The sequence below is a fragment of the Bradyrhizobium sp. B025 genome, assembly GCF_042257955.1.
GTDB lineage: Bacteria > Pseudomonadota > Alphaproteobacteria > Rhizobiales > Xanthobacteraceae > Bradyrhizobium > Bradyrhizobium diazoefficiens.
The window spans coordinates 7,908,350-8,023,692 of sequence record NZ_CP170150.1; the positions used below are offsets into that span (position 1 = coordinate 7,908,350).

General features: G+C 65.0%; 91 protein-coding genes and 1 pseudogene (2 of these 92 running past the window's edge). 35 read left to right on the forward strand and 57 right to left on the reverse strand.

Annotation, left to right across the window (positions count from 1 at the left end):
• The 11 genes from ACE10W_RS37440 to ACE10W_RS37490 all read right to left on the reverse strand — a co-directional run.
• Positions 1–956 carry the 5' portion of an AMP nucleosidase gene (locus tag ACE10W_RS37440; RefSeq protein ID WP_161532379.1) on the reverse strand. The gene continues 514 nt to the left of window position 1, outside the view, so the window shows 956 of its 1,470 coding nt (coding positions 1–956); it begins with the start codon at positions 954–956; its stop codon lies beyond the left edge, outside the window.
• Positions 957–1,061: 105 nt separating this feature from the next.
• Entirely contained in the window at positions 1,062–2,396 is a 1,335-nt protein-coding gene (locus ACE10W_RS37445) for an HlyD family type I secretion periplasmic adaptor subunit (RefSeq protein ID WP_028173732.1), read from the reverse strand.
• A gap of 10 nt (positions 2,397–2,406) precedes the next feature.
• The gene (locus ACE10W_RS37450; RefSeq protein WP_304548958.1) at positions 2,407–4,155 is read right to left on the reverse strand and encodes a type I secretion system permease/ATPase; all 1,749 of its coding nucleotides are present in this window, start codon (positions 4,153–4,155) and stop codon (positions 2,407–2,409) included.
• A gap of 253 nt (positions 4,156–4,408) precedes the next feature.
• Entirely contained in the window at positions 4,409–4,678 is a 270-nt protein-coding gene (locus tag ACE10W_RS37455; protein WP_011090639.1) for a GlsB/YeaQ/YmgE family stress response membrane protein, read from the reverse strand.
• Positions 4,679–5,149: 471 nt separating this feature from the next.
• A complete protein-coding gene (locus tag ACE10W_RS37460) occupies positions 5,150–6,124 on the reverse strand; it encodes an ABC transporter ATP-binding protein (RefSeq protein WP_011090640.1) in 975 nt (324 codons plus the stop codon).
• Complete coding sequence (locus ACE10W_RS37465; protein WP_011090641.1) at positions 6,121–7,536, reverse strand: Asp-tRNA(Asn)/Glu-tRNA(Gln) amidotransferase GatCAB subunit A; 1,416 nt, start codon at positions 7,534–7,536, stop codon at positions 6,121–6,123. The genes ACE10W_RS37460 and ACE10W_RS37465 overlap by 4 nt, the downstream gene beginning before the upstream one ends.
• On the reverse strand, positions 7,533–7,730 hold the full coding sequence (locus ACE10W_RS37470) for a hypothetical protein (protein WP_038966122.1): 198 nt from the start codon (positions 7,728–7,730) through the stop codon (positions 7,533–7,535). Before ACE10W_RS37470 ends, ACE10W_RS37465 begins: the two co-directional genes overlap by 4 nt.
• Positions 7,727–8,788 carry an ABC transporter ATP-binding protein gene (locus tag ACE10W_RS37475; protein ID WP_304548962.1) on the reverse strand — a complete coding sequence of 354 codons (1,062 nt, stop codon included), beginning with the start codon at positions 8,786–8,788 and terminating at the stop codon, positions 7,727–7,729. Before ACE10W_RS37475 ends, ACE10W_RS37470 begins: the two co-directional genes overlap by 4 nt.
• A gap of 3 nt (positions 8,789–8,791) precedes the next feature.
• On the reverse strand, positions 8,792–9,694 hold the full coding sequence (locus ACE10W_RS37480) for an ABC transporter permease (protein ID WP_011090643.1): 903 nt from the start codon (positions 9,692–9,694) through the stop codon (positions 8,792–8,794).
• A 3-nt stretch (positions 9,695–9,697) separates the two neighbouring features.
• On the reverse strand, positions 9,698–10,651 hold the full coding sequence (locus ACE10W_RS37485) for an ABC transporter permease (RefSeq protein WP_011090644.1): 954 nt from the start codon (positions 10,649–10,651) through the stop codon (positions 9,698–9,700).
• A gap of 196 nt (positions 10,652–10,847) precedes the next feature.
• Entirely contained in the window at positions 10,848–12,506 is a 1,659-nt protein-coding gene (locus ACE10W_RS37490) for an ABC transporter substrate-binding protein (RefSeq protein WP_304548965.1), read from the reverse strand.
• Positions 12,507–12,706: 200 nt separating this feature from the next.
• Between ACE10W_RS37490 and ACE10W_RS37495 the strand changes: the two genes are divergently transcribed.
• Positions 12,707–14,302, forward strand: a complete 1,596-nt coding sequence (locus ACE10W_RS37495; RefSeq protein WP_028173725.1) for an ABC transporter substrate-binding protein — start codon at positions 12,707–12,709, stop codon at positions 14,300–14,302.
• Positions 14,303–14,501: 199 nt separating this feature from the next.
• Here ACE10W_RS37495 and ACE10W_RS37500 read toward each other — a convergent pair whose 3' ends face one another.
• Together ACE10W_RS37500 and ACE10W_RS37505 are read right to left on the reverse strand one after the other, a co-directional pair.
• Entirely contained in the window at positions 14,502–16,733 is a 2,232-nt protein-coding gene (locus ACE10W_RS37500) for a CHASE2 domain-containing protein (protein ID WP_304548967.1), read from the reverse strand.
• A 124-nt stretch (positions 16,734–16,857) separates the two neighbouring features.
• Positions 16,858–25,185 carry a FecR domain-containing protein gene (locus ACE10W_RS37505; protein WP_304548969.1) on the reverse strand — a complete coding sequence of 2,776 codons (8,328 nt, stop codon included), beginning with the start codon at positions 25,183–25,185 and terminating at the stop codon, positions 16,858–16,860.
• A 619-nt stretch (positions 25,186–25,804) separates the two neighbouring features.
• Between ACE10W_RS37505 and ACE10W_RS37510 the strand changes: the two genes are divergently transcribed.
• Complete coding sequence (locus ACE10W_RS37510; protein ID WP_304548972.1) at positions 25,805–26,536, forward strand: transglutaminase-like cysteine peptidase; 732 nt, start codon at positions 25,805–25,807, stop codon at positions 26,534–26,536.
• A gap of 115 nt (positions 26,537–26,651) precedes the next feature.
• Positions 26,652–27,776: a lysozyme inhibitor LprI family protein gene (locus ACE10W_RS37515; protein ID WP_304548974.1), complete on the forward strand. Its 1,125-nt coding sequence runs from the start codon at positions 26,652–26,654 to the stop codon at positions 27,774–27,776.
• Positions 27,777–27,962: 186 nt separating this feature from the next.
• Here the strand turns inward: ACE10W_RS37515 and ACE10W_RS37520 are convergent, their stop codons facing one another.
• From ACE10W_RS37520 to ACE10W_RS37545, 6 genes are all read right to left on the reverse strand, one after another.
• Positions 27,963–29,162: an ABC transporter substrate-binding protein gene (locus tag ACE10W_RS37520; protein ID WP_038966119.1), complete on the reverse strand. Its 1,200-nt coding sequence runs from the start codon at positions 29,160–29,162 to the stop codon at positions 27,963–27,965.
• 99 nt (positions 29,163–29,261) lie between these two features.
• Positions 29,262–31,100, reverse strand: a complete 1,839-nt coding sequence (locus ACE10W_RS37525; RefSeq protein ID WP_304548976.1) for a long-chain fatty acid--CoA ligase — start codon at positions 31,098–31,100, stop codon at positions 29,262–29,264.
• 94 nt (positions 31,101–31,194) lie between these two features.
• Positions 31,195–31,983 carry an ABC transporter ATP-binding protein gene (locus ACE10W_RS37530; protein WP_304553925.1) on the reverse strand — a complete coding sequence of 263 codons (789 nt, stop codon included), beginning with the start codon at positions 31,981–31,983 and terminating at the stop codon, positions 31,195–31,197.
• Between the two features lie 4 nt (positions 31,984–31,987).
• Positions 31,988–32,746, reverse strand: coding sequence for an ABC transporter ATP-binding protein (locus ACE10W_RS37535; protein ID WP_011090654.1), 759 nt, complete (start codon positions 32,744–32,746; stop codon positions 31,988–31,990).
• Entirely contained in the window at positions 32,743–33,894 is a 1,152-nt protein-coding gene (locus ACE10W_RS37540; RefSeq protein ID WP_060908933.1) for a branched-chain amino acid ABC transporter permease, read from the reverse strand. The genes ACE10W_RS37535 and ACE10W_RS37540 overlap by 4 nt, the downstream gene beginning before the upstream one ends.
• 5 nt (positions 33,895–33,899) lie before the next feature.
• Complete coding sequence (locus ACE10W_RS37545) at positions 33,900–34,775, reverse strand: branched-chain amino acid ABC transporter permease (RefSeq protein ID WP_304548979.1); 876 nt, start codon at positions 34,773–34,775, stop codon at positions 33,900–33,902.
• A gap of 261 nt (positions 34,776–35,036) precedes the next feature.
• On the opposite strand from ACE10W_RS37545, the gene ACE10W_RS37550 reads away from it, so the two are divergent.
• The 5 genes from ACE10W_RS37550 (at position 35,037) to ACE10W_RS37570 (ending at position 40,142) form a co-directional block, all read left to right on the forward strand.
• Entirely contained in the window at positions 35,037–35,786 is a 750-nt protein-coding gene (locus tag ACE10W_RS37550; protein WP_060912707.1) for an ABC transporter ATP-binding protein, read from the forward strand.
• The gene (locus ACE10W_RS37555) at positions 35,783–37,309 is read left to right on the forward strand and encodes a permease (protein WP_304548983.1); all 1,527 of its coding nucleotides are present in this window, start codon (positions 35,783–35,785) and stop codon (positions 37,307–37,309) included. Before ACE10W_RS37550 ends, ACE10W_RS37555 begins: the two co-directional genes overlap by 4 nt.
• 105 nt (positions 37,310–37,414) lie before the next feature.
• The gene (locus ACE10W_RS37560; protein ID WP_304548985.1) at positions 37,415–38,230 is read left to right on the forward strand and encodes an MBL fold metallo-hydrolase; all 816 of its coding nucleotides are present in this window, start codon (positions 37,415–37,417) and stop codon (positions 38,228–38,230) included.
• A gap of 65 nt (positions 38,231–38,295) precedes the next feature.
• Positions 38,296–38,817 (forward strand): hypothetical protein, encoded by a 522-nt coding sequence (locus ACE10W_RS37565; protein ID WP_304548987.1) that lies wholly within the window; start codon positions 38,296–38,298, stop codon positions 38,815–38,817.
• A gap of 272 nt (positions 38,818–39,089) precedes the next feature.
• Entirely contained in the window at positions 39,090–40,142 is a 1,053-nt protein-coding gene (locus ACE10W_RS37570; protein ID WP_271552712.1) for an amidohydrolase, read from the forward strand.
• An 88-nt stretch (positions 40,143–40,230) separates the two neighbouring features.
• On the opposite strand, the gene ACE10W_RS37575 is transcribed toward ACE10W_RS37570, so the two are convergent.
• Positions 40,231–40,686 (reverse strand): cupin domain-containing protein, encoded by a 456-nt coding sequence (locus ACE10W_RS37575; protein WP_038966115.1) that lies wholly within the window; start codon positions 40,684–40,686, stop codon positions 40,231–40,233.
• Between the two features lie 239 nt (positions 40,687–40,925).
• On the opposite strand from ACE10W_RS37575, the gene ACE10W_RS37580 reads away from it, so the two are divergent.
• On the forward strand, positions 40,926–41,480 hold the full coding sequence (locus ACE10W_RS37580) for a hypothetical protein (protein ID WP_304548992.1): 555 nt from the start codon (positions 40,926–40,928) through the stop codon (positions 41,478–41,480).
• Between the two features lie 60 nt (positions 41,481–41,540).
• On the opposite strand, the gene ACE10W_RS37585 is transcribed toward ACE10W_RS37580, so the two are convergent.
• Both ACE10W_RS37585 and pcaB read right to left on the reverse strand, forming a co-directional pair.
• Complete coding sequence (locus ACE10W_RS37585; protein ID WP_011090664.1) at positions 41,541–42,797, reverse strand: aminopeptidase; 1,257 nt, start codon at positions 42,795–42,797, stop codon at positions 41,541–41,543.
• A gap of 113 nt (positions 42,798–42,910) precedes the next feature.
• On the reverse strand, positions 42,911–44,272 hold the full coding sequence (gene pcaB, locus ACE10W_RS37590; RefSeq protein WP_304548995.1) for a 3-carboxy-cis,cis-muconate cycloisomerase: 1,362 nt from the start codon (positions 44,270–44,272) through the stop codon (positions 42,911–42,913).
• 512 nt (positions 44,273–44,784) lie between these two features.
• Here pcaB and ACE10W_RS37595 point away from each other — a divergent pair.
• Positions 44,785–46,344 carry a winged helix-turn-helix domain-containing tetratricopeptide repeat protein gene (locus tag ACE10W_RS37595; protein ID WP_304548997.1) on the forward strand — a complete coding sequence of 520 codons (1,560 nt, stop codon included), beginning with the start codon at positions 44,785–44,787 and terminating at the stop codon, positions 46,342–46,344.
• Between the two features lie 62 nt (positions 46,345–46,406).
• On the opposite strand, the gene phnE (ACE10W_RS37600) is transcribed toward ACE10W_RS37595, so the two are convergent.
• The 4 genes from phnE (ACE10W_RS37600) to phnC form a co-directional block, all read right to left on the reverse strand.
• The gene (phnE, locus tag ACE10W_RS37600; RefSeq protein WP_011090667.1) at positions 46,407–47,255 is read right to left on the reverse strand and encodes a phosphonate ABC transporter, permease protein PhnE; all 849 of its coding nucleotides are present in this window, start codon (positions 47,253–47,255) and stop codon (positions 46,407–46,409) included.
• Positions 47,252–48,136 (reverse strand): phosphonate ABC transporter, permease protein PhnE, encoded by an 885-nt coding sequence (phnE, locus tag ACE10W_RS37605; RefSeq protein ID WP_028175526.1) that lies wholly within the window; start codon positions 48,134–48,136, stop codon positions 47,252–47,254. The genes phnE (ACE10W_RS37600) and phnE (ACE10W_RS37605) overlap by 4 nt, the downstream gene beginning before the upstream one ends.
• Positions 48,137–48,211: 75 nt before the next feature.
• Positions 48,212–49,147, reverse strand: a complete 936-nt coding sequence (gene phnD / locus ACE10W_RS37610) for a phosphonate ABC transporter substrate-binding protein (RefSeq protein ID WP_161532393.1) — start codon at positions 49,145–49,147, stop codon at positions 48,212–48,214.
• 64 nt (positions 49,148–49,211) lie between these two features.
• Complete coding sequence (gene phnC, locus ACE10W_RS37615) at positions 49,212–50,021, reverse strand: phosphonate ABC transporter ATP-binding protein (RefSeq protein ID WP_304549001.1); 810 nt, start codon at positions 50,019–50,021, stop codon at positions 49,212–49,214.
• Between the two features lie 173 nt (positions 50,022–50,194).
• Between phnC and ACE10W_RS37620 the strand changes: the two genes are divergently transcribed.
• From ACE10W_RS37620 to ACE10W_RS37630, 3 genes are read left to right on the forward strand one after another with little or no spacing between them, the layout of a single operon-like run.
• A complete protein-coding gene (locus ACE10W_RS37620; RefSeq protein ID WP_304549003.1) occupies positions 50,195–50,854 on the forward strand; it encodes a DapH/DapD/GlmU-related protein in 660 nt (219 codons plus the stop codon).
• Positions 50,851–52,044, forward strand: coding sequence for an alpha-D-ribose 1-methylphosphonate 5-triphosphate diphosphatase (locus ACE10W_RS37625; RefSeq protein ID WP_304549005.1), 1,194 nt, complete (start codon positions 50,851–50,853; stop codon positions 52,042–52,044). The genes ACE10W_RS37620 and ACE10W_RS37625 overlap by 4 nt, the downstream gene beginning before the upstream one ends.
• A gap of 18 nt (positions 52,045–52,062) precedes the next feature.
• The gene (locus ACE10W_RS37630; protein ID WP_304549007.1) at positions 52,063–52,761 is read left to right on the forward strand and encodes a DUF1045 domain-containing protein; all 699 of its coding nucleotides are present in this window, start codon (positions 52,063–52,065) and stop codon (positions 52,759–52,761) included.
• Positions 52,762–52,764: 3 nt separating this feature from the next.
• Here ACE10W_RS37630 and ACE10W_RS37635 read toward each other — a convergent pair whose 3' ends face one another.
• From ACE10W_RS37635 to ACE10W_RS37665, 7 genes are all read right to left on the reverse strand, one after another.
• A complete protein-coding gene (locus tag ACE10W_RS37635) occupies positions 52,765–53,358 on the reverse strand; it encodes a hypothetical protein (protein ID WP_246740427.1) in 594 nt (197 codons plus the stop codon).
• Positions 53,359–53,441: 83 nt separating this feature from the next.
• Positions 53,442–54,842: a selenium-binding protein SBP56-related protein gene (locus tag ACE10W_RS37640; RefSeq protein ID WP_304549010.1), complete on the reverse strand. Its 1,401-nt coding sequence runs from the start codon at positions 54,840–54,842 to the stop codon at positions 53,442–53,444.
• Between the two features lie 375 nt (positions 54,843–55,217).
• On the reverse strand, positions 55,218–56,159 hold the full coding sequence (locus ACE10W_RS37645; RefSeq protein ID WP_304549012.1) for a dihydrodipicolinate synthase family protein: 942 nt from the start codon (positions 56,157–56,159) through the stop codon (positions 55,218–55,220).
• A gap of 124 nt (positions 56,160–56,283) precedes the next feature.
• The gene (locus ACE10W_RS37650) at positions 56,284–58,365 is read right to left on the reverse strand and encodes a methyl-accepting chemotaxis protein (RefSeq protein ID WP_161532398.1); all 2,082 of its coding nucleotides are present in this window, start codon (positions 58,363–58,365) and stop codon (positions 56,284–56,286) included.
• Between the two features lie 123 nt (positions 58,366–58,488).
• The gene (locus ACE10W_RS37655) at positions 58,489–59,259 is read right to left on the reverse strand and encodes an enoyl-CoA hydratase (protein WP_304549018.1); all 771 of its coding nucleotides are present in this window, start codon (positions 59,257–59,259) and stop codon (positions 58,489–58,491) included.
• A 12-nt stretch (positions 59,260–59,271) separates the two neighbouring features.
• A complete protein-coding gene (locus ACE10W_RS37660; protein ID WP_304549020.1) occupies positions 59,272–59,745 on the reverse strand; it encodes a MarR family winged helix-turn-helix transcriptional regulator in 474 nt (157 codons plus the stop codon).
• 52 nt (positions 59,746–59,797) lie between these two features.
• Entirely contained in the window at positions 59,798–60,451 is a 654-nt protein-coding gene (locus ACE10W_RS37665; RefSeq protein WP_304549023.1) for a TetR/AcrR family transcriptional regulator, read from the reverse strand.
• Positions 60,452–60,542: 91 nt separating this feature from the next.
• Here ACE10W_RS37665 and ACE10W_RS37670 point away from each other — a divergent pair, with 91 nt between their 5' ends.
• Together ACE10W_RS37670 and ACE10W_RS37675 are read left to right on the forward strand one after the other, a co-directional pair.
• Positions 60,543–61,790: an HlyD family secretion protein gene (locus ACE10W_RS37670; protein WP_304549025.1), complete on the forward strand. Its 1,248-nt coding sequence runs from the start codon at positions 60,543–60,545 to the stop codon at positions 61,788–61,790.
• The gene (locus ACE10W_RS37675; protein ID WP_304549027.1) at positions 61,738–63,351 is read left to right on the forward strand and encodes a DHA2 family efflux MFS transporter permease subunit; all 1,614 of its coding nucleotides are present in this window, start codon (positions 61,738–61,740) and stop codon (positions 63,349–63,351) included. The genes ACE10W_RS37670 and ACE10W_RS37675 overlap by 53 nt, the downstream gene beginning before the upstream one ends.
• A gap of 18 nt (positions 63,352–63,369) precedes the next feature.
• Here the strand turns inward: ACE10W_RS37675 and ACE10W_RS37680 are convergent, their stop codons facing one another.
• On the reverse strand, positions 63,370–63,849 hold the full coding sequence (locus ACE10W_RS37680; protein ID WP_074077605.1) for a host attachment protein: 480 nt from the start codon (positions 63,847–63,849) through the stop codon (positions 63,370–63,372).
• A 212-nt stretch (positions 63,850–64,061) separates the two neighbouring features.
• Here ACE10W_RS37680 and ACE10W_RS37685 point away from each other — a divergent pair, with 212 nt between their 5' ends.
• The gene (locus tag ACE10W_RS37685) at positions 64,062–64,589 is read left to right on the forward strand and encodes an Hsp20/alpha crystallin family protein (RefSeq protein WP_304549030.1); all 528 of its coding nucleotides are present in this window, start codon (positions 64,062–64,064) and stop codon (positions 64,587–64,589) included.
• Between the two features lie 60 nt (positions 64,590–64,649).
• On the opposite strand, the gene ACE10W_RS37690 is transcribed toward ACE10W_RS37685, so the two are convergent.
• The 8 genes from ACE10W_RS37690 to ACE10W_RS37725 all read right to left on the reverse strand — a co-directional run bounded on the left by ACE10W_RS37690 (position 64,650) and on the right by ACE10W_RS37725 (position 76,478).
• The gene (locus ACE10W_RS37690; RefSeq protein ID WP_028175510.1) at positions 64,650–66,311 is read right to left on the reverse strand and encodes a tannase/feruloyl esterase family alpha/beta hydrolase; all 1,662 of its coding nucleotides are present in this window, start codon (positions 66,309–66,311) and stop codon (positions 64,650–64,652) included.
• A 98-nt stretch (positions 66,312–66,409) separates the two neighbouring features.
• Positions 66,410–67,864 carry a GntP family permease gene (locus tag ACE10W_RS37695; protein WP_304549032.1) on the reverse strand — a complete coding sequence of 485 codons (1,455 nt, stop codon included), beginning with the start codon at positions 67,862–67,864 and terminating at the stop codon, positions 66,410–66,412.
• A gap of 3 nt (positions 67,865–67,867) precedes the next feature.
• Positions 67,868–68,887, reverse strand: a complete 1,020-nt coding sequence (locus ACE10W_RS37700) for a patatin-like phospholipase family protein (protein ID WP_028175508.1) — start codon at positions 68,885–68,887, stop codon at positions 67,868–67,870.
• A gap of 111 nt (positions 68,888–68,998) precedes the next feature.
• Positions 68,999–70,243 (reverse strand): phosphoglycerate dehydrogenase, encoded by a 1,245-nt coding sequence (serA, locus tag ACE10W_RS37705; RefSeq protein WP_028175507.1) that lies wholly within the window; start codon positions 70,241–70,243, stop codon positions 68,999–69,001.
• A 318-nt stretch (positions 70,244–70,561) separates the two neighbouring features.
• Positions 70,562–71,794 (reverse strand): rhodanese-like domain-containing protein, encoded by a 1,233-nt coding sequence (locus ACE10W_RS37710; RefSeq protein ID WP_304549035.1) that lies wholly within the window; start codon positions 71,792–71,794, stop codon positions 70,562–70,564.
• 75 nt (positions 71,795–71,869) lie between these two features.
• Positions 71,870–73,066, reverse strand: a complete 1,197-nt coding sequence (locus ACE10W_RS37715; protein WP_304549037.1) for a PepSY domain-containing protein — start codon at positions 73,064–73,066, stop codon at positions 71,870–71,872.
• Positions 73,067–73,068: 2 nt separating this feature from the next.
• Complete coding sequence (locus tag ACE10W_RS37720) at positions 73,069–75,390, reverse strand: TonB-dependent siderophore receptor (RefSeq protein ID WP_304549039.1); 2,322 nt, start codon at positions 75,388–75,390, stop codon at positions 73,069–73,071.
• A gap of 203 nt (positions 75,391–75,593) precedes the next feature.
• Positions 75,594–76,478 carry a dihydrodipicolinate synthase family protein gene (locus ACE10W_RS37725; protein ID WP_304549042.1) on the reverse strand — a complete coding sequence of 295 codons (885 nt, stop codon included), beginning with the start codon at positions 76,476–76,478 and terminating at the stop codon, positions 75,594–75,596.
• Between the two features lie 178 nt (positions 76,479–76,656).
• Between ACE10W_RS37725 and ACE10W_RS37730 the strand changes: the two genes are divergently transcribed.
• Together ACE10W_RS37730 and ACE10W_RS37735 are read left to right on the forward strand one after the other, a co-directional pair.
• Positions 76,657–78,069 carry an FAD-binding oxidoreductase gene (locus tag ACE10W_RS37730; protein WP_304549044.1) on the forward strand — a complete coding sequence of 471 codons (1,413 nt, stop codon included), beginning with the start codon at positions 76,657–76,659 and terminating at the stop codon, positions 78,067–78,069.
• Between the two features lie 26 nt (positions 78,070–78,095).
• On the forward strand, positions 78,096–78,776 hold the full coding sequence (locus tag ACE10W_RS37735) for a GntR family transcriptional regulator (protein WP_304549047.1): 681 nt from the start codon (positions 78,096–78,098) through the stop codon (positions 78,774–78,776).
• A 6-nt stretch (positions 78,777–78,782) separates the two neighbouring features.
• On the opposite strand, the gene ACE10W_RS37740 is transcribed toward ACE10W_RS37735, so the two are convergent.
• On the reverse strand, positions 78,783–78,947 hold the full coding sequence (locus ACE10W_RS37740; protein WP_304549049.1) for a hypothetical protein: 165 nt from the start codon (positions 78,945–78,947) through the stop codon (positions 78,783–78,785).
• A 402-nt stretch (positions 78,948–79,349) separates the two neighbouring features.
• Between ACE10W_RS37740 and ACE10W_RS37745 the strand changes: the two genes are divergently transcribed.
• From ACE10W_RS37745 to ACE10W_RS37755, 3 genes are all read left to right on the forward strand, one after another.
• Positions 79,350–81,371, forward strand: a complete 2,022-nt coding sequence (locus tag ACE10W_RS37745; RefSeq protein WP_304549051.1) for a YgiQ family radical SAM protein — start codon at positions 79,350–79,352, stop codon at positions 81,369–81,371.
• Between the two features lie 399 nt (positions 81,372–81,770).
• The gene (locus ACE10W_RS37750) at positions 81,771–82,229 is read left to right on the forward strand and encodes an Rrf2 family transcriptional regulator (RefSeq protein WP_011090697.1); all 459 of its coding nucleotides are present in this window, start codon (positions 81,771–81,773) and stop codon (positions 82,227–82,229) included.
• Between the two features lie 26 nt (positions 82,230–82,255).
• Complete coding sequence (locus ACE10W_RS37755) at positions 82,256–82,939, forward strand: class I SAM-dependent methyltransferase (protein WP_370205813.1); 684 nt, start codon at positions 82,256–82,258, stop codon at positions 82,937–82,939.
• A gap of 223 nt (positions 82,940–83,162) precedes the next feature.
• Here the strand turns inward: ACE10W_RS37755 and ACE10W_RS37760 are convergent, their stop codons facing one another.
• The gene (locus tag ACE10W_RS37760; RefSeq protein ID WP_369525312.1) at positions 83,163–83,783 is read right to left on the reverse strand and encodes a DUF2865 domain-containing protein; all 621 of its coding nucleotides are present in this window, start codon (positions 83,781–83,783) and stop codon (positions 83,163–83,165) included.
• A 273-nt stretch (positions 83,784–84,056) separates the two neighbouring features.
• Between ACE10W_RS37760 and ACE10W_RS37765 the strand changes: the two genes are divergently transcribed.
• From ACE10W_RS37765 to ACE10W_RS37785, 5 genes are all read left to right on the forward strand, one after another.
• Positions 84,057–84,206, forward strand: coding sequence for a hypothetical protein (locus ACE10W_RS37765; RefSeq protein WP_162494168.1), 150 nt, complete (start codon positions 84,057–84,059; stop codon positions 84,204–84,206).
• A gap of 133 nt (positions 84,207–84,339) precedes the next feature.
• Positions 84,340–84,753: a hypothetical protein gene (locus ACE10W_RS37770; protein ID WP_279082398.1), complete on the forward strand. Its 414-nt coding sequence runs from the start codon at positions 84,340–84,342 to the stop codon at positions 84,751–84,753.
• Positions 84,754–84,936: 183 nt separating this feature from the next.
• Entirely contained in the window at positions 84,937–85,959 is a 1,023-nt protein-coding gene (locus tag ACE10W_RS37775; RefSeq protein WP_304549059.1) for an LLM class flavin-dependent oxidoreductase, read from the forward strand.
• 267 nt (positions 85,960–86,226) lie between these two features.
• On the forward strand, positions 86,227–87,255 hold the full coding sequence (locus ACE10W_RS37780) for an alpha/beta hydrolase (protein WP_011090703.1): 1,029 nt from the start codon (positions 86,227–86,229) through the stop codon (positions 87,253–87,255).
• A gap of 63 nt (positions 87,256–87,318) precedes the next feature.
• A complete protein-coding gene (locus ACE10W_RS37785; RefSeq protein ID WP_304549060.1) occupies positions 87,319–87,483 on the forward strand; it encodes a hypothetical protein in 165 nt (54 codons plus the stop codon).
• A gap of 37 nt (positions 87,484–87,520) precedes the next feature.
• On the opposite strand, the gene ACE10W_RS37790 is transcribed toward ACE10W_RS37785, so the two are convergent.
• From ACE10W_RS37790 to ACE10W_RS37800, 3 genes are all read right to left on the reverse strand, one after another.
• The gene (locus ACE10W_RS37790; protein WP_304549061.1) at positions 87,521–88,564 is read right to left on the reverse strand and encodes a zinc-binding dehydrogenase; all 1,044 of its coding nucleotides are present in this window, start codon (positions 88,562–88,564) and stop codon (positions 87,521–87,523) included.
• A gap of 13 nt (positions 88,565–88,577) precedes the next feature.
• A complete protein-coding gene (locus ACE10W_RS37795) occupies positions 88,578–89,243 on the reverse strand; it encodes a class I SAM-dependent methyltransferase (protein WP_028175493.1) in 666 nt (221 codons plus the stop codon).
• Positions 89,244–89,520: 277 nt separating this feature from the next.
• Entirely contained in the window at positions 89,521–90,177 is a 657-nt protein-coding gene (locus tag ACE10W_RS37800; protein ID WP_304549063.1) for a glutathione S-transferase, read from the reverse strand.
• Between the two features lie 116 nt (positions 90,178–90,293).
• Here ACE10W_RS37800 and ACE10W_RS37805 point away from each other — a divergent pair, with 116 nt between their 5' ends.
• Together ACE10W_RS37805 and ACE10W_RS37810 are read left to right on the forward strand one after the other, a co-directional pair.
• Positions 90,294–90,857, forward strand: coding sequence for a TetR/AcrR family transcriptional regulator (locus ACE10W_RS37805; protein WP_011090707.1), 564 nt, complete (start codon positions 90,294–90,296; stop codon positions 90,855–90,857).
• A 189-nt stretch (positions 90,858–91,046) separates the two neighbouring features.
• Positions 91,047–93,341 (forward strand): MHYT domain-containing protein, encoded by a 2,295-nt coding sequence (locus tag ACE10W_RS37810; RefSeq protein WP_304549065.1) that lies wholly within the window; start codon positions 91,047–91,049, stop codon positions 93,339–93,341.
• A gap of 176 nt (positions 93,342–93,517) precedes the next feature.
• Here ACE10W_RS37810 and ACE10W_RS37815 read toward each other — a convergent pair whose 3' ends face one another.
• The 8 genes from ACE10W_RS37815 to ACE10W_RS37850 form a co-directional block, all read right to left on the reverse strand.
• A complete protein-coding gene (locus ACE10W_RS37815; protein WP_304549067.1) occupies positions 93,518–94,756 on the reverse strand; it encodes an efflux RND transporter periplasmic adaptor subunit in 1,239 nt (412 codons plus the stop codon).
• 2 nt (positions 94,757–94,758) lie between these two features.
• A complete protein-coding gene (locus tag ACE10W_RS37820; protein WP_370204909.1) occupies positions 94,759–97,122 on the reverse strand; it encodes an ABC transporter permease in 2,364 nt (787 codons plus the stop codon).
• Positions 97,123–97,126: 4 nt separating this feature from the next.
• On the reverse strand, positions 97,127–97,834 hold the full coding sequence (locus tag ACE10W_RS37825) for an ABC transporter ATP-binding protein (protein WP_304549071.1): 708 nt from the start codon (positions 97,832–97,834) through the stop codon (positions 97,127–97,129).
• Positions 97,835–97,940: 106 nt separating this feature from the next.
• Positions 97,941–99,134 carry a methionine adenosyltransferase gene (locus ACE10W_RS37830; protein WP_304549073.1) on the reverse strand — a complete coding sequence of 398 codons (1,194 nt, stop codon included), beginning with the start codon at positions 99,132–99,134 and terminating at the stop codon, positions 97,941–97,943.
• A gap of 57 nt (positions 99,135–99,191) precedes the next feature.
• Complete coding sequence (locus tag ACE10W_RS37835) at positions 99,192–99,554, reverse strand: hypothetical protein (protein WP_244660559.1); 363 nt, start codon at positions 99,552–99,554, stop codon at positions 99,192–99,194.
• Between the two features lie 103 nt (positions 99,555–99,657).
• Positions 99,658–100,332, reverse strand: coding sequence for an isoprenylcysteine carboxylmethyltransferase family protein (locus tag ACE10W_RS37840; protein WP_060908968.1), 675 nt, complete (start codon positions 100,330–100,332; stop codon positions 99,658–99,660).
• The gene (locus ACE10W_RS37845) at positions 100,332–100,586 is read right to left on the reverse strand and encodes a DUF2933 domain-containing protein (RefSeq protein WP_060908969.1); all 255 of its coding nucleotides are present in this window, start codon (positions 100,584–100,586) and stop codon (positions 100,332–100,334) included. Before ACE10W_RS37845 ends, ACE10W_RS37840 begins: the two co-directional genes overlap by 1 nt.
• An 86-nt stretch (positions 100,587–100,672) precedes the next feature.
• Positions 100,673–101,329 carry a Spy/CpxP family protein refolding chaperone gene (locus tag ACE10W_RS37850; RefSeq protein WP_304549076.1) on the reverse strand — a complete coding sequence of 219 codons (657 nt, stop codon included), beginning with the start codon at positions 101,327–101,329 and terminating at the stop codon, positions 100,673–100,675.
• A 185-nt stretch (positions 101,330–101,514) separates the two neighbouring features.
• Here ACE10W_RS37850 and ACE10W_RS37855 point away from each other — a divergent pair, with 185 nt between their 5' ends.
• The 3 genes from ACE10W_RS37855 to ACE10W_RS37865 all read left to right on the forward strand — a co-directional run bounded on the left by ACE10W_RS37855 (position 101,515) and on the right by ACE10W_RS37865 (position 107,390).
• Entirely contained in the window at positions 101,515–101,757 is a 243-nt protein-coding gene (locus tag ACE10W_RS37855) for a hypothetical protein (protein ID WP_304549077.1), read from the forward strand.
• Positions 101,758–102,232: 475 nt separating this feature from the next.
• Positions 102,233–107,056: an NAD-glutamate dehydrogenase gene (locus ACE10W_RS37860; protein ID WP_304549079.1), complete on the forward strand. Its 4,824-nt coding sequence runs from the start codon at positions 102,233–102,235 to the stop codon at positions 107,054–107,056.
• A gap of 13 nt (positions 107,057–107,069) precedes the next feature.
• Positions 107,070–107,390 (forward strand): hypothetical protein, encoded by a 321-nt coding sequence (locus tag ACE10W_RS37865; RefSeq protein ID WP_304549081.1) that lies wholly within the window; start codon positions 107,070–107,072, stop codon positions 107,388–107,390.
• Positions 107,391–107,566: 176 nt separating this feature from the next.
• Here the strand turns inward: ACE10W_RS37865 and ACE10W_RS37870 are convergent, their stop codons facing one another.
• On the reverse strand, positions 107,567–108,469 hold the full coding sequence (locus ACE10W_RS37870; RefSeq protein WP_304549083.1) for a hypothetical protein: 903 nt from the start codon (positions 108,467–108,469) through the stop codon (positions 107,567–107,569).
• Between the two features lie 180 nt (positions 108,470–108,649).
• Here ACE10W_RS37870 and ACE10W_RS37875 point away from each other — a divergent pair.
• From ACE10W_RS37875 to ACE10W_RS37885, 3 genes and pseudogenes are all read left to right on the forward strand, one after another.
• Positions 108,650–108,849 (forward strand): annotated as a pseudogene (locus ACE10W_RS37875) (transposase); the annotation flags it as partial.
• 250 nt (positions 108,850–109,099) lie between these two features.
• A complete protein-coding gene (locus ACE10W_RS37880) occupies positions 109,100–110,806 on the forward strand; it encodes an ethylbenzene dehydrogenase-related protein (protein WP_304549084.1) in 1,707 nt (568 codons plus the stop codon).
• Positions 110,807–110,953: 147 nt separating this feature from the next.
• Positions 110,954–111,964, forward strand: a complete 1,011-nt coding sequence (locus tag ACE10W_RS37885) for a 2Fe-2S iron-sulfur cluster-binding protein (protein WP_304549086.1) — start codon at positions 110,954–110,956, stop codon at positions 111,962–111,964.
• Positions 111,965–111,994: 30 nt separating this feature from the next.
• Here the strand turns inward: ACE10W_RS37885 and ACE10W_RS37890 are convergent, their stop codons facing one another.
• Positions 111,995–112,798, reverse strand: a complete 804-nt coding sequence (locus tag ACE10W_RS37890; RefSeq protein ID WP_028175476.1) for a PstS family phosphate ABC transporter substrate-binding protein — start codon at positions 112,796–112,798, stop codon at positions 111,995–111,997.
• A 238-nt stretch (positions 112,799–113,036) separates the two neighbouring features.
• Here ACE10W_RS37890 and ACE10W_RS37895 point away from each other — a divergent pair, with 238 nt between their 5' ends.
• Positions 113,037–115,343, forward strand: partial view of an EAL domain-containing protein gene (locus ACE10W_RS37895; RefSeq protein ID WP_304549088.1) — the 5' portion only. Its footprint extends 315 nt past the window's final position; 2,307 of the gene's 2,622 nt are visible here — the first part of the coding sequence; it begins with the start codon at positions 113,037–113,039; its stop codon lies off the right edge, out of view.

A 115,343-nucleotide genomic window follows, 5' to 3' on the forward strand; every position in this document is an offset into this window, starting at 1 on the left:
AGCCGCTGCGTGTTGCGCAGGCCCGCGCAATGGCCGAGCATCAGCCAGGCGTGCGGGCGCAGCACCGCGACGTGGTCGGTGACGTTGCGCGCATTGGACGGGCCGGTGCCGATGTTGATCAGGCTGATGCCGCGATAGCCGGGCTCGACCAGATGGAAGGCCGGCATCTGCGGCATGCGTGTCGGCGCGTCCCCGCTCGTCGCGCCCCCGCTCCGCGTGATCACGTTGCCGGGCGCGACGAAGGCGTCGAGGCCGGCCTCGCCGGACTGAAGCCGCTGCTGGCAGAGCTGCGCGAAGGCATCGACATAGAACTGGTAGTTGGTGAAGATCACGAAGTTCTGGAAGTGCTCGGGATCGGTGCCGGTGTAGTGATAGAGCCGGCGCAGCGAGTAATCGACCCGGGCGGCCCGAAACAGGGACAGCGGCTCCGGCGCGCCGGGCTGGAGCTCGAAGGTGCCGTCCGCAATCGAATCGTCCATGGTGGCGAGATCGGGCACGTCGAACGCGTCGCGCAGCGATCGCGTCACAAGGGAATTCTCGCCGGTGGTGATGGCGGCTTCGATGTTGATGTCGCGGCGATAGGCGAAGTGGATCGGGATCGGCTCCGCCGACTCGCCGATCTCGACCGGTACGCCGTGGTTCTGGATCAACAGGCCGATCTGCTCAGTGAGATAGCTGCGGAACAGATCCGGTCGCGTCACGCTGGTCTCGTGCACACCGGGGCCGGCGACGAAGCCGTAGGAGAGACGCGAATCCAGCCGCGCATATGTCGCGGTGGTGAGGCGGACGAAGGGGTAGTAGGCCCGCGCCCGCGTCGTGATCGCTTCGCCGCCGACATAGGCCTCGAGCCGGTCGCGCAGGAATTTCGTATTGCGTTCGTATATCTCTTCGAGCCGTGCGACGGCCGCGGACGCGTCGGAGAAGGATTCGGTGGCGATGGAGGGCGGGGATTGCATGGTTCGAACGCCGGGTTCGTGGGGCTTGAGTCGAACTATAGCAAGACGCAGCCAAGCCGTCATTGCGAGCGCAATGACGAGTTGGGGGTGACGCGCCGTCGCGCGTCACTTCTCCCGGAAGGCCCGCATCAACTGGTCGTGCAGCGGCTTCATCAGATAGGACAGCATGGTGCGGTCGCCGGTCTGGACGAAGGCTTCCACGGGCATGCCGGGGATCAGCTTGGAATCGCCGAGCCGGACGACCTCTTCGGCCGGCAGCGAGACGCGGATGGTGTAGTAGCTCTGGCCGGTACGCTGGTCGGTGGTGACGTCGGGCGAGACGCGGCTGACGACGCCGTTGAGCTCGGGCGTGGTGCGCTGGTTGAAGGCGGACAGGCGCAGCAGCGTCTTCTGGCCGATCTGGAGCTTGTCGATATCGACCGGATTGACCTTGGCCTCGACCTGGAGATCGTCGGCCTGCGGCACGATCAGCATCAGCGCATCACCGGCGGTGACGACGCCGCCGACGGTGTGCACGGTCGATTGCAGCACCATGCCGTCCTGCGGCGCGCGGATGTCGACGCGGCGGAGCTGGTCCTCGGCGGCGACCTTGCGCTCGATCAGCTCGCCGATCTTGTCGTTGGTCTCGCGCAAATCCTTGGAGACCTCGCTCACCATGTCCTTGTCGACCTGGATGATCTGAAGCTCGGTCTCGGTGATCTTGCCCTTGGCCTGCGCCCGCGAGGCGATGTACTGCGCCCGCTCGCCGTTGAGGCGAGCGCTGTCGCGCTCGAGCGTGGTCAGGCGCGAGATCTGCACGAGATGCTTCTCGTAGAGATCGCGCACGCCGGTGAGCTCCTGCTGCACCAGCGAGATTTCCTTGTCCTTGGCCCGCTCCTGCGCGGAGAGACCCTCGATCTCCTCGTTGAGCTGCTGGATGCGCTCGCGGAGCTGCGCCTTCTGGCCGGCACGGCCGTTGACGCGGACGTCGAACAGCTTGGTTTCGGCGGAGAGCAGCGTCTTGACGTCGTAATCGTTGCCGCGATCGAGCAGCGATTGCGGGAAGTCGATCCTGTCGATACCGCGCTGCTCGGCCTGGAGCCGTGCCGCGCGCGCCAGCGCGGCGTCGAGATTCTTGGTGACGATGGCGAGGTTCGCCTTGGTGACGGTGTCGTCGAGCCGCACCACGACGTCGCCGGCCTTGACCACGTCGCCGTCGCGGGCGCGTAGCTCGCCGACCACGCCGCCGGTCGGGTGCTGCACCTTCTTGACGTTGGATTCGACCACGACCTGGCCCGGTGCGATCAGCGCGCCCGAGATCTGCACAGTGGCCGCCCAGCCGCCGAGGCCGACGACCAGGACCAGCACGATCCCGAGCCCGAGCATCAGGTGAAACTTGATGGAATCCCGCACGGTCTTCTTGGCGGCGGGCTTGCCGCCACCGATCGCCATCGTGCTCATGACTTTGTACTCATGACTTGGCCACTCCGCCCTCACTGACGACCTTGATCGGTGCCGGCGGCGTCACGCGCGGCTGGAGCACCTGGGCGAGCACCTGCTCCTTCGGGCCGAAGGCCTGCATGCGGCCGTCGCGCAGCACCAGGATCTGGTCGACCGCCTCGACGCCGATCGGCCGATGCGCCACCACGACGACGATGGCGCCGCGCTCGCGGGCGGCGCGGATGGCGCGGGTCAACGCCTCGTCGCCTTCGGTGTCGAGATTGGAATTGGGCTCATCGAGCACGATCAGGAACGGATTGCCGTAGAGCGCGCGCGCCAGCGCGACGCGCTGCGCCTGGCCTGCGGACAGCGCGCCACCCTGCTCGCCGACCTGCGTGTTGTAGCCCTCGCGCATCTTGATGATCATCTCGTGCACGCCGGCCTCCTTGGCCGCGGCGATGATGCCGTCGGAGGTAGCCTCGGGGTCGAAGCGGCTGATGTTCTGCGCGATGGTGCCGCCGAACAGTTCCACGTCCTGCGGCAGATAGCCGATGTGCCGACCGAGCATGTCGGATGACCATTGGTCGAGCGCCGCGCCGTCGAGCCGCACCTTGCCGCGCACCGGCTGCCAGACGCCGACCAACGCGCGGATCAGCGAGGATTTGCCGGAGCCGCTCGGCCCGATCACGCCGAGGCCGTTGCCGGCGGCGAGCGCGAAGGTGATGTCCTGCACGATGAGGCGCTGATCGCCCGGCGGAACCATGGCGACGCCCTCGACCGAGAGCCGGCTGGTGGGCGCCTGCAACTGGGTCGGCATCGTCTGTGCCGGCATCTGCTCCAGCAGGCGTGTCAAGCGCTGCCAGCTCTGGCGGGCCGCGACGAAGGATTTCCAGTGCGCGATGGCGAGATCGACCGGCGCCAGCGCGCGGGCCGACAGGATCGAGCCCGCGATGATGATGCCGGCGGTCGCCTCCTGGTGGATGACGAGATAGGCGCCGACCGCGAGCACGGCGGATTGCAGCATCATGCGCAGCACCTTGGCGACCGCGCCGAGGCCGCCGGCGACGTCGCTCGCACGCTGATTGCCGACGAGATATTTTTCGTTGGCCTCGCTCCAGCGCTGGTTCATCCGGCTGGTCATGCCCATCGACACCATCACTTCGGCATTGCGACGGCTGGAGGCGGCGAGATCGTTGCGCTGGGCCGCAAGCCCCATCGCATCCTTCGCCGGCTGGCGGGACATGAACTCGGTGACCACCGTCAGGCCGACCAGGATGATGGCGCCGACCAGCGCGGTCACGCCGATCATGACGTGGAAGGCGAAGCAGATGGCGAGATAGAGCGGCAGCCAGGGCAGATCGAAGAACGCGCTCGGTCCCATGCCGCCGAGGAAGGAGCGGACATTGTCGAGGTCGCGCAGCGGCTGGAGGCCCTCGTTGCGGCTGCCGATCAGCAGCGGCAGGCGCACGACGGTGTCGAACACGCGCTTGTTCAGGGCCTCGTCGAGCGCGGTGCCGATCCGCCCCAGGATCCGGTTGCGGATCATGTCGAGCACGCCCTGCGCCGCGTAGAGGAAGCTGGCGATGATGATCAGGCCGACCAGCGTCGGAATGCTGCGGCTCGGCAGCACCCGGTCGTAGACTTCCAGCATGAAGATCGACCCGGTCAGATAGAGCAGGTTGATCATGCAGCTCATCAGGCCAACGCCGACGAATGCCGTGCGACAAGCACGCAGCGCATCAGCAAGCTCTGAACGGCGAACGCCAGGCATGGCTGCCATCAGTCTGGTCTCTTTCGGGTAAGGGGCAAAGCCCCTGATTTCAAAGGCAATTTCAGGAGTAATTGACCCGGATTAACATCGCGTTTTCGCCCCTTGTCCAACGCGGCTGAATCAACCCGATCCCCTGTGGGGGCACATCACCCCCTGATGGCCTGGCGCGCAAGTCCGGAATCTCACAGTCTTGCGGCTTTTTCTTGCAGACATCTCACCTCTCCCCGGGCGGGGAGAGGTCGAAAGTTAGGTCAAGGCGCCGCTAGAACCGGCCGCCGCCGCGGACCAGCCGCACCACGAGCAGCAAGATGACCGCGCCGATGGCGGAATAGACGATTTCCGACACGAGCCCAGTGCCGATACGAATGCCGAGCTTCGGGAACAGGAAGCTGGCCACAAACGCGCCGGCGATGCCGATCACGATGTCGCCGATGATGCCGAAACCGGCGCCCCGCACCACCTTGCCGGCCAGCCAGCCGGCGACCAGGCCGACGAACAGGATGACGAGCAGGCCTTCATTGGAAATGTACATAAGTGAGGTCCCTCTCCGTGAACGGGGCCATGGAACCGGAACCGGGATGAATGGGGTCTGAATGCTGGTCGGCTCGCCCTCGGTGGGGCGTCTAAACAAAAAACTCGAAAACAACCCCATGCACAGTAGAACGGACCTTGGCCGAGCGCGCTCGGTGAATTGTGACAAGCCGGTGTTGCCGTAGAGGAATTCTGAAGTAACGCGCGTTTGGAAAGTGAGGGACGCAAACTCTCTCATTCCCTCCCCCTTGCGGGCGAGGGGCAGGGAGAGGGGTAGCCGCGGGCGCGGGCGGCTTTTCACCTCTCCCCGCTTGCGGGGAGAGGTCGGATCGCATCGCAAGATGCGATCCGGGTGAGGGGGTACAGGTCTCTCGACATGGTCATGCGCGGAGAGAGGCCCCTCACCCCAACCCTCTCCCCGCAAGCGCGGGGCGAGGCAGCGCACCGTCCCGGGAGCGACAGCTCCCCAGCGCTACGACGCCGTCACCGGCTCCGCCAGCACGCACCTTGCCGCCCGGCCCGGTCCCACCTCCACATTCGCAGGCAGTTGCTCCAGGCAGCGCGGCTGGGCGGCGGCGCAGCGGGGGGCGAAGGAGCAATTATGGGGCTTTTCGGCCAGCGACGGCGGGGTGCCGGGGATGGTTTCGAGGCGCTGCCCCCGCTTGGCGCCGTGGATTGTGGAGGCGAGCAGGCCCTTGGCATAGGGGTGCACCGGCGTGCGGACGATGTCGCGCAAGGTTCCCTGCTCCACGATCTGGCCGGCATACATCACCGCGACGCGGTCGCAGATCTCGATGGCGACGCCGATGTCGTGGGTGACGAAGATGACGGACATGCCGAACTCGCGCTGCAGCTCGCGCAGCAGCAGCAGGATCTGGATCTGCACGGTGGCATCGAGCGCGGTGGTCGGCTCGTCCGCGAGCAGGATTTTTGGCCGGCAGGCGAGCGCCAGCGCGATCATCGCGCGCTGACGCATGCCGCCGGACATTTCGTGCGGATAGGCATCGAGCCGCCGTTTTGCGGAAGGAATGCGCACGACCTCGAGCATTTCGAGCGCGCGTGCCCTGCCCTCCGCATAAGACTTGCCTTCGTGGCGCACCACGCTTTCGGCGATCTGCGCGCCGATGGTGTAGACCGGATCGAGCGCGAGCGCCGGCTCCTGAAAGATCATCGAGACGGTCTGGCCGCGGAACGACGAGAGCTCCTCGTCGTTCATCGCGAGCACGTCGCGGCCCATCACGTTGACCTTGCCCGTGATCTGCGTGCGCTTCTTCGGCAGCAGCCGCATCAGCGCACGCAGGGTCACGCTCTTGCCGGAACCGGATTCGCCGAGCAGGCCCAGCACCTCGCCGTCTCCCAGCGAGAGGCTGAGATCGTTCACGGCATAGACCGTGCGCTCCCCGGTGAAGCGGATGTTGAGGCCTGAGATCTCGACGAGCTTTGTCATGACGGCAGTTTGGGTACCCGGTCGTGATAGTCGGTGACGCGCTGGAACGCCGCGCCGATGGTGAGCAGGGTCGCTTCATCGAAGGAGCGGCCGATCAACTGCATGCCAACAGGCAGCCCGCTTTTGGTGAAGCCGGACGGTACGGTCAGCGACGGCAGGCCGAGAAAATTCACCGGGCGGGTGAACAGCGTCAGCCGCTGCACCATGGCCGGCGCATTCGGGCCGCCGCCGACATCGCTCTCCTCGATGGTCGGCGCCGGCACCGGCGAGGCCGGCGCGATGATCGCGTCGACACCAGCGGTCGCGGCGTTGTGGGCGGCAAGCGCGGGACCGCGCCAGCGCATCGCTTCGAGATAGGTGATGGCGGGAACGGCGAGACCGTTCTGCAGCCGCATCAAGACCTGCGGTCCATAATCCTGCGGACGCTCGATCATCCAGCGCTTGTGGAAGGCGGCGGCTTCCGCCGCGAGCACGAGCTGGCTCGCCGAAGACAATTGCCGCTGGTCCGGCAGCTCGACCTTGACGATGTCGGCGCCCTCGCGCTTGAGCACCGCGATGGTCTCGTCCAGCACGCGCGCGACCTCGCTGTCGAGATCGTCGACGTAGAACGACGCGGGCACGCCGATCTTGAGGCCTTTCAGCGAACCCTTGGTCGCGCCGACATAGTCGGACAGCGGCTCATGGCTCGCGGTCGAATCCTCGGGATCGGGACCGGCCATTAGCGCCAGCAGCAGCGCGCAGTCCTCGGCGGTGCGGGCGAGCGGCCCGACCGTGTCGAGCGATTGCGACAGCGGCATCGCGCCGGCGCGGCTGACGCGGCTCCAGGTGGTCTTGAGGCCGGTGACGCCGCAGAAATGTGCGGGCATGCGGATTGAACCGCCGGTATCGGAGCCCAGCGCCGCAAAGGTCAGCCGCGCGGCGACCGCCGAGCCGGAGCCCGACGACGAGCCGCCGGTGATATGCGCGACGTTCCAGGGATTGCGCACCGGACCGTAATGGGCGTTGTGGCCGGTCGGTCCATAGGCGAATTCGGCGAGATGCAGCGTGCCGAGCCGGACCTGGCCCGCATCCTTCAGCCGCTGCAAGGCGGTGGAGGTCGTCGTCGCAACGAAATCGCGGCGGATCAGCGAGCCGCAGGTCGAGACCTTGCCGGCATCGTAATACATGTCCTTGTGCGCGAGCGGCACGCCATGCAGCGGACCGCGCACTTCGCCCTTGGCCAGCTCGGCATCGGCGGCCTCGGCTGCTTTCAGCGCCGCCTCCGCCTCGATCGACATGAAGGCGTTGAGATGCGGCTGCCACTGCGCGATGCGGTGCAGCAGCGCGCGCGTCACCTCATGCGAGGACACCTGCTTCATCGCGATCGCACGCGCGACCTCGGTGAGCGTCATCAATGCCGGTTCGGTGCTCATTTCGACACCTTCGCCGTCTGCGCGAGCACGTAAGAAGCCGGCTCGAGGTCGAACGGCAGCGTGCCGGCGATGGCGGCAAAGCCTTCGAAGGCCGGCCCGATGGAGTTGGAGATGCGTGTTGCGATCTCGTCATCCACGGGAACGCCGGCAACTAGCGCGATCGGCTTGATCTCTTTTGGTGTCGGTCTCGTCATGCGATTTCCCCTGCGGGCGCGCGGCTATGGCCTGACCCCGGAATGGCCATGTAGCACGCGGCCTCGTGGCCCATTGTATCGACCGCGGTGAGCTTTGGCGCTGCATTTGCGCAGAGCGGCTCCGCAAATGCGCAGCGCGTGTGGAAGCGGCAGCCCGACGGCGGATCGATCGGATTGGGCGGATCGCCGGTGATCGGCGGCTTTTCGGTGCGCTTGTCAGGATCGGAGGACGGCATCGCCGCCAGCAGCGCGCGCGTATAGGGATGCGCCGGCTGGTCCCAGACCTGGTCGACCGGGCCGAGCTCGACGACCTCGCCGAGATACATCACCAGCACACGATCGCTGATGTAACGCACGACGTTGAGATCGTGGCTGATGAAGAGATAGGTCAGGCCGAACTCGCGCTTGAGATCGGCCAAGAGGTTGAGCACCTGCGCCTCGACGGATTTGTCGAGTGCGGAGACGGCTTCGTCCAAAATCACCAGACGCGGCGACAACGCCAGCGCCCGCGCGATGTTGACGCGCTGGCGCTGGCCGCCGGAGATCTCGTGCGGATAGCGGTTGGCGAAGTTTTCCGGGCGCAGGCCGACCTTGCCGAGCAGCTCGCGCGCCAGCGCCCGCGCCGTGCCATCGGCCATGCCGTGGACTTTCGGGCCGAAGGCGATGGATTCCTCGATCGTGAGGCGCGGATTGAGCGAGGCATAGGAGTCCTGGAACACCATCTGCATGCCGCGGCGCAGCTCGCGCAGCGACAGCGCCTGGCCGACGGTCATGCCGTCATAGATGATGTCGCCGGTATCGCGCGGCATCAGATGCATCAGCAGGCGCGCGGTGGTGGACTTGCCGCAGCCGGATTCGCCGACGATGCCGACGGTCTCGCCCTTGGCGACGGAGAAGGAGACATTGTCCACCGCGCGCACGGTGCGTTTCGCGGCGAACAACCCGCCGCGGACGGGGAAATGCTTGGTCAGGCCGTTGACCTGGAGCAGCGGCTGCGCGACGCCGCCAAGATCTTCAATCGGCTCTAGCATGGCGACGGAAGCGTTGGTTTCGCTCATGGCCTAGTTCCTGATGTCCATGGCGCTGCGCAGGCCGTCCGAGAGAAGGTTGAAGCAGATCGAGACCGCGAAGATCATCGCGCCGGGAAGCGCGGCGACCCAGGGATTGACGTAGATCGCGGTGCGCAGCGTGTTCAGCATCAGCCCCCATTCCGGTTCCGGCGGCTTGGTGCCGAGGCCAAGGAAGGAGAGGCCGGCGGCCAGGATCATCGAGACCGAGATCAGGCTGGTGGCATAGACAAAGATCGCGCCCAGCACGTTGCCGAGGATGTGCACGCGCATGATGGTGAAGGCTCCGGCACCGGAGGCGCGCGCGGCCTCGACGAAATCCATGTTGCGCACGCCGGTGGTGACGCTCTCGGCGACGCGGGTGATCTGCGGCACGAACACGATGGTCAATGCCACGATGGAGTTGAGGATGCCGGCGCCGAGCGCGCCGGAGATCGCGATCGCGAGCAGCACCGACGGGAAAGCGTAGAACACGTCCACGGTGCGCATGATCGCGGTGTTGAGCTTACCGCCGACATAGCCGGCAATGATGCCAAGCGAGGTGCCGATGCAGAAGGCAAGGATCACGGGCAGGATGCCGATGACAAGCGACAGGCGTCCGCCATAGATCAGCCGCGCCAGCATGTCGCGGCCGAGCTCGTCGGTGCCGAGCGGGTAGCCGACCGTGCCGATATGCCGAAGGCGGCGGATCATCGAGCCCTTGTAGGGGTCTTCCAGGCCGAGCCACGGCGCCAGGATCGCGGACAGGAAGATCAGCAGCAGCACCAGCGCGCAGGCCATGCTGACCTTGTCGCGCACGATGCGGCGGCCGACGGTGGCCCAATAGCCGCGCGCCTTGGTGGCGGGCGCGGCCTGCAGCGCGGCGTCGGCAGTGGCAGACAACGGAAGCTCGCTCATCGGCTAGCCCCGCTTGATGCGCGGATCGATCGCGGCTTGCGCGATATCGACCAGCAGATTGAGGAAGACGAAGAACAGCGCGAGGATCAGGATCGTACCCTGAAGCAGCGGCAGGTCGCGCTGGAAGATCGCCGAGTTGAGCAGGAAGCCCGAGCCCGGCCAGGAGAACACGGTCTCGATCAGGATCGAGCCGCCGAGCATGTAGCCGAGCTGAAGCCCCATCACCGCGAGCGCGGTGGGCGCGGCGTTCTTGATGACGTGACGGAACACGCCGGTTTCGTGCAGGCCTTTTGCGCGCAGGGCCTCGACGAAGTCCTGGCTGAGGATGTCGCCGGTCAGCGCGCGCACGGTGCGGGTGACGATGCCCATCGGAATCACCGACGTGGTGATCGCCGGCAGCACGAGATATTTCAGGTGCGCCCAGTCCCACGCCCAGGAGTTGGAGCCGTTCGGTCCGGCGCCGACCGCGGGCAGCCAGTTCAGCTGCACCGAGAAGATGATGACCAGCACCATGCCGAGCCAGTAATGCGGCACCGAGACGCCGGCGATGGCAAAGGAGGTCGCGACCTTGTCGATCCAGGTCTCGCGGAAATAGCCCGCGATCAGGCCGAGCAGGATGCCCATGGTGAAGCCGATGATGGCGGCGGCAATCGCGAGCGTGACGGTGTTGCCGACCGCGCGCATGACCTCGGCGAGCACGGGGCGCCCCGTCGCGATGGAATTGCCGAGATCGCCATGAAGGGCACGGAGCAGCCAAAGCCCGAACTGCACCGGCAGCGGCCGGTCGAAGCCGTAGGCGGCGCGCAGCTGCGCCGCGAGCTCCTGCGAAGCGTCGGCCGGCAGCACGGCGACGAGCGGATCGCCCGGCGTGATGTGCACGAGCAGAAAGCACACCAGCGCGACGCTGATGACGATCGGGACGACATAGACGATGCGTCTGGCGGTATAGGCGAGCACGTCGGATTCTTTCTTCCCTTCTCCCCTTGTGGGAGAAGGTGGCGCGAAGCGCCGGATGAGGGGTTCTATCCGCGGTTACAGCATTATCGAATGAGAGAGAGGGTCACTCGCGGAGAGAGACCCCTCACCCGGCTTCGCTATCGCGAAGCCACCCTCTCCCACAAGGGGAGAGGGTACAGCGTGCGTGTGGCGCGAACTACTGCATCGACACCAGCGAGAAGTCGATGAACCAGCTCTTCGGCTGCACGACGCCTGTGACCTTCGGGCTGATGGCGCGGGGGCCGACGTCGTGGGCGACGTAGAGGAAGGCCGCGTCGTCGACGGAGGCCGCGTGCAGCTCGGCGAGCGCGGCGTCACGCGCGGCGGGATCGAAGGTCTGGCGCGCCTTCTTCACCAGCTCGTCGAACTTGGGATTGTTGATGAAGCCCCAATTGTTCGAGACCGGCGGCGCCATGCCCGATTGCAGGAAGCGCACCAGCGCGAAGAACGGGTCCATCGCCGCATAAGTGACGTTGGTCGCGTTCGAGCCGTTGGCCGAGGGATCCTTGGCGCCGCGGCGCCAGTTGGTGAACAACGTGTTCCACTCGATGACGTCGAGCTTCACGTCGAAATAGCATTCGGCGAGCGCCTGCTGGAGATATTCGTTCATCGGCAGCGGCTGCATCTGGCCCGAGCCGGAGGCCGAGGTCTGGATCTTCACCTCGAGCTTCTTGTTCGGGCCGAAGCCGGCCTCCTGCATCAGCTTCTGCGCGGCCGCCTTGTCGTACTTGATCTCGAAAGCCGGCTTGCCGCGCCAGGGATGGCCGGGCTCGAAGGTGCCGGTCGCAGGCACCATCAGGCCGGCGAGCAGGCCGTCCTTGAGGCCTTCGCGATCGACGCAGAGGTTCGCGGCCTTGCGCACGCGGATGTCGTTCCAGGGCGAGCCTTCGACGCGCGAGAACTGCCAGGGCCAGACATGCGGCTGCTCGTTCGCATAGAGCTTGAAGCCGCGCTGCTTGAGCTCAGGCAGCGCATCCGGCGCCGGGGCCTCGACCCAATCGACCTGTCCGGAGAGCAGCGCCGCGGTGCGGGCGTTCGCCTCCGGCATCGGCAACAGCACCATCTTGTCGACCTTGGGCACGCGCGCCTTGTCCCAATAGCTCGCGTTCTTGACCAGCTCGAGCCGCTCACGCGGGGTGAAGCTCGCCATCTTCCACGGGCCGGTGCCCGCGGCGTCCTTGGCAAAGGCAGTCCAGGCGGCCTGAGACTTGGCCTTGGCGTCGGCGCCTTCCGCCTTGTCATAGAAATGCTGCCACTTCGCCGGGCTCGCCATGAAGAGGTTGGTGAGATTGATCGGCAGGAAGCTGTCGGGCTCCTTGGTGGTGAGCTCGACCGTCATGTCGTCGATCTTCTTCGCGGAAGCCAGCGTCGGCATGCGGGAGGCGGTGACGCCGACCTGGCTGGCGTCGAACTGCGGCGCATCCTGCTTCAGCACCTTCTCGACGTTCCACACCACGGCGTCCGCATTGAACGGCGAGCCATCATGGAAGGTGACGCCGGGGCGCAGCTTGAAGGTCCATTTGGTCTTGTCGGCATCGTCGACCTTCCACTCGGTCGCAAGGCCGGGGATCACCACGCTCGGCTTATCGGCGGAGGACAGGTCCCAGCCGGTCAGCGCGTCATACATGGTGAGGCCGGTGAAGCGGTTGCCTTCAAAGCCCTGATCGGGCTGGCCCAGCGTGCGCGGAATATCGGCAGCGGTCATGCCGATGCGCAGCACCGTTTCCGCGCTGGCCACACGCGGCCATGCGGCGGCACTGCCGAGCGCCAGCAACGCGATCAGCGCCGCGCGGGTCTTGTTGTTCTTGATCAGCATCGTCTCAGTCCTCTTCCGGCTTTCAGTGACTAATTTTGATGCAATCGTATGCAATGGCTGTGCCAATGAGGAAACTTTTTCTGCAAATTGCCCCTGCGACGACAAGTCTTTGTGATCGCACGTCTGCGGAGGCACGTCGCTGCCTATTCTGGCATCAAGATTGCAAGTTTGGCCCCGAAATCTCCTGGGAGCTTTGGGCCATGCGTATCCGACTAACGACCTGTTTCGCCGTGCTTGCGCTGGCGATTTCCGCGATCTCGGCGCGCGCCGAAACGGTGGTGCGCTACGGCATCTCGATGGCGGACATTCCGCTGACGACCGGCCAGCCCGATCGCGGCGCCGGCGCCTATCAGTTCACGGCCTACACGATCTACGATCCGCTCGTCGCCTGGGAGATGGACGTCGCCGATCGTCCCGGCAAGCTGGTGCCGGGCCTCGCGACCGAATGGAAGGTGGACGATGCCGACAAGACCAAATGGCGCTTCACGCTGCGCAAGGGTGTGAAGTTTCACGACGGCAGCGAGTTCAACGCCGATGCCGTGATCTGGAATCTCGACAAGGTGCTCAACGACAAGGCGCCGCAATTCGACAAGCGGCAGAGCGCGCAGGTGAAGACCCGCCTGCCGTCCGTCGCGAGCTACGCCAAGATCGACGATTCCACGGTGGAGATCACCACCAAGACGGTCGATTCCTTCTTTCCGTATCAGATGCTGTGGTTCCTGGTCTCGAGCCCGGCGCAGTACGAGAAGCTCGGCAAGGACTGGGACAAGTTCGCCAGCGAGCCCTCCGGCACCGGCCCGTTCAAATTGACCAAGCTGGTGCCGCGCGAGCTTGCGGAGCTGACCAAGAATCCGGACTACTGGAACAAGAAGCGCATCCCCAAGGTCGACAAGCTGGTGCTGGTGCCGATGCCCGAAGCGCTGACGCGCACCAACGCGCTGCTCGCCGGGCAAGTTGACCTGATCGAGACGCCGGCGCCGGACGCCGTGCCGCAGTTGAAGGCGGCCGGCATGAAGCTCGTCGACAACGTCACACCGCATGTCTGGAATTATCATCTCAGCGTGCTGCCGGGCTCGCCCTGGACCGATATCCGCCTGCGCAAGGCGCTGAACCTTGCGATCGATCGTGAGGCGGTCGTGGGCCTGATGAACGGCCTGGCAAAACCCGCCAAGGGCCAGGTCGATCCGTCGAGCCCGTGGTTCGGCAAGCCGACCTTCGAGCTGAAATACGACCTTGCGGCAGCGAAGAAGCTGGTCGAGGAAGCCGGCTACTCCAAGGCCAAGCCGCTGAAGACCACCTTCATCATCGCGCAGGGCGGCACCGGCCAGATGCTGTCGCTGCCGATGAACGAGTTCTTGCAGCAGAGCTTCAAGGAGATCGGCATCGACATCGACTTCAAGGTCGTCGAGCTCGAGACGCTCTACACGCATTGGCGCAAGGGCGCGGCCGACGAGATGAACGCCGGCATCACCGCCAACAACATCGCCTATGTCACCTCCGACCCGCTCTACGCCATCGTCCGCTTCTTCCATTCCGGCCAGATCGCGCCGGTCGGCGTCAACTGGGGCGGCTACAAGAACCCGAAGGTCGACGCGCTGATCGACGAGGCCAAGCAGACCTTCGACAGCGCCAAGCAGGACGAGCTCTTGGCCCAGGCACATGCACTGATCGTCGACGATGCCGCGCTGGTGTGGGTCGTCCACGACACCAACCCGCATGCGCTGTCGCCGAAGATCAAGCAGTTCGTCCAGGCACAGCACTGGTTCCAGGACCTGACCACGATCGGGGTGGAGTGAGGGCAATCTACCGCGTCAAACACCCCTGTCGTCCCGGGCAAGCGTCAGCGCAGACCCGGGGCCCCATAGCCACAGGGAGATGTTTGGCGAAGACTCGCGGTTGCCGATCTCGCGCCGCAACTCCTCCCTGGGATTATGAGTCCCGGATCGGCGCGCGCTTGAGGCGCGCTTGTCCGGGACGACAGCGAATGTGTGCCCCCTACTTCGTCAGCAGCGCGTATGCCCCGTTCCAGCCTTCCGCCGGCGGATTGAGCTGGAATTCCTTGATGCGGATTTCATAAAGCTTGAACAGCTTTTCCAGCGTGTCGGCGTCCTCGCTGCGACGGCCGCGCTCGATGGCGTCCAGCGCGCCCTGCCAGTCGCGGTTGCGGTAGCAGCCGAGCATCTCGATGGTGACGTTGCGCAGGCGCTGGAAGGAGCCTGAATGCAGCACGTCCTCGCGGCCGGCGACGGCGTAGATCACCTCCGGCTCGGTCTTGCCCTTGACCATGATGAAGTCGAGCTCGAGGATCGCGAACTTGTCCTTGGCGGCGAGCGCGGTCCTGGAGCCGACGATGATCGGGAAACCGTATTCCTTCGACTGTCCCTCCAGGCGCGAGGCCAGGTTCACGCTGTCGCCGAGCACCGAATAGTTCTTCTTCAGGTCGGAGCCCATGTTGCCGACCACGCCGATGCCGGTGTTGAGGCCGATGCCGACATTGAGCGGGATGTAGACGTGGCCGCCGTCGGCGGCTTCCTCCTCGCGCTCCTTGTTGACCGCGTCGATCCGCTCCAGCATCTGGATCGCGGCCTCGCAGGCATTGACCTCGTGCTCGGCATCGTCGAGCGGCGCGTTCCAGAACGCCATGATGGCGTCGCCCATGTACTTGTCGATATAGCCCTTCTGATCGATGATCACGTCGGTCAGCGGCGTCAGGAAGCGGTTCATCAGCGTGATGAGACCTTGCGGATCGTGCTTGTAGCTCTCCGAGATCGTGGTGAAGCCGCGCACGTCGGAGAACATGATCGTCATCTCGCGCTCCTCGCCGCCGAGCACGAGCTTTTCCGGCGACTGCGCCAGCTGTTCGACCAGAACTGGCGACATGTACTGCGCGAACATGCCTCGGATCTGCACGCGCTGGCGCTGCTCGCGCACGAAGCTGGCGAAGATCAGCGTCAGGTAGATCGCGGTGGTCGACAGCAGCGGGTAGGTGAAGTCGATGAGGTAGCGGTACTGCGCGTAGAAGAACCAGGACACGCCGACCAGGATGGCGGCGAACATCGCGCCCGCAAGCACGAGGCGTACCGGGCCGAGGTTCGGCGTGAAGATGATGACGAGCAGGCCGATGACAAGCGCGGCGATCAATTCGACGCCGAGCGCGTAGTTCGGCTGGGAGATCACCGCGCCGCTCAGCACGCTCTCCAGCACCTGGGCATGAATCTCGACGCCCGGCATGGTCGAGGACACCGGCGTGGTCTTGATGTCGTTGAGCCCGACCGCGGAGGTGCCGACCAGCACCAGCTTGCCGGCGATCTTGGCGGGCGGCACGGTGTTGTCGAGCACGTCGGCCGCCGAGACGTAGATCGAGGGATCCTGGCGAGCGTAATGCACCCAGAGCTGGCCGTTTCTGTCGGTCGGTATCTCGACGCCCTTGAGGCGCACGCCCCGCACGCCGGTCTTGTCGGTCCGGACCAGCAGCGTCGGCGTTCCCGTGATGACGCGCAGGATCTCGAGGCTGAGCGAGGGCATGACCATGCCCTGCGCGCGCATGATCATCGGCACGCGGCGGATCAATCCGTCGCGCTCGGTCTTGATCGAAAACAGGCCACGGCCCGCCGCAACCTTCTCGATGACGGGCACGTTGCGCAGCAGGCCCGGGAATTCGAACAGAAAGCGTTCGGCACCGTCCTCGCCGACCGTCGCGACGCCGGTGAAGGGGAGCTCCTTGTCGATCTCCGACGAGATCGCCCGCTGCCCGGTCTCGCCCAGCACCACGCGCGAGCGCTTGATAGCATCGGCAAGGATCTGGTCATTGGTCGGCAGCTCGCGCAGCTTGGCGCGGGTGGCATCGTCCAGATAGCGCATCTGGCTCGCGACCAGATCCGGGTTGAGCCGGTCGGCTTCCGAGAACACCACGTCGAAACCGATCGCGACCGCGCCGTTGCTGGTGAGGTTCTGGATCAAATCGGCGATCCGCGTCCGCGGCCACGGCCACTGCCCGAGCCTGGCGAGGCTCTTGTCGTCGATGTCGACGATGGTGACCGGCCGCGCCGTCTTGTGGCGCGGATCGATCAGCTGAAACATGTCGAAGGTGCGCAGCCGCAATTCCTGGATCGGCGGCGGATCCCAGAGCCGGGCGCCGGCGAAGACGACCAGCAGCGCCAGGCACATCAGCCGCGCAAGGCCAAGCTTCCGCGCAAACCACCGCCGGAGGATCTTGAGACGTTTCATATCGCCTGAATTTCCCGCAGCTCTTCTTCGTCCGATGTTCGGGCGACAATACGCAATCAGCTACATCTTTGATACCGGAATCCGCCGCGAACGAGGCGCCGTAGCCGAACCGGGGGAATGACCGTCAGGCATGGTTCGCGACGATGAAATCACCGGCATGCAGGCTGCTCGCCACGAGATTCTTCAGGCGGATCGACTGGTGATCGTCGAGCGTGACCAGCGTGTCGGCTCCCTGTTGCGTGATGCCGAGATCGCTGAAGGAGTGGATGTTGGCAAACTTCTGCAGGTCGATCTTGTCCTGGCCCAGCTCGAAATCGACGATCGTGCTCTGAACCGGAAGCGTCGAATTCGTAAAGGAGAACTGGTCCTGCCCGTCGGTTCCGACCAGGGTGGGTCCCGTGGGCGGATCGACGACCAGCGTGCCGCCGTTGCCGTCGTTGGCGAAATGGAAGCTGTCGATGCTGTAGCTCCCGGCAAACTTGATGGTCGCGGTGTCGGTCCCGTCGGACAGCGTCAGCACGCCGCCCAGATGGTCGGCGTTTTCGGTGTAGGTCACCCCGGTCAGGCTCGCGAAGCCGATGTCCTTGAGGTCGAGGAGATCCGAATTGGCGGCCGTGCCGTCGCCCGCAAAGCCGTTGATGACGCCGGTGAAATCGGCGGCGTGTTCGATCGCGAAGGTGCCGGTGGTTCCGGTCCCGTTGGCGAAGGTCACGCTCTGTGCGGAAGCCTCGCTGAGGTTCAGCACCGCGCCGGTCTCGATCGTCATGGGCGTGTCGGCGGGCGGATCATAAACGGTGGTGCCGCCATGACCGTCGCTCTGAAGGGTCCAATTCAGGTCCTTGCCGAGGAACGACAGGGTGACGGTGGTCGCGCCGTTGTAGAAGTCGACGGTCGTGATGTTGGTGTCCGAATTGTACTGGGCTTGCGCCGACATCGAGGACGTCCAGGCGAGATCCTTCATGTCGATCAGATTGCCGGACGAGAGCGGAGCTCCGGCCGGAGAGCCCGAGATGAGCCCGTGGAAATCCTTGGCATGGTCCAGGACAAGGGTGCCCAGGCCGTTGTCGTAGTAGACGACGATCCCCGACACGGAGCCCTCGATCTCCACGACGGCCTTGTTGGAAATCTCGATCGCTCCGGTGCCGCTGACATTGCCCTTGATGTCGATCGTCGAAACGTTGTTCCCGAAGAACGGACCGGCCTCGATCAGGCCATTGTCGACGACGTCGCCCTTCACCGCGAACACGGTGCCGGGCTCGGTCAGCAGTGTCACGCCGGAGGCGACGGTGAGGTCGTGGATCGTGACGTTGGCCGCGCTGTCGACGGTGCAGGGTTCGCCTCCGGCGAGCAGCTTCACGTCGTAGCTGGCCGCCGGCACGCCCAGGCTCCAGTTCGACGCCGTGTTCCAGTCGCCGCCGGCAGGATTGGTCCATTCATCGACCGGGGCGATCTCGACGATGGTGCCGCCGTTTCCGTCGCTGCTCGTGATGAAATGCGTGTCGCTGTAGCTGCCGATGAGCTTGAGCGTGATGCTGTGGTTATGCGTATCGCTCACGACGAGATTGCCGGAGAGGGCGTCATAGGTCGCCGTGGTCCCGCCGTCCCAGGTGATGGTCGACAGGTCGATCTTCTCGTTGGCGGCGAAGCCGGCGATCGAACCGCCGAAGGTCGTCGTGTCGATCTCGAGCTCGCCGCCGGCGCCGGCGAAGGTGACGGTCTGCGACACCAGGTTCTTGATCTCGAGCGTCGCATTGGCGTCGATCGTGACCGAGCCTGCGCCGGTCAGCGAGCCGAACAGCGTCAGCGTTCCGGTGTGGACCTCGATGAGATGGCTGTTGACGATGGTGCCCGTGATCGACGCCGCGCCCCAGCTGTCGATGTCGCCGGAATTGCTGATGCCGGTTCCGTTCACCGAAATCGAGGCGCCATTGAGCAGATCGATTTCGCCGGCGTTGACGATCGAGGACACGTTGCCGAAGACGCTGCTGCCGCCGACGGTCCAGATGCCGCCTGCATTGTTGTTAAAGGTCGCGCTCGCGACCGAGATGTTGCCGTTGATGTGGCCGGTGTTGTTGATGATGACGGCGCCGCCGGTCTCGACGATCGCATAAGTTGCGGAGGTCACGGTGGAGGCGACGGCCGGCCCGATCGTGCCGGAATTGTCGATCGTCGCGAGGCCGTTCGCGTTCTCCTGGATGAAGATCGCCGCATGGCCGGTCGCGCCCACGACCGAGCCGGTGTTGGTGATGTGCGTCGAGCCAGTCGCGGCCGGATCGCCCGGAGCGACGGCGTTCTGATTGACACTGATGCCGACGCTGCTGGTGCCGGTGATATGGCCGTTATTGACAATGGTGACAGCGCCTGCGCCCGCGGCAAAAGCGGACAGGCCGACCGCGCCGGTGGCGGAGCCGTTGTTGGTGACGCTGACGTCACCGCCCCCATGATCGAAGACACCGATCGCGGTGCCCGCCGCGGTGATCGACGAGCCCGCGCCGGTCGTGACCGTGACCTTGCCGACGCCCCAGGTGAACGCCTCGATGCCGTAGCCGGCATCCGCGATGATGGTCGCATCGCTGGTGACGGTGACGTCGCCGCTGACGGCGTTCGAGAAGACGCCGCTGCCACCCGGCTTGTAGCCCGCGATGATTGCGCCCGGCGTGGTGGTATCGCCGTTCAACGCCGAGCCGGAATGGATGGTGCCGTGCGCCACGACTGAGATCGTGCTGTGTACGCCGCTTGCGATCGCCGCAGCGTAGTTGACCGCCACGATGCCGGAGCTGCCCGAGATGACGCTATCGCCGCTCGCCAGGGTAACGCTGATGTCGCCCTGGTCGATGCTATAGGCGAGAATGCCGTAGCTGGTCGTGCCCTTCACCGAGGCATTGGCAGCGAGCGTGACGGTCACGTTGCCGCTACCGCCGTTCAGCGCCTGGGCGCGGATGCCTATCTCGGCACCGATGACGGCGGTGCCGGCGCCGTCGTTCACCGTGACGTCGCCATTGCCGTAATTGTAGGCGTGGATGCCGTAGCCGCCCGCGGCGGTGACATTGCCGTAGTTGTTGACGACGACGTTGCCGTAGACGTTGGCGTTGGCGCCAAAGCCAGTCGTCGCGCCGAGATAGCCGGCCTCGAGGCCAGCCGGCGCGTTGCCGCTCAGATTGAGGCTCGCACCAGAGTTGACGGTGCCGTAGTTGGTGACGGTGATCGAGCTGTGATCCGAGGCCAGGAGCGTGCTCGCGCGATTGACTGCGACAACGCCGGAGCTTCCCGACGTGACGACGCTGCCGGCCTCCGTCCTGACGGTCGTGCTGCCCGAGCCATAGCTGCGCGAACGGACGCCGTAGATCGAGCTCCCCGTGATGGTGCCGCCGGCGTCGATGGTAATGTCGCCGCCACCCTCGGTGTGCGCATCGATGCCGTAAGCACCGCCTGCGGCGCCGCCAAGCTGGGTGATCGAAATGTCGCCGCCGTTGGCGGTGTTCAGGTTCTCGACCAGCACACCGACCGAATTCGCGCCGGAGCCGGTCGCCTTGCCGGTGAGATTGTTGACCGTGATGGCACCGGAGCCCGTTTGGCTGTCGCGCAACGTGATGCCGTTACCGGCACTGCCGGTAATGTTGCCGGTCGCCGTCAGCGAGATGTCGCCTGTGCCATTCTGCGTGACGACGACGCCATTGGCCGCACCGGTCAGTGCACCGGTGGGCGTGAGAATGATGTCACCATGGCTACCGGGCGACCCACCCGAGGCGGTGAAGTCAACCGCATCACCACTTAATGCCTCAATGTTGGCATCACCGGTGATGGTGAAGGTGCCTCCCGTTGACGCCTGACCGCTGATGGTACCGCTGAAGGCGTGGCTTGTATCGTCGAGCTTGAGCGTGTTGGAGCCGCCCGCGAAGAGGACCGTCTGCGCGTCCGCACCGCCGAGCTCGAGCATCGCGCCGTTGTCGATGATCACCGCGCCGACGCCGCTGAGGCCACCGGAGAGGTTCAACGTTCCGGCCTGGACCTCGATGGTGCCGGTGTTGGTGACCGCCGCCGAGATCGTGTTGAGACCGGTGACCCAGTAGAGATTGCCAGAATTGCTCAGGCTGCCGCCATTGATCGAAACGTCGGACAGATAGAGTTTTGACGCGGCGTCGATCGAGATCGTTCCGCCGGCGTTGGCCACCGTGGCGGTTATCAGCTTCAGCATGGCGCCGTTCACCACCTCGATCAGATCGTGATTGGTGATCGCGTGAAGGACGCCGGGATCGATCGTCAGCGTGCCGCCGGTGACGGCGATCGTGCCGGTATTGGTGATATCGGCGTTGTGGATCGCGCTCGTGCCGGTCGATTCCAGCGTCCCCGCGATCGTCAACGTGCCGCCATCGATCACTGCACCGACGAGATCGAGCGTCGAGCCTGATGTGACCGAAACCGCGCCGGTGCCGTTGGTCACCGTCATCGCGATCAGCTTCAGCGTGCCGCCATTGATCGCGGCCAGCGTGCCGGTGTTGGTGACGGCCTCGTGGTCGATGTCGAGCTCGGCGCCATTGGCCTGAAGCGTGCCGGCGTTGGCGATGGTGGCCGAGGTCATCGTGGCAAGCGTCAGCAGGCCGCCAACCGCCTCGATCAGGCCGTTGCTGGTGATGGCAGCATCGGTGATCGTGGTCGCCCCGGACGAATCCAGCGTGCCCGAAACGGAGAGTGCGCCGCCGGTCAGGCTCGCACCCGCCAGGGTCAGCTTCTTGCCGGGATCGACCTTGACGGTGCCGCCATTGCCGATCGTGGCTCCCGCAATGGTGGCATCGTCGAGCGTCAGTGTGACGCCGTTTTCGACCGTGACCGTGCCCTTGTTCAGGGTTGCGTTGCCGTCGATCTTGCTGTTGCCGGTGACGTCGATCGCGCCGCCCTGCGCACCGCTATAATTGTCGATGGTGCCGCCGGTGATCTCGGTACCGGACAGCGTCAGCGTCTGGCCATCGTCGATCTTGATGACATGGCTGGTGTTGGTCAGGATATCGTTGAGCAGCGTCGCGGCGCCGGCGATCTCGAGCGTGCCGGTGTTGGCGACCGCTCCGCCCTGGATCCTGGCGCCGTCCTTGAGCTTGACGGTGTTGTCGAGCTCGATGCTGGAATTGTCGGTGATATCAGTCCCGGACACGGTGACGCCATCCAGCGTCAGCGCGGCAGCCGCGGTGACCGCAGTGACGCTGAGCATGGCACCGCCGTCGATCTTGCTGGCACCGGTGACGTCGATGGTGCCGCCGCCCTTGATGGCGCCGCCGCTGAGCGTGGCGTGGTCCAGGGTCAACGCGGCATTGGCATCGACGATAACGTTGCCGCTCGAATTATTGACGGTCGAGCCCTGGTCGATGGCCAGGGCGCCGTTCGTCAGCACCTCGATCGTGCCGGCATTGGTGACGCCCTCATTGCTCAGCGCATTGCCGCTGCCGCTGACGTTGAGGACAGCATTGTTGTTCAGGATGCCGTCGCTCAGGACGGCGTTGCCGGTCAGGTCGATTTCACCGTTGCCGGTGATTACGCCTGTGCCGCGGATGCCGGCGTTGAGGACGGGCCCCCCCTCATCGTCACCGCCGCCGATAACCGGCCCCGCTCCGCTGATCGTCGCGCCGTTGACGGTCAGCTTGCCGCTGGCATCGACGGTAACCGCACCGTTGTTGGTGACGCTGGAGCCCTGGTCGACGGTCAGCCAGCCATTCGCCAGCACCTTGATCGTCCCGGTGGAGGTGTTGGAGACGCTCTCGTGGGCGAACTCGGCCGTACCCTTGACGTTGACCGTGCCGGAATTGTTCAGCGCGCCGTGCTCGATCAGGCTGGTGCCGTCGAGCTCCAGCGTGCCCAGGATGGCGACGGTGCCGCCGTCGACCGTCGCGGCATCGACGATCAGCATCGTGCCGGCATCGGCCTTCAGCGTGCCGCCGGCATTGTGGATCGTGGCCAGTATGTTCAACGTGCCGGCCGACAGCTCGATCGTGCCCGAATTGCTGATCGTGGTGCCGCTGGCGAAATCACCGCCGCCCTGGAGCGTCAGATAGCCGGCATTGGTAAGCACGCTCGTGTCGAGGATCTTGGCCTTGCCGCCGACCGACATCGTGCCGGTCACGGTGTTGGTGAGGATCGAGTCCGCGCCCATGTTGAGCGCGCCCGATATCGTCAGCGAGCTCTGGTTGATCAGTTTCGGCGGCGGGCCGCCGAAATCGTTCATCGTCACCGACCTGGCATAGGCGGCGACGTCGATCGTCACCGGATAGGACGGCGTCAGGCCGTGCAGCTGATCGGTGATGACGATGACGTCGTCATTGATGGTCGGGACGGTGCCGGTTTCCCAGTTCGCCGCGTCCTTCCAGAAACCGCCGGAAGGCGCGCCCGCGTGGTCGGTCGCGATCCACACCACCGCGGGCGCATCGGTGCCCTTGATCGTGACGGTGATGGTCTGCTGCGAGGTGGCGCCCTGCGAATCCGTGAGCGTCACGGTGTAGGTCAGCGTCAGCACCTCGCCCTTCGGAATGAAGTCGGCGAGGTAGACGGGAAGGTCGGCCAGCGACCAGTTGATGGTGCCGGTGCCGTCCCCGGTGCTGTCGGCACCCGCCGCGATCGCGACCGACATCGCGCTCTGGAACGCGGCGAGCGGACCCGGCGGAACGGTGCTGCCATCAGGCAGGGTCGCGCTGGTCAGCGCCACCGACACCGTATGCTTGTCGGTGAGATCGACGTCGTCGAAGCTCAGCGTACCCGACGTCGGCACATCGCTGGTGAGCGGACCGCCCGGCTTGCTGGTGCCGCCTTCGAAGGTGATGGTCGGAACGCTGGTGGTGATCACCGGCTTGTCGTTGGTGCCGGTGATCGTGATGGTGATGTCGATGAACGAAGCTTCGGGGTTGACCGAGAAATTGTTGTCGACGCGGACCTTGTAGGTGAGCGTCAGCGTTTCTCCCGCCGCCAGGAAGTCGAAGACGTGGTCGGGGATCGTATAGGTCCAGACCGCCGAGCCGTTATTGTTGTTGCCGGCGGCGGCGGCGACCTGGATATCGATCTGCGTCGCCGCGATGTCCTGCTTCTGGAGCGCAGAGAGCGTGCCGGTGACATCCTGCTGGCCGGCGCTCTTGTAGACGTAGTTCGGCGCGTCGCTGAGGCTAATGCTCACCGTCGGCTGATCGCCCAGGTTCTGGTCGACGAAGGTGATCCGGCCGGAGATCGTATCGGGCGTCGTATCGCCGGTCGCGTTCGCGTGCTCGGTCAGCGCGAACGCCGTCTTCACGTTGCCGTCGAGATCGAGGCTTTGACGCAGGGGCGGCCCGGGGATGCGGGTGCTGGTCGCCGGATTATGGCCCGCCCCCTCCGAACCCGGCTGATTGGGATTCGTGAAGGTCGCGGTCGCGGTGGCACCGGTGTCCGTCTTGATAACGACAATGTTGCCGGTCTGCGTGATCGTGTCGGTGAAGTTCGTGGTCAGCTTGGTGTTGGTGTTGTTGTCGGTGAACTTCAGCGTGAACACGTCCGTGATCAGCTTCTGGATGTCCGGCGACATCAGCGCGTTGGTGATCGAGACGTTGCCGCCGCTGATCTGGATCATCTGGCCGGCCTGATTGACCGTCGCGATCGGCAGCAGCGTGACCTTGTCGAACAGGATGTAGGAGCCCGTCGTGCCGTTCGGCTCGACCAGCACCTGGAAGCTCGCCTGCGGCTGCGGATCGCCGCCGCCGGCGGGAACGACGAAGTTGATCTGGGTCAGCACCGCCGTGCCGCGGATGCCCATGGTGGCGACCGGCGTGTCGATCTTCATGTCGCCGTGCTTGGCGGTCTCGCCGGCGACGAAGGTGATGGTGCCGGCGACCAGGCTGAGCAGCGAGGAGTTGTTCGACCCGTTGGGGTCGTAGACCATCTCGTTCAGCACCATCCGCGCATTGGAGGACAGGCCGAACACGGTGCCGTCGATGAAGGTGATACCGAGCGTCGAATCCGCGCCGGTCGAGACCACGTCGCCCTTCTCGACATTGTCGCCGTTGTTCAGGATGACCGAAACGCCGTTGCGGACCGCGGTCGCGCTGCCGGAGAGTTTGGTGACGTGGCCGATGACCTGGGCTGCGGCAGTACCGGGCGCGGCCTGCGCATATTGCACATGGCCCGTGAGCGCGTTGACGACGTCGCCGGTGAGGTGGGCGCCATCGGGCGAGGCGATCGCGGCGCGCTTGTCGCCCCTGAAATAATCGTGAACGACGAACTCGTGTCCCTCATGGGACAGCACGAGGTCGAGACCGGCGCGCTTGAACTCGCCGTTGAAGATCAGGTTCGGTTCGGGAACCACGAACGCGCCATCAGGCACGTGACCGTGCGCCTTCGCGATGAAGGGCTTGGCGGTAAAGGAATCGACATGGAGATCGGCGGGCGAGTGGGAACCCTGGCCGTCCAAGAAGATCGCGGCGTCAAATTTGCCAGCGTAATTCAACCGGGCACCGTAAAAAGGGTTAAAATTTAAGTAAGTATCAACCGCCTAAGCTTGCATAGCATTACTAAATCCTTAGCGAAACCATCTATTGCTTGTGTGATTTCGCGTCACTTGACGATCGGAGCCCTCGAAGAGCAGTGCCCTCATGGTGAGGACAAAGTATTCCTTGCAGTATTCTGAAGTTGAAGTCGGCCTGTTTTCGCACATTCTCAGTCATCCAAAGTAAACTGCCGTATAGATCAAGCGGCAGATACTCATGTCATCTTTTCTTCGTGGAACCCCGGGGCATCCTGCGGGAAATACGGAACTAAATCTGTGACCCAACTAACAGAACCCGTGAAATAGCGGGTCGTTAGCCATAGGCGACAGAATCAGCCTACCTGCAACTTCTGCCTGCAATTGTTTCCATTTCGCGGCGACCGGACACCTCCTAGCCCCCGATTCGTAAAATTTTACGCAATTTGGGCAGAGCCGTTTCAGCCTGTCCCACGGTTTTGGGGCCCCTGCCGGGCGCATTAAGCAGAACAAAACGGCCCGTCTCGCACTATCTCCGCGAAAGCAACAAAGCCCGGCACGTACAGGTCGAGGGGGACCTGGCGAAGCCGGAAGGGGATGTCAGATGGAGACCGCTGCTCGCTCGCGCGCCTGGCGCGCAATCCTTGTCCTGTGCGGATTGGTCCTGCTGGGATCGGCCGCAGAGCTCCGCGCCGGCACGCTGCTGTCGCCGGGCGCCGGCGTCCTCGTGCGCAAATCCGCCGAACCGTTCGGCGTGTTCGCCTTTGCCATCTCGTCCGGCAGCCTCCAGCAGAAATGGTCCGCGCTGAAATCCAGGCTCGACGACGACATGGTGCAGCTCGCGCTGTGCGACGGCGACCGCGACAATTGCGCATCGCCTGCGGCACTCAAGCTGCTCGCCATCGTCGACCAGGCCCGCGCCCGCGACGGCCGCGCCCGGCTGGGCGAGACCAATCGCGCCATCAACCTCGCCATCCGCGCCGCCAATGACGGCGCCGACGACGTCTGGAGCTCGCCGCTTGCGACCTTCGAGCGCGGCGCCGGCGACTGCGAAGACTATGCAATCGCCAAGCTGGCCGCGCTGCGGCTCGCCGGCGTTGCCACCGAGGACCTCCGCGTCGTCGTGGTGCGCGACCTCCGCGCCGGCGAGGAGCATGCGGTTGCCGCGGCAAAGCTCGACGGACACTGGCTGATGCTGGACAACCGCCGCATGGCGATGGTCGAGGACGACGACTCGCGGGGCTACCAGCCGCTGTTCGTGCTGTACCAGTCGGCCGTGCTGAAATATGTCGACGAGCCGGTGCGGTTCTCGATGGCCACGGCCGAGGCGCATTGAGCTAGCTTGTAGCCGGATAGAGCCAACGGGTCGGCGCAAAGCGCCGCCCCACAAATTCATTCCACCGCGCGATCCGGGGCGCTAGCATGCCTCTGGCAAGGCGGGGGCGACTGGAATGCGGTTCATCGGGCTGATTGTGCTTGCGCTGCTGGCGCCCGCGGCACCCCTGTTCGCGCAATCCGGCCCATCCGACCGCTCCATCGCCGACAAGCTGCCGCTGTTCGCCAGGAACAACTGCCAGCAGATTCGCGACCCCGGCAATCAATTGATCTGCGGTGACGCGGAGCTTGCCGCCGCCGCCGAGAAGCTGGGCACGGCGATCGAGGCGCGGCTCGCCCGCCTGCCCGACCGCCTGCCGGCCATCGAGGAGAACGCCATCTGGGGCCGCCAGCGCAATCTCGGCTGCGGCATCGTCGGCGAGACCCGGATCCGCGCCGACGATTTCGACAGGGTAAAGGCGTGCCTCCTCAAGGTGACCGAGGAGCGCGCCACGATCCTGCGTGATCCCGATTTCGACTGTCTCGCCGCCAATACGGCCGCGGGCGCACTGATCTGCGCGGACCCCTCGCTGGCGCTCGCCGAAACGGAGCTCAATGGCCAGGTGCTCGGGCTGATCGGCAAGCTGGACCCGACTGCGGCCCGCTTTGCCTTCGCCGAATACGGCCGGTGGACGCGTGAGCGCGACCGCAGATGCAATCTGGTCGACAAGGAGAACGTGCCGCTGCAAGAGCTCGAATCGGCGGAGAGCTGTCTCGCCGATTACCTCGCACACAAGACCGACGAGATCCGCGCCGCCAAGGGCGATCCGAAAAAGGTGTTCGGCCGGCAGGTCGCGGCCCGCTCGCCCGACACCGACGCCGTCGACTTTTGCGCCGCGCGGATTCACGCGGCCAATTCCTGCGGAAATTTCCTGCGCATCAACCGCGTCTACGCCGTCGACAGCCAGGTGAGCGACCAGGAGGCGCAGGTCACGGGCGAGATCGAAATGGTCGTGCTGGCGCCCTTCGCCACATGCAGCAAGGTCGCCTCCACCTGCACCGGCACCTGCTGGGACGCCAGGACGGGTCGTCCGCAGCCGGGAGCCGCCGGCAACAAGGAGCGCTCCGGGGACGCCTTCAACGTCACGCGCCGCCTCAGGATCCAGCGCACCTTCGCCTTCGTCAAAGCCGGCGACGGCTGGCGCTGCCGTGAAGACGAGCTGGCACCGGTGAATTCGGGGACCGCGGGCGGCGGATCGTAGGTCTTTCTTCTCCCTCTCCCCGCTCTTCGCGGGGCCGCGACGAGCTCCGCTCGCGCTGAGAGGGTCGGGGTGAGGGCAGCTTCCGCAAGGACGGTGAAAGATGGACTCGCGGAGACTCCCCCTCACCCGGAATTTGCTCCCGCAAATTCCGGCCTCTCCCCGCACGCGGGGAGAGGCGAAGACGCATCAAAACATCAGATTGTCCTTCACCAGCACCCAGCGGCCGCCCTTGACCTGCTGCACCTGGGTGATGGTGTTGGCGAGGTGGTCGGTCTTGGAGAACTTCGTCGGAGGCGAGTTGAAGATGTCGAGGAACTTCTCGCCCGACTCGAGCGAGTCCAGCATCTTCTGTCCCGTGAGGTCCTTGCCCGCCTTCTGCGCATAGAAGGCGAAGGTCATCACCGCGTTGTAGCCGATGATCGCCTGCGTGTTGGCGTCGGTGTTGAACATCTTCTTGTAGTTGACGAGCCAGTCGTGGACCTTGCCCTTGGCGGTGTCCTCATACGGGATCTCGAAGCCCGACGCGGCATAGAGGCCTTCCACTGCTTCCTTGCCGAGCATGGGCACTTCCATCACGTTGACGGGGGTCGCACCGAGGAAGGTGACGTCCCAGCCGAGCTTCCTGGCCTCGGTCATGGCGCCGATGGGCTCGCGCAGCACCGCGCCGAGCACGACGAGGTCGCAGCCGTCGGACTTCATCTTCGCGACCTGGGCGCTGAAGTCGGAGGCGCCGCGCTTGTAGCTCGTGATCGAGGCCGGCTGCACCTTCATCACAGCCAGTTGCTGGTTGAATCCGTCGAGCACGTTCTTTCCGTACTCGTCGTCCTGGTGCATGATGCAGGGCTTCTGGAAGCTCTTCCACTCCATCATGTATTTGAGCGCGGCGCGCGTGCTCTCCACATAGGGCAGGAGGTTGTTGAACTTCAGCCGCTCCTGCGGCTTGGCCGGATCGAACTTGAAGGTGAACTCCGCCGCCGTCAGCGGGAAGAGCTGAAGCACCCCGGCGTCGAGCAGGATGTCCTGCGCCGCGAGCACGGTCGGCGATCCCATTGGTCCCACCATCGCGAAGATCTTGTCGCGCTCGATCAATTTTTGCGACGCCAGCACGGCCTTCTTCGGATCGTAGCCGCTGTCCTCGACCACCAGCCGGATCTTGCGGCCGTTGACGCCGCCGGCGGCATTGACCTCCTCGACCGCCATCTTCATGCCGTTGGAGACCGGCACGCCCCAGCCCTTGATCGGCCCCGACAGATCCTGATGGGTGCCGATCACGATCTCGGTCGCCGAGATGCCTTCATTGGTGACCTTGGTCTGTGCTGCGGCCGGCAGATGCGTGAGCACCACCGCGCTCACCGCAAGGCCGAACGCCCTGAACGATTTCGACATTGACGTCTCCTCTCCCTGGCCCGTGTTGCGCGAAGGGTTGGCCATCGCTCCTTCGCTGATTTCAGCGTCTCCTTGCGCACGGCCTTCCGGCCGTGCGCCTCACGCCACCGCGCGTTCGCGATACATGGCGTCGATCTCGGCGGCGTAGCGCTTGTTCACGAAGCTGCGCTTCAGCTTCATGGTCGGCGTCAACTCCTCGTCCTCCGGGGTGAGCTGGCGTTCGATCAGGAAAAACCTCTTGATGGTCTCGACGCGGGCGAAATTGACGTTGACCTGCTCGATCTCGCGCCAGATCAGGTCCTGGATCTCCGTCGCCCGGCACAGGCTCGCATAATTGGTGAAGGGGATGTCGTGGTCCTGGGCGAACTTCTCGACGTTCTCCTGATCGATCATGACGAGGCAGGTGAGGTACGGCCGCTTGTCGCCGATCACCACCGCATCCGAGATGTAGGGCGAGAATTTGAGCTGGTTCTCGATCTCGGACGGCGTGACGTTCTTGCCGCCGGAGGTGATGATGATGTCCTTCATCCGGTCGGTGATGCGGACGAAGCCCTCATTGTCGATGGTGCCGACGTCGCCGGTGTGCAGCCAGCCGCGCGGATCGATGGCCTCCGCCGTCTTCTCCGGCTGGTTCAGATAGCCCATGAACAGGAAGTCGCCCTTGATCAGGATCTCGCCGTCGGGCGACAGCGCGACCTCGCCCCAGGACACGGCGGTGCCGACCGAGCCGAGCTTGATCCGCGTCGCCGGCATCATGGTGGCGACACCGCAATTCTCGGTCTGGCCGTAGACCTCGTGCATGTCGATGCCGAGCGCGAGATACCAGCGGATCAGCTCCGGCGCGATCGGCGCCGCGCCGGTGAAGGCGATGCGGCAGCGATCGAGCCCGATCATGCGGCGGATGTTGCGGAAGGCGAGCCGGTAGGCGAGCTGGTTGGCGAGGCGCAGCGACAGCGGCGGCGCCCTGCCCTCGATCCGGCAATCGACCATGCGGTAGCCGATCCCGATGGCGCGGCGGTAGACCCATTGCTGGAGCGGCGTCGCATCCTTCAGCGCGATGGTAATGGCGGAATAGAATTTTTCCCAGATGCGCGGCACCGCAAGGAAGATGGTCGGCTGCACCTCGCGCAGATTGTCCGGCACCGTCTCCGTGCTTTCGGCAAAATTCATCACCGAGCCGAGCGCGACCGAGATGTAGTAGCCGCCGATGCGCTCGGCGACATGGCAGAGCGGCAGGAAGATCAGCCGGTCTTCGTTCTCCCGCGCCGGGATGAAGTCGTTGGCATGCCGCATCTGGTGCGTGACGCTGCGGTTGGCGTGCATCGCGCCCTTGGGCGGGCCGGTCGTGCCGGAGGTATAGACGAGCACCGCGAGATCTTCAGGGCCGCGGCTGTCGATCATCTCCGGCCACAGTGCCTCGCGCCCGACCATATGATTGCGCCCGAGCGCGCGAAACTCGTCGAGCGACATCACCATGTCGTCGGAGAAGCCGCTGAGGCCCTCCATGTCGAACACGACGATCCTTTGCAGGGATGGGCAGCGTGTGCGGCAGGTGAGGATCTTGTCGAGCTGCTCCTCGTCCTCGGCGAAGATCACCTTCGTGCCGGAATCGTTGACGAGATACTGGACCTGGGACGAGGCATCGGTCGGATAGATTCCGGACGAGACGCCGCCGGTGCACAGGATGCCCATGTCGGCATGGACCCATTCCGGCACGGCATTGGCGATGATGGAGGCGACGTCGCCGGGCATGAAGCCGATCGCGCGAAGCGCGTAGGCGATCTCCTTCGAGATCTCCAGCCACTCGCGCCAGCTCGTCGGCTGCCAGATGCCGAACTTCTTCTCGCGGATCGCCGGCCTGTCGCCCCGCGTTTCCGCGGCGCGCAAGAAGCTTTTCGCGATCGTATCAGCGACCGTCAGCACCGCCGGTCGGGCCATGCGCGTCTCCTCCTTGTCGCTTCCCCTCCGCTGCCTGCCTTGCCGGCGGTCTATGTCTTGCGGACGGGCAACCCATCTAACGCCAAGTCTTGCCTTAACGCCACGTCTTCTTCTTTTTCCAGCGCCGTTCGCCCCGAGCGCCCGCTTCCTTGGCGCCAAGGTAGAATTCCTGGATGTCCTGGGAATGCATCAAGCGGTCGCAGGTGTCGTTCATCACGATACGGCCGATCTCCAGCACATAGCCGTAATGTGCCGTTTCCAGCGCCACCTTGGCGTTCTGCTCGACCAGCAGGATCGACATGCCCTGCTCCTCGTTGACGCGGCGGATGATGGTGAAGATCTCCTTCACCAGCAGCGGCGACAGGCCGAGCGAGGGCTCGTCGAGCAGCAGCAGGGTCGGCCGGTTCATCAGCGCGCGGCCGATCGCGAGCATCTGCTGCTCGCCGCCGGAGAGCTGGCCGGCCGGCTGGTCGATGCGCTCCTTCAGCCGCGGGAAATAGCCGTAGACGCGCTCCAGATCCTCCGCGACGCCGCTGCGGTCCTTGCGCGGATAGGCGCCCATCATCAGGTTCTCGCGCACGGACAGGAACGGGAACACCTCCCGCCCCTCCGGCACGTGGCTGAGGCCCAGCCGCACGATCCGGTCGGCCTCCATGCGCTGGATCGGCCTGCCCATGAACTCGATCGCGCCCTTCTGCGGATCGAGAATGCCGGAGATCGTCTTCAGCACGGTGGTCTTGCCGGCGCCGTTGGCGCCGAGCAGCGTGACGATGCGGCCGCGCGGCACCTCCAGCGAGATGCCGCGGATCGCCATGATCGGCCCGTAATAGCTCTCGATGTTGGAAAGCTTCAGGATGATGTCCGGTGTCGCCGCGGCATCCATCGCGTCAGGCTCCCAGATACGCGGCGACGACATCAGGGTGCTGCTGCACCTCGGCCGGCGAGCCCATCGCCAGCACCCGGCCATAGTTCAGCGCGATGACGCGGTCGGAGACGCGGTTGACCAGCGACATGTCGTGCTCGACCATCAGCACGGTGACGCCAAGCTCGTTCTTCATGTCACGGATCCAGAACGACATGTCGTCGGTCTCCTCGACATTGAGGCCGGAGGACGGCTCGTCGAGCAGGATCAGCTTCGGCTCAGAGCACAGCGCCCGCGCCAGCTCGATCACCTTGCGCACGCCGTAGGGCAGGCCCGAGATCAGCTTGTCGCGATAGGGCTCGAGATCGAGGAACTCGATCACCTGCTCGACCCGGCGGCGATGCAGCTTCTCGTTGGCGCGCACGCTCGGCAGGAACAGCAGCTCCTGCCAGAGCTGCGTGGTGGAATGGCGGTGGCGCCCGACCAGGAGGTTGGACAGCACCGTCGCGTTCTCGAACAGTTCGATGTTCTGGAAGGTGCGGGCGATGCCTAGTCTTGCGATATCGTAAGGCGGCTGCTCGGTGATGTCCTGGTCCTCGAAGAAGATGCGGCCCGAGGTCGGCCGGTAGATCCGCGAGATCAGGTTGAAGATCGAGCTCTTGCCGGCGCCGTTGGGCCCGATGATCGAGAGGATCTCGCCCTTCTCCACCGCGAACGACACCGCATCGACGGCCTTGAGGCCTCCGAAATGCAGCGACAGGTTCTCGGCGCGAAAATAGCTCATCGGTTGCGCTCCGACTTCACGTAGATCTTCTGCCGCTTGAAGGTGGCGCGCTTGTAGAGCGGGAAGAGCTGGAAGAAGAGCTTGATCTTGAGCCAGCGGCCGTAGAGCCCGAGCGGCTCGAACAGCACGAACAGCACGATGATGATGCCGTAGATCGCGCCCTTCAGACCGTTGAGCGACGCGAAGGCCGCGACCTTGGACTGGACGTCGGCCGCTCCCTGGGTGCCGGCGCCGAAAGCGGCGGCAATGCCGGCGATGATGCCGGGCATGTCGTCCTTCAAATAGGTCAGGAACGGGTCGATCATCACGATGAAGATCGCGCCCAGCACGGCGCCGTGCAGGCTGAAGCTGCCGCCGATCAGGATCACGATGATGAACTCGATCGAGAGCTGGAGCGTGAACATCTCCGGCGAGATGAACGAGAGCTTGTGCGCGAACAGCACGCCGGCAAAGCCGGTGATCGCCGCCGAGATCGCAAAGGACTTCACCTTGTAGAGCGCGACGTTGACGCCCATGCTGCGCGCCGCGGTCTCGCTGTCGCGGATCGCGACGAAGGCGCGGCCCGTCGGCGAGCGCAGCAGATTGAGCGTGCCGACGATGGTCAGCACCAGCACGGCGAGACACAGGAAATAGAAGGTCGGGCTGTCGCGCGGCACCGCGACGCCGAGCAGCGACAGCGTCTTGACCCGCATGCCCTCGTTGCCGTTGGTGACGCTCTCCCAGCGCGCCAGGATCTCCTCGACGATCAGGGCAAAGGAGATGGTGGCGATGACGAGATAGATGCCCTGGAGCCGCAGCGCGGGAAAGCCGACCATCGCGCCGATGATGCCGGTCAGAAGGCCCGCGGCGAGGAAGTAGACCGGGAACGGCACGTTGTATTTCTGCAAATAGGCCGCCGTGTAGGCGCCGATCGCGAGGAACGCGGCATGCCCGAGCGAGGCCTGCCCCGTAAAGCCGGTCAGGATCAGCAGCGCCACGCCGACGGTTGCATAGATGCAGACGAAGACGAGCTGGCTCATCAGATAGCTGGAGAGCACGTAAGGCGCGATCAGCAGCAGCGCGAGCAGGATGCCGTAGGAGACGAAATAGCCCGAATGCGGGAACAGCTTGATGTCGTCTTCGTAGTCGGTCTTGAACAGGAAGCGCATGGCGTTCAGACCTTCTTGCGGACGTGAAGGCCGAACAGGCCTTCGGGCTTGAGCAGCAGCACGGCGAGCAGCACGACGTAGGGCGCGACGTCCTTCCAGCCCTCGGCCAGATAGAAGCCGGCCATGCTCTCGATCACGCCGATCAGGACGCCGCCGACCACCGCGCCGGGGATCGAGCCGAAGCCGCCGAGGACCGCGGCGGGGAATGCCTTGAGGCCGAGCACGAGGCCGACATTGGAGTGAATGAAGGTGATCGGCGCCAGCAGCACGCCGGCGCAGGTCGCGACCGCCGCGCTGATCGCCCAGACGATCGACACCACGCGCTTGACCGGGATGCCCATGTAATAGGCCGCCAGCATGTTCTCGGAACTGGCGCGCATCGCGGTGCCGAGCGTGGTCTTGTTGAAGAAGAGCCAGAGCAGCGTGCACAGGATCATCGTCGCCGCGATCACCGAGAGCTTGTCGTAGGCGAGCACCAGCGAGCCGATCCGCAGCACGCCCTGGCTGAACGGCGTCTCGATCTTCAGATCATCGGTGCCCCAGATCATGCCGGCGATCGAGCGCAGGAAGTAGCCGAGCCCAATGGTCGCCATGATGATGGAGAATTGCGGATAGCCGAGGATCGGCCGCACCACCACGCGTTCGGCCAGCATGCCGAACAGCGCCATCGCGGCCACCGCACCGGCAAAGCCGATCCAGTAGTTCAGGCCCATCATGCCGATGAAGGTGAAGGCGAAGAAGCCGCCCAGCATCATCAGGTCGCCCTGGGCGAAGTTGACGACCTCGGTCGCCTTGTAGACCAGCACGAAGCCGAGCGCGATCATGCCGTAGACGCAGCCGAGCGCAACACCGCTGACCAGCTGCTGAACGAAATCCAGCATCGCCGCGCTTCCTCCTGACGCAACCGGCGGTTCTTCGATCGCCTCGTCGCATCTTGTGTCCAGTCGCTACGCAGTCGTTTCGCTGCGTCAGCGCCATTTGTCCCGGTGCCAATTCAGCCTGAACCGCCAAGCGCTGTCAACAAACGGTGACTTGCCTTTAGTCCAAGACGGATGACGGAATTTGCGGCAGTGCGATTCACCGCGCCGAAACATCTTCGGGTCATGGTCGCGGGCGATGCAAAACCGGATGGTGAGGCCGTCATGAAGCCGGACAGCTCGGCGCTCGAAGTCCGAGGGTTAACGAAGCGTTTTGACCGTCCGGCGGTCGACGGCCTCGACCTCACAGTTCACGCCGGTGAATTCTACGCCCTGGTCGGCCCCAACGGCGCTGGCAAGACCACCACTTTGCGCATGGTTGCGGGCCTCTTGCGGCCCGACGCCGGCGCGGTCTCGATCTTCGGCATCGATGCGCTCCAAAATTCGGTCGCCGCCAAGCAGGTGATGGCGTGGGTCTCCGACGAGCCCATGATCTACGACAAGCTGACGCCGCTGGAGTACCTCGAATTCGTCGCCGGGCTCTGGGGCATCGCGCCTTCCGCCTCGGAACCGGTCGCCGAGGGGCTGCTCAGCTCGCTCGGGCTCGAGCCGCACCGGCACGAGCGCTGCGAGGGCTTTTCCAAGGGCATGCGCCAGAAGGTGGCGCTGGCCGGCGCGCTGGTGCACGATCCCCGCCTCATCATCCTCGACGAGCCGCTGACGGGGCTGGACGCCGTCTCCGCCCGCCATGTGAAGGGGCTGTTGAGCGAGCGCGTCCGCGCCGGCTGCACCGTGATCATGACCACGCACATCCTCGAGGTCGCCGAGCGCATGGCCGACCGCATCGGCGTGATCGCCTCGGGCCGCCTGGTCGCCGAAGGCACGCTCACTGAGCTGCGCCAGCAGAACGGCCATGCCGACACCAGCCTGGAAGATCTCTTCATCGCGCTGGTGACGCTCCAGGAAGCCGCATGAGCTCGGCGACCGCGCTGACCTGGTTTGCCCGCCACGAGCTCCGGCTCGCCTGGCGCGAATGGCTCGCCATGATGACCGGCGGCCGGCGCAAGCGGACGCGCGTCGCCGTCATCGGCCTGCTTCTGTTCGCAGCGCTCCTGCACGTGCCGGCCTGGGCCGTGATCGGCCGCGTCGCCGACCTGCAACTGCCGCTCGACAAATCCTCGCTGATCGTGATCACCGCGACGATCTTTCTGGCCTGGACCTTGATGCTGTCGCAGGCGATCGAATCGGTGACGCGGGTGTTCTACGCCCGCGCCGATCTCGATCTGATCATGTCCTCGCCGGCGACGCTGGCCAACCTGTTCTCGGTGCGCATTGCCGCGATCGCGCTCGCCGTCACGGTGCTGGCGCTGTTGTTCTCGACACCCTTCATCGACGTGCTGGTGATCGGCGGCGGACCGCGCTGGCTTGCGGCGTTCGGCGTCGTGGTCGCGATGGGCCTGTCGGCCGCGGCGATCGCGATTGCCGTCACCATCCTGCTGTTCCGCCTGATCGGTCCGGCACGGACGCGCTTCGTGGCCCAGGTCCTCGCCGCCATCATCGGCGCCGGCTTCGTGATCGCGCTCCAGGTCGCCGCGATCATGTCCTACGGCACGCTGTCGCGCATCACCATCCTGACCTCCGGCACCTTTGCCGAACACGCCCCCGACGTCGACAGCATCTGGTGGTGGCCGGCGCGGGCGGCCCTGGGCGACAGCGAGGCGCTGTTGCTGCTTCTCGCGCTCGGACTGGTGCTGCTCGGCGGCGTCATGGCGATCTTCTCGGGCCGCTTTGCCGACACCGCGATCGATGCCGCGGCTTACGGCACATCCGGCCGCCGAGGCGCGAAGCAACGCCCGTTCCGCGGCGGATCGCGGCAGCAGGCGCTGCGCCGCAAGGAATTTTCGCTGCTGTGGCGCGATCCCTGGCTGATCTCGCAGACCCTGATGCAGCTGCTCTATCTGGTGCCGCCGGCGCTGCTGCTCTGGCGCAGCTTCACCGACAGTTCTGCCGCACTGACGCTGATCACACCCGTGATCGTGATGGCGGCGGGACAGCTTGCCGGCGGACTGGCCTGGCTGACGATCTCGGGCGAGGACGCTCCCGACCTCGTCGCGACCGCGCCGCTGACGCCGTCCAGCGTCATCCGCGCCAAGATCGAGGTGGTGCTGATCGCGATCGCGGTCATCTTCTGCCCGCTGGTCGCGGCGCTGGCGTTTGCCTCGCCGATCCAGGCCGCGGTCAGTGCCGGTGCGATCATCATCAGTGCGGCCTCCGCGACCGCAATCCAGCTCTGGTTCCGGGTGCAGGCCCGGCGCAGCCAATTCCGCCGCCGCCAGACCTCTTCCCGGCTTGCGACCTTTGCCGAGGCCTTCTCCTCGATCGGCTGGGCCGCCACCGCTGCGCTGCTGCTCGCTCTCCCCCTCGCCGGCCTCGTCAGCGGCCTGATCACCGCGAGCCTCGTCGCCATTACCTGGAAATTCAGCCCAAGACGCGAATAAGCGGCGCGGATGACAACTGCGATACTGACGCGCTGTTGATCGAAGCCCATTGGCCCCGCGCTGCATTGCGCGTTAGACTTTCTCCTGAAGTCATCGGGGACGGATATGTGGCGACTTGTTTCGGCCGCTCTGGCGCTGTTCGGCGCGCTCCTCTCGCCTGCCCTCGCTCAGCAGCAGCCCCAGCGCAGCGAATGCCTGGCGATGGCCAACACCGCGCCCCGCGCCGTCCCGGTCGCCTTCCGGCAGGCGACAGCCGCGGCCGAGGTCGAGATCACCTATGTCGGCCACTCCACCTATTTCATCGACACGCCCGGCGGCTTGCGCATCGCCACCGACTATAGCGGCGCCTATCAGGTCGGACGGTTGCCCGACGTCGTCACCATGAACCGGGCGCACAGCACGCATTACTCCTTATACCCGGACAAGCGCATTCCCCATGTGCTGCACGGCTGGGGCGAGGACGGCAAGCCGGCCATCGTGTCGGAGCGCATCGGCGACACCTTCATCCGCAACGTCACGACCGACATCCGCCGCTACTTCGGCGACGATGCCGGCACCGACATGATCCGCGACGGCAACTCGATCTTCATCTTCGAGGTCGCCGGCCTCTGCATCGGCCATCTCGGCCACCTTCACCACAAGCTCGACGACAGCCATTTCGCCCAGATCGGGCGGCTCGACATCGTGATGGTGCCGATCGACGGCACCTACACCATGTCGCTGGACGGCATCTCCGAGATCACCAGGCGGCTGCGCGCCTCCGTGGTGTTGCCGATGCACCGTTTCGCCACCCCGCTCGACGACTTCATGCGCCGGATCGGCCAGCAGTTCGAGATCGACCGGCGCATCGAGCGCTCCTTCCGGATGTCGCGCGATGCACTGCCGTCGAAGCCGACGGTGATCATCCTCGACGGCGTCTGAGGCGCAATTTTCTCCAAGCCGGCTGCCGCCCATTGGTGCTGATCTCCCCGCAACAGGAGATCGACATGACGGACTTTGCAAGATTGTTGCACGCGAATGGACCGAACTTGGAGCACGCCGCGGCGCTCCGGCTTTACGGCCGCTTCGTCGGCGACTGGGATGCCGAGATCACCGCCCGCGGCCCAGATGGAACGAAACACACCGCGCCCGGCGAAATCCATTTCGGCTGGGTGCTGGAGGGCCGCGCCGTCCAGGACGTCTGGATCATTCCCCGTCCCAGCGGCGGCCCCGCCTTTCCGGTCGCCGGCAACTGGTACGGCACGACGCTGCGGGTCTACGATCCGACCATCGATGCGTGGCGGATCTCCTGGTTCGATCCCGGCCGCAGCGTGTTCCGTCAGCAGATCGGCCGTCCGCGCGGCGATGACATCGTGCAGGAAGGCAAGACCGACGCGGGCGACCTGACGCGCTGGAGCTTTACGGAGATCGCGGACGACTCCTTCCATTGGCTCGGCGAGGTCAAGCCGGCTCCCGCAGCCGATTGGCGACTTGTGGTCGATGTGAGGGCGAGGCGACGCAAGGGTTAAGTCGAATGGATTTTGACTGAATCGATCGGGCCACGGGTTCGCTGCAACCTCTCCCGCTTGCGGGGGAGGTCGCGCCGAAGGCGCGGGTGGGGGCTCTCTCCACACTGGGAATCTCTCTGTGGAGACACCCCCACCCCAACCCTCCCCCGCAAGCGGGAGAGGGAGCGCACCTCCTCCGCCGTTGCTATGGTGCTCTGAGCAACGCGCGCTGCCGGGCGCAAGGACGAGATGCTAGGCTCCCGCCACAAAAAACATAGAGGGAGCGAACGCCGATGGCTGCAAGCGGTCTACCCGCCAACACGAGCGGGCTATTCGTCGAGCCGCGCGAGGACTGGCTCGCGCTGCATCAGGAGGAGATCATCGATCCCTCGCGGCCGATCGTCGATCCCCATCATCACCTGTGGAATCGCGGGCACCGCTACCTGATCGAGGAGATGGCGGCGGATATCGGCTCCGGCCACAACATCGTCGCCACCGTCTATGTCGACTGCCGCTCGATGTATCGGGCGCACGGGCCCGAGGCGTTCCGGCCGGTCGGCGAAGTCGAGTTCGCCAACGGCGTCGCCGCAATGAGCGCAAGCGGTGCTTACGGCACGGCCGCGATCTGCGCTGGCATCGTCAGCCATGTGAACCTGCTGCTGGGCGACGCCGCCAAGCCGGTGCTGGAAGCCGAGATCGCGGCGGGCAACGGCCGTTTCCGCGGCATCCGGCATTCCTCGGCCTGGGACCAAGATCCTGTCGTCGCGGGCATGTACGCCAACCGGCCGAAGGGACTGTTGCAGGATCCGACCTTCCGCAAAGGCTTTGCCTGCCTGGCGCCGCTGAACCTCAGCTTCGATGCCTGGCTGTTCCATCCGCAGATCGGCGAGCTGACCGAGCTCGCGCGCGCCTTCCCCGACACCAGGATCGTGCTCGACCATTGCGGCGGTCCGGCCGGCGTCGGCCGCTTTGCCGGGCGGCGCGAGGAGGTGTTTCCGCAATGGCGCGCCTCGATCCGCGAGATCGCCAAATGCGAGAACGTGGTGGTGAAGCTCGGCGGCCTCGCGATGTGCCTGCTGGGCTACGATTTCCATCTGCGCGAGAGCCCACCGTCCTCCGAGGAGCTTGCCGCGGCCTGGCGGCCCTATATCGAGACCTGCATCGAGGCGTTCGGCGCAAGGCGCGCGATGTTCGAGAGCAATTTCCCGCCGGACAAGGGCCAGTGCAGCTATCAGGTGATCTTCAACGCCTTCAAGCGTATCGCGGCGCCACTGGGCGAGGCCGAGAAGACCGCACTGTTCTCGCAGACCGCGACCGATATCTACCGGCTCCACTTGCCGTCATGACGAGAGAGGGGCCGGGATGTTGGTCCCGACCCCTCTTCCGTCGTAGCCGCTGGGAAGCGTCCTCGAAAAGTCTTGGTCCGGGCGTGCGCTAGCCGGCGCCCATCAGCGAGGCGGGACGGCGCTCGCCGGTGGAGACGAACATCCGCTTGAGCTTGTTGACGACGCGGATCAGGAAACCGATCATCACCGGATTGGTCTTGCGGCAGAAAGCGATCTTCTTGACGTGGCCTTCGACATGCCATTTGGCATGCGCGCCGTCGCGGAAGAAGATGACGTCGCCGGGACCGTAGCGCTTCGGCGGCATGCCGTCGCTTTCGAGCACGATCGATCCTTCCATGATCATGATCGTCTCGTCGATGTCGTAGTACCAGTTGAAGCGCCCTTCGGTGCAGGACCAGATGATGGTCGAGGCGGTACCGTCCGCACTGGTGGACAGGATGTGCGAGCGCGACACCGGATTGCCCTCGATGATCCAGGACGGCTCGATCGGCCGCAGCTCGAGATCCACATTGCAACTACTAATTTCAATCAATGCGCGCGACATCTGTTTCCCCAGGGGATAGAATAGGTTTTTGGCCGGGTCGGGGCCCGGATTGTTTCCAATGATGTACGCAACGCTAGTGATCGGCTTTTAATTCTTTCTTACGCAGGCCTCGACAATCAGCCGCAAGTTGCATGTGCGAAGCAGCTAACGCCGCGATTTCCCTGCAAATTCGCGCACATGAACCCATCTTTTCCGGGGTGCGACAAAATGCGCGAAGTGACCTGAAAGGAGCCGTGCTGATGCCCCTCACGCCCGAGGTTCTGACAGCCAACAGCCAGGTCGTCGCCCGGCTCGGGAGCCTTGATATCTCCTTCACGCCGGATGATGAGTCCTGGTTTACCATCGACGGCATCGAAAGCCCCCGGCAGGTCGGCAGCGACGGCTCCGGCGGCGCGTTCGTGCTGCTGCCGTCGCAGAATGTGCTCTACGTCTCATCGGAGGGCCGCGCAGGAATTATCGCTGGTACGTTCGAGGCCTTTATCCAGCTCGTCGTCGTCCGGCCCTACTGGCTCGACATTCTCAAATTCTCCGCGGGCGGCGACCTCGCGGAAATGCGGCGCGCGGCGGATGCACTGGAGGCGACCCTCGACGAAGAGGATGAGATCAACGAGGCCCGCGAGCAAATCCGCAAGGGCCTCGACCTGCCCGAGCCGGACGATCCGGTCGGTGCGCTCTACGAGGCGGTGGCTGCTTCCGACGCCATCGTGCGGGCCACCGACGGCAGCCCGTTCACGACGCTGTTCAACCGCTTCAGCATCGACAACAACCCGATGCTGCGCAACGCGGCGGCATGAGGGCAGGAGAGACTGTTGCGAGGACGTTCACCTCTCCCCAGCGGGAAGAGGTGAAGCAAACTACTTCGCCCACTCGCCCTTGCGGAACACCGGCACCTTGCTGCCGTCGGCGAGGATGCCGTCGATGTCGGTCTCGGCCGAGCCGATCATCCAGTCGATATGGATCAGGCTCTGGTTGCCGCCTTGCGCGGCGATCTGCTGCGGCGTGAGCTGGGCGCCGTTGACGAAGCATTTCGAATAGCACTGGCCGAGCGCAATGTGCGAGGCCGCGTTCTCGTCGAACAGCGTGTTGTAGAACAACAGCCCGCTCTGCGAGATCGGCGAGGAATGTGGCACCAGCGCCACCTCGCCGAGACGGCGCGCGCCCTCGTCGGTGTCGAGCACCTTGTTCAGCACCTCGGCGCCGCGCGAGGCCTTCGCGTCGACGATCCTGCCGTCCTCGAAGCGCACCGCGATGTTGTCGATCAGCGTGCCCTGGTAGGACAGCGGCTTCGAGCTCACGACATGACCATAGACGCGGCGGCAATGCGGCGTGGTGAAGACCTCTTCGGTCGGGATGTTGGCGTTGCAGCTGATACCGTTCTTGGACAGGGAGGCGCCGCCTTCCCATTCATGGCCGTCGGCAAGGCCGATGGTGAGATCGGTGCCCGGGCCTGAGTACTGCAACGCGCGGAAACGCTGGCCGTTGAGCCAGTTGGTGCGCTCACGCAGCACCGCATTGTGGCTCGCCCAATTGGCCATCGCGTCCTCGCGATCGACGCGGGAGGCCGCGAAGATCGCGTCCGCGAGCTTGCCGATCGCGACGTCCTCGGGATCGTTGGGGAACACCTGCTTGGCCCATGATGGGCTCGGATAGGCGATGATGTTCCAGTTGGTGTCGAAATTGACGATCTTTTCCAGTGCCGGCTGATAGGCCATCGAGTTGGCCTTGCTGGCGCGCGCGACCTTCGACGGATCCTCGCCCGACAGCAGCATCGGATTGTCGCCGACGATGGCGAGCCGCGCGGTGTTGTCGGAGAATGCCTTGGCCATGCCCTCATAGAGCCAGCCGGCGGCGCGATCGAAACTGTTGTCGTGACCGTGGCGGTAACGCGCCAGCGTCATCTCCTCGTCCGACAGGATCGGCGTCACGATACCGGCGCCGGCCTTGTAGGCATGAACGGCGATCCGGCGTACCAGCGGCAGCGCGATCGCCGGCGCCGTCAGGAGCAGATCCTGTCCCGGCCGCAAGCCCAGGCCCACCTTCACAGCCACCTCGGCCAGCCGGTCGAGTTTCGCAGGATCGATAGGAGTGGAGGTGATGCGTTGATCGGTCATGCCGGGTCCTCTGCCGAAAGTCTCTCGCTCAATCTAAGTCTAGCATCGCGAGACACAAGTATACGAGCGTATTGGGGGCGACGAAAGATACGCAGTTTCACGCATCTTGGTTTTCAACGCGTTGCCGATTTCAGCACCCGGTCGACCATGGCGGGAGCAAGGCCGAGGTAATTTTTCGGTGAAGTGAGCGCATCGATCGTGGCGCGGTCGATCCTGGCAGAGACGCGCGAGTCGGACGAGAGCGCGTCCGCCAGCGTCAAACCTTTCTCGTTGGCGAGCCGGCAGGCGTCATAGACCACGTCATGCGCCTCCTGCCGCCCGATCTGGGGCGCGAGCCCCATCATGACCGCTTCGGCCACAATCAGGCCCCGGCTGATGGCGAGATTGTCGTTCATCTTCGCCTCGTCGACGATGAGGCCCGCGAGCGCGAACCTCGCCTGGTGCAGCGCCCCCGCGGCCAGCACGAAGCTTTCGGGGATCGCCATCCACTCGGCGTGCCAGGGGCCGGTGGCGCGCTCGAAATCCTGCACCATCGCATCCAGCATCAGGCCCGCGTGCTGGCGCACCGCCTTGGACGCCGCCAGCATCAGTTCCGAGGAGATCGGGTTGCGCTTCTGCGGCATGGTCGAGGAGGCGCCGCGGCCCTTGACGAAGGGCTCGTAGACCTCGGCGAACTCGGTCGAGGCCATGATCATGATGTCGAGCGCGATCTTGCCGAGCGAGCCGGTGACGAGCGCGAGGAAGTTCACGGCCTCGGCAAAGCCGTCGCGCGCGACGTGCCAGGTCGAGGCGGGAACGCCGAGCTTCAGCGCGTCGCACAGCGCCTCCTGCACCTCAAAGCCCTTGTCGCCGAGCGAGGCCAGCGTGCCGGCGGCGCCGGCGAACTGGCCCACCAGGACCCGCGGCTTCAATTGCGCCAGACGCTCGGCGTGGCGATCGAACATCGCTAGCCAGATCGCGGTCTTGTAGCCGAAGGTCACCGGCAGCGCCTGCTGGAGATGAGTGCGCCCCGCCATCGGCGTATCGCGATGGCGCCTGGAGAGGTCGGCGAGAATCTTTCGCAGCTCCGCGATGTCGCGCTCGACGATCTCGAGCGCGGCACGCAATTGCAGCACTACGGCGGTATCCATGATGTCCTGCGTGGTCGCGCCCCAATGCACGTAACGGCCGGCATCGCCGCATTGCTTCACCATCTGGTGCACCAAGGGCAGGATCGGATAGCCGACGATGTCGGTCTCCTGCCGCAGCAGGTCGAAATCGAGCGCGGCAACGTCGGTCCGCGCCGCGATCTGGTCGGCGGCATCCTGCGGGATCACGCCGCATTTGGCCTCCGCCTTCGCCAGCGCCACCTCGACCTCGGCATAGCGCGCAACCAGCGCGACATCGGAAAACACCTCGCGCATCTCAGGCGTGCCGAAGGCGTCGCGGAACAGCATGGAGTCGAGCACGGTGGTCGAGGCGTGGAGAGCGGGCATGGGCGTTTCTTTATGGTTGGTGTTGTTTTGTATCGGTGCAGCTTACGCAGGCGGCGTCGTTCGGCAATGGACAATGCCGGTTCATCACACATTCGAAGTCGTGCATTGGTCTCGCCGCTGCGCGTCAAACCATCGGCGCCGTCATCCCCGCGCAACCGCGAAGCGGTTGTCGCTGGAGGTGCGAACCATGCGACGCGACGCGTCGCGTGGAGAGCCTCGAAGGATGGCAGGCCGGGATGCGGGCCGTCGCCCTTCGAGGGCCGCTGAAGAAGCGGCCACCTCAGGGTGAAGGGAAGCGCGGTCGGCGATATCAGATTGAGTACGTGGCCTGCGACAATCCGACTCCAGCCGCCACATTCTAGTCGAGGCAGCACTCCTCCCCGCAAATGGCATGGCAGCCATCTTGCGATCGCAATGAACCAAGCGGCCTCCCGGCGGACTCACAGACTTAGGTCGGAATCCGTTTTGCTTTGTCATTGCCCCGATGTCGTCGTGAGGTCTGAGTTTTCGACGTGCAGTTTCTGTTCCGGGATCACCTTCTCGACACCGACCGGCGCGAGCTGAGCCGCGAGCAGGTTCCCGTTTCCGTGGAACCGCAGGTTTTCGACCTCGTCGTCCATCTCATGGAAAACCGCGACCGGGTGGTCAGCAAGGACGAGCTGATCGACAAGATCTGGCACGGGCGCAGCGTCTCCGAATCCACCCTGACCAGCCGGATCAATGCGGCACGCAAGGCGGTCGGCGACAACGGCGCGAGCCAGGCGCTGATCCGAACCATCGCGCGCAAGGGTTTTCGTTTCGTCGGCGACGTCGAGACCAAGCTCGCCGCGGCCGCGCCGGAACCCGGCCGGTGGATACCAGCGCCGCAGGCGGCACTCGCGCTGCCCGACCGGCCCGCCATCGCCGTGCTGCCCTTCACCAATATGAGCGGTGACCGCGAGCAGGACTATTTCTCCGACGGCATCAGCGAGGACATCATCACCGCGCTGTCGAAGCTGCGCTGGTTCTTCGTCGTCGCGCGCAACTCCTCCTTCGTCTACAAGGGCCGCGCCGTGCACATGCACGAGGTCGCGCGCGAGCTCGGCGTGCGCTACGTGGTCGAAGGCAGCGTGCGGCGGAGCGGCGAGCGCGTGCGCATCTCGGCCCAGCTCAACGACGTCTCGACCGGCAGCCATCTCTGGGCCGAACGCTACGACCGCGAGCTTGCCGACATCTTCGCCGTGCAGGACGACATCACCGAGGCGATCGTCGCCGCGATCGAGCCGCAGCTCTATACGGCCGAGAGCTTTCGCGCCGGGCAGAAGCCGCCGGGTAGCCTGGATGCCTGGGACCTCGTCATGCGCGCATTGTCGCATTACTGGCGCATCACCCGCGAGGACAATGCGGCCGCGCAAGGGCTGCTCGAGAAGGCCGTCGCGGTCGATCCCGCCTATGGCAAGGCGCTGGGCCTGCTCGCGACCAGCCATATCTTCGGCGCGCATATGGGCTGGGCCGACATGGCCGCGACCGTGCCGGTCGCCGAACGCGCGGCGCTTGCGGCGGTGGAGGCCGATCGCGAGGACGCCTGGGCCCATCACGGCCTCGCCTATACCTACCTGTTCCGCCGCCGCTTCGACGACGCGCTGGCGGAGTTCGAGCTGACCTTGAGGCTCAATCCGAATTTCGCGATGGCGCACGCCTTCTACGGCGTGACGCTGTGCTACGCGGGAAGATGGCAGGACGGCGATGCCGCCGCGCGCCGCGCGCTGCGGCTGAGCCCGCGCGATCCGCTCGCGGCGATCTATTGCGGGGTCGCCGCCTATGCCCAGTTCATCGGCCGCAATTACGAGGCAAGCTTGCAGATGGCGCGGGAATCGATGCGGCAGCGCGCCGATTTCGTCGGCGCACATCGCGTGCTGACGGCGGCCGCCGGCATGCTGGGTGATCCGGCCCTTGCCGCGTCCGCGCTGGAAGGCTTGCGCCGCGCCCAGCCGGGCATCTCGCTCGCCTGGATCACAAGCGAGCTGCCGATGCTGCTGGAGCAGGACCGCGAGCATTATCTGGAAGGATTGCGGCGCGCGGGGATGGAGTAGACTTCTCGCGCAGCATCGAGAGTGCGCCCTCCCCCCACAAGGGGCGAAGGGAGGCGAACAACCTAAGCCACCGCGCGCCGGCCGATGATCGCGAAACGGAGCTTGCCCGAGATGAAATCGATCGCGGCGACCGCGACCAAGATCATCAGGATCAGGAACGACACCTTCTGCCATTCCAGCACACGGATCTGCTCGGCGAGCTGGAGGCCGATGCCGCCGGCGCCGACGATGCCGATGATGGTGGCCGAGCGGGTGTTGGACTCGATGAAATAGAGCACCTGGCCGGCGATCACGGGCAGGACCTGCGGCAACAGGCCGAAGCGGATCTCGTGCAGTGCGCTGCCGCCGGAGGCGCGGATGCCCTCGACCTGCTTCTGGTCGGCGCCCTCGATCGCCTCCGAGAACAACTTGCCGAAGGCGCCGAAATCGGACACGGCGATGGCGAGCACGCCGGCGAAGGGGCCCAGGCCGACGACATTGATCCAAACAAGCGCCCAGATCAGCGTATCGACGCCGCGGATCGAGTCGAGGAAACGGCGGATCGGGAAGCGCAGGATGTTTGACGGCACCACGTTGCGGGCGGCGAGCAGGCTGACTGGCAGCGCGAACAATGCGGCGAGCGTCGTGCCGAGTAGGGCGATCGACAGCGTCTCGCCGAGCGCCTTCAGATAGATCGGCAGCGAGGAGCCGGGATCGGGGGGGATCATCATCAGGCTGATCCAGCCGAGCTGGCTGAGGCCTGCGACGAAGCGCGACGGCGAGAAGTCGAGATCGACGAGGCCGTACACCAGGACCGCGAACGCCGCGACGATCATCGCCGGCATTGCGAGCCGCGCCGAGGCAGGCCGGTCGAACACGTCAGGGTAGCGCGCGCGAAGCTCTCGCGTGTCAACCTCTTGCGGCCGCGTCACGTCCGCGCCTCCTTGCCGAACAGGCGGCCGCGCAGCCAGCCGGTGGTGATGTCTATGATGAAGACCGTAATGATGATGGTGAGCAGGATGGCGCTGACGTCCGAATAATAGAATTTGCGGATGGCGACGACGAGCTCCTGGCCGATGCCGCCGGCACCGACAAAGCCCATCACCGAGGCTTCGCGGACGTTGATCTCGAAGCGCAACAGCGCGTAGCTGGCATAGCCCGCGGTCACCTGCGGCACGACGGCAAAGCGCATGCAGGAGAGCCAGCTCGCGCCGGTGGAGCGGATGCCCTCGACCGGCTTCATGTCGGCATTCTCGACGATCTCCGAGAACAATTTTCCGAGCGCGCCGGTGGAATGGATCGCGATCGCGAGCACGCCAGCCATCGGCCCGAGCCCGAAGGCGATCACGAAGATCAGCGCGAAGACGATGCCCGGGACGGTGCGTGCAAATTCGAGCAGACGCCGCACCGTAAAGCGCAGCCAGGGCGCGGGCGAGGTGTTTTCCGCCGCGAAGAAGTTCAGGACAAAGGCGAGGGTCGCACCGGTCAGCGTGCCGACATAGCTGATCAGCAGCGTCTCACCGAGCATCTTCAACCATTTGCGCCAGCCCCAAAGCCACTCGCCGACATCGGTCCAGACCCGCTGGCCGTTGTCGAGCGTGAGGATGCGATCGAAATAGCTGACGAAGTTGCCGAAATAGGTGAAGAAGGTGCGCAGGTTCACTTCGGCGCCGATCGCGGCGAGAAGCAGCGCGGCGGCGAACACCACAACCCCGAGCAAGAGACGGAGCCGTCTGCGCGCGACCGCCTGATTGTAAGCGGTGTTCAGCGCAGCCAGTTGCTGCTCGGGCAGGATCGAAACCGCGAGGGTCATCTGTTCAGGAAAGGTGGCCGATCAAAGAGAAAGAGCCGGGTCCATCGACCCGGCTCGAGTAGCTCGTCCCGAAACTCAGGACGCCTTCTTCTTACGCAGTGCATCGACGAACTTGATCAGCTCGATCGTGCCATCCCAATCCTTGGTGGTGGCGGGATGAAAACCCTTCTTCTGGCCGTCCTGGAGGCGATCGAAGGCCGCCTTGTCCTTGGCCGGCGCGTCGAAGAACGCCTTCGCGATCGCCGCCTTCGCCTCTTCCGGCAGGTCGGAGTTGTAGGCATAGGGGCCGTTGATGATCGGCGCCGACTTGTGGATGATGCGGAAATCGTCCTTCTTCATCGGCGAGCCGTCGGCATTCTTCAGCATGCCCTTGGTCAGCATCTGCGCCAGCGTCGAATCGTCGTCGCTGGTCCACTGGTTGGCCGCGACATCGACCGTGCCCTGCGCCAGCGCCAGGATCGCGTTCTCATGGCTGCCGGTGAAGACGACCTTGCTGAAATAGGTGTCGGCGTCCGCGATGCCCATCTTGTCGAGCTCGAAGCGTGGCACGTTGTTGCCGGACGTCGAGTTCGGGTCGACGAGGCCGAGATTCTTGCCCTTGAGCTGGTCGATGCTCTTGTAGGGGCTGCTCGCCTTGACGAAGAACACCGAATAGTAGCCGGTCGAGCCGTCGGCGTTGATATCGTTGGCAAAGGCGTCGGTCTTGACGCCGGTCAGGCGGGCGCGGGCGAACGAGGCCGAGCCGTAGCTGGCGATATGGATGTTGCCGGCGCGCTGGCCTTCGATGACGGCGGCGTAGTCATTGGCGATGCGCAGCGTGACCTTCACGCCCAATTCCTTGGAGAGATAGCTCATGAACGGCGCCCAGCGCTCGGTCACGCCCGAGGCGTTTTCCGCCGGAATGACCGCGAAGGTCAGCTCGGGATATTTGGCTTTCCAGTCGTCGGCGGAGGCCGAAGTCGTGAATGCGAGCGCGGCGGCGCCGGCAAGAACTAATCTGCGAGTGATCATGATACCCTCTTCATCGGTTGGGGTCGGTTGACGCAAAAACTGGCAACGACAGAAGCGATGCGGCTCAGGCGGCGGCCGCCGTTCCAAGCGCCGGAATGCCCTCGGGCGCCGGCACGGGCGAGCCGCCCATGACGTCGGTGGCTTCGAGATCGTAGAGCTCGCGCGCGACGTGATCGGTCAGCGCAGACGGTGCGCCGTCGAACACGACACGGCCCTGCGCCATGCCGATCAGGCGGTCGCAATAGCTGCGCGCCAAGTCGAGCGAATGCAGGTTGCAGAGCACGGTGATGCCGAAATGCTCGTTGATGCGCAGCAGCGCATCCATCACGATCTTGGTGTTGCGCGGGTCGAGCGAAGCGATCGGCTCGTCGGCGAGAATGATGTCGGGCTGCTGCACCAGCGCGCGGGCGATCGCGACGCGCTGCTGCTGGCCGCCGGAGAGCTGGTCGGCGCGCTGCGCGGCGAGCGCGGCGATATCGAACTGTTCGAGCGCGGACATCGCCAGCGCCTTGTCGTGTTCGGGCCAGGTCTGCGACAGCGAGCGCCAGGCCGGCATCGTCGCGAGGCGCCCCATCAGGACGTTGGTGAGAACATCGAGCCGGCCGACGAGGTTGAACTGCTGGAAGATCATCGCCGAGCGCGCCCGCCACTGCCGCAGCTCCTTGCCGCGCAGCGCTGTGACGTCGGTGCCGTCGAACAGGATGCGGCCCTGCGTCGGCGTCACCAGGCGGTTGATGGTCCGCAGCAGCGTGGACTTGCCGGCGCCGGATCGTCCGATCACGCCGACGAATCCGCCGGGGGAAATTTGAAACGAAGCGTCGTCCACCGCGGCTTTTGCGCCAAAGCGGCACGTCAGACCTTCAACCACCAGCATGCAGGGCTCCAGAGTAGCTGGGACCCACCGCTAACGCCGACGCTTGACACTTGTGTGACATGCACGTTGCGGTGCGGCGATCCAACACACCTCATCCCCTGTCATCGCTGCGTCATGACATTGTCATCGAGCCGCTCGAAGAGGAACGCCCGCCCTCACGCTTCGGATACGACATGGCCGGCAAAGCCCTTTCAGTCCAACCGACCATCGATCCCTCGGCCAAGCTGCACGAGACCCGGCTCGGCGCCTATACCGAGGTCGGCGCGCGCACGATCCTGCATGAAGTGGCGATGGGCGATTACTCCTATGTCGTGAACGATTCGCAGATCACCTACACCACGATCGGGAAATTCTGCTCAATCGGGGCGATGACGCGTATCAACCCCGGCAATCATCCGATGCATCGCGCGACGCAGGCGCACTTCACCTATCGTTCCAGCGCCTACTTCTCCGGCGAGAGCGACGACACGGAGTTCTTCGACTGGCGGCGCCAGCATCACGTCCATATCGGCCACGACGTCTGGATCGGCCATGGCGCGATCGTGCTGCCCGGCCGCAACATCGGCACCGGCGCGGTGATCGCGGCCGGCGCCATCGTCACCAAGGACGTGCCCGCCTACACCATCGTCGCCGGCAATCCCGCGCGAATCGTGCGGCGGCGCTTCTCGGAAGAGATCGCCGGGCGGCTTGCGCGGCTCGCCTGGTGGGACTGGGATCACGACAAATTGCGTGAAGCCCTGCCCGATTTCCGCAGGCTCGGGATTGAAGATTTTCTCTCCACGTATGAAGCACGGGCACACTCCCCTGCCAGCAAACGAAGCGCGGTCGCGTGACAGACATTTTCCTTGAGGGCGGCCGGGCCCTGATCGGCACCGAGTTGGTCGAGACGTCACTCAGCGTGGCCGGAACGGACATCGCACGGGTCGATGCCGCCCGTGGCCGGGCTCGGCTCGCGATCGATGCGCGCAATCTGCTGGTGTTGCCGGGAATCGTCGATCTGCATGGCGATGCCTTCGAGCGGCAGATGATGCCGCGCGCCGGCGTGGACTTCCCGATCGACGTCGCGCTCGCGGACAGCGACCGCCAGGCGATCAGCAACGGCATCACCACGGTGTTTCACGCCACGACCTGCTCGTGGGAACCGGGCCTGCGCAGCGCCGACAATGCGCGCGGCCTGATGGAGGCGATCGAGCGGCAGCGTCCGCAATTCGCTGCCGACACCCGCTTCCATCTGCGGCACGAGACCTACAATCTCGATGCCGAGGCCGAGATCAGCCAGTGGCTCGCCGAGGGCCGCGTCGACCTGTTCGCCTTCAACGACCACATGGACGGCACCGTCGCCGACATGGCCAAGCCGCGCAAGCGCAACCGCATGGTGGAGCGCACAGGCTTGTCTAGCGAGGATTTTGACGGTCTGGTCGACCGCGTGATCTCGCGCGCCGCCGACGTGCCGGCCTCCGTGTCGCGGCTCGCTGCTTCTGCCCGCGCGGCAGACGTGCGGATGCTCTCGCATGACGATGCGACACCCGCGATGCGCCGGGAGTTTCGCGAGCTCGGCGCTGACATCGCCGAGTTTCCGATCAACGAGGAGACGGCGCGGGCGGCAGCGAGCCACGGCGATGCCATCGTCTACGGCGCGCCGAACGTCGTGCGCGGCGGCAGCCACACCGGCTGGACCCGGGCATCCGACATGATCGCAAAGGGGCTCTGCTCGGTGCTGGCGTCGGACTATTACTATCCCGCGCAACTGCTCGCCGCGTTCCGCCTCGCCGCCGATGGCGTGTTGCCGCTGACGGAGGCCTGGAGCCTGGTCTCCGCGGAGCCTGCGCGCGCGACCGGCCTTGCCGACCGCGGCATCCTCGCCGAAGGACGCCGCGCCGACATCCTCCTCGTCGACGACACCGTGCCGCTGCGGCCGCGGCTCGTCGCGGTGATATCGGGCGGAAAGCTCGTGCATCTCACCGATGCGACGCGACTGCTCAGCGCGGCGGCGGCGCCGCGCGAGGCTGTCGTCGCGGCATAAATTGGCTATGCTGAGGCGATGACAGGTTTTCCCCGCTACGCGATCTATTTTGCCGCCGGCGCCGACAGCGCGCTGACCCGCTTCGGCGCCAAGCTGCTCGGCTACGATGCCTACACCGGCGACGAGGTGCCGTTTCCGCCCGAGGCGCTGCACGTTGCACCGGACTGGCGTGACGTCTCCGCCGATCCCCGCAAATACGGCTTCCATGCCACGCTGAAGGCGCCGATGGCGCTGACGCCCGGCAGCACCGAGGCGGAGCTTATGGCAGCCTGCGCGACATTCGCCGAAACGGCGCGGCCGATCCCGGCCATCCGCCCGATCGTCGACACCATCAGCGGCTTCATCGCCGTCATCCCGGCCGAGCCGGTCGATGCGCTCCAGCAGCTCGCCGCCGATTGCGCGCGCGAGTTCGATTCCTTCCGCGCCGCTCTCACCGCGGAAGACCGCGCACGCCGGAAGCCCGCCAAACTCACCGAGCGGCAGCGCGATTATCTCGACCGCTGGGGTTACCCCTACGTGATGGAAGAATTTCGCTTCCACATGACCCTGACTGGGCGGCTGGATGCAGAGCGCCGCGGACCGATCCTGGAGATGTTGCGGACGCGGTTCGCGTCGCTTCGTCTCGACACGCTGGCGATCGACCGCCTCGCCCTGTTCAGGCAGGACGAGACCAAGGCGCGCTTCCGCATCATCGGCGAGTGGGCTTTGGCGCGGTAGACCTCAGCGCCAGCTCGCAAGATTGAAGGCGAGCGCCACCGCGCCGACCAGAACGAGGCTGGTCGCCCAGACTGCATCCAGATTGAACCAGCTGCGCGAGACGAACCTCAATCCCAGATAGCGGTAGACCAGCCACGCCAGACATCCGCCGGCGCTGACCATGGCGGCAACGTGCACCAGGGACACCAGCACCGCCATCCCGAGACTTGCCTTCATCAGCGCGCCCGCCGCCTCATGGCCGGCATCGAGCTCGAGGGCCTGGCAGAGCCCGAGATAGATCGGCACGAGCATCAAGGCCGCGCCGTGGGCAATGGCAACGGCGAATGACCAGAGCGCCAATTGCGTTGGCGGAATTCGTGCCAGCGCGCGGGGATGGCGCCGCTCGATCAGCCGATAGACACCGAAGCCGATGACGAGAAGGCTCGCACTGATCTGGATCGAACGCTGCCACTCGGCCAGCACGAGCAGGAACGCGAATGGCAGCAGCACGAGAAATGTTGCCAGGAGATGTCCGGCCGCCAGGGCCCACAACGCGCGGAACAGCGCGCGTGGACTCTTGTCCATGAGCCCGGCCGAAACAGCGAGCGGCCATCCCATTCCCGGGTTGACCCCGTGGTAGAGACCGCTCGCAACAAGAGCGAGCCAAAGCCAGCCAAGCGCCGGGCTCGCGTGCGCCCCATCTAGACCGACGGGTAGCAAAAGGAATCCGTCGAACAATCGCCGCCCTCGAGCCTGATCTGGTGCGCACGATATCCGTCGGGGAAGCTCACGAAATAGTCCTTGTCGAGCTCGAGGCCGCCGTTGCCGCCGACATTGGCCATGACTTCCACGCCCGGAACCCCGTCGGGATAGAACTGATCGTCCCAGGTGGAATAGAGCGAATTGGTCCAGTACACGCGCCTGCCGTCGCGGCTGATCTCGACCATCTGCGGACCGGCGGCAAATGCCTTGCCGTTCGGATGGGGGGTGCGGCGCGCGATGCCGCCGATGTGGACCGAGCCCGCAAGCTTCGGCTTTCGCGGATCACTCACATCGTACTGGCGCATTTCACCCGTGCCCCAGCACGAGACATAGAGGAACCGGTCATCCATCGACAGGTCTATGTCGGTCACCAGCGGCGGCACGGCGCCAAATCCCTGCAGCAGCGGCGGGAGCTTCTCCTTTGGCGCGGGTTCGGGAGGGATCGTCGCCGTCTTCTCGGCATGGAATTTTCCGCCTTCGCGCCACCAGGTCCAGATCGATGCTTCGAGGTTGGTGGTGTCGACCACAACGCCAGCGAAGCCGTATTCGCGAACCGGATCGTGCGCGGGCCGCACCTCCAGCGCCATCTGATGATTGGCGCCGAGGTCGATGGTCTGGACGTTGCGACGGGCGCGAAGGTCCCAGAAGTGGAGACGATGGCCATATTTGTTCGACAGCAGATCTTCCGGAACGATCCCGTTCTCGAACTGCGGCGGCAATGCCCATTCGCTCGTCACCATGTAGTCGCGCGGCAGATTCCACCAGAAGTCATAATGCAGCGTCTGCGGGCCACGGTCGATCTCCCATCGTCCAAGGACCTCGAACGTCTCGCAATCCATGATGAAGACGCCCGGAGGTCCGTTGGTGCCGTCCTTGCCGCCGCCGCCCAGCGTGCTGACATAGATGCCGTCCGGCCCGCAATGGATGGTGTGCGGGCGCGAGTAGCCGGTCTTCTTGAAGACTTCCTCCGGTTCGATGATCTTGTGGATCTTGGCTTTGGTCGGATCGGGCTTGGTATCGATGATGTAGATCCGCGACGAGCGCAGCCCGGGGATGATGAGATAGCGCCGCTCGATGAAGGCGTGTCCGGCGAGCGGCGACAAGGCGGAAGAGCAGGCATTCCAGCCGAAGTGATGAAACTCGTCGCCTTTGTTGGGCATCGTCACGGTGTGGACGATCTGGCCATAGGTCGGCGATCCCGGCTTGACGTCGATGACCGCAAGAGCATCCGGCTTTGAGAAATCCGGACTGAGCAGCAACGTATAGGCAAAGTTCTCCGCAGGTGCTTCCATCGCAAGCTTGGGCGATGCGTGAAAGGTGGGATCCGGCCTCATCGTCATGGCACTGCCTCCCTGTTCTGTCGGTTCGCGCCAACCTGGCTCGGGACAGCGGCATAATGAAGAACTGGTGCGCGATGTCTTGAGCTGCTCCGCGGGCTTCGTTGGCGAGCCTACAATATGTCATCGCCGGGCTGCGGGAAACGGCCCGAGCCGCGCCAATTCGACGCCTTCCGCCAAATGGAAGCCGGCGGGATCAGGCCAGGGCCCCTCACACTCGGTGTCGTCCCGGCGAAGGCCGGGACCCATACCCCCAGGGAGCGGTTTGGCGAAGGCTAGTAGTAAAAGTCTTCCTGCGGTACCAACACCTGCGTTCACCGATAGATCACGCGGTATGGGTCCCGGCCTTCGCCGGGACGACGACTGGGGAATTGGCCGCTACTTCCCCCACCGCAGCGCCAGGGCATCCCGCTCCTTCGCCAGCTCCAGCAGCCCCGCGCGCGTCGCGGGATGCAGCGGCTGGAGCGGATGGCGCACGGCGTCCGATTTGATCACGCCGCCGGCCTGCATCATGGCCTTGCAGGCGATCAGGCCGCATTGGCGGTTCTCGTAGTTGATCAGCGGCAGCCAGCGCTCATAGGCGGCTTTCGCTTCCTCGCGCTTGCCGGCGAAATAGGGATCGATGATCTGACGGATGCCGTCGGGATAGCCGCCGCCGGTCATGGCGCCGGTGGCGCCGGCGTCGAGATCGGCGAGCAGCGTGATCGCCTCCTCGCCGTCCCACGGGCCCTCGATATCCTTGCCGCCCGCCTCGATCAGGCTGCGGAGCTTTGCCGCGGCGCCCGGCACCTCGATCTTGAAATAGCGGATGTTGGCGAAGTCGCGCGACAGCCGGGCGAGCAGCTCGACCGACAGCGGCGTGCCGGCCACCGGCGCGTCCTGGATCATGATCGGAATATTGATCGCGCCGGAGAGCACCTTGAAGAATTCGACGATGCCCTTCTCCGGCACGCGAAACGTCGCGCCGTGATAGGGCGGCATGACCATCACCATGGCGGCACCGGCCGCTTCGGCCTGCTTGCTGCGCGCCGCACAGACGGCCGAGCTGAAATGGGTCGTGGTGACGATGACGGGAACCCGTCCCGCGACATGCTCCAGCACCGCATGCATCACGGTTTCGCGCTCGGCGTCGGTGAGCACGAACTGCTCGGAGAAATTGGCGAGGATGCAGAGGCCATTCGAGCCTGCATCGATCATGAAATCGATGCAGCGGCGCTGGCCCTCAAGGTCGAGCTCGCCGCGCTCGTCGAAGATGGTGGGCGCGACCGGGAACACGCCGCGATAGGGGCGCTGGGCCTTGTGGTAGGGCGTAACCGGCATCGAACTCTCCATCCCTGATATTCCTGCACATCTAACGCCGCACTCGCGCGGCACGACAGATGTACTCGGGGCGCGGATCGGCGGCAATGCCGATCCGCGTTCCGTTGGAACAGGGATGTGAAAGTTAAGCGGTCTTCACCGCGCCGAGGAAACCTTCGACCGCGACGCGGAGGCGATCGGCGTCTGCCGACATCTTCTTCACGGATTCCGACAGCACCGTGCCGGCGTTGCCGGTTTCCTGATTGAGCTTGGCGACGCTGCCGATGGTGTCGGTCACCTCACGGGTGCCTTGCGCGGCCTGCTGGAAGTTGCGCGAGATCTCGGTGGTGGCCGCCCGCTGCTGTTCGACGGCGGCCGCAATCGCGGTCATCTTCTCGTCGATGCCGCTGATGGCGCCGCCGATGGAACGGATGGCGGTTACCGCCTGACCGGTCGCGCCCTGGATCTCCTCGACCTGGCGGGAGATCTCTTCGGTGGCCGTCGCGGTCTGCGCGGCGAGACTCTTGACCTCGCCGGCGACCACGGCAAAGCCGCGGCCGGCCTCGCCCGCGCGTGCGGCCTCGATGGTGGCGTTCAGCGCAAGCAAATTGGTCTGGCCGGCAATGGCGTTGATCATCTTCACGACCTCGCCGATGCGGCTTGCGGTCTGGTCGAGGATTTCGACCGTGGCGTTGGTCCGCTCGGCCTGCGACACGGCTTCGCGGGCCTCGCGCGCGCTCGACTGCACCTGCGCCGAAATCTCGCCGACGGAGGCCGAGAGCTCCTCGGTCGCGGCGGCGATGGTCTCGAGATTGTTGGTGGCCTGCTCGGCAGAGGAGGCGACCGCCGCGGTCTGGCTGCTGGATTCCGAGACCAGCGTACGCACATCGGTCGCCGTCGCATCGAGCTCCCGCGCCGACGCGGCAACGCTGTGAATGACGGCCTGCACGGTGTCGTCGAAGCTGCGGCAGGCGGCATCGACGGTGCCGGAGCGGGCAAGCTGGAGCGCCTGCTGCGATTCACGTTCCTGACCGAGACGCTCCGCGGTCGCGGCGCTCTCGCGCAGGCTCTCGAGCGCAGCCGCCATGGTGCCGAACTCGTCGGGATACCGGGATTGCGGAACCGGTGTCGCATAATCTCGAGCGCCGATGCGGGCGATGGCATCCAGAATGGCGCGCACCGGACGCATGAGGCGCGTGCGCACCACATAGACGCCGGCCAAGGTCACCGCGAGCGCCACAAGGAAGGCGAGCGACTGCACGACGAGATTGGTGAGGGCCCTGGCCTGAACGGCCTCGGCGCGCGCGATCGACTGGTCCAGCGCCTTGTTCGCGACCGCGACGATCGACGCGAACGGCGACTGGCACAGCGCATTCCATTCCGAGGCGGGCATCGCGGGCTTGCCGCTGCCGTCAAAATTCCTGGTGAGCTCTCCGATCTGCTTCAGGACGCCATCGGTCTTGGCCTTCGCGTCCGACGCTGCCGTAACCAGCTCCGCCGTCACCTCGGGCGCAGCCAGCAACTCGGCCATCCCCGCCCAGCCAGAGGCGATCGTGCCATCCCATTGCGCCACCGACCGCTTCTGAACGTCGTCGAGCGGCTTGCTGCTGTTGACGTTCGAGCGAAGCGACGAACAATGGACCCCATAACGGTCGCGCACCTGCCAGGCAAAGCGGCGAACCTGAATCATGCGGGCGATGTAGGGATCGTTCATCCAGGCGCGGTTTGACACCGCGGTGGAGGCGAGGTTCGCGGTGTCGATGACCTTGGTGACGGCATCGTACCAGACATTGGTACGTTCCATCTTGCGCTCGGCCCGCGGACGCTTGGCTTCGTCGTAGAACAACTCGAACTGCGGCGCGGCTTCGTTCCAGCGCTGCTTCAGCGTATTCGCGAGCTCGTCGCGCCGGTCGAATTCGATCGTGGAGAGCGCCGAAGCGATGGATTCATAGCCGGCCTGCTCGGCCTTCTCCGCGGCTCCCAACTTGGCGCGCGGCTCGTCCTCGCCGAGCAGTGCGCTCTGGGCGTCGCCGCGATTGTTGCGCAGCGACAGCACGCCGTGGAAGATGGTCTTGTCGGCGGCGGCAAGCCGCGCGGTTTCGAGACTGTCGCTGTAACGGCCGAAGGCCCCGACCATCTGGATCGCCGTGCTGGCCAGCGCGCCGGCCGCAAGCAGGGCCATCAAGGTCAGAAGAAGCGAGCTTACCGATTTCTTAAACATTGCCATGAGGTCAAGGGGCCTACTCTTCAACGAGTGGCCACCTTGCATCGCAACCTGCCAATGTTTCGTTAAGGTTTTAGTCGATTTGAGCCGGCTCCGCCTGCACCCATTCGGGCGACCCGCCGCTCCTTACGCGACTTTCGTGAAATCGGCCGCCCGGCGCTCGGCAAACGCCGTGAACGCCTCACGCGCCTCCGCGGTGCGCAGGCGCTGCGCGAACTGCTCGCCCTCCGCCTGCATCTGCGCGACCAGCGCCTCGCCGTTACGCATCAGCTTCTTGGTGGCGGTGAGCGCGCCGGCCGGCTGGCGGGCGAGACGCTGCGCCAGCGCGAGGGTCTCGGCGTCGAGCTTGTCGAGCGGCACAACGCGGTTGGCGAGTCCCCATTCGAGCGCAGCCTTCGCCGGCACCGTCTCACCCAGCGCAAACATCTCGTAGGCGCGGGCATAGCCGATGCGTGCCGGCATCAGCAGGCTGGAGGCGGCTTCCGGCACCAGCGCGAGGCTGACGAAGGGCGTGGACAATTGCGCGTTGTCGGCGAGCACGACGAGATCGCAATGCAGCAGCATCGTGGTGCCGACGCCGACGGCGCGGCCCTGCACGGCCGCAACCAGCGGCCGCGTGCAGCGCGCCAGCGACTGGATGAAGCGTATGACGTTGCGGCTGCCTTCCGACTTTCCGCTCGCAACGGCCGCGAACTCTCCGACATCGTTGCCGGCGGTGAACATGTCGCCCTCGCCGCGGATCAGGATCACGCGGGCGGACGGATCGAATTCGGCGGACTCGATTGCATCGGCCAGCTTGCCGTACATCGCATCGGTCAGCGCGTTCTTCTTGTCGGGGCGCGCCAGCGTAAGCGTGAGAATTCCACCGTTGTTCTCGATCCGGACGTGCTCGGTCATTGGGCTCTCCTCCTATTCCTCTGGATTTCTTGCAGGGTCTCTTGCAGGGTCTCTTGGAAACTTGTCCTGAATGCTCGTCAGCCAGCGCGCGACGATGTCGATCTCGGCGCTGGTAAATCCGTCCGTCAGCGCCGCGTTGATCTCCGCGGCCGAGGTTTTCGCCTGCGCCAGCACGGTACGCCCCTTCGGCGTCAGCCACACGCGCCAGGCGCGCCCGTCCTCGCGATCGGCCCGCCGCTCGATCAGCCTTGCGGCTGCGGTGCGGTCGACGAGGCCGGAAATACCGGCCGGCCCCATATCCAGCGCCGCGCCCGCCTCTCCCATCAGGACGCCGTCCTGCCTGCCGAGGATGAACAACAGCCCCGCCTGCGCCGGCGTCACCTCGCTCTCGGGCTGCGCGGCCATCCAGCGCTGCAATCGGCGTTGTGCGACGTTGAGCAGGTAGATCAGCCGGTGATGCCTCGCTGCGGCGTCTTTATTTCGCATGCGAAATAGATAGCCGAGGCCGACCGGATTGTCAAAGGGGCGGCTGCCGGGACTAGGCAGCGCGACAGCCGTCCAGAAACAGCGCCGCGCAGGTCTTGACGCGCCGCTCGATGTCCTTGCGCGACGGCAGCGCCAACCCGCCATAGATCGCCGCACGCTGCGGCGCCGACGCGACCATGCCGATCAGCATCCCGGCGGCCTCCTCGACGTCATCGAGCGCGATGCGCTTCTTCTTCACCTGGGCACGCAGCCAGCCGGCCAGCGCCGTGACGGTGCGGGAGATGCCGTTCTTGTAGAAATGGGCTGCAAGCTCCGGGAATGCGGCCGATTCCTGCAGCACCATGCGCTGCAACGCCACGACTTCCGGATCGAGCGCAAGATCCGCGCAGGCCAGCAGCGCGGCGCGCAGGCCCTTTTCGATGTCGACCTCGTCGGTGGCCTGGAGATCGACCGCGGAGAGTAGCCGCTCGAGCCTGTCGGCGCACATCGCCTCGAACAGCGCGGCCTTGCCGGGAAACAGACGATAGAGCGTCTTGGTGGAGATGCCGGCGCGGCGCGCCAGCTCCTCGGTGCTGGTCGCCGCATAGCCGTCACCGGCAAAGGCCTGCCGCGCGGCGTCGAGAACGATTCCCTTCGTCTCCGCGTCGCTGCGCAGTTGCGGCCGCCCGCGGGGGCGGCATTCGTTTTCCGATTTTGCCTGAGCCATGTCTTTAAATGATGCCTGTCATTCCATTGACAATTCCAAAGCTAGTCGCATTTTGGAAATTATCAAGTTTCCTAATTCAGGGGAGCCGGCCATGACCGTCCACACCACCCCGACTGCTGCCGCCCAGACCGCCCTTCCAACGACCGCCCTGGAGGGCGTCCTGCCCGCCGCGCCGGTCCAGGCAAGCCGGAAAAAGCTCAATTTTCGCAAGCTGTTGCTGATTGGAGCCGCAGCCGTCGCGCTGGCCAGCGCCAGCTGGTACGGCTACGACTACTGGACCGTCGGCCAGTACCTCGTCTCCACCGATGACGCCTATGTGAAGGCCGACAACACCACGATCGCGCCGAAGGTCAGCGGCTATCTCAACCGGGTCCTGGTCGCCGATAACGAGCATGTGAAGGCCGGTCAGGTGCTGGCCCGGATCGACGACCGCGACTTCCGCGTCGCGCTCGACCAGGCCAGGGCCGATGTGCAGGCGGCGAACGCGACGATCGCCAGCAAGGAAGCGCAGCTCGAGGTTCAGCAGGCGGTGATCAAGGCCGCGCGCGCCACGCTCGACGTCGACCAGGCCGCCCTCACCTTCGCCGCTCAGGACAACAAGCGCTACACCGATCTCGCCGCGACCGGCTCCGGCAGCGTGCAGAATGCGCAGCAGGCGCAATCGCGCATCGCCTCGGCGCAGGCGACGCTCGAACGCGACACCGCCAACCTCGCCTCCGCTCTCAAGCAGGTCGACCTGCTCAAGGCCGAGATCGTGCAGGCCAAGGCGGCGGCCGCGCGCGCGGAAGCCGTGCAGCACCAGGCCGAGCTGAACCTCGGCTACACCACCGTGATCTCGCCGATCGACGGCGTCGTCGGCAACCGCTCCTTGCGCGTCGGCCAGTTCGTGCAGGCGGGAACGCAGCTGATGTCGATCGTGCCGACTGATGGCGCCTATGTCGTCGCCAATTTCAAGGAGACGCAGCTCACCCACGTGCAGGCGGGACAGGCCGTCGACATCGAGGTAGACATGTTCCCGGGCCAGATCGTGCACGGCCGCGTCGATTCCATCGCACCCGCCAGCGGCCAGGAATTCGCGCTGCTGCCGCCCGACAACGCCACCGGCAATTTCACCAAGGTGGTGCAGCGCATCCCGGTCAGGATCGCGCTCGACGCCGCGCATGGACCTGCGATTGCGCTCCGGCCCGGCATGTCCGTGATCCCGACCATTGCAACACGTTCGACCGCGCCGGCCGCGAATGCGGCCGCCGCGCCCAAAGCGAAGCTCGTCTCCGGAGGGTCGTGCCATGTCAAACAGCCTTTCAATTTTGACGCAAGCAGCACCGGCCGCGACGCCTGATCGCGCCGTCGCCGATCCCAACCGCGCGAGCGCCGCGACCTGGATCGCCGTGCTCGCCGCCATGATCGGCTCGTTCATGGCGATCCTGAACATCCAGATCACCAACGCCTCGCTGCTCAACATCGAGGGCGGCATCGGCACCGGCGCGGACAACGGCTCCTGGATCTCGACGTCGTATCTGATCGGCGAGATCATCGTGATCCCGCTGACCGACTATTTGAGCCGCGTGTTCTCGTTCCGCCGCTACATGCTGGCGAGCGCGTCGCTGTTCGCCGCCTTCTCCGTCGCCTGCGCCTTCACGCACGATCTGCCGTCGATGATCGCGATGCGCGGCCTGCAAGGTTTTGCCGGCGGCGTGCTGATCCCGATGGCGTTCACGCTGGTGCTGACCAAGCTGCCGAAGCCGCAGCAGCCGGTGGGGCTCGCGATCTTTGCGCTGTCCGTGACCTTCGCCCCGGCGATCGGCCCGACCATCGGCGGCTATCTCACCGAAACCTACGGCTGGCGCACCATCTTCTTCGTCAACGTGATCCCGACCGCGGTAATGGTGGCGGCGCTCTATCTGACGCTGGAGAAGCAGAAGATGCAGCTCGGCCTCCTGAAGGAGGGCGACTGGGCCGGCATCTTCACCATGGCGATCGGACTGTCGGCGCTGCAAGCGGTGCTGGAGGAAGGCAACAAGGACGACTGGTTCTCCTCGCCCTTCATCGTCAAGCTCGCGGTGATCGCGGCCGTCAGCCTGACGCTGTTCATCACGATCGAGCTCACGATCGAGAAGCCGCTGATCCGGCTGCGCCTCCTCGCTCAGCGCAATTTCGGCTTCGGCACGCTCGCGATGACCATGGTCGGCTTCGCGCTGTTCGGCTCGGTCTACATCCTGCCCGCCTATCTCGGCCAGGCGCAGGGCTATAACGCCGAGCAGATCGGCAACGTGCTGGCCTGGACCGGCCTGCCGCAGCTCGTGCTGATCCCGCTGATCCCGAAGCTGATGCAGCGCTTCGACACGCGCTACATCGCGATCACCGGCCTTCTGATCTTCGCCTACAGCTGTTTCATGAACACGGCGATGTCGCCGGACTATGCCGGCGACCAGCTCTGGATCCCGAACATCGTGCGCGCCGTGGGGCAGGCGATGGTACTGACGCCGCTGACCTCGGTGCTGACGGGCGGCATCGCACCACAGGATGCGGCCGCAGCCTCCGGCATCAGCAACATGTTCCGCAACCTTGGCGGCGCTATCGGCACCGCGACGCTTGCCACCATCATCACCAAGCGCGAGCAATTCCACTCCAATATCATCGGCCAGTCGGTCACGCTCGGCCGCGAGGAGGTCCGCAGCCGCATCGCGCAGATGACGGACTACTTCATCGCGCACGGCGTGCCCGACCCCCATGCCGCGCGCGAGCAGGCCATCATCGCGCTCGGCAAGACCGTGAAGCGCCAGGCGCTGGTGATGGGCTATTCCGACACCTTTGCGGTGATCGGCGCCGTGCTGGTGCTCGCCGCGATCGCGGTCCTGCTGACGCGGCGGGTGAAGGCGGCGGGTGGGCCGGCGCATTGAGCCGTTCCGTTGACGTCCTCAGTGCTCTGCCGTCAGATGCTGCGCGATCTCGTCGATCGGATGCCTGGTGAGATCCTTGTGGACCTCGGCGATGATGCGCGCCTTGACGTCGGCATGAAGGGCTTCGCGCAGATCGGCCAGCGTTCGCGGGGGGGCTACGACAACAAGCGCCTTCACGTCGCGCTCGCGAACGAGCTGTTCCATTGCGCCTGCCACGCGCCGCGCGAAGCGATGCTGCTCGAGATGGTGCCAGTCGGCGGCCTCGACCGCGGTTCTCTGTCCCATTGGGCTATTCAAGCGGCCCGGACGATCGGTGCCCTGCTCACGCGTGGGCGGATTCTCATCCTCGTGCACTTGCTCCATCTTCAGGCTTGGATGCAACGGATTGCCGTCGTTGCGCAGGAACAGGGCCTTGCGGCCGTCGCCAACAAACACGAGCGCGTTGTGAGGGATGTTCAGCAGCCTCATATCGATGCTCCGGCGTTGCCAGCCGAACATTCAAACTCTCGTTTGCCGACGAGGTTAACTCAAATCAATGCGAGTCAGTCGCCGAAAAACGGTCCGCAATACTTACCGATGTCTGCATGCCCGAGCTCGCATCCTGGCCACTGCGGCCGCGCTTCCGAATTTGAGACAAATCAAGGACAGGCTGTAAGCACCGATGGAGGTTTGGCGCATTGAACGAGCTCTATCTCTGAAGGAGAGAGATCATGGCAAACGAAACCAAGCTCCCCGTCACCAAGAAAACCAACGAACCCGCATTTGGCGGCGAAACGTGGCGACCGTTCGAGGCGCTCCGCAAGGAAGTCGATCGGCTGTTCGAGGATTTCGGCACTGACGATCTCTGGCGCCGCCCGTTCCGTTCGCTCGCCGGCTTCGAGCGCAATTTGGCACAGAAGCTCGTGAGCACACCGGTCGTCGATGTCACCGAAAGCGACAAGGCCTATGAGATCACGGCCGAATTGCCCGGAATGGACGAGAAGGACATCGAGGTGAACGTCGCCAATGACGGGCTCACCATCAAGGGCGAGAAGAAATTCGAGAGGGAGGAGAAGCAGAAGGACTATTACGTCTCCGAGCGACGCTATGGTTCCTTTGAACGCCACTTCGGCCTCCCCAAGGATGTCGAAGCCGACAAGATCGAAGCGTCGTTCAGAAACGGCGTGCTTAAAGTGACGCTGCCGAAGACGGCGGAAGCGCAGAAGCCCGCCAAGAAGATCGAGGTCAAGGCGGCCTGACCCCCAGGCATCGGCGCGAGGCCGCCAAGGCGCAGCGGCCTCGCGGGATTTGCGCTGATCTCACTGCGCGCAGAAATAGCTCGACGCCTCCGTCACCGCACCCGCCTTGTAATGCGGCCAGGCCGGCCAGCGGCACAGCGGCAGCGCCCGCGTCACCGCGAACAACGGCCCTTCGACCTTTTGCTCGGTGACCTCCAGGTCGCCGGGCGCCTTGCCGTTCTCGACCCAGTCGACCAGCACGCTCAGCATGTCGACATTGGCCGGCGCGCCGGAACCGACATGGTCGACGCCAGGCGCGGTGTAGAGCCTTGCGAACAACTCCGTCGTCGCCGAGCCCATCAGGCGCTCGACGCTTTCGAAATAGCGGATGCCGGCATAGGGATTCTGCGCATAATCGGCCATGTGCTCGAGCATGATCAGCCGGCCGCCGCGGGCGCGGAAGCGGCTGAGATCGGGGTCGGTCGAGTCCATCAGGCTGGAGACCTCGAGCAACCGCGCCTTGTGCGCCTCCGGCTTGTAGGTCGTGACGTCGAGATTGGGATCTCGCGCGAACACATACCGGATGCCGCCGGCGCCGTAGATCCAGGCGATGCCGTTGTTGGGCGCGGGCGGCTGCGCCGGCGGCGCGGTGCCGAGCCACCACGCGACCCAGCCGCCGGTCGGACCGGCCGCCGGCGTGTCCTCACCCGACACGCCCCAGCCCGGATAGTCGTCGAGACCGTTGGCGAGCGCGAACGGGAACTTGTAGGTCGCATGCAGCGTGTTGACCGCCTTGATCTGCGCCTCGGTGAGACACTGATCGCCGCTCTTGCCGGCCTCACAACGCAGCGTCTCGACCTTGAATGCCGCCTTGCAGGATACGGGATCCTGCACCAGCGCATCGACGGAACCGTCGGCCTTGTCGCACGCCGCGCGCACGGCATCGCCGACGAGCTTGACTTGCGCCGGGTTGATCCAGCCCTCGCCCATGGTCACGAGGCCCGAACGCGTGCCGGCATGCTGGAGGCCGACCCAGTTGATGACAGGCACGCGGGCAAAGATCCCGTCGAAATCATCGGGGTAGCGCTGCGCCATGGTGAGGCCTTCGCGACCGCCCTCGGACGAGCCCATGAAGTACATCTTCTCGGGCGTCCTGCCGTAGGCGCGCTGCATCAGCGCGACGGCAACGTCGCGAACCTTTTTGTAGGCACGATGGGCGAAGTTCTCGAAGGCTTCGTCATTGAGCGCGAACACCTGCGGCGGCTCGCCCGGCCTGGACTCATGGCCGGAATCGGTACCGTAGGTGACGAAGCCGCGCGCGAGCGGCGAGGGCTTGTCGAACGGATAGGCCGGCGGCAGCGAAAGGCCGGTGATCAGCACGCCGTTGAAGCCGCCGCCGCCATATTGCACCGAGCGGCCGTTCCATTCGACCGGCAGGTTGACCTGAAACTTGATCGGCGGCGCCTTGGGATCGACGGGATCGATATGGCCGAGCACCTTGCAGAAGCCGGGATTGGCCGGCGTGATGCGCCCCGATGGTGTCGGGCCGCGCTCCGCAACAGCGAGTTGCGACGGCGCCTGCAACGTCGCAGAATCGATCTTCACGGCATCGACGCCGCCGACGAGCCCCTTGCAGACCGTGTCGGCATCCTCCACCAACGTTACCGCCGACGCGCCGCTCGCGCCCATTGCCGCCGCCGCGCCCACGAGCCATGCGCACAGCTTCGCTCTCTTTCGCGTCATCGTTTCCACCCGGCGTTCGCTGTTTGTTGGATTTGGCCAGTTGGCCGCATTGAATGCAACCTTCAACGTTCCGTCAATCGCACACATTCGCATTCTGATCAGAACGATCCGAACGCGCTGCCCAGCGCGATCACGGCGACCAGCGCCAGCAGCGACGTCACGATGCCGACCATGACGATGTCGAAATAGCTGTCACGGTGCGTCAGGCCGCAGATCGCGAGCAGGCTGACCACCGCGCCATTGTGCGGCAGGATGTCCAGCGTCCCCGAGCCGATCACCGCGACTCGATGCATCAGCGAGAGCTCGATCCCGGTGCGTGCGGCGAGTTCGACATAGGTCGGGCCGAGCGCTTCGAGCGCGATGGTCAGCCCGCCCGATGCCGACCCGGTCAGCGCGGCCAGGATGTTGGTCGCGACGGCGAGCGAGACCAGCGGTCCGCCCTCGATCGCCAACACCCAGTCGCGCACGATCGTGAACGCCGGCAGCGAGGCGACGACGGCACCGAATCCGACGAGGCTGGCGACGCTGAACGCAGGCAACACTGACGCATTGGCCCCGGCGTCCATGGTCCGGCGAAGCGCCGGCAGGCGGGCCCAGTTGAGTGCGATGGTGGTGACGATGGCCGCCGCCAGCGCCACCGCGACCGACCACACGCCCGCGACGGCCGCGAGCGACGTTTCGCCAAAACGCTGCTCGGCGAGATAGCTGACATCGAGCCGCGGCAGCACCACCAGCGACATCACCAGATTCACGGTGACGACGACGACCAGCGGCGCGATGGCGTTCAGCACGGGCGAAGGCCGGTCGCTGCGATGACCGTGTTGTAGTTCAGCCGGATCGAACTCGCGCGCGGTCGTTGCGCGCTCGCGCACGAGTTCGTCGGCGGCGGCCTGCTCGATCAAGCCGTCGGCATCGTCGCCATAGCCTTCTCCGGCGCGGCGGGCTGCTGCCTCGGCGCGATGCAGCCACCACAATCCCGCGCCAAGCATGATGAGGGAGGCGGTGATGCCGAGGCCCGGTGCGGCGAACGGCGTCGTCCCGAAGAACGGCATCGGGATCGCATTCTGGATCGACGGCGTGCCTGGCAGGGCCGACATCGTGAAGGTCGACGTTCCCAGCACGATCGCGGCCGGGATCAGGCGGCGCGGGATCGAAGCCGCGCGAAACAGCGAACGGGCCATGGGAACGATGACGAAGAACGCGACGAACAGGCTGACGCCGCCATAGGTGACCAGCGCGCCGGCGAGAACGACCGCCAGGATCACGCGCCGCTCGCCTAGGCGCTCCGCCATGAAGCCGGCGACCGACGTCACCGCGCCGCTGTCATCCATCAACTTGCCGAAGACGGCACCAAGCAGAAAGATCGGGAAAAACTGCGCCAGAAATCCCGCAGCATTCACCATGAAGACTTGCGTCAGGTTCGCAAGCAACGGTTCGCCGCCGAACAGGGCAGCAACGAGTGCCGCGAACGGCGCGAGCAGAAGCACGCTCCAGCCGCGAAAGGCAAACAGGACAAGCAGGCCGAGCCCGACGAGGAGGCCGAGAAGACCCATGCCTCAGCACTCCGCCAGGAGGACGTCGAGATCGGCGGTCGATTGCCGGCCGATGTCGGCCCCATGCTCGGCGAGAAACGCGTCCGCGGCCATGCGCCCTTCGGCGCGCAGCATCGAGACGAATTCCCATTCCGCGTTGAGTTTCGACGACGCGCCGAACTTCGTCAGCATGTCGCTCTTGATCCGGTGCGTCCGCATCTTCGCCCAGCGCGCGCCTTCGCCGCTGCCGGGGTCGGCCGCCTGGCGCAGCAGCGCGATCATCCGCAGTTCCTTCATCAGCGGCGAGTTGAACGAGATTTCGTTCAGCCTGTTGAGGATTTCAGCCGCTGTCCGCGGTTCCTCCGGCCGCTCGGTCGGATTGATCTGGACGAGGATGGTGTCGTGCGCGTCGCTCTCGCGAACCAGCGGCGTGATTGTCGGATTGCCGGCGAAGCCGCCGTCCCAATAGGGCTCGCCGTCGATCTCGATGGCACGGAACATGGTCGGCAGGCAGGCCGATGCCAGCAGCACATCCGCCGTGATCTCCGCGTTGCGGAAGATGCGGCCGCGTCCGGTGCGCACCCGCGTCGCGGTGATGAACAGCTGGATCGGCGAACGCACGAGGCGTTCGAAATCGATGCTCTCGGCCAGCACCGCGCGCAGCGGATTGTAGCCGGTTGGATTGAGGTCGTAGGGCGACAGCACGCGCGACATCAGATCGGTGAGGATGTAGAAGGGCGACGTATCGAGGGTCCAGCGTCCCATCAGCCGGTCGAGCGGCGAGCGTTGCAGCGGACTGAAGGCAGCGGCCCTGGAGACGCGGCGCCAGTATTGTTCGAGCGCCTCGCGCGCGCCCTCGGCGCCGCCGGCCGTCCAGCCATCCGCCAGCACCGCCGCATTCATCGCGCCTGCGGAGGTTCCGGAGATCGCGGCGATCGTGAGCCATCTCTCTTCCAGCAGGCGGTCGAGCACGCCCCAAGCGAAGGCGCCGTGCGAACCGCCGCCCTGAAGCGCGAGATCAATCAGTACGGCGTCCCGTTCCATGGCGGACACTCACGCAACTGAAGCTCAAATTCGACGCGATTTTTGACCACGTCGAATTCGAGCGCAGTGTGAGAGCAGTTGCCAAAAGATGCAACCGGAACGTGGGGCCGTTTAGTGCTCGAATACCAGCCTTGCGCCGACCGTGCCGTCGAGAGCGCGGATCTGCTGGAGCAATTCGCCCGAATCCTGGCCGCCGAGATCGGCATCGAGCACGACGTAGCCGAGGTCGCCGGCGGTCTCCAGATATTGCGCCGCGATGTTGATGTCGCGCTGGAGGAAGACCTCGTTGAGCCGCCGCAGCATGCCCGGCACGTTGCGATGGACATGGCTGAAGCGCGCGCCGGAGGGACGCAGATGCAACTGCACCTCCGGGAAGTTCACCGCACCCATGGTCGAGCCGGTGATGAAATAGTCGACCAGCTTGCGCGCGACCTCGCCGCCGATGCGCTCCTGCGCCTCCTCGGTCGAGCCGCCGATATGCGGGGTAAGGATGACGTTGCCGAGGCCCTGCACCGGGCTCTTGAAACGATCGGAATTCGACGACGGCTCGACCGGAAACACGTCGATGGCGGCACCGGCGATGTGACCGTCGCGCAAGGCGCGCGCCAGCGCATCGAGATCGACCACGGTGCCGCGGCTGTTGTTGATCAGGAAGGAGCCCGGCTTCATCGCCCGCAGCTCCTTCTCGCCGATCATGCCTGATGTCTCCGGCGTCTCCGGCACGTGCAGGCTGACGACGTCGCTCTGCGCCAGCAGCTCCTCGAGCTTCTCGACCGGCTCGGTGTTGCCGTGGCGGAGCTTGTCGGTGCGGTCGTAGTAGATCACCCGCATGCCCATGGCCTCGGCCAGGGTCGAGAGCTGCGAGCCGATATTGCCGTAGCCGATGATGCCGAGGGTGCGGCCGCGGACCTCGCGGCTGCCGGTCGCGGACTTGTCCCAGCCGCCGTCATGGGCCGAGACCGAGCGCGGGAAAATCTGCCGCAGCAGCATCACGATCTCGCCGATCACGAGTTCGGCGACGCTGCGCGTGTTGGAGAACGGGGCGTTGAAGACGGGAATCCCGCGCTTGCGCGCCGCCAGCAGATCGACCTGGTTGGTGCCGACGCTGAAGCAGCCGACCGCAAGGAGCTGATCGGCGGCCGCCAGCACGTCGTCGGTAATCTGGGTGCGCGAGCGGATGCCGAGCAACGACACGCCCTTGAGCGCCTGGCGCAGCGCCTCGCCGTCCAGCGCCTTGGTCAGCCGCTCGACATTGGCAAAGCCCGCGCTCCGGAACAGGTCCACGGCACTGTCATTGACGCCTTCGAGCAGCAGCGCCTTCGCGCTCCGCTCAGGGCTTTGGCCTGGGGCTGGCATAGAATCTCCTAAAATGGCGGCTTTGCCGCAGCTCATAAACCGCGGACGGTGCGCAGCACAATAGGGGTTAGATACGGGGAGAGGATGGCGGGGCGCGGGTGTGCCTGGCATCCCACCAGCTCCGTCATCCCCGCACGCACAATAGCCGCCCCGTCATCCCGAGGTGCGAGGCATGGGACGCTATGCGTCCCATGGGGAGCCTTGAAGGATGAACGGCCCCGATACAGCCGGGCCGTCGCCCTTCGAGGGCCGATGAAGAAGCGGCCACCTCCAGCGACAACGGCTTCGCCGTTGCGCGGGGGTGACGGATAGCGCCAATCAAATCACATAGAACCCGTGCGTCCCGTCAAGCCGCAGCTGCTCGACCAATCCATACTCCCAATTGAGATAGGCCTGCATCGCACCTTCCGCGACATCGGTCCCCTCATAGGGACGGCGATAGCGGTGCGCCGGATCCGGCTTCGGCAGCACGAGCGGCGGACCGACCTCCAGCGCGCCGTCATAGCCGCCTTCGAGCACGTACACCTCCCAGCCCATCTGCGCGAGCCAGGATGCCGTCATGTCAGCGCGGACGCCCTTGTCGTCGGTCAGGAGGATGCGTGCGCCACGCACCGGTGCGGCCATGTCGGTCTCCTGGACAAGCTGGCCGCCGGGATAATGGCGGAAGCCCGGAAGGTGGCCGGCCGCGTATTCCTCCGCATCGCGCACGTCGAAGCGGTAGAGCGTGCGATCGGTCTGCGCCGCGAGCGTCGCCGCCTCGCCTGCGCCGATGTGGCGGACGCCGGCGCGATAGGCGACGTCGCGGGCATTGGCCGGGCCGCCCTCGAACGGCCCGATCGCGCCGCGCCGGTCGGCGCCGTGGTTGAGCGCATGCCGCGCCAGCGTCCAGCCGATGGTGCCGTTGCGCAACGCCCGCACCTTGTTGGGCACGCCCGCATTGATCAGCGACTGGGTGCCGATGATCGAACGGGTGCGGCCGGCACAATTGACGATGATGGTGGTGTCGGGATCGGGCGCGGCCTGGCCTGCCCGCAGCACAAGTTCCGCGCCGGGCACGCTGACCGAGCCCGGAATGTTCATGGTCGCATATTCGTCGAAGCGGCGGACGTCGAGGATCGCGATGTTGGCCTTGTCCGCGATCAGTTTTGCCACTTCGTCGGCACTGAACGACGGCGTGTGACGTCGCGCCTCGACCAGCTCGCCGAACGCTTTCGAATAGGAATTGACGTCCTCGAACACCTGATAGCCCGCATCGCGCCAGGCCCTCAGCCCGCCATCGAGCGCACGGACATTGCTGTAGCCGAGCGCCGCAAGGCGCTCTGCGCCCGCCGCGACCAAACCCTCACCGTCATCATAGAGCACAACCGCAACGTCCTTGCGCGGCAGTCTCACCTCGGCCTCAATCGCGATCCGGTTCGCGGCCATGTTGGCCGCGAACAGCGGATGGCCGGTGGCGAAGGCGGCCTCGTATCTGAGATCGAGCAGCGCGATCTCCTCGCGCAGCAGCAGCGCGCGGCGGATGTCGGCGGGGGTGACGGTCGAAAGCTTCATGGCGTGAACCTTGAGAGGACAGGCCATGGGCTTTTGAACGATCGCAGGCGAGTTGGCTAGTCTTTCCGGCGCAGCTCACTCGCCGGGAACGAGGAGCCCGAGCGGCGGCTGCGCAGGACGCCGCAAACTGCGGCGCGACAGGTAGAGCAGGAGACCGGTGATCGCGAATAGCGGCATCAAGGCCGCGGCAATCATGAACGCGAGCTTGCCCGGCCACCCCAGGATCGCACCACGATGGATGTCGTACACGGCCGCGATGATCTTCTCGCCGAAGGTCTTGTCGGCGTAGCGATCCGCGGCGACCAATTGACCGGTAGCGGCATCAACGCGGAATTCGTCGCGCGTGGCCTCGAGCGTCGAATCCTTGCCCCACGACCGAATCCGTATCGCCGTGCCGGGGCCGGCGGGCAGCGTCAGCAGGGCCCTGGAGAAGCGGTCGCCCTCCTCGCGCTGGAACGTAGTCCATGCCTGATCGAATCCGATCGGCCGGGCCGGCTCGGAAACGGCCGCCACGCGCGGCGCCTTTGCAGGCATCTTGGGCTGCATCTTCGCGGCTGCCACATGCGGGCGCGACAGCAGCCAGGCGACGCCGTCCTTGTACCAATCGAACGAGTACCAGAGCCCGGTGAGCGTCATCACCAGATAGATCAGAAGAACCCAGGTGCCGATCACCGCATGCAGCGTTCGGTGCAGACCGCGTCCGCTGAGTCCGAGATTGGGCTTCAGCCACATCTTCACGCTGCCGGCACGGCGCGGCCAGCGCAGCACGAGACCCGAAACCAGCATGACGATCAGGCCGAGCGCGGCGACGCCGGTGACCTGGCGCCCCCAGCCCTTGGCATCGCCGGGGATGAGCAGCCAGCGATGCAGCCTGCGCACCGTCGCGAAAAATTCCTCGCCCCGCGGCGAGCCCAGCACGCGCGCGTCATAGGGATCGACATAGAGCGAAGCCGGCCGCCCACCCTGCTCATCGCGGCCGAAGCGGACATGCACCGCCGCGGCCGGATCGCTCGACAGAGTGACGGCCGAGACCTTGCCGAAATCCTGGGCCGCCTTCAGCCGCGCGACCAGTTCGTCCGGCATCAGCGCCGGCGTGGACCGCGGCAAGACCTGCATGATGCCGGCGTTCAGATGGTCGACGATCTCGTCCTCAAAACTGATGATCGCGCCGGTCAGCGCGATCAGGGACAGCAGCAGCGCGAGCGCGAGGCCCGCAATGGAGTGGACCTGGCGCAGGACGGCCTTGATGTTGTGCCCCAACCGCGCTGCCATCGCTAGAACTTCACCGTCGCCGACAGAGAGACACGGCGAGCATCGCCAATGGCGACGTTCAGATTGTTGACGGCAGAAGGATAGTAGACGGTGTCGAACAGGTTCTTGACGTTGAACTGATAGACGACCGGGAACTGCTCGTACTTGGTCTCGTAAGTCGCGAAAATGTCCGCGACGACATAGGACGGCAGGAAGAAGGTGTTGGTCGAATCGCCGGGACGGTCGCCGACATAGCGCGCGCCGCCACCGAGCCGGAGCTGACCCGGCAAGGCTGTGCCAAAATCATAGACCAGATAGAGCGAGGCCGTGTTCAGCGCGACGTTCTGCAGCTTCTTGCCGTAGAGCGTCGGATCTTCGGACGCCGTCATCCGCGCATCGGTGTAGCCATAGCTGCCGATCAAGGCCCAGCTGTCGGTGAGCCTGCCGGTGACGTCCAACTCGATGCCGCGCGAGTGGGCACGGCCGACGGTGTGGAGCTCCACCACGCCCGCGCTGTTCGTCTTCGTCGTCTGCACGTTCTTCTTGTCGAGATCGTAGAGCGCAAGTGTACCGGAGATGCGCTTGTTCAGATCGAACTTCACGCCAGTCTCGTATGACACGCCTTCTTCTGGCGCGACGTTGGAGTCGATCGTGACGCCGATCGGGGCAATGGTCGAGTTCGGCTTCAGTGACTCGGTATAGCTCGCATAAAGCGAGACCTGGTCGGTCAGCTTGAAAATGGCGCCGCCGAGCGGAAGCACCTTGTCCTGGGACACGTTGGTGTTGGTGGCGAACGGCTTTCCACGGCCGGCGATCTGGTCGTAGTCCATGTAGCGCACGCCGCCGACCAGCGCGAACCGTTCGGTCAGATGCAGCGTGTCCTGGAAGAATAACGACCATTGGCCGAGCTTGTCAGTCTGGGCGCTGTCGCTGTTCGAGGCCGTCGTCCCCGGCCCGATCAGCCCGTAGACGGGATTGTAGACATTGAAGGCGGGAGTTGCCTGCCGGATCAGAACGTCGCGGTAGATAGTGCGATACTGGCCGTCGCCGCCGAACACCACGTCATTGCGCATGTTGCCGAGCCAGAAGCCACCGGAGATGTAGGACGTTCCGTAGCTGACATTGCTGAGCGAGCTCCCTGTGCCGTCATTGCTGCGCGTCTCGGCACCCGTCGTGAAGTTGATGCCGGTGATGCGGAGCTGGTTGGCGCTGAAGGTTTCGGTGTTGTAGCTATAGCCTGCGTAGAGCTTCCAATCCTGGTTGAAGCGGTGCTCGACCGACGCCTGCATCAGGTCGGAGGTGCCCCATGTGTTGTTGAAGGGCTCGTCGAGCCGGCGGTCGGCTGGAACTGCCAGCGGCGCTTTCGTCACCGGATTGAATGCGGTGCCGCGATCGAACGGATAGATGAACTCGCGATGCTCGTAGTTGAGCTGGACCGTGGTGTCCTGGCCGTACCAGGCCAGCGACGGCGCGACCAGCATCTCGCGGTGACGGCCGAAATTGCGCCAGTAATCCTCGCTGACGCCGTAGCCAATGAAGCGATAGGCAAGGCCCTGGTCGCCGATCGGACCGGTGACGTCGAGCAGGCCGTCGGCGCCGGTCTTGGAGGCACTGAAGGCCGAGCCGAGCAGCGTCACCGAGCCGTGCTGGTAGAGCTCGGGGCGCTTGCTGATGGTGTTGACGATGCCGCCGGGGTCCATGATGCCGTAGAGCAGCGAGGCGGGCCCTTTCAGCACCTCGACGCTTTCGACCGCGGAGTTGAAACTGCGGCCCTGCACCAGCGGCATGCCATTGCGCATGATCGAGCCGTCGCGGTTGTCTCCGAAGCCGCGGCGGATCACCGCGTCCTGGCTGCCGGCGAGCGTGTTAGTCTGGGTGATGCCGCTGATATTGATCAGCGCGTCGTCGATGTTGCGCGGGAGCTGGTCCTTCAACACCTGCTCGGGAACGATGTTGACGGCCTGCGAGGTATCGAGCGGCGAGGCGCCGCTGCGCAGCGTGGTCGCACTCGGCATCGCACGGTAGCCGAGCTTGGCGGCTTGCTGCGCGGCGGCCTCCGCGGCCGCGCGCTCGGATATTGTCGGCGCTGCCGGCGCGGCATTGCGATTGCGTTGGCGCGCGGCGGTCTGGGTGCGGCGTGAAGTCTCCTCCGATGCACGCGCCGGCTTCGGCCGCTGTGCCGGCGCCTCCACCGTCACCGGCGGCAGGGCCGATTGCGCCTGCGCGCTCGTCGTGTTGGAGGGATATTCGGCGAGCAGCACGGCTGCTCCGATGAGAAGACCTGCACGGCTCCCGCCGGCACGAGTTCGATGACCGCTGACGCGGCCATCCAGATGAGCACGCACTTTCGATTCACTTCCAAGTCAGACACAGCATTGAAGCTGGCGCGTCTAACAGCCGTTGCGAGTGAAGAGAACCGTAGGCGGGCTTGAATCCCTCTAGTATGGAATCATTCTAGGCGACGATGCACGTCGTTCAGCAATCGTCGATTGATCTTGCATCAAGCACGACACGCAGCGCGCGAATTCGCGGCGACGTGTCGTGGATATCACACGACGGCAGGAGCCATCAGTTCGTCGAGCTTCCGCTTGGACGCAGTGCCGTCCGACAAGGCGCGGAGCGGCGGGCGCACGCGCAGCCACGCTGCATCGCCCGTCTGCGCCGCAAGGATCGCCTTCAGCGTTGCGAGGAAGGATGGCGTCTTCACCACGACGTCGATCGCGGCCTGCATGCGTGCTTCGACATCCTTGCCGTCGATCATCGCCTTGACCAGCTCCGGCGCAACATTCGCCATGCCGCAGATGGTGCCGGCGCCGCCGGCGGCGATGGCGCGGGCGATGTCGGCTTCGTTGCCGACGGTGATGGCGAGCTCCGGGCTAGCTGCGCGGAACGCCTGGAACTGCTTGAAGTCGCCGCTAGAGTCTTTCAGGCCTGCAACCAGCTTGCCGTAGCGCTTGCGCAAGCTTGCGGCGACCGTGGTCGGAATCGCAACGCCGGAGATCTGCGGGATGTGGTAGAGCGAGGCACGCAGGCGATCGTCGGCAACGCCGTCGACGATCGCAGCGAAGGCATCCTCGATACCCTCGGGCGTGACGCTGCGGTCGAAGTAAGGCGGCAACAGCAGCACGTGGCGCAGGCCGAGGCCGAGCACGGCGCGCGTCAGCGCGATGCTGTCGCTGATGGCGGGAAATCCACCGCCGATTCCGATGCGCTCCGGCGCGACGCCGGCCTTGAGCATGGCTTCGATGGTCGCGACGCGTTCGGCGACGTTGAAGGAGGTACCCTCGCCGGTGGTGCCGAACAGCACGACACCGTCGACGCCTTTGCTGAAGAGCTGCTTGGCGTGGGCGGCGAGCCGGGCGTGATCCACGCCACCGTCGGTCGCCAGCGGCGTCGCCGACGCCACCCAGAACCCGCGAATCGCCTCCGTCATCACACCACCCTTTGCTGCGGTCTCGGACTAAGCCTCTGATCCCTAACGATCTTCCGGGCTCAGCGGAGACTTGTTTTTGCTTTACTTTTCACCTTGTACCTTACATACAAGACAGACGCAAATCCCCGTCGCGCAGCAGGCGCGCGACAGACGCGGCCAGATTTTGAGGAGGTCTTGCATGGACATGGTGACCCCTGTGGAGCGTCCCGACCAATTGCTCGCGGCCTTGCGCGACAAGCTCGGCGCGGCCGCCGTGCTGACCGGCAGCGATGTGCCTGCGCGCAATTGCAACGACTGGAGCGCGAGCCTGCCGCAAACGCCGCGGGCGGTGATCCGTCCGCTCGATGCGCAGGGCGTTACCGATGCGATTCTGACCTGCCGCAAGGCGCATCTGCCGTTCGTGCCGCAGGGCGGATTGACCGGGCTGTGCCGCGGTGCCTCGCCTGAAGCAGGCTGGGTCGCGATTTCGCTCGAGCGCATGACCGGCATCGAGGAGATCGATCGCGCCTCGGCGACGATGACGGTGAAGGCGGGCACGCCGCTGGAGACGATCCAGAAGGCCGCGGACGAGGCCGGCTTTTTCTTTCCGCTCGACCTCGGCTCGCGCGGCTCGTGCGCGATCGGCGGCAACCTCTCCACCAATGCCGGCGGCAACCGCGTGATCCGCTACGGCATGACGCGCGAGCTGGTGCTCGGCCTGGAGGTGGTGCTACCTGACGGCACCATCATCACCAATCTCAACAAGCTGATGAAGAACAATGCCGGCTACGACCTGAAGCATCTGTTCATCGGCTCGGAAGGCACGCTCGGCATCATCACCCGCGTGGTGCTGAAACTGTTCCCGAAGCCGCGCTCGACCATGGCGGCGCTCTGCGCGCTGAAGGATTATGCGGCGGTGATCGCACTGCTGGACGCCGCGCGTTCGGGACTTGGCCCGTTGCTGTCGGCGTTCGAGGTGATGTGGCCGGATTATTGGGACGTGATCACGACGCGCGCCGGCGTGAAGCCGCCGGTCGCCGCGGGTCACGGCCTCTACGTGCTGGTGGAAGCACAAGGCACCGACGAGAGCCACGACGCGCCGCGCTTCCAGAGCTGGCTCGAGGAATTGATGGAGCGCGGGCTCTTGGCCGATGCCGCCGTCGCGCAATCGCTGGCGCAGACGCAAGCCTTCTGGCGGGTGCGCGACATCTGCGCCGAGTTCGGCCAGGTGCTGGGCCCGCACATCTCCTACGACATCGGCCTTGCGGTTAAGCAGATGGACGAGTTCGTCACGCGCTGCAAGGCCGCGCTCGCCAATGGCATCAAGGGCTGCGAGAGCGTCTATTACGGCCATATCGGCGACGGCAATCTGCACCTCGTGTCCTGGGTCACCGGGCTTTCCGTCGAGCAGCAGCCGAAGGAAGAGATGGACGCGATCATCTATGGTCTCGTGCGCGAGATGGGCGGCAGCGTCTCCGCCGAGCACGGCATCGGCACGCTGAAGAAGAAGTGGCTGGGCCATGCCAGGAGCGAGGCCGAGATCGCGCTGATGCGGACGCTGAAGGCCGCGCTCGATCCCGATCATCTGCTCAATCCCGGCAAGGTGATCTGACCGGCTGCACAGTGATGGGAGCGCCGATGAGATCATTGAAGCTCGATACGCCAAAATCGCTGTCGCAGCGGGTGATGCAGCGGCTGCGGCAGGCGATCATCGACGGCGAGTTCGCGCTCGGCGCGGCGATCTCCGAGGAGATGGTGGCGAATTCCTTCGGCGTCAGCCGGACGCCGGTGCGCGAGGCGATGGGCCAGTTGCAGGCGCAGGGACTCGTGGTGATCCGCCCGCAGGTCGGCAGTTTTGTCTTCACCCCGAGCGCGGACGACATCGCCGCGCTCTGCACCTTCAGGATCGCGCTGGAGCCCAAGGCCGCAGAACTCGCCTTCCGCCACGATCGCGACGGTGCGGTGGCGACGATGAGCGAGGCGATCGAGGCGATGGAGCCGGCGGTCTCGGCCCGCGACAACATCGCCTATGGCCGCGCCGATGCAGCGTTCCACGAGGCGCTGTTCGCCCATTGCGGCAACCGCTACCTCGTCGAATCCTACCAGCTCGTCTCCGGCCGCGTCGCGGCGCTGCGCACCAATCTGACCTCGCCGATCGACGTGCGCACCCGCACGTCCTTCGACGAGCACCGCAAGTTGCTGGACCTGTTCGCGCGCGGCGCGTTTGCGCCTTTCGAAGCGCTGATGACCACGCACATCACCAATTCGGGCGTGGTCTACGCCAAGGCCCTGAAGGTGGAGGCGCTGAAAGTGGAGTGAGCGGTTCTACCGCCCGTCCTTCGGACCAGGCCTGTCCAGGAAATCCAGCGCGGTGTTGATCTGCTCGAGCTGATGCTCGATCCTGTCGCGATCCTCGACGGTTTGCGCCGTCTCGAGCTCCTGTACGAGCTTCTGCTTCCGCGCCAGCAGGTTCTCTATGACCGTACTCACAAGTCCCCCATCGCCCCGAAGCGAGCATCAAGGCAAAAATCCGGTTGCGGGCACTGGCGCCGGGATCGTCGAGGCGCGCGCGAGCAGAGCTCGCGCCGGTGCCTTCATCAGAATGTTCGCGGGGGGCGGTTGGTTCCTGCAAATGAACCGCAACGCGGGGCCGATGGAACAGTCGGCGCAAGCTGACCGCCGTCAGAAGCTTCCTTGCCCATCATATGAGCGATCCGTCGTCCGGGTTCTCACCGCGGCCGGCATCGGATCTGCGATTGCTCCATCACAGTCCGCTGACGCTGCCCGCGCGACTGGCGTTGCCGAATTGCGCGCCACGCGGGAACCGGAATCGTCGAAGACAGCCCAGCGATCGGTTGTATTCGCGCCTCCGGAGTCCTATGCGTATGCGCCATGGACACCCAGATCATCGCCGCCGAAAAGCCTCTGATGGCCCAGGCCCGCCCGCGCAAGCCGGCGCCGTTTCTCCCGATGAGCCGCGCCGAGATGGACGCGCTCGGCTGGGATGCCTGCGACATCGTGCTGGTGACGGGCGATGCCTATGTCGACCATCCGAGTTTCGGCATGGCGATCATCGGCCGGCTGCTGGAGGCGCAAGGCTTCCGGGTCGGCATCATCGCGCAGCCGGACTGGCATTCGGCCGAGCCGTTCAAGGCGTTAGGCAAGCCAAAGGTGTTCTTCGGCGTCACCGGCGGCAACATGGACTCCATGGTGAACCGCTACACCGCGGACCGCCGCCTGCGCCATGACGACGCCTATACGGCGGGCGGCGAAGGCGGCAAGCGGCCGGACCGCTGCACCATCGTCTACGCGCAGCGCTGCCGCGAGGCGTTCAAGGACGTGCCGGTCGTGCTCGGCGGCATCGAGGCCTCGCTGCGCCGGATCGCCCATTACGACTACTGGTCCGACAAGGTGCGCCGCTCGGTGCTGGCCGACGCCAAGGCAGATCTGCTGCTCTACGGCAATGCCGAGCGCGCGGTCGTCGAAGTGGCGAACCGTCTTGCCGCGGGCGAAGCGCCGCGCGAGCTCGACGACATCAGGGGCGTCGCGCTGTTCCGCCGCGTGCCCGAGGATTACAGCGAACTGCACGCCGACGATCTCGACTCCGCCGACGAGGGCGCAACCCGCCAGAAGGGCGCGACCGTCATTCGCCTGCCGGCGCTGGAGCAGGTCGAGCAGGACAAGGAAGCCTATGCGCGTGCGTCACGCGTGCTGCACCGGGAGAGCAATCCCGGCAATGCGCGGCCGCTGGTGCAGCGTCATGGCGACCGCGATCTCTGGCTCAATCCGCCGCCGATCCCGCTGACCAGCGACGAGATGGACGCGGTCTACGATCTTCCTTACGCGCGCGCGCCGCATCCGTCCTACGGCGATGCCAAGATCCCGGCGTGGGACATGATCAAGTTCTCCGTGACGATCATGCGCGGCTGTTTCGGCGGCTGCACCTTCTGCTCGATCACCGAGCACGAGGGCCGCATCATCCAGAACCGCTCGGAAGGCTCGATCCTGCGCGAGATCGAGAAGATCCGTGACAAGACGCCGGGCTTCACCGGCGTGATCTCCGATATCGGCGGCCCCACCGCCAACATGTACCGGATGGCATGCAAGGACCCGAAGGTCGAGGCGGCGTGCCGACGACCGTCCTGCGTCTTCCCGGAGATCTGCCCGAACCTCAACACGTCGCATGACGATTTGATCCGGCTCTATCGCAAAGTGCGCGAGACCAAGGGCATCAAGAAGGTGATGGTCGCCTCCGGCGTGCGCTACGACCTCGCGGTCGAGAGCCCGGAATACATCAAGGAGCTCGTCACCCATCACGTCGGCGGCTACCTGAAGATCGCGCCGGAGCATACCGAGCGCGGCCCGCTCGACAAGATGATGAAGCCGGGCATCGGCGCCTACAACCAGTTCAAGCGGATGTTCGATGCCGCAGCCGAACAGGCCGGCAAGAAATATTACCTGATCCCGTACTTCATCGCGGCGCATCCCGGCACGACCGACGAGGACATGATGAACCTCGCGCTCTGGCTGAAGAAGAACCGCTACCGCGCGGATCAGGTGCAGACCTTCCTGCCCTCACCGATGGCGACCGCGACCGCGATGTATCACACCGGCGTCAATCCGCTGCGCGGCGTGCGTCACGGCGGCAGCGACAAGGTCGAGGCCATCAAGGGCCTGCGCCAGCGCCGCCTGCACAAGGCATTCCTGCGCTATCACGACCCCGACAACTGGCCGGTTCTGCGCGAGGCGCTGAAGGCGATGGGCCGCGCCGACCTGATCGGCTCCCGTCCCGACCAGCTCGTGCCTGCACATCAGCCGCCCGGCACCGGCAAGGCCGCCGGCACACGGCGGCCCGTGCGCCCCGGCGGCAAGACGCAGCGGTTCACGACCAAGGGTCTGCGGGTGATGAAGTAGGCAAGAGCCGGATGAGGTCCGGTTCGGCCTGCCTTCAAGAATAGAAATTCGAAAACAACCCCATGCACAGTAGCCTGCATGAGCGGGATCAATGGCTTACGCGCTTTGCGCCGACGTTGACCCGTCGGGCAAAACAGGAGCAGGATGGCATCGTCGGGCGCCTGGGATGAGCAAGCCTCCGGCGCCACTCCGTATCGATATCGTCAAGCTTCACACAGCGTCCCGCGCGCGAGCTTTTTCGCGCCTGTTCGACGCGCTGTGCGGATCATGCTCCAAACGATAGTCGAACCAGTCCATCGATTGGAATCCAATCTACACGCCGGGCGATGAGCGCTCGCTCCGTACCGCACACACCGAGACCCCTTGACCTCGGCGCCATCATGCAACATATGAAGTTACATGAAACGAGACAGCCGTTTATCCGGCGTGCTCCATGTCCTTCTCCACATGGCGCAGCAGCCTGGCCCGTTCACGTCCGAGACCCTGGCGAAGGCCATGGACACCAATCCGGTGGTGATCCGGCGCATCATGGCGGGCCTCAGGGACCTCGGTTACGTCCGCTCCGAGAAGGGGCATGGCGGCGGCTGGACGCTGGCCTGCGACCTGTCGAAGGTGACGCTGCGCGACGTCTACACCGCGCTCGGCAATCCCCCGCTTCTGGCAATGGGCAACCGGACCGAGGCGCCGGGCTGTCTCGTCGAGCAGGCCGTCAATGCCGCCCTGGATCGGACCTTTCAAGATGCCGAGGCGCTGCTGCTGTCGCGCCTCGGTGCAGTGACGCTGGCGATGCTGGGCGATGATCTGCGCAAGCGGCTCGGGGCCCGCAAGGTCCGCGACATCAGCGCGCATCACGCGTGATCGGCTCCGTTCAGCAAGGCAACCTCATGACCGACATTCAAGCCATGTTCTCCGATCCGCAAGCAGTGGCGAAATACACGGAAGGGCCGCCGCGGTTCGTTCCCGGCTACAATTCCATGCTGTCCATGGCGGCGATCCTGCTGGCCGAGCGCGCGCGTGAAGACGCGCGAATCCTCGCCCTCGGCGCTGGTGGCGGCCTGGAGTTGAGAGCCTTTGCGCAGGCGCAGCCGCGCTGGACCTTCGACGGTGTGGACCCCTCGGCGGCGATGCTCGATCTCGCGCGGCAAACGTTGGGCCCGCTCGCTTCGCGCGCGCATCTCCACCGGGGCTATGTCGACGCTGCCCCGGAGGGGCCGTTCGACGGCGCCACGTGCCTGTTGACCCTGCACTTCGTCGATGCCGCGGAACGGCGTCGCATTGCCGCCGAAATCCGCCGCCGCCTCAAGCCGGGCGCGCCCTTCGTGATCGCTCATTTCAGCATCCCTGATCGCGACGATGAGCGGCCGCTGTGGCTATCGCGCTATTCGGCGTTCCTGGCCGCATCCGGCGTCGAGCCGGACAAGGCGGCTGCCGCGCGCGACGCCGTCACCAACCATCTGGAGATGCTCACGCCCGCGCAGGATGAGGCAATTCTGCGGAACGCTGGCTTCTCCGAGCCGACTCTGTTCTACGCCGGATTCACCTTCCGCGGCTGGGTGGCATACGCCTGAGACGTCCCGCTTCGTCGACACGGCGCGCATTCATGCAAAGCCGGGACCCGCCGGGACGTGCAGACATGCTCCCTTAGCCCGCGAATGAGGCGGTGTCCGTTCTGCCTTCAAAACCAGACATGGCCAGTACGCTCCTGCGAGTCGGCAAAGGGCCAACAACGGAAGAAGCTCTGCAAGAGGTGATCGTCGGACATTGATTGCAACATCAATCCGCATCTACGCGCTAGTCGCGCGCGGGCACCGGCTTCCGCGTGATGGTCGCCGCCGGAAGCGGCGTGAAATCCGGGTTCTGGTCGTTACCGACCCGTATGCCGGAATAAGCGACGAGCCCGTCAGCGGTGGCGACCGCGTCGCCCGAGCGTAACGAACCGTCCATCGCGAGATCGACTGATGCAAGACCGGCGGGGCTTTGGCCGTTGCAAGTGCAATCGGCGCGCAGCGCCTTCCGATAGGCAAAGGCGTTTTCGCTATCGGCGTAGCGTTCGCCGGTTGCGGCATAGGCTCTGTCAATGCTGGAGCCGAAGAAAATTTTGGTCGGGCTTGCCGGACAGAAGGCCTTACACATCTGCGCCGGCGAGGCCGCGCCGCGCATCAGCGGAAAATATTTGCCGTCGCAACTGCGCACGCAGAAGGCAGGTCCCGCGCTTACGACGACCGGCCGCGGCGGTGGTGATTGCGGATCAAAAGACGAGGTCTGCTGCTGTTGCTTCTGGCCGCCACCGAAAAAGAAATCAAGCAAGCCTTCGGCCGCACTCATTTCGGGCGTCAGCGCCACGGGGCCAACGATGGCGACAGCAACAAGCATGCGACGCAGCTTGCGCTGAAAGCACGATTCGGTACGCATCGCTTGCTCCACCGGACGCAACGAACTCTCTTCAGCACAAAGAGCGCTTGCGGCAATCGTGGATACGAAACGCGCTCTAAGCTGGGCGCAGAAGGGGAAAGAAATAGGCGAGTGGGCACGGCAAGCGCCACATTTCGGCCGTTATGGGACGCCGTGGGAGCCGTGATCCCCCGGAGTTCGCGCCGCGTTGAAACCGACCGAAGTCCGGTTCGCGTCAAAAGCAGCGGTCGTCCAACCTGTCAGGCGGTGTCCGGCCTCCCTCAAACCGCAGACATGACGATCGCTCATGTGGCGCTCGGCTCGGGGCCACTGACAGACCATTTTCGCGTGACCAAGTACGGACTGCTCGCGGAAGCCGACGTGAGCGGCGGCATTACCGGCACATGCGGGAGCATCACCGACGTTAACCCTGTCGGCAAATGATTTGTCGCGAGTCGGCAGCCGTCGACAAGTTGCCTCATTGGCGCGGAGAATTTTCAGCGGCACGAATCTGGGTCAGAGGCGCATTATGCTGAGAATGGCGTTGTTGGGCCTCCTCATACTGTTGAGTGTAGGAATGCTGTCGGCAATGGAGCTGAGAGCGCCACCGCGTCGCGCGGCCGCGATCGTGCAGCCGCTTGCCGAGCAGGACGCGGGCACTTCTGCTTCACACGACGCCCTGGCGAAGGCTGACCGCCTCGACGTTGCCGCTGTGAGCAGCGCGATGCCGACACAGACTGCTTCGGTGGAAGACCGCGTTGCTCCGCCAGAAGACGCCCATATTGGCTCGTCCGAGCCGGAGCCGATCGTCCGTCATCGGCACAATCCGAAAAAGATCGCGACCGCTGAACGTCCCAAGCCGAAGGCAACCGCTGTCAAGCGAACTGCCAACTTCCAGCGCTCAAAGGCCGCAAGCAATGCGGAGCCCTGTCGGCTCAAGGCGTTTGGTGGCTTGCGCAAGGCATTGAATTTGACCGGTTGCGACATCTGAGGACGCTTCTCGGGTGGCCGATTGAAGTTGAGCGATCCGAGTTCGTGGCCCGCTATCGGGCAGCAGTCCAGACCGCGCCTAATCAGTTTCCCCAAAGGGGGCTTACGGGTGCACACCCCGTATTGCCATCTTTCCTCCGATCGACGTCTCGCAAACTCTTCCGATCATCCATATGTTGCCCCCATGAAAAAGATCGGATTTCTGTCCTTCGGACACTGGACGCCCTCGCCGCAGTCGCAGACGCGCTCGGCGGCGGACACGCTGCTGCAATCGATCGAGCTTGCGGTTGCGGCCGAACAGCTCGGCGCGGACGGCGCCTATTTCCGTGTGCATCACTTCGCCCGCCAGCTGGCCTCGCCCTTTCCGCTGCTTGCCGCGGTCGGCGCCAGGACCAGCACAATCGAGATCGGCACCGCCGTGATCGACATGCGCTACGAGAACCCGCTCTACATGGTGGAGGACTCGGGCTCCGCCGATCTCATCGCCGGCGGCCGGCTGCAGCTCGGCATCAGCCGCGGCTCGCCGGAGCAGGTGATCGACGGCTGGCGCTATTTCGGATACCGGCCGGCCGACGGCCAGAGCGATGCCGACATGGGCCGCCGCCATGCCGAGGTCTTTCTCGACCTGCTCCGCGGCGAAGGCTTTGCCGAGCCCAATCCGCAGCCGATGTTTCCGAACCCGCCGGGGCTGCTGCGCCTCGAGCCGCATGCCGCCGGCCTGCGCGAACGGATCTGGTGGGGCGCCGGCTCCAACGCGACCGCCGTGTGGGCGGCGAAGCTCGGCATGAATTTGCAAAGCTCGACGCTGAAGAACGACGAGACCGGCGAGGCCTTCCATGTGCAGCAGGCCGCGCAAATCCGCGCCTATCGTGCCGCGTGGAAGGAAGCCGGCCACGCCCGCGAGCCGCGCGTGTCCGTCAGCCGCAGCATCTTCGCGCTGATGAACGATCGCGACCGCGCCTATTTCGGCGGGGAGCGCGGAGGCGAAGACCAGATCGGCTTCATCGACCCGCAGACGCGGGCGATCTTCGGCCGCTCCTATGCGGCGGAGCCGGATGTGCTGATCGAGCAGCTCCGGCAGGACGAGGCGATCTCGGAGGCTGACACCTTGCTGCTGACCATTCCCAACCAGCTCGGCGTGGCCTACTGCGCGCATGCGATCGAGGCGATCCTGACGCACGTTGCGCCTGCGCTCGGCTGGCGCTGAGAGATCTGGCGAATGCCGTGCACCACATGTCGGCCAATTCGCCACCGTTGATCTGTTGACCCAATGCGTCAGGGGCGTGTCGGCTCATCATTGATGGGCAACCGCCACCCGGGCGTTGGAACTTCGTCGCATCGCTCGCAGACCGGCGAACGGACGCCATGACACGCGACCTGCCAGGACGCTGCTCCGCCGTCTTCTCGCCCCCATTGTCGTTCAGGGAGCTAGGCGGGGCGGCGCTATGGTGGGCATAGTTCCCAAAGGTTCCGCGTGATCGTCCGACATCTTCTACAACGCGACTCTCATCATTCCCTTTCGCGCCGCGCGCTCCTGCGCGGGCTTGTCTCGGCAGGCAGCACTCTCGCGCTGGGCGGATGCGCAGGCTTGGGCGCGACCGGCGCGCGCTACGACGCGTCGTCCCTTTCCGTTGATCCCACACTGCTCGTCGCCACCACACGAAAGCCCGTGAAGGGCGGCCGCACGAAACCCTGGTTCGGGCCGGAGCGGGCGACCGCAATGACGGTCGCTCGGGCAAGGCTGGTGGCGCCGGACGAGAGCCGACTTTCTCTCGCCTCGGTCGGACTGGGCGATTGGCGCCTAGATCAGGTCGAACCGGTGCAAGCCGAAATTGGCGATCTCCTTGCGCAGGGCGGCGCGGGAGGAGACGTGCTGATCTATGTGCACGGCTTCAAGCAGACATTCGAGACGGCCGCGCTCGACGCCGCCCATCTCTCCGATGGGATCAAGTTCCGCGGCCGGACCATGGTGTTCTCCTGGCCCTCCAAGGCAGGATTGTTCGACTATGCCTATGACCGGGACAGTGCGATGTGGTCCCGCGACGATTTCGAACGCGTGCTCTCTTCCCTCGTGTCGACGTCAGGCGGCGGCCGCGTGCACATCGTTGCGCACAGCATGGGGACCATGCTGACGCTCGAGAGCCTGCGTCAGCTCTATGCGCGATACGGCGACACCGTCACGAGCAGGATCGGGACGGTCGTGTTTGCCGCACCCGACATCGACATGGACGTGTTCACGTCGGCGATCCACCGCATCGGTCCGCTTGCCGGCAAGATCACCGTGATCGCCGCGACGAACGATCGCGCTCTGGCTCTGTCGGGACAAATCGCGGGTGGAATGACCAGGGTCGGCGCCGCCGAGAAGGCTGTCATCCAGCGGCTCGGCGTGCGCGTGGTCGATGCTTCCCAGGAAGGCTGGAGCATCATCAATCACGATCTGTTTCTATCGAGCGCGGAAGTGCAGCGGGAGATCCGCCGTTCGATCGACAGTACGGCCGCGTAAGAGCGTGCACTTGCGGCGCATCGTGGACTTCCCGATGGACGCGCCGACTTCTTCGCCGGCTTCATGCGCTCGGCGCAGGGAGACTATCTGCAGGCCTTCATGATCGCGGGCGCAACGGGGATCGTCGCGGCCGTGCTGTCGCTGATGATCGGCCGGCGGCCGGTGCAACCCGCGCTCGCCACGGCCTTGTCAACGCCATCCGCGCCTCGCCACCAGATGACCGGGTAGGACCAGTCGTTGGTGTGATCGGCATCGGCCGCGGCGTTCAGCTGATGTTTAGCAAGATCCGCCCTGACGTGCCGCTGCGCATCAAATCCAGCGCGTCGTTGATGTCATCGAGCGCGAACTCGTGGGTCACGATCCCGCGGTAACTGACCTTGCCGGCTTCGTCGAGCCGGACGAGACGCGGGATGTCGCGCGCCGGCTGGCACTGCCCGCCTTCCGAGCCCTTCAGCACCTTCTCGAAGTGCAGCGGCAGCGTGTAGATCTCGACCTTGTCGCGGGGAACACCGACAAGGATACAGCGGCCCTTCTTCGCGGTGACCTCGTAGGCGAGCTCGATCAAACGGCTGACGCCGGTGGTCTCGACGACCTTGTCGGGCCCGTCAGCCCCCGTGATGGACCGAACCTCGGCGGCGACATCCTTCACCGTCTCGGAGTTGATGGTGTGGGTGGCGCCGAACTGCCTCGCCATCTCCAGCTTGTTGTCGAGGCGGTCGATCGCAACGACCGGATGGGCGCCGACCATCGCGGCAAATTGCACGATGTTCAGCCCGACGCCGCCGACGCCGAACACGACGACGGCCTCGCCGATCGCAACCTGCGCGTCGTTGTTGACGACGCCGAGCGCGGTCGTCACCGCGCAGCCGAGCAGCGGCGCGCTGCTGCGATCGATCGAGGGGGGAACGGGCGTGACGCGATTTTCCGACACCACGGCATATTCGTTGAAGGTGGTGACCCAGCCCGCGTTGAGGCGCTTGCCGCGCCAGGAATAGACCGGCGTATTGGACTGCACGCCCTTGCCCGGCCGCCAATGCATGACGACGGTGTCGCCCTGCTTGCACGAGACGACGCCGGGTCCGGTTTCGACGATGGTCGCCAGCGCTTCGTGCCCCAAAAGGTGCGGCAGGAACTTGTCGACGCCCTTGACGGCGTCGATCTCGTTGATCTGTGCGCCGCAGATGCTCGAGGTGTGCACGTGCGCGAGCACCTGGCCGTGTTCGAGCGTATCGGGCAAGGTGAACTCGTCGACGATCAGCGGCTTGCCGGACTCGACGAGAATCGCTGCCTTGGCAGTCTTGATGTCCATGAGCTGAGCCCGGTCACTCGAAATAGATGAATTCGTAATCGCCGGTGTAACCGAGCTTCCCGTAGAGCCAGATCCATTCGGAGGTGTGCAGGATGGACTCCGCCGTCAGCGCCCAGCATTCGAGGTTGTGCAACTCGGCAACGGTCCGGTAGCCCTCGACCATGACGTATTTGTTCTTGCCGACCCGCTCGATCTCCTTGAGCGCCGCATCGAGCTCGTAGAGCCTGAGATTGTGCAGAGTGCCGAGCGAGATGACGAGGTCGAAACTGTCGTCGCCATAGGGATAGACGTCCTGGGCGCGATAGTTGAACAAATACGGCCTCACCTGCTCATGCGAATTTGCAAGACCGTGCTTGGAGATATCGAAGCCGACGACCTTCAAGCCCGGCAGGATCTTTTGCATCTCGTACAGCAGGAAGCCCTTGCCGCAGCCGACGTCGAGCACGCTGGACCCATCCTTCAGGCCATAGGTCTCGATCAGCGCCTTGGCGACCGGAGCCCAGCGCCCGTCGATGAAGCGGTAGCCGCCATAGCCGAAACGGCGGTCGCCATCCCAATAATCGGCCTCGTATTCCCGCGCCTTCAGCGAGCAGCCGATCTTGTCGTCGTTCATGCGCCCCATGTAGTCGCGCTTGGTCGCAGTATGCAGTGGCGTCACGATATTCAGTAGTCGTCCCATCAAGTCCTCGGATTCCATCACGCGCTGAGATTGTCTTGACCGGCCTGGGGAGCCTTGCGACGTGACCTGCGAATCACCCTAGCATCTGTGCTGCAGGTGATCGTTGTTTCAGATCAATGATGGTGCGGCAGCCCCATCCACAACGTCCAGATGCGCACGGCCGGCGTCAGCCGGTCAAGGATCGAGGGATTCCTCCGCTTCACTGAGAGCTTCATCGATGGGACAAGTTCGGACCCGCCTGCTTCTGCAGGCATTCGCGGGTAGCGCGGACCCGATGTCAGGCGGACGCTTCGGCCGGCTCCGACATCGTCACCCGGTTCTTGACGCTGGGGCGCTCCTGCATCCGGGCGTACCAGGCGCGAAGTGCCTCGCACTCCGCAGGCACCGGCAGCTTCAGGAGCTCCGCAAAGATCAAGCCGCCGATGACCGTGATGTCGGCCATCGAGAGGGCCTCGCCGGCGACGAATGGCTGCTGCTTCAGAATGCCGTTGAAGTAATGCATGCCTCTGACGGCCTTGTCGCGCTGACGCAGGCCCCACTCGGCGTTCTGATAGATCTCGACCTCGGGCCCAAGCCCCGGCGTTGCGTGATGAAAGTACACGCTGATCGCGTCGAGCAGCTCCAGCTCGCCGCGCTTGCTCATCATGTGGATCACGCCCTTTTCGCGCGGCGTCCTGCCGGTGAGCACGGGAGCGCCGTCGAGCGCGTCGAGATATTCGGTGATGGCGGTGCATTCGCCGATGAAGGTGCCGTCGTCGAGCTCGAGCACCGGCAGCGTGCCCGAGTAGTTCTTGGCGAGGAACTCGGGTTTCTTGTGCTCGCCCTTCCACAGGTTGACCGACACGAACGTGACGCGCGGCCGCAGATTCTTCTCGGCGATGGCGATGCGAACGCGGGCCGGGTAAGGGCCGGTGGCCCAATCATGAATCTTCATCGATAAACCTCTTTGCTTCTCTCTACCTGCCACTTGGTAGACATTTATAGCCTTCAAAACCCGGCGGTCAAAGCCTATCTGTCACTTGGTAGATAACGAAGCGGTGAGGCGGCGACATGAGTACCAGCGCACGGGAAGCCATCCTGGCGGCCGCCAGACGCACCGCACAGGCGCACGGCTATGGCGGCCTGAACTTCCGCGATCTCGCCGCTGAGGTCGGCATCAAGGCCGCGAGCATCCACTATCATTTCCCGAGCAAGGCCGATCTCGGCGCAGCGGTCGCCAGGCGCTACTGGGAGGACACCGCGGCGGCGCTCGAAGCCATGCTGGCCGAGACCCCGGATCCCCTGCGCTGCCTGCACCGCTATCCCGACGTCTTTCGCAAGGCACTCGAGAACGGCAACCGCATGTGCCTGTGCAGCTTCATGGCTGCCGAGCATGACGACCTGCCGGACGCGGTGAAGCGGGAGGTGCAGGCCTTTGCCGATGTGAATGTCGCCTGGCTGAGCAAGGTCCTGGCCGCTGCGGCTCCGAGCAGTTCCGGGGAGAGCGAACGGCGCGCCCGGGCGATCTTCGCCGCGATCGGCGGCGCCCAGCTCCTGGCGCGGAGCCGCTCGGATCTGTCGCTCTACGACACCTTGATCGACAGCTACCGCGCGGCCGGTCTGCTGCCGGCCTGACGGATGGTTCCCGCGAGCCGGGGCGATGACACCATGAGAGTGGCGGCACCGCAGGATTGCGTGCACCATGGCGGCCGATTCGAACGTCGTGGACGCCTGCGGCGCCCATCTTGGTGCCGCTGACGATTTCGGTGTCGGGGAGGACCTCATGCGTAAGCCCGAACGCAACTTCGGCTAGCGTTGGCCGAAATGCATCATCATGCGGCTTCTCACGATCCCGTTCTGGTCGCGCTATCGATTCTGATCGCGGCCCTCGCCTCCTATACGGCGCTGGACCTGGCGACCCGAATGCGAGCTGCTTCGGGAAGGGCCCGCCGATCCTGGCTGGTCGCCGCGGCGATCGCCATGGGCGGCGGCATCTGGTCGATGCATTTCGTCGGCATGCTGGCCTTCAGCCTGCCTGGAATCGAAATCTCCTACGATCCATTCCTGACTCTGCTCTCGCTCGTCATTCCGATCGTCGTCGCCGCTGCCGCCTTTGCCGTTGTCGGACGACGCCCGCAGGCGCTGCTTGCATCCGGCTTCGCGATGGGACTTGGCATCTCCGGCATGCACTATACCGGCATGGCCGCGATGCGGATGGCGGCCCTCATCCAATACGATCCCCGATGGGTCGTGCTCTCGATCCTGATCGCGATCAGCGCCTCGATCGTGGCGCTCTGGCTCGCCTTTCGCAACACCAACGCGGTGCAGCGGCTGTTCGCGGGCCTGGTGATGGGCCTTGCGATCTCCGGCATGCACTATGCCGCGATGGAAGGCGCCATGTTCCTGCCGACCAGCGCCATGGCCCGGCCGGCAGGCCATCTCGGCGTCGGTCAGGCGCCGCTCGCGTTCCTGCTCGCCGGCATCACCATCATGATCCTGAGCATCGGCATCGCGGCGGCCGTCTATGACAGGGCATCGGCTGAGCGCGCCCAACGCGAGGCCGCCGCACTGAGGCGCAGCGAAGAACGCTTTCGGCTGCTTGTCGAAGGCATCGCGGACCACGCGATCTTCATGCTCGATCCGGACGGGCGCGTGGGCAACTGGAATCTCGGCGCGCGCCGGCTGATGGGCTATGGCGACGACATCGTCGGGACGAGCTACACCATTTTTCACACCGAGGAAGATTGCGCGGCCGGGGCGCCCGCGCGCGCGCTCGTTGAAGCCGAGCGGGAGGGGAAGTCCGCCATAGAAGGCTGGCGGGTGCGCAAGGACCGCAGCCGCTTCTGGGCGGAGGCAACGATCGTCGCGGTCCGGAACGACAGCGGCGCAATCGCCGGCTTTGCGAAGATCGTGCGCGACGTCAGCGAACGGAGACGGGCGCAGGAAGCGCTGGACCGCGCGCGCGAAGCATTGATGATGTCGCAGAAGATGGAGACCATCGGCCAGCTCACCGGCGGCGTGGCCCACGACTTCAACAACCTGCTCGCGGCCGTTCTCGGCAGCCTCGAACTGCTGAAGAAGCGCCTGCCGACGGACGATCCGAAGATCCTGCGCCTGGTGGAGAACGCGATGCAGGGCGCGGTGCGCGGCGCCTCCCTGACCCAGCGCATGCTCGCTTTCGCGCGCAAGCAGGATCTCAGGCCGGCGGTCGTCGATGTCCGCGAGTTGGTGCGCGGCATGACGTCATTGCTGAAATTCGAGGCCGGGATTGGTGTCGAGACGCGGTTCCCGATGCATCTGCCGAAGGTGAAGGTCGACGCGAACCAGCTCGAACTGGCGATCCTCAACCTGGCGGTCAACGCGCGCGATGCGATGCCGGACGGCGGCCAGATCACCATCGCCGCACGCGAGGAGCAGGGCGAAGGCGGCCTTTCGAGCAGCGGCTATGTCGCGCTCTCGGTGAGCGACACGGGCTGCGGCATGAGCGACGAGATCCTCAAGCACGCCCAGGAGCCGTTCTTCACGACCAAGGGCGTCGGCAAGGGCACCGGGCTCGGCCTGTCGATGGTCCACGGACTTGCCGAGCAGTCCGGCGGCAGGCTCGTCTTGAAGAGCCGTCCCGGAGAGGGCACGACGGCCGACATCTGGCTGCCGATCGCCGAGGAGACCGCGGTGCCGGACCTGCGCATGGCGGCTCCGGCAGCCGTAGCCCGGCCCAGCCGGCAGCTTTCCGTGCTCGTCGTCGACGACGACCTCCTGGTGCTCGAGAACACGGCAGCGATGCTGGAGGATCTCGGGCACGTCGTGGTCGAGGCGCGCTCGGGCGATGAGGCGCTGGCCTTGCTCCGCCGCACGCGCACCGTCGACCTGGTCGTGACCGACTATGCCATGCCCGGCATGACCGGCCTGCAGCTTGCCAGCGCCATCGCTGCGGAGCGCCCGGAGACGGTCATCCTCCTCAGCACGGGATACGCGGACCTCCCCAGCGACACGCGATCCAGCCTGCCGCGCCTGGCAAAGCCGTTCGACCAGGCCGCACTTGCGAAGGCGATCGAGGCGGCGATGGGCGAGGAAGAGCCGGCCGGATCAGTCGTCGCGTTTCGGCCGAAGAGCGCATGATTGCCTGATGATGAACGGCGCGCCATCCAGAATAAAACTGCGAACTCGTATGTTATTGAAGTGACCATACAACTTATGGCGCACCCAAACACGACCCACTGCAGATGGCGCCAGCCTTCTGCAGCACGGAGACCGCTCGGCTGCGGCCACACGAAGTATCAAGGCACGAACTCAGACTAGGGCACCTCCCGCTGTCCGATTCTCCCGCCATTCACAATCCGATCGCTCGGATGCACTACGACCCGATCGCCGACAGCCAGTCCCGAGATCACCTCAGCCACGTGTTTATTGTGGTGACCGATCTGGACCGGCTCGAGCCGGGCATGTCCATTCTCCTCGGCAAAAACGGCCCACTGGTCACCTTTTCGGAACAAGGCACTCACCGGGATGGTCAATGCATCGGTGGCGCTCCAGGTGGTCACATGGACGACCACCCGGTAGTCGTGGCCAAGCTGGGACCACACTTCGGGCGGATCCACGAAATCGATCGTCACCCGTACCCGCTGCTCCTCAATGCCTAGCGCCGACACCTTCAGGAAGCCTGCGGGGTCCACGCGCACGACCTTGCCCTTGATCGAGGGCCCGCCCCAGCCGTCGATCCGGACGGGCGCGCCAACCTTGATCTGCACGGCGTCGGTCGAGAGCAGGTCGGCCACGACCTCCAGATCGAGCGGGTTGCCGATATCGACCAGCGGCGTCCCTGGCAGGACCGTCGCCTCGCTGTCCTGGACGATCTTCAGCACCCGTCCGCTCGCCGGCGCGAGTACCCGGACGCAACAGGTCGGCTCCGCCGACGGGGCAGCGTTGGCTGGATCCATCAACCGGGCAGCCAGGCTGGTGCGTACCGCACGCCGCATCTCGACCTGAGCCTTGGCGCTCGCCAAGGCGGCCTCGTTCGTGGCCACGTCGAACTTCGCCTTATCGAAAGCCTGGGCCGAGGTGGACTGCGTCCGCAACAGCGTCTGCGCCCGCTGGAACTCGGTCCTGGAAAAGTCCAGCGCCGCTCCGATCCGCTGTACCTCGGCTTCCTGTTGCTGGATGGCTGCGTCCGCGGCCGCAACTTCCGCCTGAAGCTGGTCGCGGGAGCGCACGTCGATGAAGCCCGGCAGTGTCGGCTGCATCAAGGCGATGACGGTCTGGTTGGCGACGACCTCGTCGCCGACGTGAAGCGACGGCCCCTGCTCGCCGAACGGATGCGAAATCCTCAGGACCTTGCCTGCGATGGGCGCCGAGACGGTGTAGACGTGGCGGACGCGCGTCTTGCCGTCGTCGTCCGCCGTGACTTCGATCGGGCCCTTCGCGACGGTCGAGAGATCGACCAGAACCGGCCGGGGCCATGCGAACCACGCCAGTCCGCCCGCGATCCCGGCCAGGGCCGCAGCACCGATGATACGTTTGGTCCAGTTTGCCGACATGGCTAGTCTCGCGTCTTGAGGACCGCCACGAGGTCCAGTTTATCGATGCGTTCGCGGATGACCACCGCGGAGGCGACAGCGGCCAGCACCACCACGGACGTGGCGAAGACGTAGGTCGAATGCTCGACGACAAGGCGGACGCGCATCAGTTCTCCGGCCAGGTTCGTCTTCATGACCCACGCGAGCCCGTAGCCCATCACCCACCCGGGCGGCTGGGCGACCAGCGTCAGGATGGCGAGCTCAAGCAGGAGGATGCGCAGAACCTCGCCGCGCGTGAAGCCGAGGACGCGCAGGCTCGCCAATTCCCGCGCCCGCTCCGACAGCGAGATCCGTGCGTTGTTGTAGACGACGCCGAACGCGATCACGGCGGCGAGCCCGGTGTAGATGCTCGCCATCGTGGTGATGAGCAGCGCGACGGTCTTGCGAAAGTTGGCCAGCGAGACGCGCTGCAGCGCCACACCGGCGACCGTCGGCATGGACTTCACGGCCGCGTAGAAGTCCTCCTTCCGGTTCTCGTCGAGGCTGAGGTTGACGCTGGTGACGACCGGGGCCTCGCGCATGACCTGCCGAAGTGCGTCGATATCCATCATGCCCCTGATGCCGAAATAGTCCTCGACGGTCGCCACGATCGGCATCGTGACGGTACGTCGGGCGCCTTCGAGCAGATCGAGCTCGACGGTATCGCCGGCCGCGACCCCAAGGATGTGGCCGAGCATGCCGGAGATCGCGAGGCCGGTCTCCGGAAGCGCGACCGGCCGGAGGTCGACGTCGATGATGCGCCTCAGGTCGGCACCGGCGGGCCGGCCGCTGATCGTGATCCGGCGCTCGACGTTGCCATGGCGGATCCGGACGGGCACCTCGCGGAACGGCTCGGCGGCGAGAACGCCGGGCAGCCGGTTCACCTGCTCCACGACATTCTCGACCCGCTTCTCGACGAAGCCGATGGTCGCGTCCTGCCGGTCGGCGAGGAAGTAGGTCACGTCGATCAGTTGCTCCATCGTGTCCCGGGTAAACAGCGAGACGACCAGGATCGCGGTGGCCAGCGCCATCCCAAGCGCCGTGAACGCGGCCCGGACCGGGTGTCGCGCGATGTTGCGGATCATCATCAGCGTCGGCTGCGACACGACTTCGTCGAGCTGAATGCTCGCCGGGAGCAGCCGCCGGTACAGCGGAGGGGCCGGCGGTTGCATCGCGACGGCGGGCGCCAGCCTCACGACTTCGCGCAGCGCCCGCAACGCGCCGATCGCCGCGGCGGCCGCGCTGAGCGCGCCGGCGATCACATACAGATCCGGCGCCTTCGCGAACACCAGGAACGGGAAGTGGAAGAAGTCGCCGAACAGCCCCGTGACGCGCAGTCCCAGCAAGGTCCCGACGATGCTGCCCAGGACGATTCCCGCCGCCACGATCATGGCGACGAACTTGAAATAGTGCAGAACGATGCTGCCGTCCGTGTAGCCCAATGCCTTCAGGAGGCCGATCTGCTCGCGCTCCAGAGCGACCAGCCGGCTGAGGGTGAGATTGACCAGGAACGCGGAGACCAGAAGGAAGATCGGCGGCAGCGTGCGGCTCATGTTGTTGAGCATGTCGAGTTCATGATCGAGCCAGGCGTGCGAGGTCTGGTCCTTCCGCCCGTGGGCCGCCTGGCCGCCGTAGGGATCGAGCAAGGCATCCAGCCGCAAGATCACCTCGCGCTCGGCGGCGCCGGGCTGCAGCTTGACCGAAACTGCCGAAAAGGCGCCGTCGAGATCGTAGACGCCTGCGAGCGCCTTCTCCGACATCCAGACGATGGCGAAGCGGCGGTCGTCCGGCATCAGGTCGCCCGGGCCGACCGTGTAGACGAACTCGGGGGACAGGGCCGTGCCGACGATGACGAGCTCACGCTTCTTGCCGTTCAGAATGGCCGAGAACCGCGCCCCTTCGGAGAACCCATGCGCCCGCGCGAACGGCTCGTTGACGACGACCTCCTCTGTCCGTCCCGGCTCCGGAAGCCGTCCGGAACGGATGTACAGCCGATTGAGGTGCGGCTCGGCGTTGTCAGGTAGGGATACGAACTGCCCGCTGGCTGGTTCGGAAAAGCCTGGGATGTCGAGCAGCGCGAGCTTCGCGATGCGCGCGTCGACGGCGGCGACACCGGGGATTTCCGCGATCCTGTCGGCGAGGGCCTTGGGTGCGCGCTTCGCCTGGGCGAACACGTCGCCGAAGCTGTACCGTTCGTAGTACGCGATCCGCGTCTCTTCGAGAGACCGATGCGAGCCGACGGCGAGCACCAGCGTGGCGACGCCGCCTCCGACGACCAGCGCGATGGCGAGGACCTGCGCCCACATTCGCCTGACGTCCCGGAACAGCTTGATGTCGAGCGCCCTCATGCCGTCACCAGCTGAGTTCGGCCGCTTCGCGACGGGTCTCGTTCCTCTGGATCCTGGAGATGCGGCCGTCGGCGAAGAACAGCACCCTGTCGGCGACCTGCTGGATGCTGGCGTTGTGCGTGATGATAATTGTCGTGGTGCCGAGCTGTCGGTTGACGCCGAGCAGCGCTTCGATCACGCGAATGCCGGTCTTCGAATCCAGCGCCCCGGTCGGCTCGTCGCAGAGCAGCACCGCCGGGCGTTTCGCGATCGCGCGGGCTATGGCCACGCGCTGCTGCTCGCCACCGGATAGCTGCGCCGGAAAGTGATGCATCCGCTCCTCGAGCCCGACCAGAGCGAGGGCGTCGGCCGGCCGCATCGGATTTTTGGCCACCTCGGTGACCAACGCCACGTTTTCGTAGGCGGTGAGGCTCGGCACCAGATTGTAGAACTGGAAGACGAAACCGACGTGGTCGCGGCGATACTTCGTGAGCTCGCGGTCTTCGAGATCGGTCAGGTCGATATCCCGGAAGAACAGCCTGCCGCTGGTCGGCCGGTCGAGACCGCCCATGATGTTGAGCAGGGTCGTCTTGCCGCTGCCGGAGGGGCCGAGCAGCACGACAACTTCTCGCTCAGCGATCTCAAGATCGACATTGTTGAGGGCATGGACCGCCACCTCGCCGGAGATGTAGGTCTTGGTCAGAGCCGTGGCTGTGAAGACGGATTGGGTCATTGCGTCTCAAACAGTGTGAGCAGTCACTCTCCGCCTTTGAGGCTCCCCTGGATTGATTTAGATCAGGCAGCTCGCTGAATTCGCTCGGTTTTCTCAAAACAGACGCTCAGTAGACATGAGTTGCTCCGGCGACGAGCTCGCCGACCAGTTCCGGGATCCTGCCAAGGTGATCCGATACAATCTCCGCACCTCGCTCTCTTAGCTCCTCCGGGGGAACGCCGTCCTTCGTCGCCAGCCTGAGATGAACGAGATCCGGCATGGACACCGGCGCACCGATCCGGCTGACGATGAGGCACTGCGCTGCGGAGACCTCCGGAATGGCGCTGACCAATGTCTCAGCTACTCGCTTTGCCAAGATGTTGTAGATCTTGCCGACGTGGCTAACGGGGTTCTTGCCGGCGGCAGCCTCCAAGCTCATCGGCCGCCAAGGTGTGATCAGGCCATTGACGCGATTGCCCCGACCGACCTGCCCGTCGTCGCCAGCCTCCGCTGAGGTGCCGGTCACGGTCAGATAGATGCTATCGGACGGGGCATCATCAGCAGCGTTGACGGCCACCTCGCAATCCCTAAATCCGTGCTCGCTTGCGCGTTCACGGACGTACTCGGCGAGCGCCGCCTTTTGTTGCAGATAGCTGTCCATGTCGTTAAGAAACCGCCCGATCATGGCGCAGGCGATTGTCAGCTTGACGCCCTCTCCGCTTCGGACAGCCATGATTTTGATGTCTTCACCCCAAGCCGGATGGTCACGCGCGCGATCGCGGCCGTGAATTCCCTGTTCGATTGCGAGCACGAGGCGTTCGAGCGCACTGAGCGGTGCGTGACCAACTCCGAAAGACGTATCGTTGGCAAGCGGAATTTGCCTTGCGCTCCCCCGAGAGAACAGCGATTGCAGGTCCTGCGAGCCCTGATGAACCAGGGCCTCGATACGGACGTGACGATCGGCGTCCAGCGCATGGAGATTGGCCTTCAGCCAGGCCCTTGAGCCCTCGATGGCAATGTCCTCGACTGGAATCGCTTCGTTTCCGACGTTGGTAACGGCCCGTCCTGCCAGGAGGATTCTGATCGGATCGGTCACCTTTCCGCCGTTGAAGGTAGGCATTGCCCTGCCGCCGCACAGTAGCGCTTTGTCGACATTGTAGTGCAGCACATGGCCGAATCTGCGCAGGTATTCGCGACAGAGATTGCGGGACAGCGTCTCGGCAAGGGCATCGCAGATCGTGTCCGGGTGACCGGCTCCCTTGCGCTCGACGACCTCCACGTCATCGCGATTGTCAAGCTGCGAAAGGACAAGATCAAACATCGGTGTAACCAATCGAAACAGAGGCGGTCAGCCCTTTTCCGCACCATAAGGACCGGTCTACCGGCGATGGTCGTACTTGAATTGCAGGGCAGCCGGACTCGCGCCGGTGCGCTCGACAGTGAGCTTCACGGTGTAGAGATCAAATCCGGGAAGGTCGAAGAAGCCGCCATAGGTCGTGGTGCCCGAGATCTGCATTGGCTCAAGCTTCTTCTTGGCGCCGGACAAGCCCAATCCTGATACTTCCGCAGTCACGACGGCATCAGAAATACGCGCGCCGCTTGCTGCATCAAAGACGGCGGCAACGACGTGATATTCATGCGGCCCCTTTGGGGTGCGCCCGTGCATCGGTCGTTCGGTGGTGGAGCCCGACGGGAGGCCCTTCACGATCTCGGCCGGCACGATGCCCAGGTAGACCGTCACTCCTCCTGCCGTTTTTGAGAGGTCGGTGTCCGCAGCGGTCGCTATGCCGATCAAGCAACCGGCCAGCCAGAGGCCTCCGAGCAGAGCGCCGACCGCCCGCCGGCTAACCATGCCGATATCCTCCAGTGGACTCAGTGCCAAAGACCCGGCTCAACTTCGGAATGAATCCCGGCACATCGGCCGCATATCTGACATAGGCGTCTCCGAATTCTGCTCGGGCATCCTGCTCCTCCGTGTGAGCCAGCCTGACGTACATCACGGTCAGCACCGGGAACATCGCGAGCGTCAGGATCGTCGGCCATTGCAGCAGGAAGCCGAACATCACCATGATGAAGCCGACGTATTGGGGGTGGCGAACGTAGCTGTAAGGCCCGCTTGTGGCGAGGCTTCGGGTCTGCTGGGCATCGTACAGCACCCTCCAGGCCGCGGAAATCAGGACGAAGCCCGCGCCGATGAAGATGAAGCTCAGGATGTGGAACGGTCCGGCGTGCGGATTGGTCTTCCAGCCGAACATCATCTCGAGCAAGTGCCCGGCGTCATGGGAGAACCAATCGACGTTCGGGTAGTGCGACTGCAGCCATCCCGAAAGGAAGTAAATGGTGAGCGGGAAGCCGTACATCTCCACGAACAGCGCCACCAAAAATGCGCTGAAGGCGCCGAAGGAGCGCCAGTCGCGGGCGGTCTGCGGCTTGAAGAAGCTGTAGGCGAACAGGATGAAGACCACCGAATTGACGATGACGAGGCTCCAGAGACCGTAGGCGGGCGCGGTGTCGTGCATCACGCGCTCCTTGGATCGTTGGGGCGGCCGCCGCCATGGTGGTGACCGTGTCCGCCATGCATGAAGAGGTGCATCAGCGGACAGGCGAGAAGCGGAAGCCAGATCAACAATCCGAGCACGTGGGCCCTGTGCTCGGTGAACAGGAGTGCGCCCGCGATGACCAGAAATCCCACCAGGACCAGGCCGGCCTTGGCCTTGACCGACAAGCCCTCTCGAGGGCGCTCTCGATACCCGGAATGATCCTGCACCGACATCTGCACGCTCCTATGGCGCTTGATAGCTTAGAGGCGCGGCTGCCATCATTGTTGACGCAGATCAACGGCACGAGTCCCGCAGGGCCTCACTGCATCGGCTTGCCGGGCTGCATTCCCATGCCCATCATGCCTCCGCCCCGCATCGCCGGCATCATGCCCATCTGCGGCGCGAGCAGCTCGTCGGCGGTCTTCTTCTGCTCATCGGAAAAGCTGCCGACGAGATTGGTCAACGCGGATTTCATCGCGCGGGTAGCTTCGAGCCGCGCGGACAGCCATTTCTCCTGCCAGGTCAGCCGGTCTACCAAAGGCTCGGAGCCGGCCTGTGACATCATCGAGGTCCGCAGCTCGCCGAGGGCCTTGGCATTCGCGCGTAGCGCGTCTGCAAACGCGTTCCAGGCCGACGCCTGGGCGTCCGTGATCTTGAGCTCGGTCCGGAGGAAAGCGATCCGCCCCTCCACGCGATCGATCGTCTCCATGCCGTCGCCGGACTGTCGCATCATGCCCATCATCCGCATCATGTCCGACATCGGCATGTTGCCGCCCATCATGTTCATCATGCCGCCGCTGGTCATGCCCTGGGACGGTCCGGTGCCGCGCGGCGGCTCCGGAGCCGCGGGCGCCTTGGCTGCCGGCGCCTCCTTCTGGTCAGGATGATGACCCTGGTGCTCGGCAGGCGATTGCGCGAACGAGGGATTGCCGAGGATCGTGAGCAGCAAAGCTGCCGCAAGCGTGGGGCTTCGCATCGTTAATCCTCCTGAGATCTGGCATTTGGATGGATTGTGACGATCGCCGCCTGATGCGAGTTGATTCACGTCAACCAAAGCCGCGGTCGCGACAGGATTACCAAGTGTTCATTGCTTGCGATCCCTCAAAGCGGAAAGCCCGGCTGCGCCTCATGATGGCGGGTCCACAATCCGGGAGAACGGACATGATCACGAAGAAGCTCTTGGCTGCGATCGGCATCGTTTCCCTGTTGGCGGTGCCGGCGATGGCGCAGACCACCGACAAGGAAAAGAACGGCCATCATTACAGCGGTGGTCCGAAGACCGAGGTCCCCCACCACATGGGCAAGAAGGAGACGGTCGGCGTTTCGAAGGACGGCGCGTCCGGTGGCCATCACTACACGGGCGGCCCCGCTTCGTCGCCGCACCACATAGGCGACAAAAAGTAATAAGGATCGCGCCCGTTCTCGCGGCGGCAACACCGCCGCGGCGGGCTTCTCGGTTTCGGCAGGTCGGCTCCGCCGGCCTGCCGTCAGCCGACCACCCGATCTCCGACGAATCGACGACACCTCGATCGGGATCACGGGCAGTAAAGATGTGCTCGAAAGGGCGGTGTTGGCCAGCCGAAACGAGGCCGGGTTCGCAGATGGGTACTGGGCGACCGCGCCATCCAGAACCAAGCCACGAGCTCCTACATAATTGAAACTCCTTGTGATTTTGCAAGCGCTCGCAGCGCAGCGATGCTCGCCGCCGACTTCGGCCTTGAGCACGCCTCATAACTCTGCGCGCCATGGCGGCTTCGGGATGCTAGTATCGCGAAGGCCGCAAGACCGACGCGATTGAAATACGGTCGAGACGATGGCGCGCGAAGAGACGCACTCCAAAAACAACGCCTGACCGCACTTGCGGTTCGTCGGCCGGGATATGGAGGACGCTATGGCATGGCGCGACGACAAGGCCCGGGCAACTCTGATCCACGACGCGGCGCAAAGCGTGCAGCCGGGCAGGGCCCCCCGGACCTTTGCCGAGCTTCTGTTCGGCTACACCAATAGCGAGGATCTCGCCAACTACGATGCCTCCTCGCTTGCCCTGCTGGCGGAGCAAGCCTGGGAGCACGTGCAGCGGCGCACGGCCGGTCGTGCCGATATCCGCATCGTCAATCCGATGATGCCGGATGGGCGCGAGATTTCCGTGCTCGAAATTCTCAACGACAACATGCCCTTCCTGTTCGATTCCACCATGGCGGAAATCGCCGAGCAGGGCATCGAAGTCACCCTCGTCGCTCATCCCATCATCGCGGTGGAGCGCGATGACCAGGGCAAGCTGCTGCACTTCTACGGTGAAGCCCTCCCAGAGGGAGCAAAGGGCGCGCGCGAGAGCCTGATTCACCTCCACATCACCCGCCTGGACGCCGACGCCGACCGCGACAGGCTGATTGACGGCCTCACCAGGACGTTGAGCGACGTGCGCGCCTGCGTCGTCGACTGGCGCGCCATGCGCGATCGGGTCGAGGACGCGATCAAGACTTTCTCGTCCAATCCGCCGCCGCTGCCGATCGACGAGGTCGCCGAGGCCAATCAGTTCCTGCAATGGCTGTGCGCCGACAATTTCACCTTTCTCGGCGTGCGCGAATATCGCTTCTCGCCCGACAGCGATGGGTCGGACGACATCACGACCGCCGAGGGTCTCGGCATCCTGCGCGATCCCGATGCGAAGGTCCTGCGCCGCGGCAACGAAATGGTGGTGATGACATCGGAAATTCGCGAGTTCATGCGCGAGCCGACCCTGCTGATCGTCATCAAGGCCAATGTGAACAGCCGGGTTCATCGCCGCATCCGGATGGATTATGTCGGCATCAAGCTTTATGCGCCCGACGGCCGGCTCGAGGGCGAATTGCGTGTCGTCGGCCTGTTCACCTCGGGCGCGTATACGCGCTCGGCACGACAGATCCCCTATATCCGCCACAAGGTGACACGGGTGCTCCAGCGCGCCGGCTTCGACCCGAACAGCCATTCGGGCAAGGCCTTGATGCATATGCTCGAGGAATATCCGCGCGACGAGCTATTCCAGGTCGACGTCGACACCCTCTTCAATTTCGTCATGGAGATTTTGATCCTCTATGAGCGCCCCCGCGTCCGGGCGCTGGCCCGGGTCGACAAGTTCGATCGCTTCGTCTCCATCCTCGTCTTCATTCCACGCGACAAATACGACACCGACGTGCGCACGCGCGTCGCCAACTTCCTGGCGCAGGCCTACCGGGGGACGCTGTCGGCCTCCTACGTATCCTTCCCCGAAGGAGCATTGGCGCGCGTCCACTACATCATCGGACGTTATGAAGGTAAGACCCCCGCCGTCGAGCGCGCCGCGCTGGAAGCCGGGATCAGCGCCATTGCCGCGACCTGGGCCGACAAGCTGAAGGCCGCGCTGGCTGCGTCGACCGATGGCATGCGGGCGCGCATGCTCGCCAATCGCTATGCCCAGGCCTTTACCGGCGGCTATACCGAGGTATCCACGGCGGAACAGGCGATCGCCGATATCGCCACCATCGAGAAGCTCACCCCGGCCCGCCCGGTGACGATTTCGGTTCACCGCTTCGAGGAGGACGATCCCAGGCGCTTCGGCCTGAAGGTGTTCTCGGATGCCGCGCCGCTGTCGCTGTCCTATCGCGTGCCGGTGATCGAAAATCACGGCCTGCGCGTGGTCGACGAACGCACCTATCAGATCGTGCCCGGCAACAGGCCCGAGCCGGTATGGCTGCACGACATGACGATCGAGACCAGCGACGGCCAGCCGATCGAGATCAACCGGGAATTCAGCCATCGCCTGGAAGCCTCAATCATGGCGGTGGTCACCGATCGCGCCGAATCCGACGGATATAACGCCCTGATCCTGCGCACGGCCCTGGGCTGGCGGGAAGTCTCGACCATCCGGGCGCTGTCGCGCTATTTGCACCAGATCCGCGCTCCGTTCACCCAGGACTATATGTGGGAGACCTTGCGCAAGAACGCCGCGATCACAGCCAACCTCGTCGCGCTGTTCCAGGCCCGCCGCGATCCGCGCCTCGTCCTGACCGATCGCGAGCGTTCGGCGCGCGAGACAACTCTGCTTGCCGAAATCGAGGAGCAGCTCAAATCCGTCGCCTCGCTCGATGAAGACCGCATCCTGCGCCGCTTCACCAATCTGGTGCAGTCGACCATCCGCACCAATTTATGGCAGGTCGGCCGGGACGGACATCCGCGTCCGGTGATCTCCTTCAAGTTCGACGCGCGCAAGATCGAGGACCTGCCCCCTCCCCGACCACTCTATGAGATTTTCGTCTATTCAACCCGCGTCGAAGGCATTCACCTGCGCTTCGGCAAGGTTGCGCGCGGTGGCTTGCGCTGGTCCGATCGGCCGCAGGATTTCCGCACCGAGATCCTCGGCCTGGTGAAAGCACAGCAGGTCAAGAACGCCGTGATCGTGCCGGTCGGCGCCAAGGGCGGCTTCGTGCCCAAGCGGCTGCCGCCGCCCTCCGATCGCGAGGCGTGGCTCGCGGAGGGCACCGAAGCCTATCGCATCTTCGTTCGCTCGCTGCTCGAACTCACCGACAATCTCGACGGCGACGTCGTCGTGCCGCCCGACTTGACCGTGCGGCATGACGGCGACGACCCCTACCTCGTCGTCGCCGCCGACAAGGGCACCGCCACCTTCTCCGACATCGCCAATGCGATTTCGGCCGAGAAGAACCATTGGCTCGGCGATGCCTTCGCCTCCGGCGGCAGCCAGGGCTACGACCACAAGAAGATGGGGATCACGGCGCGCGGCGCCTGGGAAGCGGTCAAGCGCCACTTCCGCGAGCTCGGCACCGACATTCAGACCATGCCTTTCACCGTGGTCGGCGTCGGCGACATGTCCGGCGACGTTTTCGGCAATGGCATGCTGCTCTCGCCGGCGACAAAGCTGGTGGCGGCATTCGATCACCGCGACATCTTCATCGATCCCTCGCCTGATCCCTCGATCAGCTTCGCCGAACGCAAGCGCCTGTTCGACCTGCCGCGATCGAGCTGGCAGGACTACAACAAGACGCTGATCTCGCGGGGCGGCGGCGTGTTCTCGCGCACGCTCAAGGCGATCCCGCTGGCACCGGAAGTGCGCACCCTGCTCGATCTCGACAGGGAGCAGGCCACACCGTTCGAGGTGATGACGGCGATCCTGAAGGCGCGCGCGGACTTGCTGTGGTTCGGCGGCATCGGCACCTACATCCGGGCGTCGGCGGAGAGCGACGATCAGGCCGGCGACCGCGCCAATGATCCGATCCGCATCACCGGGACCGAGGTTCGCGCCAGGGTGATCGGCGAAGGCGCCAATCTCGGCGTCACCCAGCGCGGCCGCATCGAAGCGGCGCAGACGGGCGTCAAGCTCAACACCGACGCGATCGACAATTCCGCCGGCGTGAATACCTCCGACGTCGAGGTCAACATCAAGATTGCATTGGCGCGCCCCGAGCGCGAGGGACGCCTCAGCCCGGCTGACCGCAACACCCTGCTCGCCGCGATGACCGATGAAGTCGGCACGCTGGTGCTGCGCAACAACTACCTCCAGACGCTGGCGCTCTCGCTTGCCGAACGCAAGGGCGTGGCCGAGACCGGCTTCCTCACCCGCCTGATGCAGTCGCTCGAGCAGCGTCACCTGCTCAGCCGTGCCGTGGAATTCCTGCCCGACGATGCAGCGATCGCTGAGCGCACGAGGCGCGGCCAGGCCCTGACACGGCCGGAGCTCGCCGTATTGCTCGCCTACGCCAAGCTGACGCTCTACGAAGACCTGCTCCTCACCGGCGTGCCGGATGATCCTTATCTCGCCCGCAGACTGTCGCTGTATTTTCCGCGCGAGGTTCTCGACAAATTCCCGACCGCGGTCGAGCACCATCGCCTCCGACGCGAGATCATCGCGACCAGTCTCGTCAATGCCGTGATCAACCGCGGGGGCCCGGCCTGCATCGTGCGCCTGACCGACGAGACCGACGCCGATATCTCGACCATCGTCATGGCGCAGGTGGCGGTGGACGCGATCTACGAGCTCAGGCGACTCAACGACGCGATCGACGCGCTCGACACACGTATTGACGGGCAGTTGCAGCTCAGCCTCTACGCGACGATCCAGGATCTCCTGCTCTCCCGCATGGTCTGGTACGTGCGCAATGTCGATTTCAAGGATGGGCTGAGCGCGATCAACGCCCGGTTTGGCCCTGCCGTCCGCGAGATCGCAGCCTCCCTCGACGACGCCCTGCCGCCGGACCTGCAAGCCGCGCGCGGCAAGCGCCGGCAGGAGCTGACCGATGCCGGCGTCCCGACCGGCCTCGCCGGCGAATTGGCGGACCTCGACGCCCTGGTCTCGGCGCCTGACATCGTGACGGTCGCCGAGCGCACCGGCCGCAGCATCCGCGATGCCACTGCGACGTTCTTTGCCACTGAGGCCAATTTCCGTCTCGACCGCATCATCGCCGCCGCGCGCAGCGTGCCGGTCAGCGATCATTTCGAACGCCTGGCCATCGACCGCGCCGTCGAACTGATCGCGGCAGCCGAAAGACGCCTGACCGCAGATATGCTGGCAACCGGCCAATCCGGTCAGCAGGCCGTGGAGACCTGGCTTGCGGCTCATCCCGAGGCGACGCGCATCCGCCGCGCGGTCGAGGAGATTGCCGCCGGCGGCCTGACGCTCGCCAAGCTCATGGTGGCGGCCAACTTGTTGGGGGACCTTGTCAAAGCCTAGAGGGAGGAATCCAATGATTCACGCCACGTGCCATACCGCCGACAATGTCCGCTGTATCGAGTTCGATGCCACACCGTGGTTCAACGAGGCTAATGCTCCGAGCATCATCGATTTGGCCCAACGAGGATGGTCCAGCACGGCGATTGCAGAATCCCTCGAGCACCGACGTGGATACGAAGGCTTGCACGACCTCGTTGAGTATGCGGCGAAGCGACTGCAATCGGAATCCCTGGAGGACCCGACCTGGGAAACCTTCGAGTGCGTCGTCGATGGACCCGAGGCCGTCGCCTGGCTCGAGAAAAACCGGCCCAACGTTGTCGCAAGGATCCCATAGGCCAAGGCAAGCGCAGCAAAGGCCACAATTGATTGGCGGCATCGCAAACGAAGCGGAAATGGCGCGCCACGGCCGATGAAGATGGGCACTATTGTTTCGCTGTGCCACTGTGCGCAGTCTGACGCTCTATCCAGCCGAGCCACGGGCGCGTGCGCGTGCGCTGTCACGCGGCGCCGTTACAGTTTTCCATAGACTCGCCCGGCGACCGCCTTCAGGCGCTCGACCGAGCCGGACTCAGGATGCGGCTTGACCGGCGCGAACAGGATCGAAGCCTGCCTGCCGTTCTTCCAGACATAGATGTTGACGGCGTTGCCGTTGCCCTTGGTGCAGGAATGCTCGCCGAACGCTTCACTGCCGAGCTCGGGTATCGCCACGTGTTTGCACGGGCCCGTGCGCTTCATCATGCTGACGACGGTGTCGCGCGAGATTGCGATCACCGCGACGGTCATGGTGTTGGCCTCGCGATCGAACATCATGCAGCTGCCCGCGCCGGTCCGCTGGACCGTCAGCGTGCCCTTGTCGAGAAAGCCGTCGGCATCCGCGGCCGTGAGCCACTCGCAATTGCCGAACCGCTCGCTGCTCTTGCTTACATTCCCGATGGCAACGCGCGCGGCTTCGGTGATCGGTCCGAGCAGCGCATCGTCGGCACGCCGGCCGATCGGATAGACGCTGATCTGCAGGATGTAGTCGCCGGACAAGGCGACGACCGAGGCCTCCTGGCGCTGCGCGCCGGCGGCGCTCGTTCCGCCCTGGCCTTCCTCGCCGATCCCGGACACTGCGTTCAGCGGCATGCGCTCGCCGAGCGTCTTGACGAAGGTCGCGTACAATTCCCTGGCGCGGTCCTTGTCGGGATTGCGGAACACGGTCAGCATCATCGTGTCACCGCGCCCGGCCTGGTAGATGCAGCCGCGACCGTCCTGATTTGAAATCAGCGACCATGTGAGCGCCGGCATCGCACGGGCGAGCTCCTGGGCGCTGATGAACGGGCAGGTCTCGGCCGCGCGCACGGGAGCGACCGGAACGGCTGCGATTGCAAGGAACAGGGCGAGGCAGGAGAACAGACGATCGATAGGACGCATGGGACAACTTACCACCGCAAATGGCGCGCCATTCAGAACAAAGCCGAGAGCTCGTATATAATTGAAATTGTTATACAAATTCAAGCTGCTGGGAGGGTCGACTCACCGAAGGCTACCTACGTCCCCCAACGGTTTCCGCCGAGTTTATGATGGACGTGGTTTAGCGATCCGCCACCTAGCTTCTTCGGCGACCACGCCCATCTCGCCAAATCTCAATGCCTCGCAGCCTTTCTGGCGCCACTGCGCAAGCGGAGTGGGTCGTCTACGCAAAGCGGCCGTTCGGCGGGCCCGAGGCCATGCTCGCCGATCTGTCGCGCTACACCCACCGCGTTGCCATCGCCAACAGCCGCCTGATCGCCTTCGACCAGCAGGGTGTCACCGAGGGGGAGCAAAACTGCCCACCAGCAGAAACCTCGTGATGTTCGCGCGGATAGCCGACCGGAGACGAATTGTCGCGAAACGAGCAATCTCGCCAGACTTGATAACTTGCTTATGATATCGCGGAGGTAGCTTGTTCGCAGCTGCCCGCTTTTCTGGGAAGCGAAAAGCGGACGCTGTAGCTTTGCCGGTTTAGCGTGGGTAAGCTTTATGCAATTGAACAATGTCACCGCTCGAACGAACGCCGACGCCTTGACCGAGAGAAGCCTCGCTCAAACAAAGACTGGCGAAAGCCCGCCACGCACGGATGTCGGCACGATAACGCTCCATTGGGCGACCGCGCTCGCATTCGTCGTAAGCCTCGTTACCGGCATACGCATCGCAGCGGACGCGCTGCGCGCCCCCTTCTCGAAATGGCTCGCTCCGGTCCTGCCGCAGGGCGAGATCTTTTCCTGGCACTTCCTCGCGGGACTCGCCGTCTTCTTCTGCGGGTCGGCCTACGTCGCCTACCTCGCGCGCAGCGGCCTCGTCGAGCGCAACAGCCCCAAGAAGACGCGGATCCTCGCGATGCGCGCTCCAGCTCGCCTCAAATGGGGAGCCGTCAACATCATCCTGCACTGGTTCGTCTATGCGCTCGTGATCTTCCTCACGGGGACGGGCGTGATGATGTATCTCGGCTATGGCGGCTGGTGGGCCTATCTCCACTCGACCGCCGCCTTCGTCGCGCTCGTCTATATCTTCGCGCATGTCGTCGCGCATTTTCTCTATGGCGGCTGGCAGCAGATTTTCCGCGTGTTTCGGCCGGCGCCGCTCGCGATCACGAAGGCCGTGCGGCCGAGGCCTCTTCTCGTCGCCGCTGCGATCGGGGTGGCAGTCGCGTGCGGCGTCGCCGGGCTCGACTGGGCGACGCGCGATACGCTCGTCGTCGCGCGGGTGAGCGACGCGCCCAAGCTGGACGGCGCCATGGGCGATCCCGCCTGGTCGCGCGCGCGCCCCGTCTTCATCCGCACGCAGCAGGGTGCCAATCTCGGCGGATCGGGCGAATCGCTCGTGGAGGTGCGCGCCCTGCACGACGGGCAGAAGATCTATTTCGCCTTCCGCTGGGAGGACCCCACGCGCTCCCTGCGCCGCATTCCGATCATCAAGAAAGAGGATGGCTGGCACGTCCTCGACGAGCGTGCGGGCCTGCAAGACGCCGTCGACTTCTACGAGGATAAACTGGCGGTCATTTTCTCGGATAATCCATCGCTCGGCGGCGCAGGCGCGACGGATCTCGGCACCAACCCGCTGCCCGGCAAGCCGATGCCGATCAACGGCCGGGGCTTCCACTACACGACGGATGCCAGCTACATAGACATGTGGCAGTGGAAGGCGTCGCGCGGGGGCATGCTCGGGCGTGTCGACAGCCAATATATCGGCCCGCCCTACGCCCCGACCTTGGACGAGCAAAATTACGATGCCCGCTACCAAGGCGGCTATTGGAACAAGCCTGGTCGCGCTCTTTATTCGTATAACTTCAAGTTCATCCACAGGAACGACAAGGGGCCCGTCACGGTTCTGCGGCTTCCCAAGGACTGGAAGGCGCAGGTCGCAGCCCTCAGCAAATTCGATCTTAATCCCGACAGCAGCGACGACGAGAGCGGCCGCTGGTACATGTTCGACGGGGAGAGCGAACCCTACACTCCAGAGGCCGACGCGAGGATTCCCGTTGGCACGATCCTGCCCGGCGTGATTATTGCTGGCGACAACGAAGGAGAGCGGGCCAATGTCACCGGGGTTTCAAAATGGAGCAACGGACATTGGACGCTCGAGCTGACGCGCAACATGAAAAGCGATGGCAGATATGACAAAGCCTTCGTGCCAGCCCACGATCTCTACATGTGGGTCGCGGTCTTCGACCATGCACAGACGCGGCATGCGAGCCATAATCGCCCGGTGCGTGTCGTCACGCAGAACTAGGCGTCTCTTGGGGGGCGACGTGCTCGACCGGAGGCCACTACGGCGCGGCTGCGCTGAAGCATCGCTTCGCCCTCAACCGCGCATCGCATTCCGGCGCGGCGAGCAGCGGCCTGCCCGCAGGAATTCGCGGCGCCCAGAGGCCTCGCGATGAAGACGCATTGTCGGCTCGTCCTCAACGGCAAGCTCGTCGAAGCCCGCGCCGGCGAAAGCCTGATCGACGCGGCGCTCGGCGGCTCGATCCTCATTCCACACGACTGCAGATCGGGACAATGTCAGAGCTGCCGGGTGACGGTCGTTTCGGGCTCGGTCGATGACGGCGGCTCGGGCCATGGCCGCACTGTGCTCGCCTGCCAGGCCGCGGTCGCGGGCGATGCGGAGATCGAATTCGAAGAATTGCCGCTACCGATGAAGCGGGCGTGCGCCGTTACCGAGATCAACGAGCTCTCGCCAGAGATCGCCGAAGTCGTGCTGACGACCTCAGCGCCGCTCGAGTTTCGGCCGGGCCAATATGTGCGCGTCAAGTTTTCCGGCTATCCTGCGCGCGAGTTCAGCCCGACCTTCAGGCTCGATGGCTCCTTCAAGCAAGTCGAACTCGTCTTCCACATCCGGCGCCTGCCTGACGGCACGGTGTCGGGGCAGATCGGCAAGGCCATCAGGCCCGGCCATGCGGCACATGTGCAAGGCCCCTTCGGACAAGCCTATCTGCGACAGGGCCAGGGGCCGCTGGTGCTGGTCGCCGGCGGAGCAGGCTGGGCCCCGATCTGGGCGCTGGCCCGCTCGGCGCGTTCGACCCAGCGCAACCGCGAGATGGCGGTCGTCGCCGGCAGCCGGGATGCCGATAACCTCTATATGCTTCCCTCGTTGCAGTGGCTGATCGACGACGGTGTCCGCGACGTCATTGCGACGACGGAGGTCGGATCTACCCTGCCGATCAGGCCTGGGCGCCCATCGCACTACCTGCCTCTGCTCGGGCTGGAGGATACGGTCTACGTCGCCGGCCCCGTTGGTCTCGTCGATATCGTCAAGAACAAGGCACGCGCGGCCAATGCGCAATGCTACGCCGATCCTTTCCTGCCGAGCTCTCAAACCCCATCGCTGATGGACAAGATCACCCGTCTATGGCGAAGCCGGGAGCAGCCTCATCGCCCCGGTCTGTGAGCCGATGCCGAGCTAAGCAGCGCCGGCGGCTCACGGCTTGACGGGCAGACTACCGAGGCTGGTGATGACGTCGGCCGCCTTCTGGGTATCGGCAAAGCGTAGAAAGGCCAAGGCGTCCGGATCCTGCAACGTGCTTAAATAGATCAGCGCCAGCACCGCGCTCGAGGGATAATCCGCGTCGGTCGGGTAGTGGCCGTCCACGCGAAGCACTGTGAGCCCTTGTTCCAACGGCCGCGAGAAGGGGCCGAAGCCGATCGCGCCTTGAACATCGCGAACCGTCTCGATCGCTTCCTGTGTGGTCGTCGCCGTCTTCGATTTCTCGGTGATCTCGAGATCATGCCAGCCGGGCATGCTGGCCCGTAGCACGGTGAGAGTGCTGTCCTGGTCCTCGCGCCGCACGACGCGGATGCGCATATCGGCGCCGCCAAGCTCCTTCCAATTCGCGAGGCGGCCCGAATAGATCGCAACGAGCTGATCGCTTGTGACGGCACTCACTCCACAGCCGGGATGGACGATGAAAGCCGAGGGCAGGCGGGCGATCTCCTTGTAGACGATGCCGGAAGCCGCTTCGGCGTCGGTCAGGCGGCGTGCGACGCGCCCTAAGATCGCCTTGCCGGACCCCACGGCCGCGATGCCTCCGCCAGAACCGATGCTCGGCGGGACCTCGATCTGTGGCGATCCTTCCTGCTGCATGAAGCTCGCGGCGATGACGCGCAGGACATCGATGCCGTCTCCGGTCCCGACGATGTCGAGCCTGCGTGTTTCGGCGCTAGCGGCATTCACCCCCGCAAGGCAGAGGCCCAAAATTGCCGCCGTTATCCTCGAAAATGCCATGGCAAACCCCTTCGAAGCACGAGGTGCGCAATCTGGCAAAGAAACCTAAACCATCTGTTGTCGCAACGCCGTGCCTTTTGGAATCATCCGTGGCGGACAGAAAGTGAAAAGCACAAAATCTGACGGTTTAAAAAAACCATTTGCTAATTAACCGGCCACAAATAGACGATCAAATTGACGATTTTGGGTGTTCCACTCGCCTAAGGTTGGTGCCTGGAAGGGGCCTCAATGAGCGACATTGACCGGCCCCCATAAGTTCAGGGTGCTGGCGGTGGTGGCGACTGACCCGGATATGGCAGAGGCATCGAGGGCGCCGCCCCGCTGGCGTCGTTGGGCCGTTCCGTCCGGGATTCCGAGTTTCCCCTCGTCTATCGCCATGCGCCTTGTTGCCGTCGTGCTCGCGACCGGCGTCCTCGGGCTCGGCCTCATCGGCGGCTTGACGGCGCTACGCCTGCAGCAGCAACTGAGGCATCAGGCTGGGGCACTGGGTGAACTCTCAGAAGACCAGCTCGCTCATCGCCTCGACGGCGAGGCGCAGTTGGCGCGAGCGCGAATCGAGGTCCTGGGCGCAGAAACCGCATCTCGCCTGCGTCAGATCGCTCAGCGCGCCGATGTCGCCAAGGCGGTCGCCTCGAACAACGATGTGACTATCCGCGAGCTGCTCAGCATCGTTGCTTCGACCTCCGGCTTCGAAAGGCTGATCGCCTTCGACGAAACCGGTCGCGTGATCGGCGCCAACACGCCCCTCGACCTCCTCGCGCTCAACCGGGCGCTCGAGAGTACCGCTCTCTCTGTCAATCTCAACGCGATCCTCAAGGACAATAGCCGCTCGCACCCGCGGGGTGAGGAAGGCATCAATGAGTTCAAATTGCGTGAATTGTCAGCGCTCGGCCTGCCGCAGCGCCACACCATAGCGCACACCGCGACCGAGCCCGTGTTCGACGACTTCGGCGACCTCATCGGCGCGCTTGCCGCCATCCGACCGCTCGGCCGCACGGAACGGACTCTCGAGAACTTCACTTCGCTAGCCAATGCCGGCGTGGTCATCATCACGGGTGACAACGAGATCGTGTCTTCCGCGGGGCCTGAAGGGGTGAGATTCAGCGGCGCCAGGACGCGTTTGACCGGGCTGCAGCGCTCGGATGACGGCAACTACGTCGCGCGCTGTGTCGATTACGAGGCGACGCTCAAGGTGTGTACGTTCGCGAGCGCATCGCTGGTGACGACGACACGCGATCAGATGTTCCAGATCGGCGCATCCCATACGCGTTCGCTGATGTGGCAGTTCCTGGCATCCGCGGCGCTGGCGCTCGGTGCCTTGGTCGTCGCGCTATTGGCCGCCGTGAGGCACCTCACGAAAGGACTTTCAGCGCTCGCCAAGACCGCCCAGGAAATCGCGGGTGGCAATCTCGACGTTCAATTCCGCGCAACGGGCATCGGCGAGGTCCGCGGCCTCGGCCTCGCATTCGAGCGAATGCTGACGCATTTGCGGGCCAGCACTCAAAGAATTCGCCAGCTCGCTTTCTACGACACGGTGAGCCGCCTTCCCAATCGGGAGAAGATGCGCGTCGATGCGCCAGCGCTCATCGGCGCGGAAGAGGGCGCAGCGCTGTTCTTCCTCGACCTGGATGGCTTCAAATCCATCAACGACACTTTCGGGCACAAGGCTGGCGACGAGCTGCTCAGGATGGTGGCCGAGCGCTTGAGCAATTTGCTGACGTCCAAGGGCGCTGCCGGCAAATGTCTGCTCGCCCGGGTCGGGGGCGACGAGTTCGTCGCCATCATCGCTGGGGTGCAGACGGTCGAGGCCGCGAGCCTCAGTGCCCGCGAGATGATCGAGACGCTGCAGGTTTCCTTCAAGCTCCAGAGCAACCATGCAACGATCGGCGTCAGCATCGGCATCGCGATCTGTCCCACCCATGGCACAACCTATGACGATCTCCTGATCCGCGCCGACCTTGCGATGTACGTCGCGAAGAGCTCGGGACGCAATACCTACGCGTTCTTCACTCCGGATCTCGCAGAGGTCGCGCGTGCCCGCCATGCGCTCGAAACCGATCTCGCCCTGGCGATCCGCAATGAAGAGCTCGTCGTCCACTACCAGCCCAAGGTGTCCTGCGCGAATGGCCGCATCCTAGGGGTGGAGGCGCTGGCGCGCTGGCATCACCCGAAGGAGGGCGACATTCCTCCTCAGCGCTTCATCAAGATCGCGGAAGAGATCGGCCTCATCATGGAGATCGACCGCTTCGTGCTCAGGCGCGCGCTCGCCGAAATCGGGGGCTTGATCCGGGCCGGCTCGAACCTCGTGCTCGCCGTAAATGTCGCGGCGACGGAAATCGAAGACCCGCTGTTCATCAGGGATATCATCACGACCGTTCGCGAGGCCGACTTCCCGCCGCCAAACCTCGAGATCGAGATCACAGAGTCGGTCGCGATGCGCAATCCTGATGTCGTGCGCGAGAGAATAAGCCTGCTCAGGCAATTGGGCATACGCTTCGCAATGGACGATTTCGGAGCCGGCTATTCGAATCTTTCGACGATGGCG

Excerpts from the sequence above, each read along its gene's own strand:
- ACE10W_RS37445 (WP_028173732.1), bottom strand. The coding sequence starts at position 2,396 with ATGAGCACGATGGCGATCGGTGGCGGCAAGCCCGCCGCCAAGAAGACC.
- ACE10W_RS37450 (WP_304548958.1), bottom strand. The coding sequence starts at position 4,155 with ATGGCAGCCATGCCTGGCGTTCGCCGTTCAGAGCTTGCTGATGCGCTG.
- ACE10W_RS37455 (WP_011090639.1), bottom strand. The coding sequence starts at position 4,678 with ATGTACATTTCCAATGAAGGCCTGCTCGTCATCCTGTTCGTCGGCCTG.
- ACE10W_RS37460 (WP_011090640.1), bottom strand. The coding sequence starts at position 6,124 with ATGACAAAGCTCGTCGAGATCTCAGGCCTCAACATCCGCTTCACCGGG.
- ACE10W_RS37465 (WP_011090641.1), bottom strand. The coding sequence starts at position 7,536 with ATGAGCACCGAACCGGCATTGATGACGCTCACCGAGGTCGCGCGTGCG.
- ACE10W_RS37470 (WP_038966122.1), bottom strand. The coding sequence starts at position 7,730 with ATGACGAGACCGACACCAAAAGAGATCAAGCCGATCGCGCTAGTTGCC.
- ACE10W_RS37475 (WP_304548962.1), bottom strand. The coding sequence starts at position 8,788 with ATGAGCGAAACCAACGCTTCCGTCGCCATGCTAGAGCCGATTGAAGAT.
- ACE10W_RS37480 (WP_011090643.1), bottom strand. The coding sequence starts at position 9,694 with ATGAGCGAGCTTCCGTTGTCTGCCACTGCCGACGCCGCGCTGCAGGCC.
- ACE10W_RS37490 (WP_304548965.1), bottom strand. The coding sequence starts at position 12,506 with ATGCTGATCAAGAACAACAAGACCCGCGCGGCGCTGATCGCGTTGCTG.
- ACE10W_RS37495 (WP_028173725.1), top strand. The coding sequence starts at position 12,707 with ATGCGTATCCGACTAACGACCTGTTTCGCCGTGCTTGCGCTGGCGATT.
- ACE10W_RS37500 (WP_304548967.1), bottom strand. The coding sequence starts at position 16,733 with ATGAAACGTCTCAAGATCCTCCGGCGGTGGTTTGCGCGGAAGCTTGGC.
- ACE10W_RS37510 (WP_304548972.1), top strand. The coding sequence starts at position 25,805 with ATGGAGACCGCTGCTCGCTCGCGCGCCTGGCGCGCAATCCTTGTCCTG.
- ACE10W_RS37515 (WP_304548974.1), top strand. The coding sequence starts at position 26,652 with ATGCGGTTCATCGGGCTGATTGTGCTTGCGCTGCTGGCGCCCGCGGCA.
- ACE10W_RS37520 (WP_038966119.1), bottom strand. The coding sequence starts at position 29,162 with ATGTCGAAATCGTTCAGGGCGTTCGGCCTTGCGGTGAGCGCGGTGGTG.
- ACE10W_RS37525 (WP_304548976.1), bottom strand. The coding sequence starts at position 31,100 with ATGGCCCGACCGGCGGTGCTGACGGTCGCTGATACGATCGCGAAAAGC.
- ACE10W_RS37530 (WP_304553925.1), bottom strand. The coding sequence starts at position 31,983 with ATGGATGCCGCGGCGACACCGGACATCATCCTGAAGCTTTCCAACATC.
- ACE10W_RS37535 (WP_011090654.1), bottom strand. The coding sequence starts at position 32,746 with ATGAGCTATTTTCGCGCCGAGAACCTGTCGCTGCATTTCGGAGGCCTC.
- ACE10W_RS37540 (WP_060908933.1), bottom strand. The coding sequence starts at position 33,894 with ATGCGCTTCCTGTTCAAGACCGACTACGAAGACGACATCAAGCTGTTC.
- ACE10W_RS37545 (WP_304548979.1), bottom strand. The coding sequence starts at position 34,775 with ATGCTGGATTTCGTTCAGCAGCTGGTCAGCGGTGTTGCGCTCGGCTGC.
- ACE10W_RS37550 (WP_060912707.1), top strand. The coding sequence starts at position 35,037 with ATGAAGCCGGACAGCTCGGCGCTCGAAGTCCGAGGGTTAACGAAGCGT.
- ACE10W_RS37555 (WP_304548983.1), top strand. The coding sequence starts at position 35,783 with ATGAGCTCGGCGACCGCGCTGACCTGGTTTGCCCGCCACGAGCTCCGG.
- ACE10W_RS37560 (WP_304548985.1), top strand. The coding sequence starts at position 37,415 with ATGTGGCGACTTGTTTCGGCCGCTCTGGCGCTGTTCGGCGCGCTCCTC.
- ACE10W_RS37565 (WP_304548987.1), top strand. The coding sequence starts at position 38,296 with ATGACGGACTTTGCAAGATTGTTGCACGCGAATGGACCGAACTTGGAG.
- ACE10W_RS37570 (WP_271552712.1), top strand. The coding sequence starts at position 39,090 with ATGGCTGCAAGCGGTCTACCCGCCAACACGAGCGGGCTATTCGTCGAG.
- ACE10W_RS37575 (WP_038966115.1), bottom strand. The coding sequence starts at position 40,686 with ATGTCGCGCGCATTGATTGAAATTAGTAGTTGCAATGTGGATCTCGAG.
- ACE10W_RS37580 (WP_304548992.1), top strand. The coding sequence starts at position 40,926 with ATGCCCCTCACGCCCGAGGTTCTGACAGCCAACAGCCAGGTCGTCGCC.
- ACE10W_RS37585 (WP_011090664.1), bottom strand. The coding sequence starts at position 42,797 with ATGACCGATCAACGCATCACCTCCACTCCTATCGATCCTGCGAAACTC.
- pcaB (WP_304548995.1), bottom strand. The coding sequence starts at position 44,272 with ATGCCCGCTCTCCACGCCTCGACCACCGTGCTCGACTCCATGCTGTTC.
- phnE (WP_028175526.1), bottom strand. The coding sequence starts at position 48,136 with ATGACCCTCGCGGTTTCGATCCTGCCCGAGCAGCAACTGGCTGCGCTG.
- phnD (WP_161532393.1), bottom strand. The coding sequence starts at position 49,147 with ATGATCACTCGCAGATTAGTTCTTGCCGGCGCCGCCGCGCTCGCATTC.
- phnC (WP_304549001.1), bottom strand. The coding sequence starts at position 50,021 with ATGCTGGTGGTTGAAGGTCTGACGTGCCGCTTTGGCGCAAAAGCCGCG.
- ACE10W_RS37620 (WP_304549003.1), top strand. The coding sequence starts at position 50,195 with ATGGCCGGCAAAGCCCTTTCAGTCCAACCGACCATCGATCCCTCGGCC.
- ACE10W_RS37630 (WP_304549007.1), top strand. The coding sequence starts at position 52,063 with ATGACAGGTTTTCCCCGCTACGCGATCTATTTTGCCGCCGGCGCCGAC.
- ACE10W_RS37635 (WP_246740427.1), bottom strand. The coding sequence starts at position 53,358 with ATGGGATGGCCGCTCGCTGTTTCGGCCGGGCTCATGGACAAGAGTCCA.
- ACE10W_RS37640 (WP_304549010.1), bottom strand. The coding sequence starts at position 54,842 with ATGACGATGAGGCCGGATCCCACCTTTCACGCATCGCCCAAGCTTGCG.
- ACE10W_RS37645 (WP_304549012.1), bottom strand. The coding sequence starts at position 56,159 with ATGCCGGTTACGCCCTACCACAAGGCCCAGCGCCCCTATCGCGGCGTG.
- ACE10W_RS37650 (WP_161532398.1), bottom strand. The coding sequence starts at position 58,365 with ATGGCAATGTTTAAGAAATCGGTAAGCTCGCTTCTTCTGACCTTGATG.
- ACE10W_RS37655 (WP_304549018.1), bottom strand. The coding sequence starts at position 59,259 with ATGACCGAGCACGTCCGGATCGAGAACAACGGTGGAATTCTCACGCTT.
- ACE10W_RS37660 (WP_304549020.1), bottom strand. The coding sequence starts at position 59,745 with ATGCGAAATAAAGACGCCGCAGCGAGGCATCACCGGCTGATCTACCTG.
- ACE10W_RS37665 (WP_304549023.1), bottom strand. The coding sequence starts at position 60,451 with ATGGCTCAGGCAAAATCGGAAAACGAATGCCGCCCCCGCGGGCGGCCG.
- ACE10W_RS37670 (WP_304549025.1), top strand. The coding sequence starts at position 60,543 with ATGACCGTCCACACCACCCCGACTGCTGCCGCCCAGACCGCCCTTCCA.
- ACE10W_RS37675 (WP_304549027.1), top strand. The coding sequence starts at position 61,738 with ATGTCAAACAGCCTTTCAATTTTGACGCAAGCAGCACCGGCCGCGACG.
- ACE10W_RS37680 (WP_074077605.1), bottom strand. The coding sequence starts at position 63,849 with ATGTTCGGCTGGCAACGCCGGAGCATCGATATGAGGCTGCTGAACATC.
- ACE10W_RS37685 (WP_304549030.1), top strand. The coding sequence starts at position 64,062 with ATGGCAAACGAAACCAAGCTCCCCGTCACCAAGAAAACCAACGAACCC.
- ACE10W_RS37690 (WP_028175510.1), bottom strand. The coding sequence starts at position 66,311 with ATGACGCGAAAGAGAGCGAAGCTGTGCGCATGGCTCGTGGGCGCGGCG.
- ACE10W_RS37695 (WP_304549032.1), bottom strand. The coding sequence starts at position 67,864 with ATGGGTCTTCTCGGCCTCCTCGTCGGGCTCGGCCTGCTTGTCCTGTTT.
- ACE10W_RS37700 (WP_028175508.1), bottom strand. The coding sequence starts at position 68,887 with ATGGAACGGGACGCCGTACTGATTGATCTCGCGCTTCAGGGCGGCGGT.
- serA (WP_028175507.1), bottom strand. The coding sequence starts at position 70,243 with ATGCCAGCCCCAGGCCAAAGCCCTGAGCGGAGCGCGAAGGCGCTGCTG.
- ACE10W_RS37710 (WP_304549035.1), bottom strand. The coding sequence starts at position 71,794 with ATGAAGCTTTCGACCGTCACCCCCGCCGACATCCGCCGCGCGCTGCTG.
- ACE10W_RS37715 (WP_304549037.1), bottom strand. The coding sequence starts at position 73,066 with ATGGCAGCGCGGTTGGGGCACAACATCAAGGCCGTCCTGCGCCAGGTC.
- ACE10W_RS37725 (WP_304549042.1), bottom strand. The coding sequence starts at position 76,478 with ATGACGGAGGCGATTCGCGGGTTCTGGGTGGCGTCGGCGACGCCGCTG.
- ACE10W_RS37730 (WP_304549044.1), top strand. The coding sequence starts at position 76,657 with ATGGACATGGTGACCCCTGTGGAGCGTCCCGACCAATTGCTCGCGGCC.
- ACE10W_RS37735 (WP_304549047.1), top strand. The coding sequence starts at position 78,096 with ATGAGATCATTGAAGCTCGATACGCCAAAATCGCTGTCGCAGCGGGTG.
- ACE10W_RS37745 (WP_304549051.1), top strand. The coding sequence starts at position 79,350 with ATGGACACCCAGATCATCGCCGCCGAAAAGCCTCTGATGGCCCAGGCC.
- ACE10W_RS37750 (WP_011090697.1), top strand. The coding sequence starts at position 81,771 with ATGAAACGAGACAGCCGTTTATCCGGCGTGCTCCATGTCCTTCTCCAC.
- ACE10W_RS37755 (WP_370205813.1), top strand. The coding sequence starts at position 82,256 with ATGACCGACATTCAAGCCATGTTCTCCGATCCGCAAGCAGTGGCGAAA.
- ACE10W_RS37760 (WP_369525312.1), bottom strand. The coding sequence starts at position 83,783 with ATGCGTACCGAATCGTGCTTTCAGCGCAAGCTGCGTCGCATGCTTGTT.
- ACE10W_RS37765 (WP_162494168.1), top strand. The coding sequence starts at position 84,057 with ATGACGATCGCTCATGTGGCGCTCGGCTCGGGGCCACTGACAGACCAT.
- ACE10W_RS37770 (WP_279082398.1), top strand. The coding sequence starts at position 84,340 with ATGCTGTCGGCAATGGAGCTGAGAGCGCCACCGCGTCGCGCGGCCGCG.
- ACE10W_RS37775 (WP_304549059.1), top strand. The coding sequence starts at position 84,937 with ATGAAAAAGATCGGATTTCTGTCCTTCGGACACTGGACGCCCTCGCCG.
- ACE10W_RS37785 (WP_304549060.1), top strand. The coding sequence starts at position 87,319 with ATGCGCTCGGCGCAGGGAGACTATCTGCAGGCCTTCATGATCGCGGGC.
- ACE10W_RS37790 (WP_304549061.1), bottom strand. The coding sequence starts at position 88,564 with ATGGACATCAAGACTGCCAAGGCAGCGATTCTCGTCGAGTCCGGCAAG.
- ACE10W_RS37795 (WP_028175493.1), bottom strand. The coding sequence starts at position 89,243 with ATGGGACGACTACTGAATATCGTGACGCCACTGCATACTGCGACCAAG.
- ACE10W_RS37800 (WP_304549063.1), bottom strand. The coding sequence starts at position 90,177 with ATGAAGATTCATGATTGGGCCACCGGCCCTTACCCGGCCCGCGTTCGC.
- ACE10W_RS37805 (WP_011090707.1), top strand. The coding sequence starts at position 90,294 with ATGAGTACCAGCGCACGGGAAGCCATCCTGGCGGCCGCCAGACGCACC.
- ACE10W_RS37810 (WP_304549065.1), top strand. The coding sequence starts at position 91,047 with ATGCATCATCATGCGGCTTCTCACGATCCCGTTCTGGTCGCGCTATCG.
- ACE10W_RS37815 (WP_304549067.1), bottom strand. The coding sequence starts at position 94,756 with ATGTCGGCAAACTGGACCAAACGTATCATCGGTGCTGCGGCCCTGGCC.
- ACE10W_RS37820 (WP_370204909.1), bottom strand. The coding sequence starts at position 97,122 with ATGAGGGCGCTCGACATCAAGCTGTTCCGGGACGTCAGGCGAATGTGG.
- ACE10W_RS37825 (WP_304549071.1), bottom strand. The coding sequence starts at position 97,834 with ATGACCCAATCCGTCTTCACAGCCACGGCTCTGACCAAGACCTACATC.
- ACE10W_RS37830 (WP_304549073.1), bottom strand. The coding sequence starts at position 99,134 with ATGTTTGATCTTGTCCTTTCGCAGCTTGACAATCGCGATGACGTGGAG.
- ACE10W_RS37840 (WP_060908968.1), bottom strand. The coding sequence starts at position 100,332 with ATGCACGACACCGCGCCCGCCTACGGTCTCTGGAGCCTCGTCATCGTC.
- ACE10W_RS37845 (WP_060908969.1), bottom strand. The coding sequence starts at position 100,586 with ATGTCGGTGCAGGATCATTCCGGGTATCGAGAGCGCCCTCGAGAGGGC.
- ACE10W_RS37850 (WP_304549076.1), bottom strand. The coding sequence starts at position 101,329 with ATGCGAAGCCCCACGCTTGCGGCAGCTTTGCTGCTCACGATCCTCGGC.
- ACE10W_RS37855 (WP_304549077.1), top strand. The coding sequence starts at position 101,515 with ATGATCACGAAGAAGCTCTTGGCTGCGATCGGCATCGTTTCCCTGTTG.
- ACE10W_RS37860 (WP_304549079.1), top strand. The coding sequence starts at position 102,233 with ATGGAGGACGCTATGGCATGGCGCGACGACAAGGCCCGGGCAACTCTG.
- ACE10W_RS37865 (WP_304549081.1), top strand. The coding sequence starts at position 107,070 with ATGATTCACGCCACGTGCCATACCGCCGACAATGTCCGCTGTATCGAG.
- ACE10W_RS37870 (WP_304549083.1), bottom strand. The coding sequence starts at position 108,469 with ATGCGTCCTATCGATCGTCTGTTCTCCTGCCTCGCCCTGTTCCTTGCA.
- ACE10W_RS37885 (WP_304549086.1), top strand. The coding sequence starts at position 110,954 with ATGAAGACGCATTGTCGGCTCGTCCTCAACGGCAAGCTCGTCGAAGCC.
- ACE10W_RS37890 (WP_028175476.1), bottom strand. The coding sequence starts at position 112,798 with ATGGCATTTTCGAGGATAACGGCGGCAATTTTGGGCCTCTGCCTTGCG.